This is a genomic window from Oikeobacillus pervagus, from assembly GCF_030813365.1.
Lineage (GTDB): Bacteria > Bacillota > Bacilli > Bacillales > DSM-23947 > Oikeobacillus > Oikeobacillus pervagus.
Genome location: NZ_JAUSUC010000012.1, coordinates 1 through 83,757 on the forward strand (window position 1 = coordinate 1; position 83,757 = coordinate 83,757).

Here is an 83,757-nt window from a genome sequence, read left to right on the forward strand (position 1 = left end):
AAAACATTAATTCAAAGTCAACTCGAACAGTGGATCGATGGCCTTCCTAGTTATATCAAGGCTTATTTGCCGATATCACTCTGCGAAAGTTGAGTAATATATTTTAATGCGGTTTGTAATTGTAAATCATTTTCTTCCTTTTTCACTGTTTCGATGATTTTAAGCTCAATTCTCTCCGCCGTTTTCGAATCAATTTCACCCGTAACCTTTAATTTATTTTGTATTTGAAAGGCTTTAACTGCTTTCACTGTTTGATCGCTAAAATATCCATCTGTTCTCCCAGGTCCATATCCTAATCCCTTCAACATTTCCTGAGCATTTTTCACTTGATCATTATTCATTTCCTTTTTTAATGGTTGATCGATTTGTAATGGATGAGCATAAAAATAATTTGGTTGTTTCACTTTAATGGTCGGTTTAATCCCCTTATGATGAATCCAATTGCCGTCAGGAGTTAACCACTTATAAGTCGTTAATTTAATATTACTTCCATCTCCCAATGGAATCGATTGTTGAACCGTACCCTTTCCGAATGTTTTCTGCCCAATTAGTGTATGGTGACCGGCTTCTTTTAAAGCACCAGCTAAGATTTCTGAAGCAGATGCACTACCTTCATCTATTAAAACAGTAATAGGATACTCTTTCCCTTTCTTTTTCGTTGAAGAGAATGGAACTTTAGCTCCCGACCGCTCCTCTATTTGTAAATAAGGCTTATTATCAGAAAGCAACTCTCGTAAGATTTCCTCCACACTCGGCAAAAGTCCCCCAGGATTTCCACGAACATCAATGAGTAAACCTTCAATCTTCATTTCTTCTAACTTTCTTAATTCATGTGTAAAATCCTTCCCTGTCTTTTCTGCGAATGAAGTAATTTGTATATACCCTATTTTTTTCTGATCCTCACTTTTTATCTTTGCGTAAACCGTATCGATTGGAATTTTGTCCCGCTTCACTTCTACATTAATCGGCTTTGAAAGTCCTTCCCGCAAAATACTCAGTGTAACAGTTGTTCCCTTTTTTCCACGTATGAGCTTTGTTGCTTTAAACACATCATATCCCTGTACATTTTTCCCATTAATTTTAATAATTTGGTCATGTGGTTTTAGTCCTGCTTTTTCCGCAGGGGAATCTTTAAATGGAGATACGATTAATATTTTCCCTTCCTTTTCGGTTATTTCTGCACCAATCCCTTCAAATGAAGATTCCAATGAATCATTAAAATGGTTTACCGTTTCTGCATCCATATAGACAGAATAAGGATCTTCCAACGCTGTTAACATCCCCTTAATAGCCCCTTCTACAAGTTGACCACTTTTAATCTTTTCTACATATTTATCAGAAATTAAATCATAAGCTGTTTGTACCTTATGAAGTTCGTCTGGAAGTTTGTACGACTCCTTTTGTTGTTCATTAGGGATTACCATTTGCTCTTGTCCATCTAATGTTTTCACTCCAACATACGTTCCGCCCGCACCTGTGAGAAAAGAACAGGCAGCGACTACAGCAATCCATCTACGCTTCATTAAGGTTGTCCTCCCCTTGCGTCTATATATGCAAATTCTTATCCTTGTCCAATTTTCACGAATAAAAAAATACAACTAAAAAACCCAACTCTTTTCATACAACATTTATATGTAAGAAATGAACACGTTATGATGCTTTTTTTATTACAAAAGCGGAGGCGCCTGTTCATCGGCGTATGAATTTCGCAGTCTTTGACTGAGATAAAGGAAACACGGCGAGGAACTCCACGAGCCGATGTTGACTCATCGTATTCCTAACCAATAAAAAAGAATAGCCATCGTCTGACTATCCTCATATATCCATATTATTCCATTTCACTCACTGCATTCTCCATCAGTTCTTCATCCATCGGTCCTACAATTTTTTGATAGATCGTTCCATCTGTTTGGATCATATAGGTAGTTGGAATCGTAAACGCTTGGTAACCTGGGCCAATTTCACCTTCTTCATCCAGAGGAATGGGGAAGGTCAGGCCATATTCCTTTACAAAGTCTCGAATCTTTTCAATCCCTTTATCATTTTTAGTTAAATTAACCGCTAATATTTCTACATTTTGGTCTTGCGCCTGTGACTCATAATAATTCTGCATATGTGGCATTTCTGCTTTACAAGGAGGACACCAGCTTGCCCAGAAATTTAAGATTACTTTTTTCCCGCGGTAATCTTTTAAAGATACCGACTTTCCATCTAGTGTATTTAATTGGAAGTTTGGGGCTACACTCCCCACTTCTAGGCTATTTTCCATTAATTTATCTCGATCCTCCATTATTTCAACAGTTGGATTTTCCTCTTTTTCCTTTGCAAACTTTTCCTTAGAATTATTCACGATATTCACAACCACGATCCCTAAGAGGAACAATATTAAAATCAAGCCAAAAATCTTTTTACTCACCCGTTTCCCTCCCTTTTATATACGAAAATGATGATAACCAAGAAGACGACATATGTTAGAGCAGTGATTGAAGTTAATGTCCCCTTCATAGAAAAAATAAGGAATTGAAAGAAGATTAATAACACAATGAACTGTGTGAGCAATCTTCCCTCACGTAGCTTTTTCCAAGAGAGTAAAATAAATACGCTATTGATTGCAGTCTGGATAATAGCTACTACAGTAAAATCTTGATTTAGTATGGAGGAAAACCCTTCATATAAATAGATTATAAGCCCACATGTGAAGATGAGATAAAGGCGATCTTCTTCCCACTTTCCTTTCATACACAAATAAATGATCACAACTATAATCGCGAGCCAATATCCTTTCATTCCTCCATTAAAATATAAAATGGATAGTGGATAGGCGATCACATTTTTAAAATCAAATAAAATCACACTAAATTTCCAAGTGATAAGAAACAAAAATACAGCGTTTGCATAAAGGTCCTGGAAAGAGGAGTCCCGAGCAATAAACTTTAATAGGAGCCCAATGATTAAGAAAGTGACTAATAAGGCAATCCATGAACCTGGAATGGTTAAAGAGCCAAAATTGTACCACATATATATTTCCTTTTGCGAATTTTACTCAAGGGGAAATCTCCCTTCTCATTAAAGGTAACATGAACCACCTTTATTGAGTATAGTCAAAATGATGAACATTTTTCTCCTGTTTTCATACCTATTTGGGTATATCATAACGAAATATTGTTTTAGAAGTCAACCTTTTAACCCCTTATTTAACCCTAGAAAAAAATAAAAAATGGGATATCCAATTATGATATCCCATTTTCATCATCATTTTATACTTAGCAATAAGCTGCTCCAACAATGATAAGAAGGATGAATAATACGACGATTAAAACAAAGCCACCACCGTAACCACATCCGTAACCGCCTCCATAACCTGCACCGCCGACATAGTTATTTTGACCACAACACCAACCAAATCCCATAATATTAGCCTCCTTTTAATTTAAAATTGGATTAGTATCCTCCACCTACATAAGCTGCACCGACAATGATTAATAGAATGAACAGGACAACGATCAACGCGAAACCTGCTCCATAATTTGATCCACTCATGAACAACACCTCCAATTTTGTCTACATTAGTACTGTATTCAGGAGGAAAAAAGATGGTAAGGGCAAATGACTATATTTTTTTAATTAAAAGTCGGGGAACAAACAGTCGTAAGTCTCTCCAAATAGTATTGAACATCCTTATTAAAAAAAATCTTTTCTCAAGACAGGTAGTGGAATTATTTACAAAAAAAAAAAAAAAGACAACCCACGTAGAGATTGTCTCTTTAACATAATAAAAAATTAAAAGTTTATATATTTAGTAGGGTTAACCGCATTGGATTTTGCCATATTCCAAGGACCTTCGTGGATTTCAAAATGTAAATGTTGTCCATAAGATTGTCCCGTATTCCCCATATATCCGATGACTTGGCCTTTTGAAACATGTCCTCCTTGAACAACACGTTGTGACATATGTGCATACACAGTTGTAAATACTTTTCCATTGATGGAATGAGAAATGAAAATAGCGTTACCATATGATGAAGAGTAATATGAACGAATCACAACACCATCTGCAGCTGCTACAATCGGAACACTTACACCATTCGCAATATCGATTCCTTTATGATCTCCTAAGTCACGAGCTCCAAAGCCTGATGATACTCTTCCTGCTGCTGGACGAGTAAATGTACCAGAAGAAACGGCAGGTACATCATGGCTGAATTGACTTGGAGTAGACGGACGACTTGAAGAACCAGGTGCAGTATAGGAAGGTTTAGCTTGGTTTTTCTCAGCTTGGATGGCTTGTTTAATCGCCATTTCTTGGGATTTCAATAGATTTTCTTCTTCTTCAAGGCTAAGCTTATCCTTTTCAATTGATTTTTCTTCTTTTTCAAGTTTCTTCATGATCGCATCTTTTTCAGCCTTTTTCTTATGTAAATCAGCTTTTAACATTTCAAGCTCTTGTAACATTTTTTCTAAATTATGAAGTTCGTTTTCTACCTTTTCTTGATTTTCTTCTAATTTTTCCTGATCCCGTTTCTGCTCTTCCATAATTGTTTTATCCGCATTGACTAAAGTTGTAACTGCGGTAGCACGTCCAATAAAGTCACTAAAGCTATCCGCTCCTAATACCACATCAAGATAACTTGCAGATCCACCATTTTTTTGAATGGAACGAGCACGATCCCTTAATACTTCTTTTCTTTCCGCAATGCGTTTCTTTAATTGTTCAATTTCGCCCTTTAATTTTTCAATTTCCACTTTTGTTTCAGAGATTTGTTGTTCTTTTTCCCGTATGTTTGATTCAGCATCACTTACTGCTGAATCAATTTTTTCCATTTCAGCCGTAATTTGATCTTGTTCTTTTTGAATTTGATTTATTTTATTATTTTTTTCTTTAATATCGTTATGAATATTGGAACGTTTATTTTCGATTTGTGATTGTTGATTCTCTAAATCTGATAGTTTGGAAGCGAAAGCCTCGCTTGGAAGTCCCAACGTTCCCCCAAACCCAAGTGAAGCAGCTAACGCAACCGATAGCATAACCTTTCTTTTCAACGGTAAAACTCCTTCCATTAAAACTACTTACAGCAAAAGTATTTATATTTTCAAGAATTTACGTACAGAAATAAAACTACCCCACATCCCAATAAAAGCACCGATCAATAATAAAATCGAGCTAACTTGAAGAACAAATGGGAAATAATCAAGCATTTGAACAAAATGACCTTGTAAACGAGTGGCCATTGCATTGGAAATAAAATTATAACCGACTGTAACCACAATAATTGGGATAATAGAACCTAATAATCCTAACCAAAGTCCTTCAAGGATAAATGGCCAACGAATAAACCAGTTTGTTGCACCTACTAATCTCATAATTTCAATTTCTGTTCGTCTAGCAAAAATCGTGATTTTAATCGTATTAGAAATTAAAAACATCGCAGTAAACAGTAATCCAATAATTAGAACCAATCCGACATTTCGGCTTGTTTCTAGAAAACGAAACAGTTTATCAACCTTTTTCTCACCATAGATTACTTTTTCCGTATAATTAAACTTCTCTATTTTTTTAGCCACTTTTGGTGTATCTTGGGGGTTTTTTACCTTAACGATAAAAACATCATATAAAGGATTGTCTTGTTTAAATAACTCGAAATCCTCCCCCATATCTTTGATTAATTTTTGAAGTTCCTCTTTCTTGGATGAGTATTTGATGGATTCTACTTGAGGAAGATTCTTTATTTGTTTTTTCAAAATATCTTTCGCTTCATCTGTAGCTGACAGTTGAATATGAACACGGATTTCAACATCTTGTTCAATATCATTGGCCACTTTGTTCATATTAAATAAAATGACCAGAAACACACCGACTAATAATAATGTGACAGTGACCGCCGAAACAGATGCAAAGGTCATCCATCCATTACGACGGATGCTTTTAAAGCTTTCCCGGAAATGACGCTGGATCGTATTAGCTTTCATATCCGTAATCACCTCGCTGTTCATCACGTACAATCTGTCCATTTTCGATGGCAATCACACGATGTCGAATCGTATTAACGATGTCTTTATTATGAGTAGCCATCACAACGGTTGTCCCTCTTGAATTGATTTCTTCAAAAATATTCATAATATCCCAAGATGTCTCTGGATCTAAGTTACCTGTTGGCTCATCCGCAATCACCACTTTAGGGGTATTGACGATCGATCGTGCAATCGACACACGTTGTTGCTCACCACCAGATAATTCGTCAGGAAACATTCTCGCTTTCGGTTTTAATCCAACTAGCTCAAGAACTTCCATTACTCGGCTTTTAATATTTTCTGGCGTTTCTTCTATTACTTCCAACGCAAAAGCCACATTTTCATAGACAGTTAGTTTTGGCAAAAGTTTGAAGTCTTGAAAAATGACTCCAATATGCCTTCTTAAAAAGGGGACCTTGTGATCCTTCAAAGTCGATATATTCATTCCGTTAATTAAAATCGTCCCTTTTGTTGGCTTTTCTTCACGATACATCATTTTTATAAAGGTAGATTTCCCTGCACCACTAGGACCTACCACATAAACGAACTCACCTTTATTAATCCGTACATTAAATCCATTAACGGCCATAACTCCATTTGGATACATTTTTTGGACATCCTTCATTTCAATCATTTGTAACCACCTAATCTATAAAACTTCTTTTTTTGTCAATAGGAGAAAAAATGTGGGTCGTAATTTGTAGAAAAAATAGGTTTTTTATCGATTCAGAACCCAAGACACATTATAACATTGAATAGGTCAATATTAATGGAAAAGTATATTACAATTTCATTTCAACGTTGTAATAATATTTCAAAGGTTAAAAGCTTGTCGAATGGAGCCGAATCTAAACGTGGGCAACATTGAAAATTTTGTCGTTTCTTGACAATGAAAAAAGACTGACTTTTTAAAGTCAGCCCCGTGATTTTTTACCTATTTTTTATTTCTATTTTATTTTTTATTTGCTAACCATTCTGCGATTTGATCAGCTTCATCGCCTTCTACTACGTTCGCTGGCATAGCGCCCTTACCATTTTCTAAAACATTTAAAATTTCATCTTTACTCAATGTAGATCCAATTTTATCTAATGCTGGCCCAACTTGACCTTTTAGGTTTTCCCCATGGCAGCTTAGGCATTTGTTATCATAAATCTTTTGTGCATCTCCAGCATCAGCTGTTTCAGTTGTGTTTGTTTCATTATTATTTGCAGGTTCTTTCTTAGTATCATCTGTCGCATCTTCTCCGCCCCCACAGGCTCCAAGCGCTAGGGATGATCCTAGTAGTAATGCAAGTAACTTTTTCTTCATCATACATCCTCCTCAGAAAATAGTTCATACACGAGTAAATTATACCAGTTTTGTGCTTTTTTGAAACCCTCTTCAAGCACCTTTGATTTGTCCATTTTGACAACAAATGCCGGTGGATCAATCATTTTCACTAGTTGTTTCAATTTTGTGAACTCAGTTTGATCAACGACATACGTCATAATAGGACTCCCATCATCAGTATAATCTCCGTATGCTGATAGTTTTGTCACATCATGGTCAATTTTATACAAAATTATATAGCGAACTTTTTCATAATAATTGGCAATGATCCTCACCTTTTTGACTTACTTCCACTCAAATAAGGTCCATCTAATCCCATAAAGACTGTTAAGATCATATAGATGATTCTTCATATCCAAGACAAAAGTTTGACATCCCCCTCACCCTATTAATTAATACCATAGATTTTCTTAGTGAAATATTTGTAAACTTATGGACACATTCGAATCTGAAACCACACCAATTTACCGAATAAAAAAACTAATAACGAGAAATTTCTCGTAAAACAACCCGATATATGAAAAAGAAATATCCCTATACAATCATTAGCAAAAAATTCGCACCCATTGATAGAAGACAAACTTCCATCCTAAAGCTCCTTGTATGTAAAATAAAAGCCATATGATTAACAAATTATAAAAAATGGATTCTATATAAGTGTATCAACCCTCACAAAAATTATGTAAAGAAAAGCGAAGGCAACTTTATAGCGGTGACAAGCAAATGAGCGACCTTGGCGTGGCGCTTTTTGCCACAGAAAGGGCGATCATTTGACCTCGAACCGCTAGGAGCCGTAGCTAGACCAAAAAGAGCCTTCCATCTTGGAAAGCTCTTTTTTCACATGATTAGATACGAGAGCGTAAGTAAGCATTAATAAATTGGTCAATTTCACCATCTGTTACTGCATGGACGTTCCCAGATTCTGTGTTTGTACGATGGTCTTTTACCATGGAATACGGATGGAAAACGTAGGAACGAATTTGACTGCCCCAGCCAATTTCTTTTTGTTCCCCACGAATTTCAGCTAACTCTTGCTCTTGTTCTTCAATTCTCTTCTGATAAAGTTTTGCTTTTAACATACTCATTGCCTGTTCCCGGTTTTTAATCTGAGAACGTTCTGACTGGCATGTCACAACGATATTGGTAGGTAAATGAGTAATACGTACAGCAGAGTCAGTTGTATTAACATGCTGCCCACCGGCCCCACTGGAACGGTATGTGTCGATTTTTAAATCTTCTGAGCGAATGTCAATATCAATTTCGTCATTAAATTCCGGCATCACTTCACAAGAAACGAAAGAGGTATGACGGCGACCTGAAGAATCAAAAGGTGAAATCCTAACAAGACGATGGACCCCTTTTTCCGCTTTTAAATATCCATAAGCATTATGCCCTTTAATTAGTAGGGTCACACTTTTAATCCCCGCTTCATCTCCTGGTAAATAATCCAATGTTTCAACTTTAAACCCTTTTTTCTCCGCCCAACGAGTATACATTCGAAGTAAAATAGAGCCCCAGTCTTGCGATTCAGTCCCACCAGCACCAGGATGTAGCTCTAATATTGCATTGTTTTTGTCATATGGTTCACTTAAAAGAAGCTGTAATTCATAATCATTCAAACGCTTCATTAATTCTTGTAGTTCTGCATCCAATTCGGCATGTAGATCTGCATCATCTTCTTCTTTCACTAATTCATGAGTTAATTCAAGATTTTCCTGTGTTTCAAGTAAATCCTTATATTCATTTACAAGATCTTTTAAACCATTGGCTTCATTAATGACGGTTTGTGCCGCTTGTTGATCATCCCAAAAACCTGGTTGCAACATCACTTCATCTAATTCAGCAATTCGTGCCTCTTTATTCTCTAAGTCAAAGAGACCCCCTAAAGTCCGCTAATTTCTTAGCCGTTTTATCTAGTTCATTTCTAATCTCAAATAATTCCATGTTTTCACTCCTACTTCTTTCCACTTGAATGTTTTACCAAAATTATGATCATAAATTGAAGATTTGTGTATTTCTCAAGGGGGGTCGCCTATTTCCCTTTAGCTTTTGCATATTTTCAGGGAAATTTGCATATTCCCCAAGATTTATGCATATTTCCTGAGATTTTTTGCACGTCTCAATAATTTTCTCGTAAAATTAATTGGTTATTTTTCCACAACAATTTTTATATTTTTTCCCGCTTCCACATATGCATGGATCATTTCTACCGACATTCACTTTTTTACGAACAGGTTGTTTTTTTGGTTTTTCACCGTCTTCTTTCGGGTTCACCGCTTGGCCTTTCGCCACTTCCTGACGTTCTAAATTATTTCGGATTTCTGCTTTCATAATATATTTGGCAACTTCTTCATTAATCGCCGCCACCATTTCTTCGAATAAGGCAAAGCCCTCATTTTGATATTCGCGTAGTGGATCATTTTGCCCATAAGCACGTAAATGAATTCCTTGACGTAGCTGATCCATCGTGTCAATATGATCAATCCATTTTGAATCTACTGCACGAAGAAGAATAACTTTCTCGAACTCGCGCATCTGTTCTTCGCCAAGTTGCTCTTCCTTTTCATTATATCGCTCTGTTACTTTGGCAAAAATAAGCTCTGATATTTCATCAGGTTCTCTTCTCTCAAAATCATTAACGGAAAGATCCCCTTCAATAAGTAAGTTCGCATGGCAATAGTCGACGATTCCTTGTAGGTTCCATTTTTCTTCATCTTCACTCAATGAAGCATGAGAAGAAACCACTTGGTCAATGACTGTTTTGATCATTTGTTCAATGATTTCACGCAAGTTTTCTGATTCTAATACTTCATCTCGTTGTGCGTAAATGATTTCACGTTGTTGTCGTAATACATCATCATATTGAAGCAAACGTTTCCGGGAATCAAAGTTATTTCCTTCCACCCGTTTTTGAGCAGACTCAACGGCGCGTGTGACCATTTTACTTTGGATTGGTTGAGAATCATCCATACCAAGTCTTTCCATCATCGATTTCATATTATCTGATCCGAAACGACGCATTAATTCGTCTTCCATCGATAGGTAGAATTGAGTTACCCCTGGATCCCCTTGACGACCTGAACGTCCACGGAGCTGGTTATCAATTCGGCGAGATTCATGGCGTTCTGTTCCAATTACAGCTAGACCACCAATTTCTTTTACTCCTTCGCCAAGTTTAATATCCGTTCCACGACCCGCCATGTTGGTCGCAATCGTGACGGCCCCTTTTTGGCCAGCTTCTGTAATAATATCTGCTTCGCGACCATGGTTTTTGGCATTTAATACGTTATGCCGGACCCCTCGTTTTAGTAAAAGCTTCGAGATTAGTTCTGAAGTTTCAATCGCAACTGTCCCAACAAGCACAGGTTGTCCTAATTGATGGCGCTGATGGATGTCATTGACGACTGCATTGAACTTTCCTTCCATCGAAGCATAAATTAAATCAGGACGATCATCACGCGCAATAGGTTTATTCGTAGGGATGACAATAACCCGCATATTATAAATATTACGGAATTCCTCTTCTTCCGTTTTGGCTGTCCCTGTCATTCCTGATAGTTTCTCATACATCCGGAAATAGTTTTGGAACGTAATCGTAGCCATTGTCATGCTTTCGTTCTGAATTTCTACGCCCTCTTTTGCTTCAATCGCTTGGTGTAAGCCATCACTATAGCGACGTCCTTTCATTAAACGACCGGTAAACTGGTCAACAATGATAATTTCGCCTTCTTGTACAACATAATCCACATCTCGGTGCATACTAACTTGTGCTTTTAATGCTTGACCAATATGATGGTTTAATGTGACATGGGTTAAATCGAATAAGTTTTCGATTCCAAAAGCCTTTTCCGCTTTATTAATCCCACTTTCCGTTAGTAATACCGCTTTTGTTTTTTCATCGTACGTATAATCCTCATCTTTTTTCAAAGTACGAGTGAAGGCATTCGCTTGAATATATAGCTGTGTGGACTTTTGGGCTTGGCCTGAAATGATCAGTGGTGTACGTGCTTCATCAATAAGAATGGAGTCGACCTCATCTATGACTGCGTAGTAAAGTGGACGTTGTACTTTATGTTCCTTATACAACACCATATTATCTCGTAAATAATCAAAACCAAATTCATTATTTGTCCCATACGTAATATCAGCCTCATATGCCGCCTTCTTTTCTTCTTTCGACATACTGTTTAAATTTAACCCGACTGTTAACCCAAGAAATTCATAAAGTTGACCCATTTCAGTTGCGTCACGGGAAGCTAAATATTCATTGACTGTAATAACGTGGACACCTTTTCCTGAAAGGGCATTTAAATATACGGGCATGGTAGCTGTTAAAGTTTTCCCTTCCCCTGTCTTCATCTCGGAGATATTTCCTTCATGAAGGGCAATTCCCCCCATTAATTGCACTCGGAAAGGATACATTCCAAGAACACGGCGAGCTCCTTCACGAACAACAGCGAAAGCTTCTACTAACAACTTATCCAATGATTCTCCATCTTTATATCGTTGTTTAAAAATTTCCGTTTTTTCACGAAGCTGATCATCTGATAGTTTTTCCATTTCTGAACTTAGTGCTTCTATTTGATCAGCCTTCTTCTCCAACTGTTTAATTTCACGCTTATTTGGATCAAACAATTTATTTAACAATCCCATGAAATTTGAACGCTCCTTTTTTTACTTACTAAAGCACTTCCTGAATGAGAGCTTTTAATGAGAATTTAAGTTCTAATATAACACGATCAAAAACTCAAATAATTCTGTTCACTTACGTTATTTTCCTATCCCATATTACCATTATACACGTTTTCGTGACAACTAACGGCCACTAGTGTAAGCTCATTCTTGTAAAAAAACGTCCAACTTGATCCCACCAAAACGAATTCCGTCATTCCATCGTAAAAATGGCTTATTTCGCCTATTCCATCCTTTGTATGAAAAAAAGGCCCTTCTTAAAAGAGCCGTTACAATTAAACAGGTTTTGTTTCTAATTCCTTCGATTGTTCCACCTCAGCAGCCTCTTGTCCTGCCTTAAGTTGTCCTTCCAATATTTTTTCCATCTCATGTGCTCGTTTTGAAATGCTTTGAGCAGATACTTTGAATCGTTCGGCAAGCTGTGAATAAGGATAGGATGGAGATACAATATCGTAATCCCCCAAAATCGAATACATAGCTGCCACATAAATTTCTGGTTTCCGAATGGTCGGTTTCTTTTTATGACAATACATATTCCAAAGCAGTATTCCTGTTTCAATTCGCAAATCTTCCACATTTTCTTCTTTCATAAACTCTCTTAATTTTTCCGCTGTTTCCTTTTGCGATTCAGATTCCCAGGAAAGATCCAGTTCTTCTTTTTCCACTTTTTCAGTCTGATCCTGCTCGTTGTAGAGGTAAAAAATATCATTTAATAATTGCAAAAAGGAATGCTGATAAAACGGTTGTGGATCCTTAAATTCTGATTGTTCAAATTGATCCTTCAACCAACTTTTGGCTAAAGCCGTAAGCTGTGAATCATAATGAAAATCAATCATAAACAATGTATGCTCTTTTTCAAAAGGAAGAAGCGCTCCGAACATTAATACATCTTCTTCTTGATTATGTTCTCTTACAGCAATCGTATATAATTCATTTGTTAAAACATCTCGAAGTCGGAAGCTAGTTTTCTCACATTTCTCAATAATTCCCCCAACAAATGTTACATTTGGCCACTCAGCGAAAATACGTCTTGTACGTTCACGTGGTACCGAATCCTTTCTCATCTCGACAAATTGCTCTAAAATCGTTTGATGATTTCGATCCCGAAAAGAGGTAATATACCACACTTCAAAAGCAACTAAATATGCCCGGGGATCTTTGCGAAGTATTTCATAATCATGCATCATGACTTGAAAATGTTGTTTCATTTTGTAAGAATGCTGTTTTAAAGCATACTCTATTAATTCCCGTTGAAGATGCTCTAACTCTTCTAAAACTAAAAAGTGAATGGGTGCCCCTTCTATTTTCCCACAACATTTTTTATATTTTTTTCCACTACCACATAAACAAGGTTCATTACGGCCAATTGTCATCAATGAAGCCCCTTTCTATTTCTTTAGTTGATTGAATGACAAGCATAAGGGATAGTTCTTCGCTAGCGATGGTAAAAGCGAAAGCGACTGCCCAGGAGCAGCAAGTAAAGGAGCAGCCTTGACGTGGCATTTTATTGTCACAGCAAAGTTGCACTTTTGACCTCGGGCACCAAAAAAAATGTAACTGGGCAATATTGTATGTAAATGAATCCCCTCTCTATTTCACTTTCATGATCGTTTCTAGCGATAGAAACCCATTTAAAAAAACACGATTCTTGTATTATATCAGTCTATTTTATCTTAACACGCTAAATTTCCCCTTACTACCCATCTTCATCATACAACTTCTGTGAAAACACGACAAAGGCCGCCAAGATTTGGCAGCCTATCATTTAAGTTTCACTTTATCTTATGAAAATAGCCCCATACACAAGCGCTCCACTAATCACATAAACCGGATGGAACTTCCATCTTTCCAACATCAAATAACTAAGAATTGCAATGACGATTGTTTGAATCCACCCTACTCCCTCCTCGGATTTCAGTAAAAAGTCAAATGTTAAGACACCGAGTAAGACGGCGATGGTGGGCCGGACTAAATACGTCATTTTTTTCACTTTTGGCGACTCTTTATGTTTCATCAAAAGTCCTAACAAAGCGATCATTAATATAAGCGATGGGGCAATCGTCGCAAAGAGCGCAACGATAGAGCCTAATATTCCCCCTTGCATGTAACCGATGTACCCAGCCATTTTCGTTGATATAGGGCCTGGGAGGGCATTTCCCAGTGCCAAAACCTCACTGAACTCTGATGTAGTTAACCAACCATACCGGGTGACTACTTCATGTTCTACTAATGGAATAGACGAAGGGCCCCCGCCATAACCTAAAATACTAGGGATAAAAAATGCCCAAAAAATATGCCAATACTTCATGCAGATTTCTCCTTCTGCTCATTGCTTTTCTCTTTATATAAAAGGGCATACACAAGCAAGCCGATAATTAAAATAGCCGGATGGAGATGGAAGAACTCTAGCAAGATAATACTAGCTAGTATGAGCCACAATGTTTTTCCCCATCCTAATGTGCCTTTTGATTTTTTTACAAATTCCCATGTAAGGACTCCCATCATGACGAATACAACAGGAACAACTGCCTGGGACATTCCGTAAACCCATGGACGGTCTTTATAAGCATTGAGAACCGTTAATAATAAAATCATCGCAATGACGGTCGGAACTACAGAAGCAAAGATTGCGATACACATTCCGATATAGCCACTCACTCGATAACCAATATATCCTGACATTTTCGTATTAATCGGACCTGGTAGTGCATTGGCTAACGCTAACACATCAGAAAACTCATCATCATTCATCCATTTAAAATTTTCAACAACTTCTTTATGAACTAGGGGAATAGACGAAGGTCCTCCACCATATCCAAGTATTCCCGAACGAAAAAAGGCAATAAAAATATTTATATAAGTCCTCAAGCCAAAATCACCACCATTATTCTAATAGTACATTTTTCAATATGAGGGGATAGCTGGGAGAAATGGAAATTCCCCCAGCTATGTAAAAACATTATCGTTACCAAGCGGCAATCGATCCATCTGTTCTCGATTCTGTTCCGCCAAAGAGTACACCTGTTTTAGTGTCTCTCCATATGATTTGCCCTCTACCAAATTTGGCGTTATCAACATTTATTTGTATATCATGCCCTTTTCTAACTAAAGCTTCCGCAATATGTTTCGGAAAATTCATTTCTACCATAATCTTTTTTCCTTCAATCCATTGCCAACGCGGGGCATCAAGAGCTGCTTGGGGATTTAAGTGGAAGTCAATCATATTTGTTATCACTTGGAATTGGCCCTGTGGTTGCATATATTCTCCCATAACTCCAAAAGGACCGATTGCTTCACCATTTTTTGTGATGAACCCTGGAATAATGGTGTGATACGTCTTTTTATGTGGAGCTAGGCAATTCGGATGAGTTGGTTCTAGTGAAAAATCGTATCCACGGTTTTGCAAGGCAATTCCCGTTCCCGGTATGACAATCCCTGATCCAAATCCTTTGTAATTACTTTGAATGAAAGAGACCATATTTCCCTCATGATCAGCAGTCGCTATATAGACTGTTCCGCCTTTTGGTGGACAATAAGGTTCAGGCATGATAGCAACTTGATTGATTTTTTTCCGTCGTGTACTTGCAAACTCTTCAGAAAGCAATGTTTCAACTGTAAGTGGCATACAGTTTTCCTCCGCAATAAATGCTTTGCCATCCGTGAAAGCAAGTTTCATCGATTCAATATGTTTATGATATGTATCCACTGATTCCTTTTCATAAAAATCGAAACCTTTCGCGATATTTAATGCCATTAGAGCAACAAGCCCTTGTCCATTCGGAGGAATCTCCCATACATCATATCCCCGGTAATGAACCGAGATAGGCTTTACCCATTGGGGATGATAGATGGCTAAATCTTCCTTTGTAAGGAAACCACCGTATTGCTCTATATATTTACTCATTTTCTCAGCTATTTCCCCACGGTAAAAGCTTTCACCATTCGTCTTTGCAATCGACTGTAGAGTGCTTGCATGGCATGGGGAACTCCACATTTCACCGATTTCCGGAGCACGACCGTTCGGAGCAAATATATCAAACCATGGCTTGAACTCTTCCGAAATCAAACATTCCTTATAACTTACAAATGCTTCATGCCAATTCTTCCCTAATACAGGTGTAATTGGATACCCCTCTTTAGCGTAACGAATGGCTGGCTCCAGTACTTCGGAAAATGGCAATTTCCCAAATTTCCTCGATAGCTCTGCCCAAGCAGATGGGGCACCTGGAACCGTAATCGGAACCATTCCATGCATCGGCATTTGTTCATATCCCTTTTCCTTCACTGCTTCAACTGAAATGGATGATGGAGACGGTCCACTAGCATTTAACCCGAATAATTCCCCCTTCACCCATACAAGCGCAAAAGCATCTCCCCCGATCCCGTTCGATGTGGGTTCAACGACGGTCAATGCTGCGGCAGTTGCAACGGCGGCATCAATTGCATTCCCACCCTTTTTTAACATATCTAACCCCGCCTGTGCCGCCAAAGGTTGTGAAGTAGCCACCATTCCATTGCGAGCAATCACTGTCTGCCTTTGCGAAGGATAAGGCTGATATAAATAATCAAAGTTTTTCATCGTTATCTCCCCCTTGTACAAGACATTCATCCCCCGATATTAGCCTTATTATATCGATTATTCCCCCTAGTTAGAAGAGAAAACTGAATATTCCCTCAAAAGCGGAAGCGCCTTGCACATCGGCGTACGGATTTCGTAGTTTCCGACTGAGATAAAGGAAACACAGCGAGTCGGTTTTCCGAGCTGATGTTGACTTATCGGAGGGAGAAAACGGAGAAATACGCTAGACGATAGGCGCTGAAGCTGGATGAACAAAAGCGGAAGCGCCTTGTCCATCGGCGTACGGATTTCGCAGGTTTCGACTGAGATAAAGGAAACACAGCGAGACGGTTTTCCGAGCTGATGTTGACTTATCGGAGGGAGAAAACGGAGAAATACGCTATAGATGTAAAAAAAAGCAAACCTTATCCTCTAAGGCTCGCCCTATGTTGTTCTTAACAATTTGATCTTGGTCCATTTCGGAGAACAAGTTGTTTGAAACCAAGAAATTTAAATAAACCTACAACATATTTCTCAGATACCGTCTTTAAGCGCGGGTCAATGACCGTTTGGATCCCATCAATTTCTTCAATCCTATCATTTGAACGTGGTTCATCCAGAACCACGGAAATCATTGGCCCTCCTCAACCAACACCTGAAACAGCTACACGCAACACTATTTCCCGTTTGCTTTTTTGGATTTTTTCACGAATATATTTCTGAGCATCTTCTGTTATGATCATCATGAATCACCTCGCATTCTTAACATATACCTATATAGGTATAATACAAAAGAATGATGCTTTTCTCAACTTAAAAGACGAAATCATTTTCCTTTAGTTTACTCCGCTAAAAAAGAAAAACCCTGCAAGCATCTAATTGCAGAGATTTCCAAACATTCAATCGGCCTTTATTTTTTTAAAATCACTTAGTTGGTTTCGATTAAGCCGTATTTTCCATCTTTGCGTTTGTATACGATATTTGTGTTATTAGAATCAGCGTCTGTGTAAATAAAGAAATTATGACCGAGTAGATTCATTTGAAGAATCGCTTCTTCACTGTCCATCGGTTTCAAATCAAATTGTTTTGTACGGACGACTGGAAGTTCAGTCTCTTCTTCTTCTGCTGCAGCTCCATTCACTGTAGCAAATAATTCTTTCGTACTTCCTTGTTCACGGAATTTACGATTAACCTTTGTTTTGTGTTTACGAATTTGTCGTTCTAACTTATCAACGATTAAGTCTATTCCTGCATACATATCTTCATGACGCTCCTCTGCGCGTAAAACAAGATTTGGAAGAGGAATCGTTACTTCTACTTTAGATGTTTTATCAGTATACACTTTCAAGTTGACGTGTACATTTGCGTTAGGAGTTTCATTAAAATAACGCTCTAATTTTCCAATCTTTTTCTCGACGTATTCACGAATCGCCGGAGTTACCACAATGTTTTCACCACGAATGTTATAGTTCATAATGTAAACTCCCCCTTAACTTAAGTACTATACTTATATATTCTGTTGTTCCCTTTTAAAATCCTGCTTATCCCCTTAAAATAATTTGTCGTTTTTTTTACAAAAATAGGTCAAAATGTTGAACAGGATCGAATGATTAAATATAATTCATCTTCATCACCTTTTTCAGGGCTATCCCCTCTTATGCTTCAAGCCTTCCTCTATGGTTTCCCCTTCAGTTGGTCCACATCTATTCCTTTTTTATCAAAAAACTTCCAGCAAAAAGAAGGAAATTCCTAATTAATAATGTATACTATAGTAATAGTAAATTAGAAGGAGGATTTATGAATGAGTGTTATTAGTGGTGTCGGAGAAGGCCCTGTTTCGCAATTTGTCATGCTAAATAAACAAAACGCAGAACAAGTAATTCAAGAGCAAATCAAAGAAGTGGTAGAGGACCCAGCGAAGCGAATTAAAGAACTACAACAACCCTCCCCTTTTTCACAATTTTTAGATATAAAAATATAAAGCACCATTGGATTTAAGGTGCTTTTTTTATATTTTGTTTTTCTTAAAGTACATGTTCCGGTAATGTCGGTAACCATCTTTCCACATAGAATATAAATGACATACGTATTCTTCAATTTCATCAAGAAGGGCGAAACTCTTCTCTACATTCGCTTCAATGATTTTGCGGTGAATAAAATCATACAAAATGAATAAATTTTCCCCTTCTTTTTCTTCTAAATTCACCATTGCAGCTATTTCCAACATGATCTGCTGTGCCTTTTTTAATTGAGAATTGATGTCTCCTATATCATCAGCCATCATAGCTTCTTTTGCTTTTTCAATCGTTTTCATGCATTCCTGTAAAAGCCTAATCGTCCATTCTACAGGTGAAGTCGTCGAAGTCTTTGTTTGATTATAAATATTGATCACTTTTTGTTGTCTCATTTCTCACCCCGGTTTATCCTTAAAGATTATCCCCTTCCATTTTCCTTAAAAAAATGCTTAAAATGACGATATTAACAATGACATAATTTTTCCTAGAAAGAGGTGATGACATTGAAAATCCAAAACCAAACCATGATCGCATATTCTGTCAATCGTTACCAAAGAAACGACAAAATGATTGGAAAATCCATTGAGAAATTATCCTCTGGCATCAAAATAAATCGAGCTAATGATAATGCATCTGGGCTCGCCATCTCAGAAACGATGCGTGCTCAAATGCGCGGAATCTCCCAAGCACAAAGAAATATGCAAGATGGACTATCCGTCTTACAAGCTGCAGACGAAGGTCTCAGTCATGTGAATGGATTATTACAAAGAGCCCGCGAGCTCTCCGTGATGAATGCTAGTGATACACTCACACATGAAGATCGACAAGCTAGCCAAATTGAACTGAATCAATTAATGGAAGCAATAAATGATACTGCAGACAAACTTGAGTTTAATACGAAGAAAATTCTTGGGGAAAATACTCCTCTTGAATTAATGGTTGGATCCAATCCTGGGCAAAAAATCACAATAAACCTTATGGATGTTAGTACAGAAGCACTCGATTTACAAAATGTCTCCTTATTAACCCAAGAAAATGCAGAACAGCTCATAAAGAAAATGGATAAGGCCATTACAACGATCACGGGCCATTTAACGAAAATCGGCTCGTACTATGAAGCAGTCGAACATCATATTAAAAATGCCATAGTATTCGAATCAAACTTAACGACATCTATTTCCATGCTAAAAGACACTGAGATGGCGAAGGAAATGACCCATTATACGAGTTTAAGTATTCGTCAAAAAGGGGATCAACTATTAGTTGCAGAGGTCAATAATAGCGTAAAAGAAATCTTGAATTTATTATCTTAGTATGTTATTTCTCGATGAAATTCAAGAAAATGTGGATCATTCATACTCGGGAGAACACGACTTTATGCGTAAAGCCGTGTTCTTTTCCTTGATCTATTATTGCCTATTTCGTCATTTAGAAACAAATATTTTCTAATTCCTCCTGTCGTAAAATACCCCATCTGACTGAAGGGATTTATAGGGATTCACATACTTTTGAACAGAGGTTTTCTTTTTCTTGACCTCTTGCATATCAGCTTGAATTTGCAAACGAATTTTTTTTAGATGTCCATCCAAAAGACGGTTCCATGCCATTATTTGTTTTCCCATCCGTTCTTCCTCTACCGTAAATGGTGGCTGGATTTTAGGAAGCAGATCCTCTCTTTTCTCCAACAGTCTTTCAATCTCATCCAAGATTTCTTCCCGTTCCGTTTCGTCGATAGGTCTTTGGACAAGGTCAAGCAATTGTTTTGTAACAATCAAACATTCTTGGACGACTGACATTAAATTTGGCCACCTTGACCATATTGTTGCTTGCGATTTAGCTGAATGACTTGTTTCCAAGTATCACGAAATTCTATCACAAGCTCCTCCACCTCATGTAAGATGGCGAGATCATTTTTTAAATTCGCTTCAATGAGACGGCGATTCATATAATCATAAAGTGACATCATATTTTTAGAAACTTCCACATCCATATTTAACGTCACCATTAATTCAGATACGATATTTTGTGCCTTTTGGATATTCGTATTTTTAGATTCAATATTATGATCTTCTATCGCTTTTTTCGCTTGATGAATAAACTTTAAGCAACCATTGTATAGCATAAGTGTCAGTTCACCTGGTGATGCTGTTGTTACCGTGTTGTTCTTGTATGCTTGATATGGATTATTTAAGGCCATTTTTTATCGTCTCTCCTTTAAATTTTACAATTTACCAAATTACATACCGCCGCCAAACTGCTGCATTAAATACATCATTTGTTGATTGGAACGTTGTATCGCTTTCTCCATTGCATTGAATTGTTTCCAGTAGCGATCTTCTACATACTTTAAGCGATCTTCAAAGCTCTCAATTCGATCTCCAACATTGTTCAATTCCCGTCCAATGGCAAATTGATGATTCACAGAAAATGATTTTCCTGCTTTCTCGTTTAATTGATCCATCGTTTTGCTAACCGTATCATAAAGGCGATGAATCACTCCTTTTTGAGAATTTGTTGCACCATCCCCTCTAAAGAAGTTTTCAATTGCCTGTGGATCTTCTTCAATCGCTTTTTTCAATTTTGCTTCATTAATTTCAAGTTTACCACCCTCTAAATAATTGGACGTGGTCGTAATTCCTATTTTGGCAAGCTGATTAAATAATGAAGCCCTATCGTTTAACACCGGCTGTGAGAAATCCATCCGCATTTGGGTGAGTATACTACCAAGTATTGGATCGCGGCGAAGCAATCCGCTTTTCGCTTTTTCCTCCCATTGTTCCTGCTGTTTATCCGAAAGTTGTTCCCGCTGTTCATCCGTTAGGGGCTTGTATGAGCGATATCGTTCCTCACTTGTCTTTTTCTGAATTTTATCAATGATCTCGTTGTAATTTTTCACAAATTCCTTAATGTTTTCGAATACCTTTTCACTGTCGTTATGGATGCTGATCGATACAGGCGATATCGTTGTATCTGTTATTGAATCAAACGTTTGTTTTAAAGTAAAAGTCACACCGTTCATTTCAAAAGTGTTTGAATGTCGATTTGTTTCCAAGCCATTGATCGTAAATTTTGCATCCTTCGCTACTTGAGTTACAGATGCTTCGCTAAATCTTAAAACATCTCGTAAAAAGCTATTCGAATCATCCGCAAGATTTAATAAAATTTCGTCCCCCTTTTTATTAAAATCTCCCGTTTCATTTCTAGTCATAGTCATCTGGCTTGTGACATCGTCATAAAACATCGTGACACCTAGACTTGAACTATTGACTTTATTGACAATTGTATTCATGGAGTCTCTTCCGTCAATTAAAAAGGATTCGTACCTTTCCCCTTTGGAAGTATGAGTTTCCATGGACATCGTGGTGTATTTTGCATCATCAGATTTATATGTTATTTCTAGGCTGACCGTTTCCTTTGAACCATCGGGCAAGAGAATACTTTTACCTTCGTCAGTAAATGTAATTTTCCCATCCGGGTCTAAGGTGCCAAGTTTCTTTCCATCTTTTGAGATTTCCCCATTACTGACTGTTAAATCGCTGATATTCTCTCCATTTTTCAACTTTAATGTAACATCTGCTACATTCCTATATGATAATTTCCATTCATTCGTATCCTTGCTTAATGTTAAGGTTTCAGTTTTCGTTTCAGAAATATATCCTACACGGACAATGCTATCTTTTGCCAACTCATGATTAAAGGTGAGTTCCCCCGTAGTGGAATCAATCATCACCTCTTTTAAATTCGAGCCTTCAGAATTTGAAAACTCAGACACAACCTTATACCCTACACCATTTACTGTGACAGTCCAGTCGCCAATACTATCCGCTTTTATATTTTGCAATCCTAAGTCCATTTTTTTAGTTGCCGATGTCGTATTTTTTTGTTTACTTTGAACAAATCCGTCTTTCCACATCCCACTAACACCTTGATAGGTAAACGAATCTTTTTGTTTGTACAGCCCTTTGGTAGCATCAAATTCTTTATCATTGGCAATGATGCTCCCTCCATTTCTCTTGGTTTCAGCAGTCGCTAATTGCGAAACTTGCGAAATAGAATAAGAAGATTGTCCAGCAGCGCTAGTTGCTGTTGCTGTCACATATGATTCATTTGTAGATGAAGTTGTTCGCACTCGATAATTCGTTGTTAGTTTCATTTGAGTGAGCTGGGAGCGAAAATCTAATAGAAGTGAATTTATAGACCGATAATCATCTCGCTGCCATTCTAATATTTGTTTCTTTTGTTTTAATTTATCAAGCGGCATTCTTTCCGCTTTCATTAAGTCCTTAACAAGTTGGTCAATATCCATCCCACTTGCTAAACCACCTATTCTCATCTTTACAACTCCCCTTATATTTTTTTATCTACTAATAAGCCTAAATACTCCGTCATGGACGCATATAAATCTAATAATTTCTTGGGTGGAATTTCTTTTATCACTTCGTTCGTTTGATCATCCACAATCGCTACATAGTATTCTTGCAATTTTTCATGGAATTCGAATTTTAAATGAGTATTAGAAGGTTTTAAAAATTCATTCATACTATTGATGACTTTATCAACCTTTTCCTTTGACTGTGCTCGTTGAAGTAGATCCTGTTGTTCAGCTATTTGCTCTTTCATCTTAGCTGTGATTTCCAATTTTTTCACTTGTACATTCGCGAGTGGATGTATAGGATTTGACACCTTCTCCAACATTTTGCAAAGCCTCCTTCAGCTTACATCTCTATTTCTTTTATCGGTAAAATAATAGGATTGTTTATAGTGAGCCCTTGGAAAGGAAAGGGATATATTGTTGGACATATCAATAGGAATAAAAAAAAGAACCTACTAATGTAAACTTTTGTTTGGGAGGCTCCATATGGAAAGGTTTGCTGGAATAATAAAGGATATTTCTTGGGGTTAACAACTAAAGGAAAGAAAGTTTTGAGGTGTCTTGATCTTTTTGTCTTTGCAAGCGCTCCACTTCTACCTCTAATGTGTAGAGACGTTTGTTTAATGCTGATGTTTTCACATCAACATGCTCGATTATTTTATCTGTATATAACCCAATACTTTCTATCATGTTTTTTTGGAAACGTTCCTGACCCTCTTTCAGTCCAATAAGTTCATGACGCATTTCCTTTTGTTGCTCTTCTAAATTCATTTGGCGAATTTCTAAGTTTTCTTGCCTTTTTTCGAGGTTTTTCTGTCTATCCTCTAGGTTCTTTTGCCCCTCTTCAATTTTCCCCAGTCGAGTATTCACATGTTTCATTTCTTGCAAAATTTGTTTTAACGTATTCTCCACTTTGCGACCTCCTTTCATCTTTCCCCCATTATAGCATGACTATTTTTTAGAAACGATAGAGTGATTTTTTTACAAAAGCTTATCCATCTCATACAAATATCATATTTTTGTAAATATAGTTACAAAAATGTAATATTTCATTTCCCGAACACTATGATTATGCTAAACTATTAATAGTCTTTTACAATAATCTGGTAAAATATCCATTAGATTAGCAAAAATTGAGATATTATGTTGTCTACGAGGAGGATAAGCAATGAAAAAGAAAAAATGGATCATGATAATAGCGGCTATTATCGTTATAGCCGTATTAGGTATAGGGAGTTTCCTTTTCTTTAATAAAGGTTCGGATGAAGCGATGGGAAACGGCGAACCAATGCCTATTCAAGTTAGAGAGTTAAGCAATGGTGTAAGTGCAAATGGACAATTGTTCGCAGGGGTTGTAGAACCGAAAGAAACACAAAAAATCATGTTGGAGCCAGACCGCGGAAAGGTCGCCGAAATATTTGTTAAAGAAGGCGATGAGGTAAAAAGTGGGACAAAACTTTTCTCCTATAATAACCAAGAAGGCCAACTACAATTAAAGGAAAAGTCAATTAATGTAGAAATGTCTGCCGTTACGATTAATCAAAAGAAGAAAGAAATGGCTTCCTTCCGTCAACAAATTAATAAGGCAGCATCCGATGAAAAAAAAGAGCTTCAACAACAATTGAGCCAATCTGAAGTCGATTTAAAAGTAGCTGAACTTGAAGCACAAAAAGTAAGAATGGATTACGAAGAATTCAGAAAAAAAATGAATGACAATATTGTAACAGCAAAAGTAAATGGAATTGTCCAAAAAATTGACGTAGAACAACAAAAACAAGGAAATGAAGAAAATGGACAAGCAACTGCTGGGAGCTTCATGCAGATCGTGAATACGGAAAACGTGTATGTAAAAGGAACTGTGAATGAATTAGTAAAAGATGAACTAAAAATCAATCAAAAAGTCAGTGTCGTAAGTCGTAAGGATCCAGAGAAAAAATGGTCGGGTAAAATTGTGGAAATTGGTAAATTGCCTTCCGAAGAAAATGCAGGTGACCCTTCTATGGATTTTCAAGATCCAACAAACCCAACTGCCTCAAATTATCCATTTAAAGTTCAGTTAGACGACCATGAAGGCTTGGATTTTGGGTACCATGTCTTTATCGAATTAACAGATCAAGCCGGTGACAAACAAGAAGTCGTCCTTCCATCAGACATCATCGTGCATGAAGATGACCATGCCTATGTGTGGAAAGTAAAAGATGGAGCTCTCATGAAACAAAAAGTTGAATTGGGGAAAGAGATGGAAGATGGAATGATGGTTGTAATTCAAAAGGGACTTTCATTAGATGACTATATTTTATTCCCGGAAGATTCTTTAAAAGAGGGAAAGAAGGTAACAATCGATGATTCAATTGAAGAACATTAATAAATCATATAAACAAGGAAAAGAGGAAATCCCTATCCTCCACCATATCAATCTTTCCATTGAACAGGGAGAATATGTCTCAATCATGGGACCTTCTGGTTCGGGAAAATCGACTCTCATGAATATTATCGGCTGCTTAGATACCCCCACTTCAGGAGAATATACATTAGAAGGAAAAAACATGTTAGCTGGAAAAGAAAATGAATTAGCGGCCATTCGCAATCAATTTATCGGGTTTGTCTTTCAAAGCTTTAATTTGCTCCCTCGTTCCACCGCGTTGGAAAATGTCGAATTACCACTAATTTATGCAAAAGTGGAGAAAAAAGAAAGGAGAAAGCGGGCTATTGAAGCTTTAACAAAAGTAGGTTTAGCGGATCGCCTTCATTTTAAACCTACACAACTTTCCGGCGGACAAAAACAACGTGTCGCAATAGCAAGGGCCATCGTCAATCAACCGAAATTCGTACTAGCTGATGAACCAACCGGGGCATTAGATTCTAAATCAAGTGAACAAGTCATGGATATTTTTACAAAACTGAATCAAGAAGGGGTTACCGTTGTTTTAATTACCCATGAGCAGGAAATTGCTGACTTTACAAACCGAAAAATCTTTATTCGCGATGGACAAATTATGGAAGATGAAAGGAGAGTTGTGAATGTTTGATCATATTAAACTTTCCTTTCAATCAATCTTTGCTCATAAAATGCGTTCGATTTTAACCATGCTAGGAGTTATTATTGGGATTGCTGCGATTATCGCGATTGTCTCGATGATTGAAGGGCAAAAGGAAAGCTTAAAGTCAGAAATGATTGGTACTGGAAACAATTCTATTACGGTCATGTTCCAATCCGACAATCAATCTGGTATGCCTGGGGAGTATATTGGGGAAGTAGTAGAGGACCCACCTCCCAATGCCCTCCCTCCCATCACGAAAGAGCGACTTGAAGAGGCGGCTTCAATGGATTTCGTCAAAAATGTCGCTGTGTTCTATCAAAATTACGCTCAAGTGTTTCATTTAAATAATTTCTCAGATACTGAAATTTACGCAATGGATGAAAACTATCTTTCTTCCTTCCCTATACAGATCCTAGAAGGAAGAAAAATTACTAGAATCGAATATGATAAAGGCTTTCAAGTCACGATGATTAATGAAACGACAAAGAATCAGCTATTTCCTGATGGTGAAGCCATTAATCAGTTCATCGAAGTGAACTCGATCCCTTTCCGAGTCATTGGGGTCTATAAAGAAAAGAAAAAGAAAGAAAAGAATTTAATGATGACGGATTTTGAACAAGGAAAGATGCTGATTCCGACTAAAGCTTGGCCTTATTTAGGCAGTTTTAATGATATGCCGCAAATTATTGTGCAAGCCAATCATTCTGACGAGTTAGAAGCAGCTGGTCAATCAGTTGCCACCGTGTTAAATGAAGATATTCCCGAAGAGTCAACCTGGCATTATAGCATCCCTAACCTAGATGATATTATGGCAGATCTAGAGGAATTCAACCGTGCCTTTTCATTACTTTTAGGAGGGATTGCAAGTATTTCCCTATTAGTAGGGGGAATCGGGGTAATGAATATTATGCTTGTTTCCGTCACAGAGCGGACACGTGAAATCGGGATTAAAAAAGCATTAGGAGCAAAACGTCGGATTATTTTAGCTCAATTTTTAACCGAAGCTGCAGTTCTAACAAGTATTGGCGGAATTATCGGCATATTAACTGGTTTAGGAGGAGCAAAAGCAATTGCTCATTTTGCCCATTTACCATTTGCTGTACCCGTTCCAGCGGTCATCGGTTCCGTCTTATTTTCCATGGCAGTCGGGATTATCTTCGGGCTAATCCCATCCTTAAAAGCAGCAAAAATGAAACCGATCGATGCTCTACGTTACGAATAGCTATTATATAGGGATATCTCAAAACAGTGGGATATTCCTTTTTTCCCGTTTGAACAGGTACAGATTATTTAAGTTTCTCCTCTTTACTATCAATATAGCTTTGATATTCTTCAATATATTCTTGTTCCTTTTTCAGCCTTTTCACCTTCTTGATTCCTTTTTTATATACAAAAAAATAGGGAATCAAGCCGAGCTTTGGTGATTCAGGTAAAGAGTTCATCCATTTGCGATAACGAGACCTATCCACAAATTGCATTTGCTTCTTTGAACGACAATGTGGACAGGAATGCTCAAGATCTGAGACTCTCCCTCCCCCTTTTTCCAATTGATGAAGAATGAGTTGGTATTCTCTACTATATTGACCACATTTTTTACAGAAATATAGATGATTTGCCTTACTCCATCCAGCAAACGGAATGAAATGATTCCACGAATCCTCATAAAATGAAACAACCATAAATGCCGCAAACAAAGGAAATGTTATCGCCAAAAGTAAAATGACTAATTCCATTTTGACACCCCATTTTTTTGAATCATTACTATCCTCATTTCCACCGACACGCCTCAGTATATATTTTATCAAAAATGGGGGGAAATGGTTGGCTATAAAGTGAAACTTCATTCAGTGGGGGTTTTCTTCATCCCCCACTAAAATGTTAGTTGACCTTATCGGACCTTTAGGGGCAGTTATCCTCCACCTATCTTCTTTGTTTCCAAATCATTTTGAGGTGGAGGTTTTACTGCCCGTTAAGGCGGGATAAACGATATCCCTGTGACGTTTCTCACAGTTTTTAAAAAGATAATATGATACAGTTTTTCATTAGAATCCAACATTGATGGTCTATTGTTAACAAATTGTAGAAATATGTGGAAATATGTTAAGTTTTGTTAAGTTTTGTTAAAAAACGTTGTCGGAATTGAGTGATTTGTGATAATTTAGTACCATAATTAAAAATCTAATCATCCAATATAACTGTAGATAAAGGCAAACTATTCGAAAGGATAGGACGCAAAGCCTAGGGTCTAAGGTTTAAAACTATGATCGCCTGGCTACCAACATTGATGGTCTATTGACGATCTAATATTTGGCTATTCTAAAAATTAGAATAGCTTTTTTATTTTGTATACAAAACTGACTGATAAAAGCATTGTAGATCAAAAGGAGGATGTACTGTAATTGAGCAAACAATGGAATCTCGATGAAATCGAATATTTGGAAGAGAATATCGGTTTTTATAAAGTTTCAACCATCGCTGAAAAAATGGGACGTACATATGAATCCGTAAGAATTAAGATGAACCGTTTAGGAATTGCTAACACGAAACAACAAACAGGACTTGTCACCATCGGAGAGCTTGCAAATATTTTAAAAGTTGAACGAAATACAGTGAAATGGTGGACACAAAAACACGGATTACCTTATCGAAAGAAAATCACAAAGAAATCGAAAATCTTTTATTTTATTGACCCTACTAAATTTTGGACATGGGCTGAGAAAAATAAATCAAAAATACAGTTTTTAAATATAGAGCCTCAATCCTTACCTCCAGAACCAGATTGGGTTGCTGAAGAAAGGAGAAATGAGAGAGAAAAGAAAGTGAGAAAAAAAAGAGTATATCAACAATGGACAACGAAAGAAGATCAAACCCTTTTGGAATTAAGAAATGAAGGTCTTACTTATGCAGAAATCGGTGAAATAATGGATCGTAGCGTAAACAGTATTGTTCGCCGATATAAACGAATTATCTAGAAAATCCTTGAATCATGGGTCGCCCTCTTTCTTCCCTATTGAAAGGATTACTTTTGAAATTTAAATATGAAAGTTCAGCTTTAGATGAGTGGGAGTAACAAACTTCCACTCCTTTTTGGTTGGAATCCCCATCTAAGCATGTATTTTCAAACCCTCCTTGTTTTGTTCCACAGTATTTAAAAAGTCAATCGCTGTTCTCATTTTCCCACCATGTATATTTTACTTTTGATTAAATTATACTCTTGAATGAAATATATAATTTTGTTAAGTTTATTTTATGGATAGAACAAGTTTAATTAAAGGTCATTTAGAAATGTGTGTATTAGCCATTTTGTCTAAGGAAAAAAGTTATGGTTATGAAATTATGAAAGAACTTGAAAAATACAATTTAAAATTGAAAGGAGTAGGGAGTATTTACCCGATTTTGAATAAACTCAAGGACCAGGAATGTGTTGATATGAACCGGGAGATGACAGAAAATGGAAAAGTTCGGGTTTATTATGAAATCAATGAAACAGGAAAAATATACCTACAAAATCAAATCAATGAGTGGCTAGGGTTACAACAGGATATAAAATCCTTATTACAAAACAGTTTGAAAGGAGTTCCATTGACATGAACTTGAAATTGACGATGAAAGAAAAACAGTTTTTAAATGAAGTTCTTGAAGAATTAAAGCAATATCAAGTTAGTTCAAAAAGCCGAAACAATATTAAACAACAGATTTTAGAGCATATACAAGAAGCTCGCGAACATGGCCAAGATAGCCTTCATGAATTAGGCGATTCAACAACATTTGTGAAAGACTTTTTAGATATTAATGGAATAGATCTGCACGCCAAAATGACAAAAATGCGGAAATCCGATAAGAGGATGGGGATTTTACTTTTGACCGGATCCCTCTCGTTTATTTTCACCTATCTTGCCTCTCAACTCATCTTATCGATGTTCTTAACGGAATCCTTTAACCCGCAATATACGAATCGCTCATTTGATTATCATATCTTTTATCAGATATCTGACCATACATGGTGGAATTTCATGCTTATCATCATTAGTTTTTCTACTGCTCTTTTAGTTTCCGTGCTTACCGTAAAACTTTTTGTTTCAAAAATAAGAGGTTGGTGAACAATATGATGAAAATATTAACAGCGACATCGAAAGTTATGTTGGTATGCCTATTGTTGCTTTCATCCCTATTTTTCCCTATTTCACAAACCGCAGCAAAACAAGACATGAAGAGTACTATAGACACCTATATCGAAAATTTTTTAGAAGAACATCACATTCCAGGTGCTTCTGTTGCGATTGTTCATGAAAACGATCTCTTCTATTCTAATTCATGGGGTGTAACGGGAGAATCGAAGGAAAAGGTAACGACCCAAACCCCCTTTACGATCGGATCGATTAGTAAATCATTGACAGGTCTTGCCATAATGAGATTAATCGATGAAGAAACCATCCATCTAGAAGATCCAATCAAAAAATATCTTCCTTGGTTTACACTAAAAGACCAACAAGCCACATCTCAGATTACCATCAAACATTTACTCACCCATACAAGTGGAATCAGTACTTATTCCGGTTTGTCCATATCAGACAAAGAATCTAAAGAATCCGATGCGATCCAAAAGAATGTAAAAAGTCTATCAAATGTTAAGCTAACCGCTACACCTGGAGAAAAATATCAATATAGTAATGCTAATTTCCTGATTCTCGGTGCTTTAATTGAAGAGGTTACCCATCAAACCTATTCTAAATACATGGAACAGCAAGTATTTTTACCATTAAATATGAAGAATGCAGCAGCTGATCATCATTCGGCCTATAAAAAAGGATATCTAGCTGGTTATCAGTCTTGGTTAGGAATCCCTCGAAAAAGTTCTATCACATATGATACGAGCGGAGCACCATATGGATATATTGCCGCAAGTGTAGAAGATATGGCCGAATACATTCAATTCCTTAGTCAGCATGATCATAATCAATTTTTAACGGATCCTAATATGCATCTTTATATATCCTCTCATGTTCAAACAGATGAAAATCGTTATTATGGCTTAGGTTTAAGGATTACAAATCTAGACCTAGGAGGAAAAATGATTTGGCATTCAGGGTCTACCCCTGATTCACGCGCAGAATTATTCGCCATTCCAGAAACTGGTTGGGGTGGAGTCATCCTTACAAATAAAAATCATATTCTAGAGGAAGCGGCATTGATTCATCTTAGAAACGGGATCATTGATATTTTGAATGGGGAGAAACCAGCTGATATTCCAAAAAGTCCCCCTTATACTCAAATCGTAGTTATGGGGATCATTGGTCTTCTTTTTGTATTGTTCGCTACCCTTCTAGTACAGATTCAATCGAAAAAAATTCATAAAAGAAAGGCATGGCGTATATTTGGGATCGTTTTGCTCATTTTATCCATTTCCATGATTCCATCGCTCATCTATCGTGTGGGAACCCCTTGGCATACGTTAAAAGTATTTGCTGCCGACATTGCATTTCTAACCATCCTAATGGTGATTCTTTTAGCATTGAACGGTATATTATCCATCTATCATTCCGTTAAACGATAAATAGTACAATCGCAATTAACATATTCATGATCCACATTTTGATGATAAAATATGATCGAAAGAGTAGTTCATCTATGAGACTCTTGATATAGTCGGAAAGACATGTTCATTAATAGAAAGGAATCATATTTAAAGGGGAGAAAAATATGTTTTCAAACGAAGAGAAAGAAGCCATCTATAAAGTGATTTACAACAGGAGAGATATCCGCAGTTTTTTATCCACTCCTATTCCCAAAGAAACTTTATATAGAATATTGAATGCAGCCCATCATGCCCCTTCCGTAGGTTTTATGCAACCTTGGAATTTTATCTTAATTTCCTCAGACGATATTAAGGAGAAATTGGCATGGGCAGCTGAAAAGGAACGGCAGGCATTAGCGATTCACTATGAAGGAGAAAAAGCCACAAAGTTTTTGGACTTAAAAGTCGAGGGGTTAAAAGAAGCCCCAATCACGATTTGTGTAACATGTGACCCTACAAGAGGGGGGTCGCATGTATTAGGGCGAAACTCCATTCCAGAAACAGACATCATGTCTACAGCCTGTGCGATTCAAAATATGTGGTTAGCATCTTGCGCTGAAGGACTCGCAATGGGATGGGTCAGCTTCTATAAAAAAAATGATGTTCGGGACATTCTAGAAGTCCCACCACATATTGATCCTATCGCTCTTATATCGATTGGTTACACAGATGATTATCCGGAAAAACCCATTTTAGAGTTGGCTAATTGGGAAAAGAGACGCTCTTTAGAACATCTCATATTCGAGAATAAATGGGGAGAAAAATAAACATTAGCTCTATTGGGGTTTGTTGAATAGACCGTTTAAGATGAGAAGAAATAAACTATTCTTGTTTTCAAGAAAAGTTTATTTCTTTTTTTCTTGTTTACTAAAAAATGGTGCGATCCTTCACTTCTCCAATAAAACATGCCTAATTTCTCAGTATTAAAATTGAATTTTTTCTTTTTTTCCAAATGTGCCTGAAAAAATGCTCAAATAATCCCTATTTGTATAGGAATGTCCATTCTCTTAGTTACCAAATAGGAATTGTAATATATTTGTTACACAAAAGATAATGAAAATCATTTTCATTTATAGTATTATATCCATTATAATTATTTTTTAAAATTAATTGATATACTAGGAGGAATTGTATGTTTATTCATTTTCTAAGGGAGAATACAAAGATCTCCATCCTTTTAGCTGTGTTACGTGTATATCTCGGGTATACATGGATGACGGCAGGTTGGGGAAAGATCGCCGGCGGGCAATTTGATGCTTCTGGCTTCTTACAGGGGGCGGTTGCCAAAGCAACAGGAGAGCATCCAGCCGTTCAAGGTTGGTGGGCTGCTTTTCTAGAAAATATAGCGATTCAAAATGTAGAGATATTCAATACTTTAGTACCTTGGGGAGAATTCCTTGTGGGAATAGGTTTATTATTGGGTTGTTTCACTAAATCAGCCGTCTTTTTCGGATTAATGATGAATTTTTCTTATCTATTTAGCGGCACAACAAGTACAAACCCGCAACTTGTTTTGTTATCTATGTTTATCCTTATTTCCGCAAAGAACGCTGGAAAATACGGGATTGATGGATTGGTCATGCCATCTCTTAAAGGAAAACAATTTGTGAACAAAACAAGAAAAGAAATGGATGCTGTTTAATATTTACACCCCAAAAGGGACTTAAGGAAACAAATTTTTCAAAAGAAAGGCTTGTTTCCTTATTTCTTATTTCATTATTATTTTCCTTCTTAATTTTCTTATCTCATTCAGTAGTAGCCTTTTCCCACTTTATCATCTGCTCACGATTGTAATCTATTCCCTTTTGAGCAAGTAAGAAGCTTTTTTTATGTTTTCCTTCAAAAATCCCCGCTATCCAAACTCAACTATTCATTGTATTTCCCAAATGGATATTTACGGAAATATAATGTTGAATTGTTAAATTTCTGTAAATACTTTAGATCAATGAAAATACTATGATATAATCATTATCGAATTTCGATATTGGAATTCGATAATATAGTTTTTCAAATATAATGGAGGAATCATTGTGGAAGATAAAGTTCTACGTAAATTGTTTTTGGGGTTTATACATATTCATATTCTACACCACGCTAAAGAACATCCTATTTTTGGATTATGGATGTTAGAAGAACTTAAAGAGCATGGTTACAGTATAAGTTCTGGGACCCTATACCCCATCTTGCACTCTATGGAATCAGATGGACTGTTAATTAAAGAGGAAAAAAATATTGAGGGAAAAATACGAAAATATTATCGAACTACTGATAAAGGAATTAGAGTCCTTAATGAAGCAAGAAATAAAGCCTACGAATTATTTAAAGAAATTAAAGACTAGATCCTCTATTTAATCATTCCAATATGAAAGGAGAATGCATCTATGAAAAAAAAAGGAAAAAGCCAAAAAAAGGGGAGAGCCTCGTTTCGATCATTGTTGGAAATTTTGCTTGTTTCAACAAGGCTTGGGTTCACCTCTTTTGGAGGACCCATCGCCCACTTAGGATATTTCCATGAAGAATATATTAGAAAAAGGAAATGGCTAGATGAAAAGAGTTATGCTGATTTAGTGGCCTTATGTCAATTCCTTCCTGGCCCCGCAAGTAGCCAAGTAGGGATTGGAATTGGAATTATGCGCGCGGGTGTTTTAGGCGGTATTGTATCATTTCTAGGATTTACACTTCCCTCCGTCATAGCTCTTATCGTATTTGCCTTAATTCTTCAAGGGTTTGATATCGGTGATGCCGGGTGGATTCATGGTTTAAAAGTAGTGGCAGTAGCAGTGGTTGCCCACGCAATTTTAGGCATGTCCCAAAAGTTATTGCCAGATTTAAAAAGGAAAACGATTGCCCTGTTCGCATTGGTCGTCACTTTATTATGGCAAACCGCCTACACACAATTAGGAGTTATATTATTATCTGGTTTTGTCGGGTATTTATTATATAGACAGCATACTGAAAATAATGATTCTAGAATGGACTTCCCCATTTCTCGGAGACTTGCCATCTTTTGTTTAACACTATTTTTTGGTTTACTTATTCTTTTACCTATTTTAAGAGAAGCTACTTCATCACATTGGATTGCGATGTTCGACAGTTTTTACCGATCGGGTTCTCTCGTTTTTGGGGGCGGACATGTCGTATTACCTTTACTAGAACGCGAATTTGTCCCAACAGGATGGTTAAGTGAAGAGGCCTTTCTTGCTGGATATGGGGCAGCGCAAGCCGTTCCCGGTCCATTATTTACATTCGCTGCCTACCTAGGGGCTGTTATGAACGGTTGGACAGGAGGATTCATTGCAACCATTGCGATTTTTCTACCAGCTTTTCTACTCATTTTAGGTACCTTGCCTTTTTGGAGCACCCTTCGCCGTAACTCAAAAGTAAAACATGGACTTATGGGGGTAAATGCTGCCGTTGTAGGGATCTTAATTTCAGCATTTTACCAACCTATCTGGACCAGTTCGATTTTAGAACCCGTTGATTTTGCCTTAGCGGCTGTTTTATTTAGTATGTTAGTATATTGGAAGCTTCCACCTTGGATTATAGTCGTAACGGGCGCAATTGGTGGGTATCTCCTTACTTTCCTTTAATTTCAATACAATGAATCCTTTAAACTAAAATAGGCCTTTCATAAGAGGGTTTATGGATAATCAGACGATTTACAAAGTGAAGCTTCATTCAGTTGGGGTTTTCTTCATCCCCCACTGAATGTTAGTTGAACTTATCGGACCTTTAGGGGCTGTTATCCTCCACCTATCTTCTTTGTTTCCAAATCATTTTGAGGTGGAGGTTTTACTGCCCGTTAAGGTGGGATAAACATAATGAGGGAAAGAGTAAGATTCTACAACACTATGAAGACTATCTACATTCATTCAAGTTTGATATGGAACGAATATGTGGACACTAATTTCGGTAATACTCATGTATTGGTAGCGAATCCACCTGAAGGCAAACCTATTTTTATATTTCAAGGTGGAAATTGAATCAATCTGATGACATTGTCCTGGTTTTCTCCATTGATTGCAACATATAGAATTTACGCTCCAGAATGGTTCAGCCCCTTCTCCAAGAAAGAATGATTTCTTTTCTTGGATTTTTTATTTTGGATTACCTTTTTCTTGAAATATCAGATTGAAGTTTTCGTTCATGTATATTAAAATCAATATATGAGCATATATTCATATATTGGGAGGGTTGAACATGTACGATACGATTGTCATAGGAGCTGGTCAAGCAGGTATTGCAGCAGGCTATTATTTAATGCGGTTCAAACAACATTTTCTTCTTCTAGATAAGGGGAATGAGGTTGGAGAAAGCTGGAAAGAGAGATACGACTCTTTAGTTTTGTTTACCCCACGAATGTATAGTTGCCTACCGGGAATGCCGCTTGAAGGAGAAGAAGAAGGTTTCCCTACAAAAAATGAGATTGTTACGTATCTAAAAAAATATGCAAACAAATTTGAAATCCCCATTCAATTTCAAACAAATGTTATAAATGTCTTAAAAGGAAATGACTATTTCTATATAAAAACAAATCGTGGCGAATATCATGCAAAAAATATTGTTATTGCGACAGGCCCTTTTCAATCACCCAACATCCCTTTATTTTCTAAGGAAATTTCGACTCATATAAAACAAATCCATTCATCCCAATATAAAAATCCAAAACAGCTATTAGAAGGGAATGTACTTGTAGTTGGTGGAGGGAATAGTGGAGCTCAAATTGCAGTAGAATTATCGAAAGAAAGGGATACTTATTTAGCTATTAGCAAAAAATTAAGTTACTTCCCCTCGATCATTAGGAAAAAAAGTATCTTTTGGTGGCTTGACAAATTCGGAGTTTTAAAAGCAAATACTGAATCATTATTAGGGAAATTCCTTCAAAAAAAAGGCGATCCAATATTTGGTTTGGAGCTTAAAAAAGCTATTACGAACAAAGAAGTCAAGACAAAACCGAGGGTAATCGGACACAATCAAAATCGAGTCATCTTTAAAGATTCATCATCTATGAAAGTAAATAATATTATTTGGGCAACAGGCTTTAAATCCGATTATAGTTGGTTAAACGTCGAAGAGATCCTAAATGAAAACGGGAAAGTACTACACAAACGGGGTATTTCAAATGTCCGAGGATTATACTTCATTGGTTTACCATGGCAGTATAGACGCGGATCAGCACTATTACAAGGCGTTGGACTAGATGCTAAATATATTGTAAATCAAATAGCAAATCATTCTTGTTAACATTCTTAACTTCTTTAATGCTACCGCCCCCAAAAATGAAAGACAAAAAAGCAGAATATAATGAGGGGATGTTTATCAATCATCTCATTATATTCTGTTTTGCTAAAAAAGGATGAGGATAGATTATTTAGTTACGCCCCTTAAAGAAAATTGATTCCATTGTTTTTTTAGTTGCTCCTCTGCCTCACCCATCATTCCTTCAAATAGGTTTTTTACCGTTGGGATCGTCTCAATAAGACCAGCGACTTTTTGCACAAGTGTAGATATCGGTCATCATATGGTGATTTCAACCCACGAACCCATAAAGGATGCGCCTGTAATATCAATCGGATCAACACTTGTTGCAGTATATTTCAATCCACGCACCCAAAAAGGATGCGACAGCGATTTTTGGCCAAAATCGATTACTCTCACACAATTTAAGCCAGAAAATCGCTATTTTCTTTATCTAAATAAAGAACTTAATAAAAACATTACATAAATTGTAAAAAAATGATATTTTAGGTACGAAGGAGCCTGAAAAATTGTGTGTGTGTGCTTTACATTCACACTATCTAACCTACATATTCAAACAAGGAATTTTTGACTCACCCGTAGTTTTTCATATTTTCGTAACTTCCTATAATAGCAGATTATTATTTTTCACTTTTATCCCGCCTTAACGGGCAGTAAAACCTCCACCTCCAAATGACTTGGAAACAAATAAGATAGGTGGAGGATCGCAGCCCCTAAAGGTCCGAGAAGTTCAACTAACATTCAGTGGGGGATGAAGCCCCCCCACTGAATGAAGTTTCACTTTATTGTATCAAGAGGATGATAGGAGAGCAATTCACAGTGAAGGAGATATGAATGAGATTTGAAATTACATGAATATAAAGGATCACCATTCGAATTGTTGTTAATCTTTAGAAGGAGAACGGTCTTTTCTTATTGAAATAATGGAAGGGGTTACTATAATTAGGCAAAGGTGGATGCATACTTTGAATTTACACGAATCTAGGAATGAACTTTCAGTAGGGGGAAAAAATGGGATAGGATTCTTACTTTCAGGCCTCATCATTTGGGTGATCATTACCGTCATATTTTTACAACCACTCGATATGTTTAGGAAAAGTATTTTTATGATGTTTTCGACGGGCTTAATGTTTCCGCTATCTATTGCGATTTCAACAATAATAAAGGCTGATTGGAAATACAAAAATATTCCATTAGGAATTTTAGGGCTATACTTAAATCTTGCGCAGATTATTTATTTTCCAATCGTCATCTGGGCCATTGGTAAAAGTCCAGAAGAAACCGTTATCTTTTTTGCGATCATAACCGGTGCTCATTTCTTCCCTTACGGATGGCTTTATCAGGCAAAACCATATTACTTCATGGCACCTATCATTTCAGTCACCATCATGATCATTGGATGGAATTTAGATGGAGACAGACTATGGTTGATCCCAATGTCTATGATAATTCTCCTTTTCCTTTTGATCTCTTGGGCTTATATCGATTATAGAAAAAAGTCTATTATCGAAGTGAAATAAAGACCCTTTGTTAAAGAAAAGAACCCGTTTGATGTTACGCTACTTTTTTTAGTGTGCAGGTAAACCAATTATGGCAAAATACTGCACGGGTAAAACGGAAAGTGGCAAGTGCAAAACCTTAATAATTCTATAAAATAGCATGGGTAGAAAGAACGAACGGGATGGGCGAATCATTCCAGTACTTAATTGGATCCGCCCCCCTTCTACTTTTCTTTAGGTAATAATTTCCTTACACAGTCTTCCGTTAATTCAGTTAATTTCGCAACCATTTCAATAGAAAAGCCTTCTTTCAGGGGACAAGGGACCTGTCCCTTTGTCTCCACTAAGCACTCAACCACGGGTTATTTTGTTTCACCTTATTTGCTTGATTGGTTGTTAAAATATCTCTTATTTCTGGCGGGATTGGTACTGCTTTTAGCTGATTGTCCATTCGTTTAACCCAGCCGTGGAGTTCATGGCCGTATCCTGTTCTAACATCTCCTCTATAGACTTCGTGGTCGAATTGGAATGTCTTATTATTTACTTCGGAGACCACGGTCTTAATGGTAATAATATCGTCATCATATAGGGCTTTTTCGAATGTACACCCTACGTCTAATAATGGAACAATAATGTTTTGTTCGGCATCTAACTTTGATAATGGCATATTTATACTTCGGAAGAATTGGTGTGTGGCGATATCAAACCATTTAAAATAATTAGGATAATACACAATTCCTGCTCGATCGGTATCTCCAAAGTTTACGATCATTTGAAATTCATTTTTTCTCATGTTGCTTCCCCCTCTCACATTCACCTATCTTAGTTCAGCTTGCAAATCTTGCTTCAATCTTTTTTGAAGACTTGTTTTTAAAATTTTTCCAGAAGCGGTCATCGGGAAATCATCGGTCAAAATAATTTTATCTGGAACTTTATAGTCTGCTAGTTTTTGTTTGGCAAATTCTTTTAATTCTATTTCATCAAATTCTTCGCCTTGCTTTAATCGGATCGCAGCACAAACGATTTCTCCAAGAACGGTATCAGGTAATCCCACAACGGCGATATCTAATACACTTGGATGTTCGTAAAAAACATCTTCTATTTCACGGGGATAAATATTGTATCCTCCTCTTATGATCATTTCTTTCGTACGGCCTACAATCCGGATATAGCCTTCCTCGTCCATAGTTGCTAAATCTCCTGTATAGAACCAGCCCGCTTCATCCACTACTTCTTTCGTTTGTTCTGGCATATTATAATAACTTTTCATCAGCCCCAAGCTGCGACAAGCTAATTCTCCGACTTCTCCTCTTGAAACTTCCTTTCTATTTTTATCGACAATTTTCAATTCCGTCCCCTCGATCGCTTTCCCCACTGTTTCAGATTTTAAGTTGTCATCATCCGTAAAATCTGTAATCGTTAAGTTCGCCGAAGTCTCTGTTAATCCATAAGCTACTAGTACATTACAGCCCATATCGACTTTTATTTTGCGAACAATTTCAACAGGACATGGGGCAGCAGCCATTTCACCTGTTCTTAATGACGATAAATCAAAGGAATAAAAGGATGGATGATTAAGTTCCAAGATGAACATACTCGGTACACCAGCGTGAACAGTGACTTTTTCATTTTGAATCAGCGTTAATGCGTCATGGGCACTGAATTTTTCCATTAATACCATTCTGGCCTGTGAACAAACTGTGTGCATGATAAAGACGATCCCGAATATATGAAATACTGGAACAGGAATTAAAAAGACATCATCTTCTGTACATTGCATTTTTTCCTTCGCTACAGTCCCTGTATAAAGCACATTTTGGTGAGTAAGCATCACCCCTTTAGGTTTTCCAGTTGTACCCGATGTATAGAGGATCGCGAATACGTCCTCTTTAGGATCAATTGGAGGGATGGATGGTTGGCGATTTTTCCCCTGTTTTAATAATTGGTCATAACTATCGCAAATTTCTTCTTGGAAACGAACGGTCACAAGGCGCTCTAGCGAAGATAATTTCTTATTGATTTCAACAAATTGATCAAAATGATGAATATTTTCAAATTCTTTTGTGAAAAAAGCGATCTTTGCTCCTGAGTTTCGCAAAATATATTCGATCTCATCTATACGATACCGCGTATTAAAAGGGATGAGGATTGCCCCGATTTTCGATATAGCAAATAAAAGAACGATAAATTCATGGGAATTGGGAAGACATACTGCGATGCGATCTCCCTTTTTTACGCCCATTTGTTGCAAACTGTAGGCGATAGAAGTGGATTCCTCCATTAAATCATGGTAAGTAAGACGACGTTCACCGTCATAGATAACTTCTCGGTTGGGCGCTGTTCGATAGGCATTTTCTAACAACTGAGGAACGATTAATTCATACTTCTTTTCATTTTGAATATTAATCATCTTTAAATTCCCGCCCTTTCTTACCTTTTATAATAATTCCCAAATAGCTGCTATCCCTTGACCTCCACCAATACAAAGCGAGGATGCACCATATTTTTTCCCTCTGCGACGTAGCTCATAAAGCAAGGAAAGGGAAATTCTCGTTCCACTTGCACCTAACGGATGACCTAGCGCCACGGCACCGCCATTGACATTTCCTATCTCCGGATCGAAGTCTAATAATTTTTGACATCCTAAGTATTGGGCAACAAATGCTTCATTAATTTCAATTAAATCCAAATCTTGAATGGTCATATCCGCCTTTTTTAAGGCTTGTTGAATCGATGAAACTGGTCCAAGTCCCATAAACTTTGGATCAACCCCTGTAATCCCCCAAGAAACGAGGCGGGCTAATGGTTTAAGACCTCTTTTTTCAGCGTAGCTAGATGATGCTAGAACAACTGATGCGGCGCCATCATTGATTCCACTAGCATTCGCTGCTGTTACGACTCCCCCTTTTTTAAATCGAGCAGGTAATTTTGAAATAGACTCTAAAGAAGTGGCTCTTGGATGTTCATCTTGATCAATTGTCTTTTCACCTTTTTTCGTTTTAATCGAGACAGGGACAATTTCTTCAGCAAAATACCCTTTTTCAATGGCGGCAAGTGCTTTTTCATGACTTTTGATGGCAAATTCATCTACCATTTCCCTTGATATCCCATACTGTTCCGCAATGTTCTCAGCCGTAATAGCCATCGTACAATCACCATATGGATCATATAATGCTTCCCATAAATAATCCTGCATCGGATTCCCACCTAATGGGATCCCCCAGCGTGCCCCACGGATGACATGTGGAACTTGACTCATGTTCTCTGTTCCACCTGCAAGAGCAAGATTTGATTCTCCTAATAAAATTGATTTGGCTGCGGTCACAATCGATTCCAGTCCTGACCCGCAAAGACGATTAACCGTTAAACCAGGGACTGAATCGGGAACACCAGATTTTAATCCAATATGACGACCTGCATATATCGCATCAGAACTCGATTGTATGACATTTCCCATGACGACTTGATCGATTTCCTCTGGCTCCACATTGGAACGGTTCATCGCTTCCTTTGCACTAGCAACCCCCAAATCAATGGCGGAAACTTTTTGAAAAGAACCACCAAACTCTGTGAATGCGGTTCTTGCTCCGTCTAGTAAAACCACTTCATGTCTACTCATCTAATCTCCTCCCGTATACTCTTTTTAGAGGGACAAGGGACCTGTCCCTTATACTCCTTGAAAATGAGGCTTCCTTTTTTCAACAAAAGCTTGCATTCCCTCTTCCCTGTCTGCCGTTGCATATGCGTTGCCAAAGCAAGCTAGTTCTAGATCTAATGCTGAGTCAAGATCTACTTTTGCACCTGTATTCACAGACATCTTCATCATTCTCATTGCCATAATTGGTTTTTCCGATAGTTTTTCAGCCCATTTTTTCGCATGGTCCAATAATTCCTCAAGTGGAACGACTTTATTGACCAACCCAATTTCATAAGCTCTTTCCGCTGCGATCATTTCTCCAAAATATAATAATTCCTTCGCTGCCGTTTGCCCTATCACTCGTTGGAGCCGTTGCGTTCCACCAGCCCCTGGAATAATCCCTAAGTTAATTTCCGGAAATCCAAATTTAGCTGTTTCTGAACAGATTCTTAAATCACAAGCTAACGTTAATTCAGCTCCCCCTCCTAAAGCTAGACCGTTTACTGCGGCTATAATGGGCTTTGATAACCGTTCCATTTTTTCAAAAGTAGCCCGACATTTCTCATTATTAGCTAAAATATCCATTGTTTTAAGCCCCATCATATCCCGAATATCTGCACCTGCTGCGAAAGCCCGATCCCCTTTCCCAGTGATAATGACAGCCTTCACTTCACGATCTGCTTCTAATTCATCCATCAGTTGTGATAACTCCCCAAACAGCTTCCAATTTAACGGATTATAAGGGGGACGATTCAAAGAAACAACAGCCATCTGATCTTCAATCACACATTCTAATAAGTCCAATTTCATGTCTATTCCCTCATTTCTATTTGTTGTAGTCATAAAATCCAGCTCCAGTCTTTTTCCCTAATCTACCGGCTCTAACTAGTTGACGAATCGTAAGTGGGGCAGCAAAACGATCATCTTTAAATTCATCGTAGAAATAATCCATTACGAATAAACCAATATCAACACCAGCGAAATCCTGAAGTTCGAACGGTCCCATTGGATAGTTCAATCCCAATTTGACAGCCTTATCCACATCTTCATAGGAAGCGACACCCTCTTCAACCAATCGAATCGCTTCAAGAAATTGAGGGATCATCACTCGATTGACGATAAACCCTGGTGTGTCTTTCTTCACTTCAATTGGCTCTTTACCCAATTGTCTTGAAAGATCCATTAACTTTTGTACCGTTTCATCACTTGTTTTATATCCTCGAACGACTTCTACTAGTTTCATCAATTGCGGAGGATTGAAGAAATGCATTCCTGCTACACGATCCTGTCTTTTAGTCGCTTCTGCAATGACAGTAATGGACATCGATGAAGTGTTGGTCGCAAGAATCACTTCCTCTGGCATGATTTCATCCAATTGGGAAAATAGTTCTTTCTTCGCTTCTAAATCTTCAATAATTGCTTCAATGACGAAATTAGCACTCTTCATTTCTTCTAAATTAGTCGTGAATGTCACTCTTTCTAGTACATCTGCTTTCTCGTTTTCCGTCATTTTCCCTTTAGAAATTCGCTTATCCATGAAGGACTCCATTCGTGCCTTAGCCTTATCAAGGAAAACCTGCTCTACATCACAAACGATAACTTGAAAACCAGATAATGCAGCTAAATGAGCAATGCCTCCTCCCATCGTTCCAGATCCGACCACACCAATTGTTAAGTTATTCATCGTAATTCCTCCCCTTTTTTAAGCTAAAATTTCTTTCGCAATAACGACTCGTTGAATTTGATTCGTTCCTTCATAAATCTGCATAATCTTGGCATCTCGATAATATTTTTCAACCCCATACTCACGTATATAGCCATATCCACCAAAAATTTGGACCGCATCTGTCGCCACTTTTACAGCGGTATCAGCTGCAAAGCATTTTGCAAAGGAAGCATTCGTGATTGATGGTCTTCCTTCTTGCAAAAGATAGACGGCTTTATGAACGAGTAATCTTGCGGCTTCGATATTCATGACCATATCTGCTAACATGAATTGAATGGATTGAAAATTAGCAATGGGTTTTCCAAATTGTTTGCGTTCTTTTGCATAGCTAAGAGCTTCTTCATAAGCACCACGAGCAATTCCTAATGATTGAGCACCTACCATTGGGCGCGCATGGGAGAGGGCCTTCATGAAAATATGGAAACCCTTGCCCTCCGCCCCAATTCGATTCCGAATAGGTACACGGACATCATTGAAAATAACGGATGATGTATCGGAAGCACGGATGCCCATCTTTTTTTCCTTTTTACCAATGACCACTCCTTCTAAATCGCGATCTACCACTAAGGCAATAAATGGATTGGATCCCACACCGTCAGATTGTTTTGCTAATACAACAAAAAAGTTCGCATGACTTGCATTTGTAATAAAGCATTTTTCCCCGTTAAGGATATATTCTTGACCAACTCGTTTAACCGTTGTCGACAAACCATTCACATCACTGCCTGCTTGAGGTTCTGTTAGGGCAAAAGAAGCATATAATCCATCTGTTGTTAATCGATTTAAATATTTAAATTTCAGTTCCTCATCTCCCCCAACAAGGATTGGATAGGAAGATAAGGAATTCGCCTCGACTGAAGTGGTAACTCCCGCACATCCCCTTGCAAGTTCTTCGACGATCAATGCATGAGAAATTTTGTCTATTCCTGGCCCACCATATTGCTCAGGAATCGCGAAATTAAAAAGGCCACATTCCCTTAATTTCTTCATCATTTCTTCTGGAAACTGCTCCTCCTCATCATATTTTCTTGCGTGAGGAACAATTTCTTCCTTTACAAAATCCTTTGCGAGCGCCTTGATCGCTAGTTGATCATCTGTAAAATTAAAATCCATGAATGTTTACCTCCCTCTAAAAGTGTAAGCGCTTTAATTAATTTGATTATAAAATGGATCTCATTTTACTTATAGGTACACCATGTACGAATATCCCTTCTATTTTTAGAACTAAATGGACGATTCTATTTTAAAATTTCATAAAAAAACAGACCTTTCCTTCAAAAGATCTGCGAAGAATCAATGCGAATAATATAAATCATAAAGCTTATAAGCCATCATTAAATTCAAACGGTTTTCAGCATGATCGATATCTATCTCAAGAATATCCCTTATACGTTCCATCCGATATCTCAATGTACTTCGATGGATAAATAATGATTCCATCGTTTTTTTCCAATTTCCGTTATTGTATATATAAACCCTCAATGTCGTGAAAAGATCGGCCCCTTTGCCATCTTTATAATGAAGTAATGGTTCAAGGTAAGTCTCTATAAATAAATTCGCGATCAATGGGTCCTTTAAATTATTCAATAATGTATAAGCACCAAGATCTTCGAAGAGGGCGAAACCTTCGTCCTGAAGATGATGGATGACAACATTACGAGCATGATGGGCTTGTTTGTAGCAGAAATAGTAATCTCTTAGTTTTTCCGTTTTCCCTCCAACCCCAAGGAAAATTTTCTGTACATCTCCTCCTTGTAAATTCAGTTGGCAAATGTACTTGTAAAGAGATTGCCAATAAGCTTTCATCCCTTTTTCCGCTTTTGATTCAGGAACAATTAATATAAAATCATCCCCTCTGCGTGTGAAAATGATGTCCGGATCATGGAGGGTCAAGAACTCTTTCACTTGCTCCCAAATTGCCGTCTTTTGTGCTTCTAAATCTAGTAAATTCATTTTTTGATCTGCCAATTGAATGGACAGGATGCCTATTCGATGCGGGGCAAACAGATTCCAATTAAAAAGATTAGCATATTCAATCAATTGATCCTCGTCTTCAATCGTTTCCTCAAATAGCTTGTTAATAAAGCTATCTTTGACCTGTTCTTTTGTATCCATCACAAGCTTTTGCTTGATAAATTGAATCGCATATACATTTAACGCATGTTCAATCGTTAATCGAAGTACATCATCTACTTGGTCTTTTTTCATACGGATAGCAAGATACCCTAATAAATCGCCGCCACCCACAACGGGCCAAATGCCAATTCCATCGTTCTCCCCAGTTAAATCGTTAAGCCATACCTTCCTTTTTTTCATTTCCTTCACATGTTCTCTATGATTTTGCACTTGATTAATCAAATCTTGGAAAATCCCCTCCTCCATTTCCAATTTATAATAAGAGACAGGACGAAAAAACCGGTCAAACAAAATGATGGGGTGCTTTACTAGATGACCCAGTGTATGGGAGATTGCATCAAAACCTTCCCCATCCAAAGTTTGTTTCACTAATTCTTGCTGGTGCTCAATAACCGTCTCCAGCCGATGTTTTAAATCGATCTCTATTTCATATAATCGAGCATTCTCTAATAATGTCGCCACATGTGTTGTAAAAAACTCTAATAATTCTATATCTTCCTCTTTAAAAACCCCACTCCGTTTATCCGCCAGATGTAAAATCCCAATTGTCTCAAGGTTCACAACCAATGGAACCGTCAACTCATTTTCCCCTACCCTTTCAAAAAACGGAAAATGTTCACTTAAATTATAATGATTCCCTACCCATATTTTATTTGGAACGTCCACCACTCCTTTATGAGGAGGTTGGAAGGAAAAACAATTCTGTCTTTGATCATATAAATAAATATAGGCTGAAGCTGCACCAGTTGCCATGCAAGCCATTTCCACGACTTTCCCGACTAATGGTTCAATAGGAGATCCCGGGTATAAGTTGTCATTGAACCACGTCAACCCTTCCATTTTCTTTTTTTCGATCTCTTTATTTTGAGCCAGTTTAATAGATACAGCAATATCCTTCCCAAACTCAACGAAAATCCTTTCAGTCTCCGCAATCAAAGGTACAAAATTTTGAAACCCTACGACGCAAAAGCCAATACTCGTAATATCTTCTTTTAAGGGAACGGTAAACCAAGTTGATATATTTTCCTCCGTCATCAACTTATGAAAATCACATTGGATGCCTTCCCGTGTCTTTTCAATACTCCAACCCTCTTCAAGAATATTCGTTGAACACCTATTTAATGGAATAGGAAACCCCTTTTCAAATTGATCCGACCCGCCTTTCCACACTTTCGGCTTCAGAACATCCTTTTCCTTCAAAATAATCGCCACAAGATCACATGGTAGCTCCACCCAAAAAGAATTAATGATATATTGTAACGTTTCCTCTAACGAATCAAATTTAATCAAATGCCTTGCCGAATAACGCAAATGCGATTCTAACTTCTCCACCAACCGATCACGTTTACTGAGATTCCTCATCGAATAATCCCCTTACTATCCCTTCTTCAGTTACTCAAGGTTCATTATTTTTCTGAAAATTCACTTAATTATACTTACAATTATAACCTTTATGTGTTTAGAATTGAAGTATTGTATGTTGAGTTCAATAGATCACCTACAGCAAATGGAAGTAGGCCCTTGTTGAATACTTTTTTACAACAACATCCTTGAAGTCATTGTGAAAGATGAGATGCAGTATCTGCCTCTAATGTTTTACACCGTATGAAACATTCTATGAAACAAGAATTTTCGGGGCGTCACTGTGACGGAGATCCAATTATCAAAAGAAGATTAAAGAAGGTCGTAAAAAGAAGCAAGCAATGGTATATGTGGAGCGGAGATTAGTAAATATTGTTTATCGGATTATGAAGAATAAAGAACCATATGTGCTGCCTGAATCAAAAGTTGAAGAAGAAAGTGCATGAAATCCAGCTCTAGGACATCATTTCCTAGAGTTCGGCTTCACACTTCTAATGGACAACAGGATGTAATTGTTTTTCAAGAGATTGTACTTCACATTTCAATTCTTGTAATTGACCATTTAACTCATCTATTTCATCTGAAGTAAGCTCGTATTCAAGGGAGTATTCGGCTATTTTTTTCATTTCAAAAAGCTTTGTCTCTATTTCTTCGAGGATTTGATCTTGCTCCTTACACCATTGGATCTGTTCCTCAAGAATTTTTTTATTTTGATGTTCATCTTTATTCAATTTGTTATCTCCTTTTTGGTGTTATAGAAAATCGGGGGTTACACTTTCAATTTTTGAAGACTTAGGTGGGACGAACCTATCCCTGTTGTTCCTACCTGTGTCCCTATTAAAATCCTCCCTATAAATCAGACTTTCTTACGACATCCAATAAAAGAACTAAATCAGAATGATATATTGGATTGATTCAAAGATAGTGAATACTGATCATTAATTTTATCTTTTAAAGAGTTTATGGAATATTATAATAATCAGTAGATACAGTAATACAATGGCACCTAATATTGCACTTAATATATATTGCCCTATAGTTATATCGTTCAGTGTACTAAAAATATTATTTAATACTGTTTTATATGAAAGGAGATATTTTCCTAAAACCAAAATGGAGAATAACGAAACGAGGACTACTACCCTTTTAAAATATTCTTGAGCCATCGTCATAAAATCTACTTTTAAGTTAATCGTCTCAGAATTCTTTTTTGAGTAGTTATAAAGTTTTACAATTAACCTTTTCTTTTTATTCACATTGTTTTCTAGCATAAAGCGTGGAAAAGAGAGTCTATAATAATTTTGGCGTTGTAATGCTTTTATAGAAAACCATATAGCTCTACACAAATAAATTATAGATAAAGTCATAAGGAAAATTAAGATTATCATAAAAGGAGATTGAATAACAGAATTATTTAAAATCAGATCTTTCGACAAATATATTAAAATGGTTGCAGTAACTCCAAATGTACCAATAAAAATTGTTGATTTTGATTCTACATCCTTCTTCCTTTCTTCTTCACTTTCATAGTATTTGTTAGCATACTCTAACATTAAGTCCAAATCCTCTTCTTCCCAGTCACAGTCTTCCTCTCCTATTTGTAAAACGTCATGTTCTTCAAGAGGATCTAACAATGGCCATATAAATTCACGTATATTTTTAATTAACTCTTTAATCCTTTGTAACACTAACCTAAACACCATCTTCTAGTAGATTTACTATTTCCCTGCTTAATGGGAAATGTAACCTTTTCTCAATCCATGCCCACTGCCCATTGGGATTTATTTCCAAGAAAATATACTCATCCTCGCCGGTATAAATTAAATCTATGGCTGAATAGTTTAATTTCAACTTATGAGTAAGTTCAATACATTTTCTTTTAATCTCAATTGGCAATATGTGTTCATAATGTTCAAGTGGCTTTAGCCCCCTCCTCCAATCAATTGATGAATCTTCATTTATCTGTGAATGTATCTCAGCAGCAAAGACTCTTTCGCCAATTACCGTCACCCTTATGTCAAATTTCTTTGGAATGTTCCTTTGTAAGTACAATGGAAAGGATTCAACCCTAACGGGATTATTAAAAATATTTTCTTCAACCTTTGTTGTAAAAATGGCTTTTGAACCTTTATCATTTAGCATATATCCACTTTTTATAGGTTTAATAATACAATTATTGTCGTTTTTCTCATAAAAATTAACTAAAATATTATATTGATTGGAAATTAGTGAATTTGGGATACAGAAACCAACTTCTTTAGCCAATTGAAGCTGATAAATTTTATTCTCTGCCTCTCTAATTCTATAAACATTATTCAGCCAATATTTATCTTCAAGCAATTTATATATACCTTCAAGAATAAAATTTAGCTCACTCTTTAAATAATTAATCTCATAATTACTTAGCTTTTCAATAAAATCAAAATTATTTAATTGGGGTCTCCTGTAATATACAGAATTAAAATTTAATAGCGAGTATCTTTGTTTCTTTACTTTATCAAGTATTTCAAATCTATTGTTATCAAAGTCAAAGGATATATTAACTTTATTAGGTATGTCCTCGGTATTCAATCTATAATAGGCCAAATTTCTTTTTTGAAGCTCTTTAACTACAAAATCAACCGTCACATCATCTTTATTCGTTATAATTAAAACTCTCATCGTCCCGTTCTCTTTCTACGAATGTTTTTGATTCTAATTCCAAAAATAAATTTTCTTCATCATCTCTTTCTCTATTAACCTCAGTTTTGGAGAATAATTCACTATAATTAAAATCTTCATCGTCTCGTTCTCTTTCCACTTTCGTTTTTGTAACCATCTCGCTGGAGATTCCACTATAGTCAACAAGGGGATTTATAACTGAACCCGTTTTTACGACATTCATATCTAAACTATAATCATAACTAAATATTTTCGTATCTTCGCCAATTCTGCAGACAGCATTATCTAAAATAATCGGTTTGTTCACTATTCTTCCTCCCTACTAATAACCATATATACATTTATAAGAAGAGAGACCCTAGCAAAACTAGAGTCCCTTCTAAATAATCTAAAATTAACGAAGAAGTTGTAAAACTCCTTGTGGTTGTTGGTTCGCTTGAGCCAACATTGCTTGTGCTGCTTGAGAAAGAATAGAGTTTTTAGTTTGCTCCATCATCTCTTTCGCCATATCGACATCCCTTACACGAGATTCTGCAGCAGTTAGGTTTTCAGAAGAAGTTCCTAAGTTGTTGATTGTATGTTCTAAACGGTTTTGGAATGCACCAAGGTTAGAACGTTGAGTTGATACTTTTTCAATAGCATCGTTAATCTTAGTAATAGCTTCTTCTGCACCTGCTTTATTAGATAAGTCAATATCTTTAATTCCTAAAGCATCTGTACGCATATCTTCAATAGTAACCTTCATTGTTTGAGTTTGGTTAGCTCCGATTTGGAAGTCTACACCGCCACCTTGAGTAGCACTATTTTGTTTAGCTAGACCTAGTAATTGAGCAGCTTCACTGTTGTCGAATTTAATACTGCTTGTTGCTTTATCTGAACCACTTTCAACAACAAATGCTCCATCTTTAACAGATACTGATACTTCTTTAACTTGTTCGGAAGTTGGAACTGTTGCATTATATGCCTTAATAGCTTCATTTAAATCCTTTTGAAGACCAGTTGCAATAGCTCCCATGTCACTATCTTTTGTAACAGTCTGCGCAGCGAAACCACCTGACCCAGATTGATCATTTAAATCGACGGCAATAGATTTTCCATCTACCTCAAAGGTAAAAGTCGCAGCACCTGCAGTCCCAGCTAGAGTTTTAAGAGCTGCTAAACTTCCACCACCAGCTGCATCAACTACCCCTTCAGATCCAGTAGCATTATGTGCAGTATCTACTGTAAAGCCAGCTGCTTCCCAAAGATTTGTAGCCCCTGTAGCGGGAGAATCTACATGAATAGTTGAAGTCGCACCTTCAGATCCTGACTTAATCAAAACTTTAGTGGCAGCAGCAGGGTCTTTTGAAACAGTTACATTTGCAATACTAGTTCCATTGCTTGTGTTATATGCGTCAATAGCTTTGTTTATATCTTTTTGAAGTTGACTTGCAAACGCGTCAACGTCAGCAGTACCAGAACCATCTGATGTTGCTCTATAGTCTGCTTGCGTAGCAGTAAAACTGATTTTCGCACCATCAATAGTGATTGATTGTGAACCTCCAGTAAAGGCATCCAGTTTTGAACCATCTACAGTGGTAGAGGATTGAGCGGCAGTTTCTTTACCAAGTGCAGAGCTAATAACCGCTGCATTATCAGTTCCAGCTACTTTTTTCTCACCTATAGAACCATCAATTAATTTCTTTGTATTAAATTCAGTTGTATTACCAATACGGTCAATCTCTTCTTTCAACTGATTGATTTCAGTATTAATTGACTCACGGTCAGCATCTGTGTTTGTGTCATTTGATGATTGAACCGCTAATTCACGCATACGTTGAAGAATAGAGTGTGTTTCATTTAAAGCTCCCTCAGCCGTTTGAAGTAAACTTACACCATCTTGTGCATTCTTTGCTGCCATGTCCAACCCACGAATTTGTCCACGCATTTTTTCAGAGATTGCTAGACCTGCAGCATCATCTCCAGCTTTATTAATACGTAATCCAGAAGATAATTTCTCCATTGATTTACCTTGTGCTGATGAAGCACTATTCAACTGACGAAAAGTAACCTCGAAAATCAAAAATCTCCCTAACCAAGAAACCCATGTAACTCAAAGAATTTGCAGAAAGTGAAGTTGCATCATTAGGAAAACCAAATATAATGGAAAGAACTCCTTCCAAAACATTAGGAAATCATAAAAAAATGAAAGAACGAAAAACAGCAGTTCATTAGGAAACCATTAGAACCGTTCTTCGTTTCTTCCATTAAAAACCCATTTGCTAGGCATTTTGCTGTAACAATGTCTCGACTTCTCGCTCATAACCGTACTTTTGGAAGAACTCAATCAATGCAACCTCAAAGATTTCCCGCTGATTGATGTTCTTTTCCTTGCTAAAATCTCTAACCATTTGGTCAAGGGTGTTCGTCATATGAACCGATTTTGTAACAAATAAACCAGGAAGGGTAAAGCGGGGGATTTGTCCTGACGCTACTGACGCTCCCAAAAGGCTTTGTAAGCCCTCCTTGTTCGAAGCTAACCATTCGAGTAAAGGTAGAAATTGCTCACCGTCACCATTTCCAATGGAAAGGGAACCCTCTAATGAAGCGTCATTACTGACAGTAGTAACCTTTTCCCCATCATTAGGCATGGTCGGAGAAGTAGAGAGATAATTCCCTGCCTCCTGCGACCATTCAAAGCCTTTTGACTTCATGTAAGAAGCCATTTCTAAGTGATTTTCGAAGCCTACCTTCACTGCAACCTCCTTCAAATCCGCTCCTTCCTTGTTCAATTCCATTACAATTCTTCGAACTCGGTCTGATGGAAAATTCGCCATTGTTTCTAGTGAAGCCTTGATAGCATCTGCTGGTACATAGGTAGCCTTTCGCTTGTCCCAAACAAAATTCTTACGACTCATATAGCTATCCATAGAACGATAAGTTGAATAACGATACTGCTCAGCCACTTCTTCCCTTGAATAACCTTCCCCTAACAGTTTTAAGATTCCTTTAACCTTGTCATCATAAATCGGTTGCAATGCTTCCGCTTTAGTCATTGTTTACTCTCCTTTATAGTGTGTTAACAGCTTCTTTCAAATCATCCATATTGCTGTGGACATAAATACTCGTTGTTTTTAGGCTGCTATGTCCAAGCAGTTTTGAAATCTTGACCAAATGAACATCGTTTTTGACTAGCTTTGAGGCAAAGGAGTGACGCAGAATGTGTGCAGTTACGTTCTTTTTCCATCCTAATGCCCGATTCGTATCCCTAAATATCTTGGATACCCTAGTTTTTGAAAACGTACCAGTGTTTCTTGTAGCAAAGAAGTAATCCGAATTCACCCGCCAGTTCTCCGTGTAATCCACAAACAACTCCTTCAATTTTGCATTGATTGGAACAAAGCGGTCTTTGTTCCCCTTCCCATGCCTAATGTGAATTAGGTTGTCTTCTAAATCGACATCCTCTACATGAAGATTTAGGCATTCTGAAATACGCATTCCAGTGTAATAAAGGGTTTGTGCGACTAAACGGGCAAGGTCATGTTGGATAGCATCTACAAATTGATGAACCTCTTCTTCAGAAAGATATTGCCGCTCTTTTTGCTGACATTTGATTGGCTCAAGCCTTACGGTAACATTCTTGTCACACCATTCGCTTTTGTAGGCATAGCCAAAGAATGACCGCATGCTTCCTAACACACGTTTTCGGCTAATGGGCTGGTACCCCTTAGTATTCTTAAGATAATAAAGATACTCCTCAACATCTTCTTGTGTAATGTCCTCCAAATAAACTGGACTGTTATATTTCTCTTCTAGGTAACGGTTTAGAAGTGATAAATCTTCATGATAGGCTTTTATCGTAACTGGACTCCGCTCAATGTTTGCTTGGTACTTTCCAAACTGCTCAACTGATTCCATAAATAACATATAAATGTCTCCCTTCTAATGATTGCAAGGTAATAATATAATTTTGGGTTCTTGTTTTGATTCCGGTAAAATTTGCCCCTCAAAGCGTCAGTAGCAACCCTTCTTTCGCTACTGACACTACTGTAGGTGCAAAGGGATGATTACCATCCCGCAAATTCATCATAATCTTCCGACAGTTCATTGTCTGTGACTTCATTTGAATCAGTACCTGTCCGTTTCAATGTCCCTTGTTGCGGGCGAATCGGAACAACATTGCCGCCAGATTTTTGAATGGATACCTTTTTGGAGTCTCCTGCATGGCGAATGTCAAAAGTAATCCCTACATCTTCTAAATTGGACTTCACTTCCTTTAGCCTTCTGCTTAGAATGTGAGCTGCTCTCGGGAATGTTTTGACTTTGGTATTAATCTTTTCTTGTTCGGCTACACGTTCTAGTTCACCTAGCAAACTAGCAACGGAACCCGACCAAGATTGATTTTCCATCATAAGAGCAACAACTGTAGCGGCTACTGGATGTGAGGAAATAGCTTCTTCGTTCGATTGATTGCGATTTTTACGGTAGGCTTGCAAGAATCGTTCCCCACCATATCCTAAGACTTCCGCAATGGCAAAGCCCCAGCGAGTAAAATCTGCCATCCGTGGAAGTTTGTCTAATTGCACATCTGGATAGATAGCCATTGCTTTTGCTAAAGTTTGCAAAGCTCCACCTACTATGGATGCTCTATCCTTTTCAAATGCTTCCCATACATCTCGTTCTTCCTTTCGTTCATCCTCTGGAATACGGTCTAATTCAATGATAATGGAACGGTCAATCAAGTCTGCTCTTGTAACGACTACATTGATACCTGTCAATCCAACACATCTGCGAAGGTCAAGTAGCGTTTCATCATCATCTGTAAACAAGGTACGTTTGCTAAATCCTCCACCTGTAGAAGCAATACATAATAGGTCGCTTTTTTCAGCTGACAAACCATCCAAATTATCAAAAGATGGCATGTAGTTGTTTGCCAATGATATTGCCAAATCCTGCATACTATTAGGCATCGTTAACAAATCCTGAACAGCAGGGTCAACTACTTGTCTTGTCAATCGCATGGAAGTGGACTTAGACGCTCCTTTTTCACCACTGAATACAAGTACAGCATGCGGAATACTCGGAATTAGGCATGTGACAACATAGATAAGATAAAGAATTTGGTCATCTTCATTCTTAATCCGTATGTGATTTAGTAATAGTTTCAAGTCCCCTGTAAAATCAGGCAATACTTGTGCTTTGGTATTCTTATTTCGGGTAAACAGAGTTGGAGGTTCATCGAGCACTTGGCAGGCATTCGGCTCCACCTTTACTACACTCCAATCCTCATTTGCTAGGTCATAATAAAAAGCACCATCTTTTTCTGTCACCCGTAACTGCAGTCTGCGTTCATCCCCCTCAAAGGCAGCCTTCATTTCCATAACGCCAATTGCTTGATTCATTGCATCACTACCTGGTGCTCTTTTCGTTGCATCATAAAATTGCTTTGTTAGCCACATTTTAAATTTCTTATTCTTCACTTTCATTACTTCCTTATGACCATTGAGTGTAACCGCAGCATAAGCCTCTCCCAAATCATTTTGAAAGAACTCGGCTTCATCACTTACTCGAATCAAAATATCTGCCTGTGATTCCTTTTTGGATTCTTCCTTAGATGATGGATTCCAATTTGGCTCAAATTTCTTTCGCAGTGTTTGCCAGTTTTCCTCCGAACAGCTATTATGATGGCAACCTGCCGCAATCCCCCCGTTTTTAAACTGGATGATAAATGCACTTTTGTTCGTATGGCTTTCATTCCAAGGACAAGTCGACAACACATACTTGGTTGCATCCTTTTGCCAAGGAGCGGAGAAGGCAACATCCAGTTCATGTTGTTCTATAAATTCTTCTAGGTTGAAACCTTCTTCCGTGTTGCTCTTTTTAGAAGCTGATTTGCTCTTAGTCTGCATTGTTGGACATAAAGCTGCTAATGACTTCAACTGTTCCACTGACACTTCTTTCAGTTCTTCTGGACAAGATAAGATTTGAGACAGCCGATGTGGTCGTTCATCTGTATGGTCACCTTTGCAAGCCATTGTGCCATAAAGCTTCCAAATTCGAGCGGCATTGAAAACTCCCTTATCCACATTGACCGATTCGTTACTGAATTGGAAATCCAATGCTTCTAATACCGTTTTGACAAGCATTGTACTTTCATCATCATTTGGAAGGTCAATAGGATACAACAAATGAGCGCCATTACCGCTGTCTGCCACAATAGGTTCACTCCAACCTCTTTCTGTCAGAAACCTTTGTACTTCCTTCGCCCTCGTGTGAGCGGATTGGTGTTCTTCCTCCGTTGATGAAATACCAGCTGGACGTACTGGGTCAAAATCAATCGGAAACCAGCGTCTGCACTCAATGTCAGCATCGGTAGTTGTGTTTTTAGCTCGCTGCACAATCCGATTTGCCGCTCTTGAAAGCAAATCCGTTTTTGTTGGATTAAGGGTAAAATAGATTGCAGGAACCTTTCCATCGTATTCCCCTGCAACATCCGCTAATTCTTGGTAATCGCTAAAGTAGCCGCTAACTGTGCCTTTTGTTGTTTTCAAGATGCGTAATTCTGTTACCTCTACATTCTTTCTCAATACGGCAAGGGATTCCATAATAATTTCTTCTGTTGTTTTTGCTTCTGTGTATGTCATTTTTTTTGTTGGCTCCTTTTTTGTTTTGTCTCATGTAGTGTCAGTACCGACTATAGCAACCATTGCCGCTACAGTCGGTACTGTTGGTTCGTTAGGGTATTACATGTCGCCAAAGTCGATGTCATCAACATCAAACAATTGATTCATAATTTCACTATCTTCTTCATTCGATGCCTTGGGTGGAATGATAGTTGCCCTTTTCTGGATTCTGACAATGTTGCTATAAACAACGTTGTCACGTTCCACGTTTTCAATTGTTGCTGTTACTTCCATACCTACCAATGCGTTATTATCAAGTTCTTCACCTTCCGCTGGAAGAACATCCAAATCATTTAGCGTTTTCATGAACTTCCCTTTCTCAGACCATGTGATGGTTGGTGCATAGTACAAATAAACCAATTCACCATTCGGTTTAATAAATTCTACTTTGATGTTAAGAGCAACTCGCTTGCCTGAATCGTGATAGAAACTATCAAACTCTTTAACTTCTACAGATAAAATTCTTCCTTCTTGTGCTCCATCGCCTAATGGGTTCTTATTTGACTTGCTTGAAGGACGGACTAATTTTGATTGCATACTACTCATTTTAATAACCTCCATTTTCACTGATAAATGTTTGATAGGGCTTGTTGTGATTAACTCTTACACATTTATTGTACAGGTAAAAACGGACAACTTTGGGACATCAAACAGAGCAATTTTGTCCCAAAAACCAACTCAGTTTTTCTTGACAAAAAAAGAAACGGACAACTTTTAACTGTCCGTTTCATCCATATTTCTTAGATATGCTTCCATATCCCTTTTAATTATTTCTCCCGTAACTTCTTCTTGTAGGTCACGGTCTTTCCCTTCTAAAACCTTTTGAACGTCCAATCCTTTTTCCATTGCGATAGCTATTATTCTCTTCTTGAGTTGCTCCGCCTTTAGGTCTGATTCTACACCATTTCTCCATGCATTCATTTGGGAAGAGTCTTTCAAAAATGACAGGTACTCCTTTATTTTTTGCTCCCGTAAAGAATAACATTCCAAATCTACGAGGAGATTTATATCACGTTGCACTAGCTGCTCAATCTCATCCTGTAATTGATAGAAACTGTCATCGCTATTTACCCGTTCGATAAGGAGTTTATTTAATGGTAATTCAGGATTAGCTTTAAAGCCTTCCTTAAAAAATCCAATAAGCTTTTCATATTCCTTTCCAGTTAATACTTCATCTGCTGCCATTCTAGCAAAAAGGTCTTGTCCTTCACCCGTCTGGTCATTTTTAATCATGTTATATAAGTTTCTAGTGATAATAATAAACGACTTTTTCTCTTCATGGGGAATCCGCTGCCTTACTTCATCGTTACCCGTTATATTTTTCATCACTTTGACTATGCGCTGTACAGCCTTATATTCAGCATCAAAGTGAGCATCCTTTAATTCTGGAATCCCAGCGATTTCGGGAATAAGTTCCCGTAGTGAATACGATGGTTTAATTTTCTTGTTTTTGCTCATGTTGGTTTCGCCTTCCATTACCTAGTATTTTTTTCTACATCATATCACCTTGAATGGGTAAGAAAAAGACAGAACGAAATATCAACCAAACTTTTGATTACCTAAAGTAGCGTCAGTAGCGCAACAGCGTCCCTACTTTTACTACTGATTCTTCGCTAGGGTTCAAAAGGAATGCAAAAAAACAAGAACCTACAATAGATTCTTGTTCATTCAGGAATATAAATTGCTCCTTGTTTACCTTCTATTCTTCTTAGACAATTCTTCCAAAGCGATTGCTAAAATAGCACACATTACTTTTTTGATGATAACAATTTGCTTCGTATCCATCTTATTTTTCCTCCATTTCTTATAATAGATTGACCGCATCCATCTTCTCTTGCTTAGTCGTTTGAATGTAGAACCTTGCTGTCATATTCACAGTGGAATGACCTGCGATTTTACTAACCGTTGTAAGGTCTACACCTTTTTTCAACAGCCTTGTACAAAACGTATGACGAAACAAATGTGGATGCAGCTTGAATCCTAGTTCCTTCGAAATCTTTGCTAACCAATCCCTTACTGCATCACGATGCATTTTTTCTGCTCGTTGGCTCACTAATAGATAGTCGCTATGGCTGAAATTAGATGCAGAACGCTCTTCCTTTATGTAGTCCTTTACTAATTGAAGCACATCCTGTCTAAGCCCGATTTCACGTCTCTTTCCGCCTTTCCCAATCACCGCCAATTGATTCATTAGGAAGTCAATGTCTACAATTTTGATTCCAATCAATTCGCTAACCCTTACACCCGTATAGAGCAGCAAATATACAATCAGCTTGTTACGAGTTCTAACCTTGCTTCTGTTTTCAACATAGAAAAGCAATTCTTCCACTTGTTCATCCGTAAGGGCATCTACATTGTCCTCACTTCCAGCGGCAATTTTTATTCTATCCCGCTTCAATTGTATGAATGACTCGCTTAGGTGTCCTTTGGTTCTTAGAAAGTCGTTGTAGACTTTTAGACTATTAATCTTTTTGTTGATGGTGGAAATGGCATAGTCCTCCTTCATCAAATGTTCCTTGTATCTGACAAATGAGAAGCGTGATAGGATTGGAACATCGTTCAACTTCTCCTGTAAATATGATTGGAATCCTTTGACGTCGTTCACATAGGACTCAATTGTTTTGGCTGCTTTTCCCTCTGTAAAAAGCCACTTTGCAAATTCTTCAATTTCCAAGAATGATTCACCTCCCAGAATGAAAAAAGGCTATTGATGTACGTTTTTATACACCAATAGCCTTTTATGTTTTCTTTGTATTCATTTCCAAGTTCCTTTCCTAGCCAGCTCACGACAGTTATATAATAATGTCGGCAGTTTTTTTATGCAGAAACCATTCCTTTTCTTTGTCGCTCATACATTCTGTAAATAACGATACATGTCCTATTAGTTTTGTCGTAAGTTTGCTAAAAGTAATGTCGTGAATTCAACTGGGATAGTTCAAAGGATTTTTTAATCGACATAAATCTCATAAGCAATTTGTTCCCCATTCTTTATCCATACTTCGTACAGCTTCTTTCTCGTTTCCTCTTCAAGTACATAACCAGCAATCCACTCGTACCCTTTATCATCTACATACGAAATTGCTTCAATGAGCAATGGGTTGGGTAACTTTTCTAGGTGTTCAGCTGGGATGAGCAAAGCATCTATTTCTTCATGATAGAAATCATGGGCTTCGTAGCCTACATCCTCTCTTTTCACTTCAATACCAAATGTCTTTTTCATTGTTCCTACAAACCATTCCAAATACATCATCTTTTCTCCTCCCAAAATAGAAATAGCCCTAACTCCTCGAAAGGAATTAGGGCTTAAGATAAGCTTAAACATGATAATAATATATTCTTATTTTTATCTTTATTACACAAATTAATATATCAGTATTTAATTACCATATAATATTTGGTATAAAACCTGTAATATATTCCAAACAATAAAAACCTCATTTACTTATACTATGGTTCTCCGTAATATATCTAAATGCGCAATATAGCATTTTTATTAATTATCCAAAAAGGCTAAATAAAGAGTGTTATAATAGTTGCTCTATGTTTGTTTCATTTCTTTCTATAAAGGCTTGAATCTCTTCGAGTTTTGAGGTCTTAAAGGTTAGAGCATTAAAAGGTTTTTCATGAATTTTATTATTCCTAAAAAGATATAACATAACATTTTTCATATTCGTTGATGAGGCTTTATAACTTAAATCAGCAATAGGAGATAGACTTATAATTTCTTTTATCTCATTTAATAATTCTTCACTTTCTAAATCCACTTGGAAATAATAGTAAACCGATGTTACGATAATAGCTAATCCCATTAAAAATTTACTTTGCTTACCTTTCTCTTCACCAAGCATATGTGTTGAAAAAGGAAGCTCTACTTTTTGAGAAAGCTGCAGTAAAAAATTATTGAATGAATTAAATTCATTCTGTAAGAAATTTATATTTTCATCTCCATTGTTCTTATATGTAATCGACTTTGTTTTTAAGAAGTTTTTGGAAGCTGTCATGCCATCTCTTATACCTTCTTGTAAACCATTTTCTAGTATACTTAAAATAACACATAATTCTTGGTGGTTTTTTTGCTTATCATTTCTTGCTTTAGTTATATTATAAATTTTATACAAATTATCCTTTTTAGTAGCTAGATTCCTATCCTCTTCTGAATAGGTATCTTCAGAAAGTATCTTTTCGATTAAAGTGTTATTTTCAATCAAATTATTTATAAAACCACTTAAGTACTTGCTCGTTTCAGAAAAATATGTTGCCATTTCAATTTCCTGCATCTCTAAAGGCTTTGTATTTCTGTTATATCTTTTAAATAATTCAATTTCAATCTCTGGGTCTTCAAAACTTTCAAATTCTAAAACTGATAAATGACTTCCTAAAATCTTTATTTTATCTTTTTTATCTAGCTCCGAAAATTTTTTATTTACATAAACCGGGTCTGAACCTAGTATCTCTAATCCCTTAAGAGCGAATTTATTATTTATATATCTATAAATAGCATTTAATCTGTGCTGTCCATCCATTACATGTCTTATTTGAATATCATTTTTACCTGAAATAACCAAAAATATTTCAGGTATTGGAATATTAATAAGCAATGATTCTATAATAGAACTTTCTTCTTTAATTGTTGCCCTGTATGTTCTTTGATAATCAGGACTTAATACTATTCCCTGAAGGACTTCCATTTCTTTTTCTTCTGTCATTTCATCAGGAAACATTTTTAAATATTTATTCCCTTTATCAATGAAAGTAACTATGTCTTGAACGGAAATAAGAGGTCTATTGGCGTTAATATTTTTCATTGCTTCTAGAAAATTTGTTTTCGTCATCCTATGTTCCCTCCTGTCACTTCCTTATATTGGAATTTTATTGATTTAACAACATTATCTTTATCAGGATATATATTCTCAAAAGTGACACCTAAATTAAATAACTCTTTTAAAATATCTTTTTTATGATTTTTATCTATTATTGCTACTTTACAAAACTTTCCTAGTCTCTCCCTAAATGATTCTTTATCTTCCACTGAAAATTTTAAGAAACACCCTTTTTGAAAATGAATTCTTTCATTAGAATTTCCTAATTTTATAAAATATGAACGGGAGCTTCCTACTTTTCCGTTAATCGTATCTACATTAGATTGAATTGAATAATCAACTAGTTTTTCTCTTTGCCCAATTACTTCTGTATTATATTCAAGAGCATTTACAAAATATACAATTGAATGTTGTTTATCATAATTATACTCCTCGATAGCAAATAACAAGGAAATTAAGTGTGCTTCAGTAAAATCTAAGTAGTCGGTAGGTAAGCCAAAATGTTGACCTTCTGCTCTCATTGCCTCTGCTGATTTACCAATTATATCCTTATCATAATATATTATTTTTTGTTTAAATGCTCCTTCATATGCTGATAGATGCACACTGTAATCTTTTGTATGATTTCTATGAAGTGATGGCAACAGTTCATATGTACAATCTTTTTGACCTCTAGAAACATACTCTTCCGCAGTATGTAATTCTGAAACAAAGGATATATATTCACTTAAAGTTGAAATTAATTTTATATTGGCTTCCTCTATCCCTAGTTTACTAGCCACTGTAGAAACTACATTGTATTCGTTCCATTGTTCACTTGCTTCAGCTTTCTTCTTTGCTATTTCATTTAATTCTCTATATGATATACGTAAAGAACTGGAGATTTCTGAAGGGATTTCCTCTATTATATCTTCTATTCGTAATTGTTTTATTGCCTCTGAATCAAGATTTTCTTCTTTTTTATCCTTTTGGATTATAAAGAAGCTTTGCTTGATATATAATAAGTTATTTTGATAGAATTCAAATTTCTCTTTCTCTCTAGTAGGAGAAATTACTTTGCTTAATTCTTCCTTAATCTGATATTCATCCATTTGAGAAAGCTTTTGAACCTCTTCTTCATATTCTTTTAATATTCTCTGTAGTGTATCCTCATTTCGAGTTAAATCAACTTCACATATAATTGAATTATCAAAAATGCTTGTTGAAGTTATCATAGTGTCCCCCATTTCTACAAAAAAGAATCCATTATTTACAATTAATTTTACCTTAAATATTAAATTTTGTATGTATTTTTAATCACCTTATTACTCATGATACAGCTTATTGCTATGAAGACTAAAATCCCCTTTATATATGGTAATATCCTCTTCAACCTATATTAAAAAGTAGAAGGGACCCTAGCATAACTAGAGTCCCATCCATATAATCTAAAATTAACGAAGAAGTTGTAAAACTCCTTGTGGTTGTTGGTTCGCTTGCTTTGCGACTGTATCTTTCGATGACAGAATAGACTATATCTTCATCCATGCTTTTCATGGAGCTGGGCACTTCGAACAGTTTACACTGCCCTACGAGATTCATAGTCATAGCTTACGCCTTAGACCGTATTCCCTAGTCGTTGAACCTTCTCCAGAGTTTCCTCTTAGGAGCTTGGCTGCTGATTATCCATTGTGTCATCTTCATCATTTTTACACCATCACGCTGACCGTTTCCAGTTACGTTGTGGTTGATGAAGCTTTAGGAAGTTCCAGCAATTCACCCAGTGATGCTCTAGCTCGTTACCAAGCTAGACGCCCTTCAACCAATTATCTCAAGAGTTGTAATACTCCTTGAGGCATTTGATTCGATTGAGCCAACATTGCTTGTGCTGCTTGAGAAAGAATAGAGTTCTTAGTTTGCTCCATCATTTCTTTAGCCATGTCTACGTCACGGATACGAGATTCCGCAGCAGTTAAGTTTTCAGAAGATGTGCTTAAGTTGTTAATTGTGTGCTCTAAACGGTTTTGGTTCGCACCAAGTTTAGAACGTTCAGCAGATACTTTATCAATAGCTGATTGAATAGTTGTTACAGTTGCTGCAGCATCATCATGTGTTAATACACTAAGAGCTTGCTCTGTAGTTGTATTGCTTGTACCATCTGTTACTGCTAATTTTGCATCAGCGTTACCTGTTGTAGAAATACCTAATGCAACTGCTCTCATATCAGAAATATCTAATGTTAAACTTTGATTTTCATTTGCACCAATTTGGAAATTCAATGCCGCACCATCATCTTCTCCTGCAGTAGTAGTTACTGCAGATGATGTAACAGCTGTTGCACCAGATAAATCTGCTTTTAATGCATTGTCTTCACCATTTGCTTTTGCTTCAATAGTTACTTTATTTGATGTAACAGTAACCGTATATTTAGCATTTAAATCTGCGTCAGCTTCAATAGTAGCTTTAAGGTTTCCTGCAGTAGTAGCAATATCAGTATCCCAAGCTTCTTCAATTCCCAGTGCTGAGACTTTCCCGCCAGTCATACCAGTTAAATCAAATTCAATTTTAGCTTTAGAACCTGTAGTAGCTGAGTCCTTAGAGCCATTTAGAAGTTTTTGAGTATTAAACTCAGTTGTATTACCAATACGGTTAATTTCAGATGTCATTTGGTTAATTTCTTTTTGGATTTCTTCACGGTCAGAAGTAGTGTTTGTATCATTACCAGCTTGTACCGCTAATTCACGCATACGTTGAAGAATATCATGTGTTTCATTTAGAGCACCTTCAGCTGTTTGAACTAAAGAGATTGCATCTTGAGAGTTTTTAGATGCTTGGTCTAATCCGCGAATTTGTCCACGCATTTTTTCAGAGATTGCAAGACCTGCTGCGTCATCTCCAGCTTTGTTAATACGAAGACCTGAAGATAATTTCTCCATAGATTTTGATTGTGCAGTTGAAGCACTATTCAACTGACGATATGTGTTAAGCGCTGCAATATTATGATTAATTCTCATTTTATTTTCCTCCTTGAAAGGTTTGTTCACGTCCTTGTGAACTTTTGATTTTTCTCGAGGTATGAAGGTCGGCCGCTCCTTGTCCCTCGTTCATTATTAATATCGACTTATTTTGACTTTATTTAATAGTTTTGTAGAAAAAATTAGTGGGAAACAAATAAAGTGCCTGACTCTCATTTTTAATATCTTTTTTAAAATGGGAGCCAGGCACTTGGGGATATTCTTTATTTTTGTTTTGAAAGAATGGTAAATAGATTTTGGATGTCTTTGGAGGCATTTTTATTTTCGTTTTGTATTTCTAGGTAAATTTCTTTTCTATGTATTTCGATATTTTTTGGTGCGTTGATGCCGATTTTGATTTGGTCGCCTTTTACGGAGAGGATGGTGATTTCGATGTTGTCTCCGATTTGGATGGCTTCTCCGGTTTTTCTTGTTAGGACTAGCATGGGCTCACCCCTTTTGTAGGATTTTATGTCTTGTTTTGTATTGGCTGTCGGTTAGGATTAGTTGTTTTGCCTTTTGGTTGTTTTTATTCATGATTAGGGGTGCTTGTAAATTGGCGGTTGTGTTGGCAAATGGGTCTTGGACGGTTAGGATTGTGTATACTAGAACGTCGGTTTCTTTTTCAATTTGTAATTGTTCGATTGTATTGTCATCAATTTTTATGTCATATTCTTTAAAAAATTGAAATGGGTTGGTGATGACGAATCCGAGTGTAGCGGTTTGAATGGATTGTAAAATAAAAAAGACGTCATTATCCGGGAACTGTAGAATCGTAAATTGTTTTTCGTCTTGGAATCCAGGGATACCGTTTTCGAATGTCCAAATGTCTTGTTCGGTAATTTCTACTTTGCCGTGGTATTTTGTTTGGATCTTCATGGGTCACGTTCCTTTTCTTATATTTCTTGTTCGTAGTTTATACCTTTATATTTCAGATTGACAAAATCGATGGATAAGGATGGATATTGTTTCATTGAAATATTCACTTTTCCTGGTCGGTATTCGTGTATTGGCTTTTGTGGTCGGGTGTTGTTGATCACTTTATTGGTTTTCACATTAAGTTTTATTTTAGCTGGTTCAAAATGAACTGAGACGCTGTTGGCGGATGGAATCCAAGTGATACCGAGTTGACGGTAAGGACGTTCACTGCGCCGCTTAGCTTGGTCCACAATTGGGTTGCCACCGTTTTCAATTTTCATTAATTCTGTCCCTTCTTGTGCGACTCTTGTCATCCCTTCTAACCAGTCTTGATATCCGAGTTGGGCAAATTCTTCGATTCTCTTCGATATATGTTTTAAATCCATATCTTCCCGTGCTTTTGTTTGATCGATTGTCAATTGGGCTGGTGTGCGTTCATACGTTATTTCGGCTGGTGGCTGTTGTAAATCGAGCTCAGCAGGTGGTTGTTCAATCGACTGTTTCGGTTGCTCTATATTTAGTTGGATTTTAGCTGTTTGTGAGAAAAGCCGAATTTGTGGGAGCTCCATATTTTGTTCACCTCTTGAAAAAAGGGGCTGACTTAGTTTTGAGTGTCAGACCCTGAAAATTTTATCATTATCCTTATCTTAAAAAGTCCATTAATGTCGGTTGAATGATTCGTGCTCCAACAGATAAGGCGGCGCGATGGACGCTTTCTTGTGTAATCAGCTCTGTTGCGACTTTCTCAAATTCAATATCTTCGTTTTCTGACATGACTTGTTTGGAAATCACTTCTAACTGTTCGACACGTTCTTCCATTAAATCAATCCGGTTGCTTCTTGCCCCTAGGTCAGCGCGGGCATTTGTGACATTGTCTAGATGATTGTCGATTTTTTCTAGGAAGCCATTAATTTCTTCACCGGATGCGTTCGGGTCTTCTAGTTTTTTAATTAACTCGTTTATATCCCCGAATAAACCAGATTCAATTCCATTATCATTTTTATAAGTAAAAATGGAACTTGGGTCGACATTTACTTGCATGTAGATTCCCTTTGATAATTCAAGATTTACTGGGTTCGAATCTTTAGGAACTACTACAGGTTTTGCATCTAAATCGACTGGTTTATTTAAAGTATTCGATCCGTTAAATAAATATTTATCTCCAAACTTTGTATTGGCAATTTCAACTAAATGGTCTCTTAATTGTTTCACTTCGGCCGATATGGATTTCCTTTGTGATTCCTCATATGTGTCATTGCTTGCCTGAACGGTTAATTCACGAATACGGTGTAATGCTTTGGTTGCTTTGTCAAGTGCGGCATCACTGTTTTCGATCCAGTTATGGGCCTCCCCAAAGTTGCGCTTATATTGTTCGACTTCCATTAAATTTCGGCGATAGGTAATTCCCTTCATCGCAATCACCGGATCATCGGATGGTCTTGTAATCTTCTTTTGGGTGTTCATTTGTTCTTGATATTTTCCAAGTCTTTCATAGCTATTACTTAAGTTTCGTAACATATTATTGGATAGCATGGACTGTGTTACACGCAAATTTATTCACCTACCTTTATCTTCCGACTCTTCCCATTCCGTTTATGATCGTATCTAACATTTCATCGACTGCTGTGATTTGACGAGCTGCTGCATTATATGCATGCTGGAATTTAATTAAATTCGTAAACTCTTCATCTAGCGAAACCGAACTGACGGATTGGCGATTTTCCTCGACAGATTGTCTTAATACAGTGCTGTTTCTAGAAAGACGATTGGCTTGCAAGGCATCGACTCCAAGTTTACCGATCATGCCTTCGTAGAAAGAGTTGATGGAGCCGTTTTTGATTGGCAAGTCCGTAAAAGGTACCGTTTCAGTTGGATCGAATCCCTCTAGTGCTGGTGAACTTTTTTCACTTAGAATCCAGTTTGAAATATTACTAAGATTAATCGCATGTTTTCCGTCACCAGCATCAATTTGCCATTTACCATCCTTTTCTGATCCCTTAGTTGACGCTGCAATGTCTTTCGTTCCTAAATCAGGATTTAGTTGGATGGTTTTTGCGGCGTTATTATGATCTTTTTCTGATGGTTTATTTAGTCCATTAAAAAAGTCTTTATTTTTACTTGTATCCCAATCAGGATCGGAAGCTTCTAATGGGTATCCTTTTTTATGCACTTCATTAAACAAAGTCCCAAATGTAAACGCCAGCTTATCCAAATCATCCATCATTTCAGGGTAAATGCCTTTTATAACTTCTTTATCATCTTGATCTTTCACTGTATATCCATAAGACTCAATCAATCCCCGCAATTTTCCTTGTGAGAAAATGACTTGATCGTTTTCAACAAACTTTATTGAGTCTCCCATTTGATTGCCCTTGCTATCAAATATATCTATATTTTCAATGCTTCCGGGCACATCGTACGAAAGCTTTTGGTCATTAGTCGCAAAACCTAGTTGATTGTATTCACTTCCTCTGACTAAATCTACTTCACTTCCGTCTGCGCCGATTAATTTGATATGATAACTGCCTTCCGCAATGTCTAACGGTTTCCCACCAGATTTCTCTTTTGTCACTTTGATATTGACATGCTGGGATAGCTCATCGACTAGGCGATCCCGTTCATCATATAAGTCATTTGGCAAATATCCATGTGGCTCTACCTCGCCTATTTGTCTATTAAGATCTGCGATTTGTTTTGTTAAGGAGTTGATTTCCTTTAAATTGACGCTGATTTCATTTCCAAAGTCTTTTTTTATACTTGTTAAGGAATCGTGTAAATAATGGAATGTGTCAGCGACGGCTTGTCCGCGTTGCAAGACGACTTTTCGGGCTCCTTCGTTTTCTGGGTTACCTGCTAAGTCTTGAAGGGATTTCCAAAACTCACCCATAACAGCCGCTAGCCCATCTTCACTTGGTTCATTCATGATGTCTTCCATTTTACTTAAGGCGGTTGCGCGGGATTCCCAATATCCTAGTTTGTTATTTTCGTTGCGGTATTGGATATCTAAAAAGGATTCACGCATACGTTGAACTGAACCAGCTTCGACTCCTGTCCCCATTTGTCCGGGAATCTGTGGTCGGTTCATCGCGGCTGTCGGGTATGGTTCTGTTTGCACAAAGTTTACCCGTTGTCGAGAAAATCCGGGTGTATTGACGTTGGCAATATTATGCCCCGTTGTATAAATGGCGCCTTGTTGCGTGAACATCGCGCGCTTCGCTGTTTCTAATCCCATAAAGGTTGAACGCATGATTGTACCTCCATTATTTCGAGGGGCTAGACCCCTTCATCAAAGATTGATTGGCCGAGCCCTTTCCCGCTTTTCTTTTGTGGGTTGGAATAATTCGGTTGCTCAGGCTGTGGATTGAATAAACTCATACTCATATTGACAAATTGTAATGATTGATAAATCAAAGATTGATTGAGTTGATTTTGTTCTTTGAGCTTTTCGATTACAGTCGCTAATTTTTGTTGTAGTTGCTGTAATTGACTTTTTTCCGGATCAGTTATTTGTTCGATACATTCAGAAATGGTGGCTGTTTCACTCCCTGTGATCTCGGCCGTTTGCTTTTGCCGTTCTCGTTCCATCGTGTTGATTGCGGCTGTATATTTTTGCTCGTCCTTGAGCAGTTGGTTCAGTCCGTCCATGTCATTTTGTTTGATGATTTCCGTCTTTTTTTCCGTCGACTTATAAAGCATTTCGTGAAGACGGTACATTTTGTCTAGTGTTTCGATTAGTTTTGCTGCAGACATTTTTCACCCTGCTTTCCTATTTCCGATAAAACCCCAAAATCCCCTTCGCAATCGCCTTTGGATCTGGTTTGTATTGTCCCGCTTCAATTTGTTGTTTGAGTGCGTTGATTTTCTCTTGGCGTTCACTTTGGAGATTGGATGATTGCAATTCTTTTGCTGTAGAAGAAATTTCGACTCGGTCTTTTTGGGAGCTGGTTGTTTTCTTTTGCCCATCAAGTTTGTCAATAGCTCGCTTGTACGGGTTAATACCGGACATGCCGAAGTTTTGATTAATTTTCATTGCTCATCCCTCACTTTCTTTGGAAATGTTTGTGATCTCCGCTTTTCTTTTTGTTATGATTTATATCGGTTATTATGAGGGAATGTTTACATCTTTTCAGTAGTCATTTTTACCTTAAATTTAAATGGACCTACATCCTCCATGAAGATAGGATACAGGTCCACGGTACTCTTTTTACTCTTTTTTATTGACGGCATAATAGGTGATTTGCTCTTTTTTGCGTAGTTCTTCTTTCCGCTGCTCTTCCTGTTCATGGACTTTCAAATCATGTTTCAAACTGTCTATACATTTCGCACATAATTTTCCTTTGTGAATAATCATGCCGCAACGGTCACATGGATAACCCATATTAGGGAATTGGGTGGTTTGCAATCTTCCTTTTCGAACAAATTTATGAATAAGTTCCTCTTCCACTCCTGTTGCTTCCACGACACGTTCTAATGTAGCTGCTCGATTTTCGCGTTTTCGTAAAAATTTATAGACAATCTCAAATGCTTTTTCTTCCTCTAAATAACATTTCCGGCAAACATCGTGGATACTATTTTTTAAAAAAAGTTCGCCACAGCTGGGACAGTTGATTATTTCATCCATTTGTTTCTCCTCCTGCTTTCACAATCTCTTCTCTTTATTATATATCGGATTGTATAACCTTGGTAATAGATTATATCATAGATGGATAGGTTGGAAGTCCCGCGATTTATCCCCTTGCTAATGTGAAAGAGTGAATGTTACTAGCACCTGCCGTTTTTAAAATTTTAGCGGCATGTCTTATCGTCGATCCTGTCGTATAAATATCGTCTATGAGAAGAATCGTTTGATTTGTTACATGTTGATCTGGAATCAGTTGAAACACTTGCGGGAGGTGAATTCTTTCTGTACGTGATTTTTTCGATTGTTTTTCTGAATGCTTTCTTGATAAAGCATTTGTGATCGTTAGACTAGCTTCTGTCGCCAATGCGGTTGCTTGATTAAAGCCACGTTCTAATAGTCGTTTTTCACTTAAGGGAATGGGGATGATTTTATCATATGTATGTGAATTCAATGATTTGCGAATTTGCTCTGAGAAACAGCGAGCTAACACATAATCTCCTCGATATTTAAAACGAGCGATCACTTCTTTCATGAAATCATTATATTCATATAATGAAATATTTTTATGGAGGACTTCCTTATATTCAGGATCTTGTTCCCAACGAATGCAATCTAGACATAGATCCCCTTCCATGTATGTTGAGTCTAAGTTAGCTAGTGGCCGACTGCATATTTTACATTGCTCCCCTGTAATTCGCTTCAATTGATTTTGACAATTTTCACAGCATGGTTCTTCTTTTTTAAAAAATAAAAATGTGTGCCAATCATGATCTATATTCATCGGTTCATTGCATAACAAGCACCTCATTATAATAGTAGTCCTTTCTTTCTGGCTTCCTTATTCATGGAATCAATATGAAAAACAGCTTTCACCATCTCATTTGTTTTCCCATAATGAAAAAACACAACATCCCCATCGGGAAATTGTGCGCTTCTTCCCGCACGACCGGCAATTTGTACGAGCGCACTTTCGGTAAAAATCCGATCCTCAGCCCCGATGACGGCGACATCAATATGAGGGAATGTGACCCCACGTTCCAAAATCGTTGTGGTGAGTAAAACAAACGTTTGTTTAGCTCTCATTTTTTCTACTTTTTCTTTTCGTGACGGGTCTTCAGCATGGACGGAATCTGTGTTTGGATGGAGCTGCTGGAAAAGTGGAAGGGCTTTTTCCATGATCTCGATATTTGGTAAAAAGAGAAGGGTTTGCTTTTTTATTTGGATTCGATGGTAGAGCCAATTTTTTACTGGAGTGGGGATAATGTTTTTCTTAAGGGATTTTTTCCAGTTGCCACACCAGCGGAGGCTTGGGATTGGCAGTGGATGACGGTGGTAACGAGCGGGGATGGTGACGGCTTTTCTTTTACCCAAACGATATTCCATTTGCCATTTTGCACTTGGAGTTGCCGTTAGAAAAATGAGTGTAGAAGATTGACTGCGAGCTTTTTCGACAGCGAATTGAAGGGACGGATCAAATGTATATGGAAAAGCATCAACTTCATCGACAATCATTACATCAAACGTTTGTTTAAATCGAAAAAGTTGATGGGTAGTGGAAATTACAAGGGGGCTATACTGGTCACGATCGGGGCTCCCTCCGTAAAGAGCAGTGACTTGAATGGCTGGAAATACTTTCTGAAACCGCGGAGCTAGTTCTAACACCACATCTGTTCTAGGAGTCGCAATACAGACACGCTTTCCTGAAGTGAGGGCCTCTTCTATTCCATGAAAAAGCACCTCTGTTTTCCCAGCGCCACAGACGGCCCAGACTAGGAGTTCTTGATTGGATTGAATGGCTTTTATGACTTGCTCTGATGCGGCTTGTTGACCTGGAGATAATTGGCCGCTCCATTGTAGGGTGGATTGGATAGCGGTTTGTTCAGGTGGCGGGCCTGTCCAGCGATAAAGTGGTGTACACTCAGATACCCGCCCCATCATGATGCAATTGCGGCAATAGACACAAGTTTGTTGGCAACGAGCGCAAGGAAAATGGGCAAAGAGGGTTGAGTCGTGATTTCCGCAACGTTGACATTGATACGATTGTTTCGTTTTAGTTACTCCTTGGTCATGGGCGATGAAGCCTTGCGTTTGATGAGCGTCTATGACGGGCGAGGGGAACGGGATCTCATCATGAAGAAGATGGCGGCCGAAAAGGAAGAGTTGTAAGTCGGGGGAGAATGTAGGTTTTTTGGACATTTGATTGCTCCTTTCTAGTTTGGGGTGGGTTTTGTGCGGGGATGTGGAGGGAGACGGGCTTCAGAAGGGGAAATTCTGGATAGGGATTCGGGTTTTGAATATTTCACAAGTAGATATGATTATTTCCTTTACGGATTTGCGCTACTTTTCGGGGCTTTTGCGCTTGTTCCCTGGGGATTTGCGTATTTCCCGGTATATATGCCTATTTCCCGAGATTTTTTGCACTACTTCGGGGAATTTTCGGATTTTTATTTTTGCGTTGGTTTGAGGCTTGGGATTCGGGATTTGCTTATTTCCCAACTGGATATGATTATTTCCTATACGGATTTGCACTACTTTTCGGAACTTTTGCGCTTGTTCTCCGGGGATTTGCCTATTTCCCGATATATATGCCTATTTCCCGAGATTTTTTGCACTACTTCGGGGAATTTTGAGTTTCTATTTTTAGTAGATACTATTCACCCATCTGGGAGTATATACACATATCCTTTCTTTTTCCCTATATGTTTTAAGTTCATAGTTTTTAATAAATTCCTCGCTGTAGTTCGACTCGGGACTTGAAGAAAGAGGCGGAATTGTTTGTTTGATATTATATTTCCATAGAGTATTTGATAATCTTTTAGCGAGAGAACAAATGCTTCTTCTGAAGTCTGCTTGCATTTGGGGCATGTCCATGCGCCTCTTGTCTTAACAATCGGAAGAAAGTCACAGCTGGGGCAGTGCACCCCTTTCATAATTTCATGTTGTTGGATGTTGAAATGACGGAATATATCGATTTGTGGTGGGACATGCTTTTCTTTAAGCCAGGTTGTTAGTCTTTTTATTTCATTGATTTGTAATTTTGGCACATTGTATTGGTGTTCTAACTGTTTGATGATAATGGGTAGCTTGGCGGCGTGGATTACCTGGGCTAATGTTGGGTGTGAGGATTTAATGATGGTGGTGGGATTGCTTATGACAACAAGGGTTTCGATTGGGAGTTTTGGAAAGTGGTGGCGCTCGAGCCATTGATATAACTGAAATTGCTGTCGTCTTACTTGCATTAATGGATCGGGCAGTCCCTCTTCTTTTCCATCAAATGTTCGGATCAGTTGTTGAAATTGTTCGTCGAAGTATAGTGTTCCGATGATGTTTTTCACTTCAATAATTAGGATAAAATTAGTGGAGACGATGAGGGTATCGATTTGGAAAAAGCGGTTTTGATTTGAAAGTCGTAAATCGTGAAATATGGCGTATTTTTCATTTGATAAAAAGCCTAAATGATAGTCTAGTGACTCTTCTCCACGGAAGCCTGTTATTCTTTTTGCAAACTCTTCTTCCATGAATGGACGTTTTGGATGGCTTTTTGGAATCCTCCGTAATAAAACTTCTAATTGTATAAGCTGGAGCGGTCGCTTTCGCTCTTTCATAATCATAGAATCAACTCCTTTCTTTTACTATATGAAATATGGATAAAATAGGCAAGTAGAAGATAGAGTTGTTTGGTATTTTGATTCTATTATTTGCATATTTCCCTCTCTCTTTTGACTATTTCCTAAAAGGATTTGCATTACTTATCGGCCTTTTTGCGCTGGTTCTCCGTGTATTTGAACATTTCCCACTATATTTGCATATTTCCCGCATTTATTTGCACCACGTCACGCGGCTCATTTTTTCTCAGTAACTACTACCCTTGGTTCCTCCAGTTCCACGAATTTCGTCGAAAGAAAGATTGTCCATTTTCAATCAAATAAGTGCAAAAACTCGATATTTCTTATAAAATGAGATTTATATGAAGAAAATCGACTAAAATTAAACATAAGGTAGGTATAAAAATGAAAACAGCAATTGTAACGGACAGCACGGCTTATCTGCCGAAAGAATTGCGTGAACGACTCAACATAAACATGATTCCGTTAAGTGTTGTTCTTGGAAATGAAACATATCGAGAAGAGATCGATCTTACTGCAATGCAATTTTTTGAAGAAGTAAGAGGAGAAGATGCCTTGCCGACTACTTCACAACCTCCCATTGGACAGTTTGTCGAACTTTATGAACGATTAGCAAAGGATTATGATGCGGTGGTAGGTGTTTATTTATCAAGTGGGATCAGTGGAACATACCAAACTTCGATTGCCTCTGGAAAAATGGTTGAGGGTCTTCAAGTGTATTCCTTTGATTCCGAAATTAGCTGTTACCCACAAGGATTTTACGTGATCAAGGCGGCTGAAATGGCACAGCAAGGAATGAATCCGGAAGATATTATCGCAAAATTAAATGAGATGAAAACATCTTTACGGGCCTACTTCATGGTTGACGATCTCGCCCATTTAAAGCGTGGAGGACGACTGAACGGCGCCCAAGCATTTATCGGAAGTTTACTCCAAGTAAAACCACTCCTACACTTTGTAGACAAAGTCATCGTCCCATTCGAAAAAATACGTACACAGAAAAAAGCCTTAAAACGAATCGTCGATCTATTTGAAGAAGACTATAAAAAAGAAGAACCACTCCAAGTCGCTATCATCCACGCAAACCGCGAACAAGAAGCAGCCCAATGGAAAGCCGAACTAGAACAACAATTTCCAGATGCCGAATTTACATTAAGCTACTTCGGCCCAGTCATCGGCACCCACTTAGGAGAGGGAGCCTATGGAATGGGCTGGTCACGGAAACTATAGAGAAAAGTCCCCTTTGAGCGAGGGGGCTTTTTAGTTATATATGTTGAGGGTGCGGGAGTCGGGGGCGAAGGTACAAATAGCTCCCCTTTTTTGGATTTCCCTGATTTGATTATTTCCCCCTCTCTTTTGATCATTTCCCATGTGGATTTGCGCTACTTTCCGACTCTTTTGCACTTGTTCTCCGTGGATTTGAACATTTCCCGTTTTATTTGCATATTTCCCGCGTGTTTTTGCACTACTCCATGCGAATCACTTTTCTCAAATTTACTTCTTTTTCGACTCATCCTGATTTGATCATTTCTCGATTTATTTGCATATTTCCCACGTTTTTGATGTAAAGAAATACGCTAGTCGATAGGCGCTAAAGCAAAACGTTGACAACAGGATAATTAAATAGTTTCCATAAAAAAACTGCCCCTACATGTCTAGCATTTGGGACAGCTATTTTTCTTATTGGCGATTAAACACCACTAATTTCATTTCTGTCATTTCTTCTACTGCGTATTTAATTCCTTCTCTTCCGAATCCGCTTTCTTTTACACCGCCATATGGCATTTGATCGACACGATATGTTGGGATATCGTTGATCATCACACCGCCAACATGTAATTCTTCTGCCGCTTGTAATGCGACGTGAACATTGTTGGTATAAATTCCAGCTTGTAATCCGTAACGGGAATCATTGACGAGCTCAATGGCTTCTTGAACCGTTGATATTTTATTAATATTGACAATCGGAGCGAACACTTCTTGGCATGAAACTTTAAGAGATTGATCAGTATCGACAAGCACAGTTGGAAGAAGGATATTCCCTTCTGCTTTTCCTCCTGTTAAAACTTTTGCCCCTTGTTGTTTTGCTTCTTCAATCCAACTTAAAGTGCGATCTACGTCTTTTTTAGAAATAAGCGCAGATACATTCGTGTCCGGATCGAGTGGATCGCCGATGTTGAGTTTCCCCGTTGCTTTTACAAACTTGTCAACAAACTCATCGTAGACGTTTTCATGGACATACACCCTTTGTAAGGAAATGCAAACCTGTCCTTGGAAAGAGAAAGCCCCTGTTACACAACGGTCAATGATCGAATCAATATCTACCCCATCATCAATAATTAAGGCTGAATTTGAACCTAGCTCCAAAGTAACTCTTTTCAATCCAGCTTTATTGCGAATTCCGATCCCTACACTTGGACTTCCTGTGAACGTGATCATCGCAATCCGTTCATCGGTGACTAATTTGTCTCCCACAACTTGTCCACTACCAGATACGACATTCAGTGCACCAGCAGGTAAGCCGGTCTCTTGTAATAACTCAGCTAAAAAATAAGAAGAAAATGGCGTTTGCGAAGCAGGTTTGAGCACAATCGTATTTCCAGATGCAATCGCTGGTCCCACTTTGTGAGCGTCTAAATTCATTGGAAAATTAAACGGTGTGATCGCTCCAACAACCCCAATCGGTTCACGAACGGTATAAGCTAAACGATTTTCACCACCTGGGGCAGCATCAAGTGACAATGTTTCCCCGTGAATTCGTTTCGCCTCTTCAGCTGCAAATTTATATGTTTGAATGGTACGGGCTACTTCTTGTTTCGCTGTCGAAATTGGCTTGGATGCTTCAAGAGCAATAATTTGCGCCGCCTCATCCGCTCTTTCTTCCAATAAATCTACTAATCTTTCAAGAATAGCAGCACGTTTATGGGCTGGCATTTTCGCCATTGTTTTCCTCGCTTCATAGGCCGCTACTATTGCCTTGTCCACTTCCTCCACAGTCGCAACTGGAACTGTTCCAATCTCCTCCCCAGAAAAAGGAGAATAAATAGATTGATATTTTTCTGCTTGTACCCAATTTCCGTTTATAAATAAGTCTCTTTTCATTTTCCTTTACCTCCCATCAAATGTCTCTTCTTCCATCATACTCTTGTTTTTCTTTCCCTAAAAATAATATGCAATAAATTGGCTTTTTTGACTATAACAAAAGCGTAAGCACCTCGCTCATCGGCGTACGGATTTCGCAAGTTTCGACTGAGATAAAGGAAACACTGCGAGGTAGTCCACGAGCCGATGTTGACTTATCGTAGGGAAAAGACGAAGAAATTCGCTAGCCGATAGGCGCTGAAGCTAGACGTGGACAACATTTTTGAAAGACTTATCCACAGTTCAAAATTTTATAGTTTCCTTTAGTTTCCTAGACTATAAAAAACGATTATCCAACCAAAATTGGCGGAATAATCGTTTTATGCTCCTATTCAGGAAAAATCATGCTGTTTCAATTAGCAACAAGCTGTTTTTATGCAAATACTTCTGTCCATTCATTACGCTTCACTAACATCTTTCGGGCAATTTCTTTTGCCCCTTCTAAATTATGACTCGCTGCCCATCCACATTGAACTTCATTGCAAGCTGGAACTTCTGTTGCTCCCAGAACATCTTTTAATGTTTTTTCAATAATATTTAAAATATCTTCATAATCTTCATGGTTGATTACGGCTATATAATAACCCGTTTGGCAACCCATTGGACTAATGTCAACAATTTTGTCCGAGTGATTGCGGCTGAATTCCGCCATCATATGTTCTAAAGAATGAAGGGAAGCCATTTCCATATGGTCTTGATTAGGTTGGCAAAAGCGAATATCATACTTTAAGATTTTATCGCCATTCTCTCCTTCAGTAACACCAGCAAGACGAACATAAGGGGCTTTTACTTTTGTGTGATCCAAATTAAAGCTTTCTACATTCATTTTTCCAGTCGACATCATACCAGCTCCTTGTCATCGTTATGTTTTATTTTGCCATAGGTTGCAAGCAAAATCATCCTTTTAGCTTCATTATTTCATGGCTGAAGTAGAAATGAGCTTCCATCCATCTTTTTCTTTTTTATAAATGGAGATCTGTCTAAAGGCATCTTCTACTATTTTTCCTGAACCTAAATCTTTCGTAGTCGATTTAATGTCCATATAAATATTCGCCGTCTTCTCCTTCTTATTATAGCCGATAATCAGCTTGTTCTCGGGCTCCATTTTCATATCAAACTTTGTGAACATGTCCTTTACATATTTCTCTTCGTCTTCATACTTGAAGGACTCCGAATTTTTCGAGATCGTTTCCATATATTTTTCAATATTTTTTTCGTTAAAAGCTTGAATATGCTGATTCACCACTTTTAAAATGGCTTCCTTTTCTTCTGCCGGAATATTCTTGGCTTCTTTCAGTGGTGAAGGATTCTCTGACGTTTGTTCTTTTTGATCTTCTGATATTTGCTGATCAGATGTTTCTGTTTGTTGCTCCTTTTTATCCTCTTGATCGTCCCCACAACCTGATAAAAGCATCGTCCCAACGATCAGGACTGTACCCCATTTATTCCACTTCAAAAACATCACTTCCTTTATCATTTTTTTCAATATGTATTCTTCTATTTTAAAGAGGATGTGTTTACTTCTCAACTTTCATACTTAGGTTATTAAACAAACGTTTGTTTTTTTAGGCTTGTGACTGGGGAGATAAGCATGAAGTGATGGGCCTTTTCTCTATGCAGTGTGGATTTGTATATTTCTGGTCATCGACTACAGGATTGGATTCTCGGGATTTGCGTATTTCCCACGTGCTTTTGATCATTTCCCACACACTTTTGCGCTGGTTCTCCGGGTTTTTGAACATTTCCCGTTTTATTTGCTTATTTCCCGAGTTTATTTGCACTACTTCCCCCATTTTTTTACATTTTCCATTATGTCTTTTCTGGTCATCGACTACAGAATTGGGTTCCGGGATTTGCGTATTTCCCACGTGCTTTTGATCATTTCCTGGACACTTTTGCGCTGGTTCCCCAGGTTTTTGAACATTTCCCGTTTTATTTGCTTATTTCCCGAGTTAATTTGCGATACTTCTCCCGTTTTTTGCACATTTTTCATTTCACCCATTTGCCCCCAGCCTCAGCATAATCCATTCAATCAAACGTTTGTTTAATCCATGTTGTCATAGAAAAAGGTTGTCCCAAGCAAAGTTCAGGCCTTTTGGGACAACCCTTTTTTGTTCGATATAAAAGATATTACCGTACTTCAACCCAACCTTTTTTGATTGCGGTCACAACTGCTTGGGTCCGGTCGTTTACGTTCATTTTTTGAAGAATATTACTTACATGGTTTTTGACTGTTTTCTCGCTAATATACAAAGCTTCTCCAATTCCTCGATTGCTTTTCCCGTCGGCTAAAAGTTGAAGAACTTCGCATTCTCTGCGAGTTAAAAGATGGAGTGGGCGTCGAACTTCCACTTGTTGGAACCCTTTTCCATTGTGATCTTCGTTGGCAAGACGGCGGAATTCGGCAATTAAATTATGAGTAACTTTTGGATGTAAGTAGGATCCACCCTCTGAAACGACTTTCACTGCTTCGATCAGCGCATCAGCGTCCATTTCTTTAAGTAAATAGCCTGTCGCACCGGACTTTAACGCATGGGAAACATAGTTTTCATCATCATGAATGGATAAAATAATTACTTTCGTTTCTGGATATTTTCCAATCAACTCTTTTGTTGCTTCGACTCCGTTGATTCCTGGCATATTAATATCCATGATGACTACATCTGGATGATGCTCTTCAATTAAAGCAAGAGCCTCTGTGCCGTCGTCCCCTTCAGCAACAACTTCAAACGTCTCTTCAAATTCTAAAATCCTTTTAACCCCTTCACGAAATAATTGATGGTCATCTATAATCACAATCTTTGTCATCATTGTTTCTCCTCCTACCTCGAACTATTTAATCGGTACATTAATCATAATTAACGTTCCCGCTCCCAGTTTTGAATCTATTGTAATTTCCCCCTCAAGTAGCTCCACTCTTTCTTTCATTCCCATGATTCCAAAGGACCCGGATTTTTTTTCACTGACATCAAAACCTTTTCCGTTATCTTTAATAATCATCAGGACATGGTCTCGACCAATTTCTAACTTCACTTGAATATGTTTTGCTCCCGAATGTTTTAAAGCATTTTGAACAGATTCCTGCACAAGTCTAAATAATGCGATTTCCAATTTAGATGGGAGTCTTTTTTCAAATCCTAGATTATGAAAAGAAATGGTCACATCTCTGTTTATATTGTGGCTGTACTCTTCAGTCGTAATTAAATATTTTTTTAATGTTGGTACTAATCCTAAATCGTCTAATGCCATTGGCCGTAAATCGTAAATGATTCTTCTTACTTCATAAAGGGCCGACCGAACCATTTGTTTTAAATTTCGGATTTCCGCAATGGCTTCGTCTACGCCTCTTTCTTTATAAAGCTTGTCAATAAGGTCTGAACGCATAAGAACGTTTGCCATCATTTGAGCAGGACCATCATGAATTTCTCTTGATAACCGTTTTCGCTCATCTTCTTGCGCCTCCATAATTTTGAAGCCGAAGTCTTGCATCTCCTTGGCCCCTTCTAATGCTTCCCCAATTTGTTTCACATCACTAGTTAGATAATTATGGACAACGGTTATTTGCGATACAAGATGATCTGCTCGATCGATCGTTTTTTGTAAAGTATATAGTCTTCGTTCGAGGTCATTTCTTCGATCAATTAATTGTTTTTCCTTTTGTCTAGCAACCATTAACTTCATTTGTAGTTTGTGTGCTTGTTCATATGAACTTCTCACATCTTCCTCTGTATATGTATGGAAAAACTTACTTACCTCCGAAAGACGTCTCCGTGCTAACTTTACTTTCACTTCGAGATCTTCCTCGTTTTGAATGACGATTTTCACTTGTTGCCGGATGAAATTTAGTTCTTCCATTAATGATTGATAATCTTGTCGGCACTGTTCACCAATTGTAAAGATCTCACCTTTACTTTGATCAACAGTATTGATCATTTTTTCCAAAATAACGTCCAGCATAGAAATATTTACATTTTTTAATGACATAGGGATTACCCTTTCTTTGCCTTATCATATCTATTTTACCTTGAAATAATAAGTTTCACTATTAGGCTGTTCGGTATTCTTGATAAATTCGTTAAAAAGACATAGAATTAATTGCTATTAACATACCCTTTTTCCTAAAAATATACAATATGTTATACTTTAGTCGCATATATTATGTGCGTAAAATAAGAAAAATCACTTAGATACTTCCCATCATCCTGCCATTCCAGTACTCCCATGTCAAAAGGGTGTAGACATATTATATCATGTCGATAAATGTCGGATGTTATAATTGCGTTACTTTTAAGTAATATTGACATTACAAACAGAAATGGCCAAAAAAACTCTAGAATAGAAATTAATATTCCCACAACAGAATCCTTTTCAGTCCGGTCATTTTCCTATATGATGAGGAGAGCACTATTTTTTGAATGCATGGAGGGAATGACTTTGTTACCTCAATATTACACAGTAAAAGGCTATGGCGAACATGAAATCATCATAAAAAAATCACGATTCATTTCTTATATTAATCGTGTAGAAACGGAAGAAGAAGCACAACTTTTTATTAATGAAATTAAGAAGAAACATTGGGATGCTACTCACAACTGCTCTGCCTACATGATTGGGGAAAATAATCAAATCCAAAAGGCAAACGACGATGGAGAACCAAGTGGTACAGCTGGAATTCCAATGCTTGAGGTCTTGAAGAAAAAAGATTTAAAAGATACGGTTGTCGTTGTCACGAGATACTTCGGCGGAATAAAACTTGGAACAGGTGGACTCATCCGTGCTTATGGAAAATCGACCTCAGAAGGAATTAAAAGCACTGGCGTTGTTAATAGAACATTAATGAGAGTATTACATACAAAGATCGACTACACTTGGTTAGGAAAAGTTGAAAATGAATTGCGTTCATCGATCTATGAAATAAAAGAAATCCATTATTTAGACAATGTAGAAATTGAAACCTATGTGGAAGAAAATCAAAAAGATCAATTTATCGAATGGATGACCGAATTAACAAATGGGCAAAGCCAGTTTTCAGAAGGGGACTTGCTTTATTTAGAAAAATTAGTGCCATCAACATAGAAGCCACCATGTAGGGGATCGACTCCCCTACATGAAACTCCATTTTCAATCCACGATCTCAGGAAGTTTCTTATATAACAGGATCCACTATCATATAATTTTAACAAATACTTCTTCTTTTCAGTCAAAGCCGCCAATTTCACTTCAATACAATGTTGTAACAATATTACAATGAACCATCTAAATGATGACAGTTAAGCCATAAAAGTAAAAAAATTTAAATTTACGCTTTGTTACTTTCATAGTAAAATATAAATGAACACGTATGTTGTTGAATTTTGTAACCAAGTGTTGTTTTTTCGTATTATATCAAAAACTAAAGGAGTATAGTACATGTCAACAAATCGACAACGATTAAGGAAACGGAAAAAACGAATAAAACGAAGAAGAATTATGTTTTTCATTATTCTTCCAATGATGTTACTTGCTTTTACTGCAGCTGGCTATGGCGCATTTTTATATAAAAAGGCAGAAACTATTTTTTCAGCCTCTTATCAAGATGATGGTCGAGCGAAATCAGACCTTCGCGATGGAGAAGTTGATCCTGAAATCGACAATGTTTCCATCCTCCTAATTGGAGTTGATGACAGTGACACAAGACAATTCGGTGGCAAAACCCGCTCAGATGCTTTAATGTTAGCCACTTTAAATGAAAAGAAAAAAACGATTAAATTATTAAGTATCCCTCGTGATTCTTACGTATATGTACCAGAAATGGGCGAAAAAACGAAGATTACCCACGCCCATGCCTATGGCGGTCCAAGGGCCACAATTGAAACAGTGGAAAACCTTTTAGACATTCCGGTGGATTATTATGTGCGCATGAATTTCAACGCATTTATGGATGTTGTTGATGCCATTGGCGGCATTAAAGTGGACGTGCCATATGAACTTTCCGAAATGGACTCAAAAGATCGTAATGAAGCGATCCATCTAAAACCAGGCGTACAAAAATTGGACGGTGAGGAAGCATTAGCCCTTGCACGAACAAGAAAACTCGATAACGATATCGAACGCGGAAAAAGACAACAAGAAATTATGAAGGCCGTAGTCAAAAAGGCCATTTCAGTTAACTCCATTTCAAAATACGATAAAATTGTCGAAGCCATTGGTTCCAATATGAAAACAAATATGACCTTTAACGAAATGAAAGCCTTCATTAGCTACGGAACAACTGGAAAGCTTAAAATACAAACATTGAACCTACAGGGTAAAGACGGTCGCGACCCTAATAGTAACGCCTATATATACGAATTAGACGAAACAGAATTAGAAGTAACAGAAAGACAACTAAAACGTCATTTAGAAATCTCATACGCCAATCGTGATGAAGACCAAGACCTCGCTAGCAAATAACGAAATCCGTACGCCTTGCTCATCGGCGTACGGATTTCGTAGTTTTCGACAGAGATAAAGGAAACGAGAGCGAGATTCTTCACGAGCCCTTAGCAATCGAGTAGGAGGCATGTCACCATGCCGTCCTCTCACACCACCGAACGTACGGTTCACGTATTCGGCGGTTCAACCTTTTAAGTATCTTTTCTCATAAAGTAGGTTCATATCTTTCAGACCCCACTTTATGAGTTTTTCTGTTTTAATGGCTCGGTGGATAATCTCACTGTTGGAAATGCGCCAATACCCTTTACGGGAATTTGCCAATTTCATTGCGTCGTCATGTTCAATCCCATATTTACGAAGCATTTTGTATTTTGTGCGTGGGAGTTTCCACCTTTTCCATATTAGTTGTCTTAATCGATGGTTCACCCATTGTTGTAGTTTTCCTATGAACGTTTTCATATTTGAGATACCATAATAGTTGATCCAGCCTGTTGTAGTTTGATTAATCTTTGTGATTATTTCACGAAATGTTCCTGGTCGTTTCCGACTAGTTAATTTCTTTAGTTTTGCTTTGAACTTTTGTTTTGCCGACCTGCTAGGTCGGCAACCTACTTTCCCATGAGATTTTGTATGTTAAATCCTAAGAAAGTGGCGGATGTTGCACCACAGACTTTACTTTTCTTTTGGTTA

79 protein-coding genes, 3 pseudogenes and 1 riboswitch are annotated in these 83,757 nt (G+C 37.3%); of the genes and pseudogenes, 18 read left to right on the forward strand and 64 right to left on the reverse strand.

The genetic code is table 11. The features are described 5' to 3' along the window. Positions 1-62: 62 nt before the first annotated feature. The 18 genes and pseudogenes from J2S13_RS06320 to hpf form a co-directional block, all read right to left on the reverse strand. Positions 63-1,523, reverse strand: a complete 1,461-nt coding sequence (locus J2S13_RS06320; protein ID WP_307256886.1) for a S41 family peptidase — start codon at positions 1,521-1,523, stop codon at positions 63-65. 305 nt (positions 1,524-1,828) lie between these two features. Beyond that, positions 1,829-2,416, reverse strand: a complete 588-nt coding sequence (locus J2S13_RS06325) for a redoxin domain-containing protein (protein WP_307256887.1) — start codon at positions 2,414-2,416, stop codon at positions 1,829-1,831. Then, on the reverse strand, positions 2,413-3,018 hold the full coding sequence (locus tag J2S13_RS06330; RefSeq protein ID WP_307256888.1) for a hypothetical protein: 606 nt from the start codon (positions 3,016-3,018) through the stop codon (positions 2,413-2,415). The genes J2S13_RS06325 and J2S13_RS06330 overlap by 4 nt, the downstream gene beginning before the upstream one ends. A 245-nt stretch (positions 3,019-3,263) precedes the next feature. Next, positions 3,264-3,338: pseudogene (locus J2S13_RS06335) on the reverse strand (YjcZ family sporulation protein); the annotation flags it as partial. Positions 3,339-3,441: 103 nt separating this feature from the next. After that, positions 3,442-3,540, reverse strand: coding sequence for a YjcZ family sporulation protein (locus tag J2S13_RS06340; RefSeq protein WP_307256889.1), 99 nt, complete (start codon positions 3,538-3,540; stop codon positions 3,442-3,444). 240 nt (positions 3,541-3,780) lie between these two features. Beyond that, on the reverse strand, positions 3,781-5,040 hold the full coding sequence (locus tag J2S13_RS06345; RefSeq protein WP_307256890.1) for a murein hydrolase activator EnvC family protein: 1,260 nt from the start codon (positions 5,038-5,040) through the stop codon (positions 3,781-3,783). A gap of 42 nt (positions 5,041-5,082) precedes the next feature. Continuing rightward, positions 5,083-5,967, reverse strand: coding sequence for a permease-like cell division protein FtsX (gene ftsX, locus J2S13_RS06350; RefSeq protein ID WP_307256891.1), 885 nt, complete (start codon positions 5,965-5,967; stop codon positions 5,083-5,085). Then, positions 5,957-6,643, reverse strand: a complete 687-nt coding sequence (gene ftsE, locus J2S13_RS06355; protein ID WP_307256892.1) for a cell division ATP-binding protein FtsE — start codon at positions 6,641-6,643, stop codon at positions 5,957-5,959. The genes ftsX and ftsE overlap by 11 nt, the downstream gene beginning before the upstream one ends. A gap of 318 nt (positions 6,644-6,961) precedes the next feature. Next, positions 6,962-7,318, reverse strand: coding sequence for a cytochrome c551 (gene cccB / locus J2S13_RS06360; RefSeq protein WP_307256893.1), 357 nt, complete (start codon positions 7,316-7,318; stop codon positions 6,962-6,964). Then, positions 7,318-7,620, reverse strand: a pseudogene (locus tag J2S13_RS06365) (DUF2179 domain-containing protein); the annotation flags it as partial. The gene cccB and the pseudogene J2S13_RS06365, both read right to left, overlap by 1 nt. 564 nt (positions 7,621-8,184) lie before the next feature. Beyond that, a protein-coding gene (gene prfB, locus J2S13_RS06370) for a peptide chain release factor 2 (protein ID WP_307256895.1) occupies positions 8,185-9,283 on the reverse strand; the annotation gives its coding sequence in 2 pieces (ribosomal slippage) (positions 8,185-9,219 and positions 9,221-9,283; 1,098 coding nt in all). A gap of 195 nt (positions 9,284-9,478) precedes the next feature. Next, entirely contained in the window at positions 9,479-11,992 is a 2,514-nt protein-coding gene (secA, locus tag J2S13_RS06375) for a preprotein translocase subunit SecA (protein ID WP_307256896.1), read from the reverse strand. Between the two features lie 314 nt (positions 11,993-12,306). Next, positions 12,307-13,404: an SEC-C metal-binding domain-containing protein gene (locus J2S13_RS06380; RefSeq protein ID WP_307256897.1), complete on the reverse strand. Its 1,098-nt coding sequence runs from the start codon at positions 13,402-13,404 to the stop codon at positions 12,307-12,309. Between the two features lie 404 nt (positions 13,405-13,808). After that, positions 13,809-14,339, reverse strand: a complete 531-nt coding sequence (locus J2S13_RS06385) for a chromate transporter (protein WP_307256898.1) — start codon at positions 14,337-14,339, stop codon at positions 13,809-13,811. Continuing rightward, a complete protein-coding gene (locus tag J2S13_RS06390) occupies positions 14,336-14,899 on the reverse strand; it encodes a chromate transporter (protein ID WP_307256899.1) in 564 nt (187 codons plus the stop codon). Before J2S13_RS06390 ends, J2S13_RS06385 begins: the two co-directional genes overlap by 4 nt. Positions 14,900-14,996: 97 nt before the next feature. Continuing rightward, on the reverse strand, positions 14,997-16,610 hold the full coding sequence (locus tag J2S13_RS06395) for a gamma-glutamyltransferase family protein (RefSeq protein ID WP_307256900.1): 1,614 nt from the start codon (positions 16,608-16,610) through the stop codon (positions 14,997-14,999). A 434-nt stretch (positions 16,611-17,044) separates the two neighbouring features. Beyond that, positions 17,045-17,224, reverse strand: coding sequence for a hypothetical protein (locus tag J2S13_RS06400; RefSeq protein ID WP_307256902.1), 180 nt, complete (start codon positions 17,222-17,224; stop codon positions 17,045-17,047). A 293-nt stretch (positions 17,225-17,517) separates the two neighbouring features. Continuing rightward, positions 17,518-18,063: a ribosome hibernation-promoting factor, HPF/YfiA family gene (gene hpf, locus J2S13_RS06405; RefSeq protein WP_307256903.1), complete on the reverse strand. Its 546-nt coding sequence runs from the start codon at positions 18,061-18,063 to the stop codon at positions 17,518-17,520. A 327-nt stretch (positions 18,064-18,390) separates the two neighbouring features. Here hpf and J2S13_RS06410 point away from each other — a divergent pair, with 327 nt between their 5' ends. Further along, the gene (locus tag J2S13_RS06410) at positions 18,391-18,570 is read left to right on the forward strand and encodes a hypothetical protein (RefSeq protein WP_307256904.1); all 180 of its coding nucleotides are present in this window, start codon (positions 18,391-18,393) and stop codon (positions 18,568-18,570) included. A 27-nt stretch (positions 18,571-18,597) separates the two neighbouring features. Here J2S13_RS06410 and fliS (J2S13_RS06415) read toward each other — a convergent pair whose 3' ends face one another. Further along, positions 18,598-18,996 (reverse strand): flagellar export chaperone FliS, encoded by a 399-nt coding sequence (gene fliS / locus J2S13_RS06415; protein WP_307256905.1) that lies wholly within the window; start codon positions 18,994-18,996, stop codon positions 18,598-18,600. Between the two features lie 105 nt (positions 18,997-19,101). On the opposite strand from fliS (J2S13_RS06415), the gene J2S13_RS06420 reads away from it, so the two are divergent. Further along, positions 19,102-19,917, forward strand: a complete 816-nt coding sequence (locus J2S13_RS06420; protein ID WP_307256906.1) for a flagellin N-terminal helical domain-containing protein — start codon at positions 19,102-19,104, stop codon at positions 19,915-19,917. Between the two features lie 132 nt (positions 19,918-20,049). Here J2S13_RS06420 and fliT read toward each other — a convergent pair whose 3' ends face one another. The 5 genes from fliT to J2S13_RS06445 form a co-directional block, all read right to left on the reverse strand. Continuing rightward, positions 20,050-20,400, reverse strand: coding sequence for a flagellar protein FliT (gene fliT / locus J2S13_RS06425; RefSeq protein WP_307256907.1), 351 nt, complete (start codon positions 20,398-20,400; stop codon positions 20,050-20,052). Continuing rightward, complete coding sequence (gene fliS, locus J2S13_RS06430) at positions 20,400-20,801, reverse strand: flagellar export chaperone FliS (protein WP_307256908.1); 402 nt, start codon at positions 20,799-20,801, stop codon at positions 20,400-20,402. The genes fliT and fliS (J2S13_RS06430) overlap by 1 nt, the downstream gene beginning before the upstream one ends. Before the next feature lie 39 nt (positions 20,802-20,840). Beyond that, a complete protein-coding gene (fliD, locus tag J2S13_RS06435; RefSeq protein WP_307256909.1) occupies positions 20,841-22,937 on the reverse strand; it encodes a flagellar filament capping protein FliD in 2,097 nt (698 codons plus the stop codon). Between the two features lie 14 nt (positions 22,938-22,951). Beyond that, on the reverse strand, positions 22,952-23,299 hold the full coding sequence (gene flaG / locus J2S13_RS06440; protein WP_307256910.1) for a flagellar protein FlaG: 348 nt from the start codon (positions 23,297-23,299) through the stop codon (positions 22,952-22,954). A gap of 211 nt (positions 23,300-23,510) precedes the next feature. Next, entirely contained in the window at positions 23,511-23,888 is a 378-nt protein-coding gene (locus J2S13_RS06445) for a hypothetical protein (protein WP_307256911.1), read from the reverse strand. Between the two features lie 256 nt (positions 23,889-24,144). Here J2S13_RS06445 and J2S13_RS06450 point away from each other — a divergent pair, with 256 nt between their 5' ends. From J2S13_RS06450 to J2S13_RS06460, 3 genes are read left to right on the forward strand one after another with little or no spacing between them, the layout of a single operon-like run. Further along, positions 24,145-25,341 (forward strand): efflux RND transporter periplasmic adaptor subunit, encoded by a 1,197-nt coding sequence (locus J2S13_RS06450; RefSeq protein ID WP_307256912.1) that lies wholly within the window; start codon positions 24,145-24,147, stop codon positions 25,339-25,341. Beyond that, a complete protein-coding gene (locus tag J2S13_RS06455; protein ID WP_307256913.1) occupies positions 25,319-26,005 on the forward strand; it encodes an ABC transporter ATP-binding protein in 687 nt (228 codons plus the stop codon). Before J2S13_RS06450 ends, J2S13_RS06455 begins: the two co-directional genes overlap by 23 nt. Next, positions 25,998-27,239 carry an ABC transporter permease gene (locus tag J2S13_RS06460; RefSeq protein ID WP_307256914.1) on the forward strand — a complete coding sequence of 414 codons (1,242 nt, stop codon included), beginning with the start codon at positions 25,998-26,000 and terminating at the stop codon, positions 27,237-27,239. Before J2S13_RS06455 ends, J2S13_RS06460 begins: the two co-directional genes overlap by 8 nt. Before the next feature lie 64 nt (positions 27,240-27,303). On the opposite strand, the gene J2S13_RS06465 is transcribed toward J2S13_RS06460, so the two are convergent. After that, the gene (locus J2S13_RS06465) at positions 27,304-27,750 is read right to left on the reverse strand and encodes a hypothetical protein (protein ID WP_307256915.1); all 447 of its coding nucleotides are present in this window, start codon (positions 27,748-27,750) and stop codon (positions 27,304-27,306) included. Between the two features lie 463 nt (positions 27,751-28,213). After that, a riboswitch (cyclic di-GMP riboswitch) is annotated at positions 28,214-28,297 on the forward strand. Between the two features lie 119 nt (positions 28,298-28,416). On the opposite strand from J2S13_RS06465, the gene J2S13_RS06470 reads away from it, so the two are divergent. From J2S13_RS06470 to J2S13_RS06515, 10 genes are all read left to right on the forward strand, one after another. Further along, entirely contained in the window at positions 28,417-28,989 is a 573-nt protein-coding gene (locus tag J2S13_RS06470; RefSeq protein WP_307256916.1) for a helix-turn-helix domain-containing protein, read from the forward strand. A gap of 277 nt (positions 28,990-29,266) precedes the next feature. Continuing rightward, positions 29,267-29,608, forward strand: a complete 342-nt coding sequence (locus J2S13_RS06475; RefSeq protein ID WP_307256917.1) for a PadR family transcriptional regulator — start codon at positions 29,267-29,269, stop codon at positions 29,606-29,608. After that, positions 29,605-30,117, forward strand: a complete 513-nt coding sequence (locus tag J2S13_RS06480; protein ID WP_307256918.1) for a hypothetical protein — start codon at positions 29,605-29,607, stop codon at positions 30,115-30,117. Before J2S13_RS06475 ends, J2S13_RS06480 begins: the two co-directional genes overlap by 4 nt. A gap of 8 nt (positions 30,118-30,125) precedes the next feature. Beyond that, the gene (locus J2S13_RS06485; RefSeq protein WP_307256919.1) at positions 30,126-31,571 is read left to right on the forward strand and encodes a serine hydrolase domain-containing protein; all 1,446 of its coding nucleotides are present in this window, start codon (positions 30,126-30,128) and stop codon (positions 31,569-31,571) included. Between the two features lie 146 nt (positions 31,572-31,717). Continuing rightward, a complete protein-coding gene (gene bluB, locus J2S13_RS06490) occupies positions 31,718-32,359 on the forward strand; it encodes a 5,6-dimethylbenzimidazole synthase (RefSeq protein ID WP_307256920.1) in 642 nt (213 codons plus the stop codon). 365 nt (positions 32,360-32,724) lie between these two features. Further along, positions 32,725-33,234 carry a DoxX family protein gene (locus J2S13_RS06495; RefSeq protein ID WP_307256921.1) on the forward strand — a complete coding sequence of 170 codons (510 nt, stop codon included), beginning with the start codon at positions 32,725-32,727 and terminating at the stop codon, positions 33,232-33,234. A 388-nt stretch (positions 33,235-33,622) separates the two neighbouring features. Then, complete coding sequence (locus J2S13_RS06500; RefSeq protein ID WP_307256922.1) at positions 33,623-33,931, forward strand: PadR family transcriptional regulator; 309 nt, start codon at positions 33,623-33,625, stop codon at positions 33,929-33,931. 42 nt (positions 33,932-33,973) lie between these two features. Next, positions 33,974-35,182, forward strand: a complete 1,209-nt coding sequence (locus J2S13_RS06505; RefSeq protein WP_307256923.1) for a chromate transporter — start codon at positions 33,974-33,976, stop codon at positions 35,180-35,182. Between the two features lie 610 nt (positions 35,183-35,792). Beyond that, positions 35,793-36,836 (forward strand): flavin-containing monooxygenase, encoded by a 1,044-nt coding sequence (locus tag J2S13_RS06510; protein WP_307256924.1) that lies wholly within the window; start codon positions 35,793-35,795, stop codon positions 36,834-36,836. A 980-nt stretch (positions 36,837-37,816) separates the two neighbouring features. Continuing rightward, on the forward strand, positions 37,817-38,371 hold the full coding sequence (locus J2S13_RS06515) for a DUF7010 family protein (RefSeq protein ID WP_307256926.1): 555 nt from the start codon (positions 37,817-37,819) through the stop codon (positions 38,369-38,371). Positions 38,372-38,693: 322 nt separating this feature from the next. Here J2S13_RS06515 and J2S13_RS06520 read toward each other — a convergent pair whose 3' ends face one another. The 33 genes from J2S13_RS06520 to J2S13_RS06685 all read right to left on the reverse strand — a co-directional run bounded on the left by J2S13_RS06520 (position 38,694) and on the right by J2S13_RS06685 (position 73,497). Next, on the reverse strand, positions 38,694-39,143 hold the full coding sequence (locus tag J2S13_RS06520; RefSeq protein ID WP_307256927.1) for an acyl-CoA thioesterase: 450 nt from the start codon (positions 39,141-39,143) through the stop codon (positions 38,694-38,696). 24 nt (positions 39,144-39,167) lie between these two features. Further along, a complete protein-coding gene (locus tag J2S13_RS06525) occupies positions 39,168-40,760 on the reverse strand; it encodes a class I adenylate-forming enzyme family protein (RefSeq protein WP_307256928.1) in 1,593 nt (530 codons plus the stop codon). A 27-nt stretch (positions 40,761-40,787) separates the two neighbouring features. Continuing rightward, positions 40,788-41,969, reverse strand: a complete 1,182-nt coding sequence (locus J2S13_RS06530; protein WP_307256929.1) for an acetyl-CoA C-acetyltransferase — start codon at positions 41,967-41,969, stop codon at positions 40,788-40,790. Positions 41,970-42,017: 48 nt separating this feature from the next. Next, positions 42,018-42,797 (reverse strand): enoyl-CoA hydratase/isomerase family protein, encoded by a 780-nt coding sequence (locus J2S13_RS06535; RefSeq protein WP_307256967.1) that lies wholly within the window; start codon positions 42,795-42,797, stop codon positions 42,018-42,020. Positions 42,798-42,813: 16 nt separating this feature from the next. After that, positions 42,814-43,671 (reverse strand): 3-hydroxyacyl-CoA dehydrogenase family protein, encoded by an 858-nt coding sequence (locus J2S13_RS06540; RefSeq protein WP_307256930.1) that lies wholly within the window; start codon positions 43,669-43,671, stop codon positions 42,814-42,816. A gap of 18 nt (positions 43,672-43,689) precedes the next feature. Next, complete coding sequence (locus J2S13_RS06545; RefSeq protein WP_307256931.1) at positions 43,690-44,826, reverse strand: acyl-CoA dehydrogenase family protein; 1,137 nt, start codon at positions 44,824-44,826, stop codon at positions 43,690-43,692. A 180-nt stretch (positions 44,827-45,006) separates the two neighbouring features. Continuing rightward, on the reverse strand, positions 45,007-47,211 hold the full coding sequence (locus J2S13_RS06550) for a helix-turn-helix domain-containing protein (protein WP_307256932.1): 2,205 nt from the start codon (positions 47,209-47,211) through the stop codon (positions 45,007-45,009). A 491-nt stretch (positions 47,212-47,702) separates the two neighbouring features. Continuing rightward, complete coding sequence (locus J2S13_RS06560; protein WP_307256933.1) at positions 47,703-47,942, reverse strand: hypothetical protein; 240 nt, start codon at positions 47,940-47,942, stop codon at positions 47,703-47,705. A 213-nt stretch (positions 47,943-48,155) separates the two neighbouring features. Further along, the gene (locus J2S13_RS06565; protein WP_307256934.1) at positions 48,156-48,899 is read right to left on the reverse strand and encodes a hypothetical protein; all 744 of its coding nucleotides are present in this window, start codon (positions 48,897-48,899) and stop codon (positions 48,156-48,158) included. Between the two features lie 4 nt (positions 48,900-48,903). Next, entirely contained in the window at positions 48,904-49,872 is a 969-nt protein-coding gene (locus J2S13_RS06570; protein WP_307256935.1) for an MvdC/MvdD family ATP grasp protein, read from the reverse strand. Continuing rightward, positions 49,847-50,179 (reverse strand): hypothetical protein, encoded by a 333-nt coding sequence (locus J2S13_RS06575; RefSeq protein WP_307256936.1) that lies wholly within the window; start codon positions 50,177-50,179, stop codon positions 49,847-49,849. The genes J2S13_RS06570 and J2S13_RS06575 overlap by 26 nt, the downstream gene beginning before the upstream one ends. A gap of 87 nt (positions 50,180-50,266) precedes the next feature. Continuing rightward, positions 50,267-51,874: a flagellin N-terminal helical domain-containing protein gene (locus J2S13_RS06580; protein ID WP_370873976.1), complete on the reverse strand. Its 1,608-nt coding sequence runs from the start codon at positions 51,872-51,874 to the stop codon at positions 50,267-50,269. A gap of 259 nt (positions 51,875-52,133) precedes the next feature. Beyond that, a complete protein-coding gene (locus tag J2S13_RS06585; protein WP_107919928.1) occupies positions 52,134-52,907 on the reverse strand; it encodes a hypothetical protein in 774 nt (257 codons plus the stop codon). Between the two features lie 13 nt (positions 52,908-52,920). Then, positions 52,921-53,778, reverse strand: coding sequence for a tyrosine-type recombinase/integrase (locus tag J2S13_RS06590; RefSeq protein ID WP_107919927.1), 858 nt, complete (start codon positions 53,776-53,778; stop codon positions 52,921-52,923). 140 nt (positions 53,779-53,918) lie between these two features. Continuing rightward, on the reverse strand, positions 53,919-56,495 hold the full coding sequence (locus J2S13_RS06595) for an AICE element replication initiation protein (RefSeq protein WP_307256938.1): 2,577 nt from the start codon (positions 56,493-56,495) through the stop codon (positions 53,919-53,921). Between the two features lie 99 nt (positions 56,496-56,594). After that, positions 56,595-57,080: a hypothetical protein gene (locus tag J2S13_RS06600; RefSeq protein WP_307256939.1), complete on the reverse strand. Its 486-nt coding sequence runs from the start codon at positions 57,078-57,080 to the stop codon at positions 56,595-56,597. Between the two features lie 168 nt (positions 57,081-57,248). After that, a complete protein-coding gene (locus J2S13_RS06605) occupies positions 57,249-57,992 on the reverse strand; it encodes a hypothetical protein (RefSeq protein WP_307256940.1) in 744 nt (247 codons plus the stop codon). Positions 57,993-58,338: 346 nt separating this feature from the next. Then, entirely contained in the window at positions 58,339-59,208 is an 870-nt protein-coding gene (locus J2S13_RS06610; RefSeq protein WP_307256941.1) for a tyrosine-type recombinase/integrase, read from the reverse strand. Positions 59,209-59,481: 273 nt separating this feature from the next. Beyond that, the gene (locus tag J2S13_RS06615) at positions 59,482-59,784 is read right to left on the reverse strand and encodes a hypothetical protein (RefSeq protein WP_307256942.1); all 303 of its coding nucleotides are present in this window, start codon (positions 59,782-59,784) and stop codon (positions 59,482-59,484) included. Positions 59,785-60,058: 274 nt separating this feature from the next. After that, complete coding sequence (locus J2S13_RS06620) at positions 60,059-61,366, reverse strand: DUF262 domain-containing protein (RefSeq protein WP_307256943.1); 1,308 nt, start codon at positions 61,364-61,366, stop codon at positions 60,059-60,061. Next, the gene (locus tag J2S13_RS06625; RefSeq protein WP_307256944.1) at positions 61,363-62,568 is read right to left on the reverse strand and encodes an FRG domain-containing protein; all 1,206 of its coding nucleotides are present in this window, start codon (positions 62,566-62,568) and stop codon (positions 61,363-61,365) included. Before J2S13_RS06625 ends, J2S13_RS06620 begins: the two co-directional genes overlap by 4 nt. A 591-nt stretch (positions 62,569-63,159) precedes the next feature. Continuing rightward, the gene (locus J2S13_RS06630) at positions 63,160-64,347 is read right to left on the reverse strand and encodes a flagellin N-terminal helical domain-containing protein (protein ID WP_307256945.1); all 1,188 of its coding nucleotides are present in this window, start codon (positions 64,345-64,347) and stop codon (positions 63,160-63,162) included. A gap of 224 nt (positions 64,348-64,571) precedes the next feature. Then, positions 64,572-64,793 carry a carbon storage regulator CsrA gene (gene csrA, locus J2S13_RS06635; protein WP_307256946.1) on the reverse strand — a complete coding sequence of 74 codons (222 nt, stop codon included), beginning with the start codon at positions 64,791-64,793 and terminating at the stop codon, positions 64,572-64,574. 4 nt (positions 64,794-64,797) lie between these two features. Beyond that, a complete protein-coding gene (fliW, locus tag J2S13_RS06640; protein WP_307256947.1) occupies positions 64,798-65,226 on the reverse strand; it encodes a flagellar assembly protein FliW in 429 nt (142 codons plus the stop codon). 17 nt (positions 65,227-65,243) lie between these two features. Next, the gene (locus tag J2S13_RS06645; protein ID WP_307256948.1) at positions 65,244-65,834 is read right to left on the reverse strand and encodes a DUF6470 family protein; all 591 of its coding nucleotides are present in this window, start codon (positions 65,832-65,834) and stop codon (positions 65,244-65,246) included. A gap of 73 nt (positions 65,835-65,907) precedes the next feature. Further along, complete coding sequence (flgL, locus tag J2S13_RS06650; RefSeq protein WP_307256949.1) at positions 65,908-66,816, reverse strand: flagellar hook-associated protein FlgL; 909 nt, start codon at positions 66,814-66,816, stop codon at positions 65,908-65,910. A 16-nt stretch (positions 66,817-66,832) separates the two neighbouring features. After that, entirely contained in the window at positions 66,833-68,512 is a 1,680-nt protein-coding gene (gene flgK / locus J2S13_RS06655) for a flagellar hook-associated protein FlgK (protein WP_307256950.1), read from the reverse strand. A 26-nt stretch (positions 68,513-68,538) separates the two neighbouring features. Continuing rightward, positions 68,539-69,015 (reverse strand): flagellar protein FlgN, encoded by a 477-nt coding sequence (locus J2S13_RS06660; RefSeq protein WP_307256951.1) that lies wholly within the window; start codon positions 69,013-69,015, stop codon positions 68,539-68,541. Between the two features lie 16 nt (positions 69,016-69,031). Then, positions 69,032-69,295 carry a flagellar biosynthesis anti-sigma factor FlgM gene (gene flgM / locus J2S13_RS06665; RefSeq protein ID WP_307256952.1) on the reverse strand — a complete coding sequence of 88 codons (264 nt, stop codon included), beginning with the start codon at positions 69,293-69,295 and terminating at the stop codon, positions 69,032-69,034. Between the two features lie 174 nt (positions 69,296-69,469). Continuing rightward, positions 69,470-69,886 (reverse strand): TIGR03826 family flagellar region protein, encoded by a 417-nt coding sequence (locus J2S13_RS06670; RefSeq protein WP_307256953.1) that lies wholly within the window; start codon positions 69,884-69,886, stop codon positions 69,470-69,472. Positions 69,887-69,992: 106 nt separating this feature from the next. Continuing rightward, positions 69,993-70,694 carry a ComF family protein gene (locus tag J2S13_RS06675; protein WP_307256954.1) on the reverse strand — a complete coding sequence of 234 codons (702 nt, stop codon included), beginning with the start codon at positions 70,692-70,694 and terminating at the stop codon, positions 69,993-69,995. Beyond that, positions 70,694-72,082, reverse strand: a complete 1,389-nt coding sequence (locus J2S13_RS06680; protein WP_307256955.1) for an ATP-dependent helicase ComFA — start codon at positions 72,080-72,082, stop codon at positions 70,694-70,696. Before J2S13_RS06680 ends, J2S13_RS06675 begins: the two co-directional genes overlap by 1 nt. Positions 72,083-72,540: 458 nt before the next feature. Then, positions 72,541-73,497, reverse strand: a complete 957-nt coding sequence (locus J2S13_RS06685) for a nuclease-related domain-containing protein (RefSeq protein WP_307256956.1) — start codon at positions 73,495-73,497, stop codon at positions 72,541-72,543. Positions 73,498-73,896: 399 nt separating this feature from the next. Between J2S13_RS06685 and J2S13_RS06690 the strand changes: the two genes are divergently transcribed. Beyond that, the gene (locus J2S13_RS06690; protein ID WP_307256957.1) at positions 73,897-74,742 is read left to right on the forward strand and encodes a DegV family protein; all 846 of its coding nucleotides are present in this window, start codon (positions 73,897-73,899) and stop codon (positions 74,740-74,742) included. A gap of 450 nt (positions 74,743-75,192) precedes the next feature. Here the strand turns inward: J2S13_RS06690 and J2S13_RS06695 are convergent, their stop codons facing one another. The 5 genes from J2S13_RS06695 to J2S13_RS06715 form a co-directional block, all read right to left on the reverse strand. Beyond that, positions 75,193-76,614: an aldehyde dehydrogenase family protein gene (locus J2S13_RS06695; RefSeq protein ID WP_307256959.1), complete on the reverse strand. Its 1,422-nt coding sequence runs from the start codon at positions 76,612-76,614 to the stop codon at positions 75,193-75,195. Positions 76,615-77,026: 412 nt separating this feature from the next. Then, complete coding sequence (locus J2S13_RS06700; protein ID WP_370873975.1) at positions 77,027-77,497, reverse strand: S-ribosylhomocysteine lyase; 471 nt, start codon at positions 77,495-77,497, stop codon at positions 77,027-77,029. Between the two features lie 69 nt (positions 77,498-77,566). After that, positions 77,567-78,130, reverse strand: coding sequence for a Cif family virulence factor (locus J2S13_RS06705; protein ID WP_503128653.1), 564 nt, complete (start codon positions 78,128-78,130; stop codon positions 77,567-77,569). A 653-nt stretch (positions 78,131-78,783) separates the two neighbouring features. Beyond that, entirely contained in the window at positions 78,784-79,464 is a 681-nt protein-coding gene (locus J2S13_RS06710; RefSeq protein ID WP_307256962.1) for a response regulator, read from the reverse strand. Positions 79,465-79,485: 21 nt separating this feature from the next. Next, positions 79,486-80,637: a sensor histidine kinase gene (locus tag J2S13_RS06715; protein WP_307256964.1), complete on the reverse strand. Its 1,152-nt coding sequence runs from the start codon at positions 80,635-80,637 to the stop codon at positions 79,486-79,488. A 450-nt stretch (positions 80,638-81,087) separates the two neighbouring features. Here J2S13_RS06715 and J2S13_RS06720 point away from each other — a divergent pair, with 450 nt between their 5' ends. Beyond that, positions 81,088-81,729 (forward strand): YigZ family protein, encoded by a 642-nt coding sequence (locus J2S13_RS06720; protein ID WP_307256965.1) that lies wholly within the window; start codon positions 81,088-81,090, stop codon positions 81,727-81,729. A 333-nt stretch (positions 81,730-82,062) separates the two neighbouring features. Continuing rightward, positions 82,063-83,085 carry an LCP family protein gene (locus tag J2S13_RS06725; RefSeq protein WP_307256966.1) on the forward strand — a complete coding sequence of 341 codons (1,023 nt, stop codon included), beginning with the start codon at positions 82,063-82,065 and terminating at the stop codon, positions 83,083-83,085. Between the two features lie 165 nt (positions 83,086-83,250). Here the strand turns inward: J2S13_RS06725 and J2S13_RS06730 are convergent. Next, positions 83,251-83,589, reverse strand: a pseudogene (locus J2S13_RS06730) (group II intron maturase-specific domain-containing protein); the annotation flags it as partial. Positions 83,590-83,757 lie beyond the last annotated feature (168 nt).

Coding starts and splice junctions, on each gene's coding strand:
- J2S13_RS06320 (WP_307256886.1), bottom strand. CDS start 1,523: ATGAAGCGTAGATGGATTGCTGTAGTCGCTGCCTGTTCTTTTCTCACA.
- J2S13_RS06330 (WP_307256888.1), bottom strand. CDS start 3,018: ATGTGGTACAATTTTGGCTCTTTAACCATTCCAGGTTCATGGATTGCC.
- J2S13_RS06340 (WP_307256889.1), bottom strand. CDS start 3,540: ATGAGTGGATCAAATTATGGAGCAGGTTTCGCGTTGATCGTTGTCCTG.
- ftsX (WP_307256891.1), bottom strand. CDS start 5,967: ATGAAAGCTAATACGATCCAGCGTCATTTCCGGGAAAGCTTTAAAAGC.
- ftsE (WP_307256892.1), bottom strand. CDS start 6,643: ATGATTGAAATGAAGGATGTCCAAAAAATGTATCCAAATGGAGTTATG.
- cccB (WP_307256893.1), bottom strand. CDS start 7,318: ATGAAGAAAAAGTTACTTGCATTACTACTAGGATCATCCCTAGCGCTT.
- secA (WP_307256896.1), bottom strand. CDS start 11,992: ATGGGATTGTTAAATAAATTGTTTGATCCAAATAAGCGTGAAATTAAA.
- J2S13_RS06380 (WP_307256897.1), bottom strand. CDS start 13,404: ATGACAATTGGCCGTAATGAACCTTGTTTATGTGGTAGTGGAAAAAAA.
- J2S13_RS06385 (WP_307256898.1), bottom strand. CDS start 14,339: ATGAAGTATTGGCATATTTTTTGGGCATTTTTTATCCCTAGTATTTTA.
- J2S13_RS06395 (WP_307256900.1), bottom strand. CDS start 16,610: ATGAAAAACTTTGATTATTTATATCAGCCTTATCCTTCGCAAAGGCAG.
- J2S13_RS06400 (WP_307256902.1), bottom strand. CDS start 17,224: ATGATTTCCGTGGTTCTGGATGAACCACGTTCAAATGATAGGATTGAA.
- hpf (WP_307256903.1), bottom strand. CDS start 18,063: ATGAACTATAACATTCGTGGTGAAAACATTGTGGTAACTCCGGCGATT.
- J2S13_RS06410 (WP_307256904.1), top strand. CDS start 18,391: ATGAGTGTTATTAGTGGTGTCGGAGAAGGCCCTGTTTCGCAATTTGTC.
- fliS (WP_307256905.1), bottom strand. CDS start 18,996: ATGAGACAACAAAAAGTGATCAATATTTATAATCAAACAAAGACTTCG.
- J2S13_RS06420 (WP_307256906.1), top strand. CDS start 19,102: ATGACATTGAAAATCCAAAACCAAACCATGATCGCATATTCTGTCAAT.
- fliT (WP_307256907.1), bottom strand. CDS start 20,400: ATGTCAGTCGTCCAAGAATGTTTGATTGTTACAAAACAATTGCTTGAC.
- fliS (WP_307256908.1), bottom strand. CDS start 20,801: ATGGCCTTAAATAATCCATATCAAGCATACAAGAACAACACGGTAACA.
- fliD (WP_307256909.1), bottom strand. CDS start 22,937: ATGAGAATAGGTGGTTTAGCAAGTGGGATGGATATTGACCAACTTGTT.
- flaG (WP_307256910.1), bottom strand. CDS start 23,299: ATGTTGGAGAAGGTGTCAAATCCTATACATCCACTCGCGAATGTACAA.
- J2S13_RS06450 (WP_307256912.1), top strand. CDS start 24,145: ATGAAAAAGAAAAAATGGATCATGATAATAGCGGCTATTATCGTTATA.
- J2S13_RS06455 (WP_307256913.1), top strand. CDS start 25,319: ATGATTCAATTGAAGAACATTAATAAATCATATAAACAAGGAAAAGAG.
- J2S13_RS06460 (WP_307256914.1), top strand. CDS start 25,998: ATGTTTGATCATATTAAACTTTCCTTTCAATCAATCTTTGCTCATAAA.
- J2S13_RS06465 (WP_307256915.1), bottom strand. CDS start 27,750: ATGGAATTAGTCATTTTACTTTTGGCGATAACATTTCCTTTGTTTGCG.
- J2S13_RS06475 (WP_307256917.1), top strand. CDS start 29,267: ATGGATAGAACAAGTTTAATTAAAGGTCATTTAGAAATGTGTGTATTA.
- J2S13_RS06480 (WP_307256918.1), top strand. CDS start 29,605: ATGAACTTGAAATTGACGATGAAAGAAAAACAGTTTTTAAATGAAGTT.
- J2S13_RS06485 (WP_307256919.1), top strand. CDS start 30,126: ATGAAAATATTAACAGCGACATCGAAAGTTATGTTGGTATGCCTATTG.
- bluB (WP_307256920.1), top strand. CDS start 31,718: ATGTTTTCAAACGAAGAGAAAGAAGCCATCTATAAAGTGATTTACAAC.
- J2S13_RS06495 (WP_307256921.1), top strand. CDS start 32,725: ATGTTTATTCATTTTCTAAGGGAGAATACAAAGATCTCCATCCTTTTA.
- J2S13_RS06505 (WP_307256923.1), top strand. CDS start 33,974: ATGAAAAAAAAAGGAAAAAGCCAAAAAAAGGGGAGAGCCTCGTTTCGA.
- J2S13_RS06510 (WP_307256924.1), top strand. CDS start 35,793: ATGTACGATACGATTGTCATAGGAGCTGGTCAAGCAGGTATTGCAGCA.
- J2S13_RS06520 (WP_307256927.1), bottom strand. CDS start 39,143: ATGAGAAAAAATGAATTTCAAATGATCGTAAACTTTGGAGATACCGAT.
- J2S13_RS06525 (WP_307256928.1), bottom strand. CDS start 40,760: ATGATTAATATTCAAAATGAAAAGAAGTATGAATTAATCGTTCCTCAG.
- J2S13_RS06530 (WP_307256929.1), bottom strand. CDS start 41,969: ATGAGTAGACATGAAGTGGTTTTACTAGACGGAGCAAGAACCGCATTC.
- J2S13_RS06535 (WP_307256967.1), bottom strand. CDS start 42,797: ATGAAATTGGACTTATTAGAATGTGTGATTGAAGATCAGATGGCTGTT.
- J2S13_RS06540 (WP_307256930.1), bottom strand. CDS start 43,671: ATGAATAACTTAACAATTGGTGTGGTCGGATCTGGAACGATGGGAGGA.
- J2S13_RS06545 (WP_307256931.1), bottom strand. CDS start 44,826: ATGGATTTTAATTTTACAGATGATCAACTAGCGATCAAGGCGCTCGCA.
- J2S13_RS06550 (WP_307256932.1), bottom strand. CDS start 47,211: ATGAGGAATCTCAGTAAACGTGATCGGTTGGTGGAGAAGTTAGAATCG.
- J2S13_RS06570 (WP_307256935.1), bottom strand. CDS start 49,872: ATGAGAGTTTTAATTATAACGAATAAAGATGATGTGACGGTTGATTTT.
- J2S13_RS06580 (WP_370873976.1), bottom strand. CDS start 51,874: ATGGAGAAATTATCTTCTGGATTACGTATTAATAAAGCTGGAGATGAT.
- J2S13_RS06585 (WP_107919928.1), bottom strand. CDS start 52,907: ATGACTAAAGCGGAAGCATTGCAACCGATTTATGATGACAAGGTTAAA.
- J2S13_RS06590 (WP_107919927.1), bottom strand. CDS start 53,778: ATGTTATTTATGGAATCAGTTGAGCAGTTTGGAAAGTACCAAGCAAAC.
- J2S13_RS06595 (WP_307256938.1), bottom strand. CDS start 56,495: ATGACATACACAGAAGCAAAAACAACAGAAGAAATTATTATGGAATCC.
- J2S13_RS06600 (WP_307256939.1), bottom strand. CDS start 57,080: ATGAGTAGTATGCAATCAAAATTAGTCCGTCCTTCAAGCAAGTCAAAT.
- J2S13_RS06605 (WP_307256940.1), bottom strand. CDS start 57,992: ATGAGCAAAAACAAGAAAATTAAACCATCGTATTCACTACGGGAACTT.
- J2S13_RS06615 (WP_307256942.1), bottom strand. CDS start 59,784: ATGATGTATTTGGAATGGTTTGTAGGAACAATGAAAAAGACATTTGGT.
- J2S13_RS06620 (WP_307256943.1), bottom strand. CDS start 61,366: ATGACGAAAACAAATTTTCTAGAAGCAATGAAAAATATTAACGCCAAT.
- J2S13_RS06625 (WP_307256944.1), bottom strand. CDS start 62,568: ATGATAACTTCAACAAGCATTTTTGATAATTCAATTATATGTGAAGTT.
- J2S13_RS06630 (WP_307256945.1), bottom strand. CDS start 64,347: ATGAGAATTAATCATAATATTGCAGCGCTTAACACATATCGTCAGTTG.
- csrA (WP_307256946.1), bottom strand. CDS start 64,793: ATGCTAGTCCTAACAAGAAAAACCGGAGAAGCCATCCAAATCGGAGAC.
- fliW (WP_307256947.1), bottom strand. CDS start 65,226: ATGAAGATCCAAACAAAATACCACGGCAAAGTAGAAATTACCGAACAA.
- J2S13_RS06645 (WP_307256948.1), bottom strand. CDS start 65,834: ATGGAGCTCCCACAAATTCGGCTTTTCTCACAAACAGCTAAAATCCAA.
- flgK (WP_307256950.1), bottom strand. CDS start 68,512: ATGCGTTCAACCTTTATGGGATTAGAAACAGCGAAGCGCGCGATGTTC.
- J2S13_RS06660 (WP_307256951.1), bottom strand. CDS start 69,015: ATGTCTGCAGCAAAACTAATCGAAACACTAGACAAAATGTACCGTCTT.
- flgM (WP_307256952.1), bottom strand. CDS start 69,295: ATGAAAATTAATCAAAACTTCGGCATGTCCGGTATTAACCCGTACAAG.
- J2S13_RS06670 (WP_307256953.1), bottom strand. CDS start 69,886: ATGGATGAAATAATCAACTGTCCCAGCTGTGGCGAACTTTTTTTAAAA.
- J2S13_RS06675 (WP_307256954.1), bottom strand. CDS start 70,694: ATGAGGTGCTTGTTATGCAATGAACCGATGAATATAGATCATGATTGG.
- J2S13_RS06680 (WP_307256955.1), bottom strand. CDS start 72,082: ATGTCCAAAAAACCTACATTCTCCCCCGACTTACAACTCTTCCTTTTC.
- J2S13_RS06685 (WP_307256956.1), bottom strand. CDS start 73,497: ATGATTATGAAAGAGCGAAAGCGACCGCTCCAGCTTATACAATTAGAA.
- J2S13_RS06690 (WP_307256957.1), top strand. CDS start 73,897: ATGAAAACAGCAATTGTAACGGACAGCACGGCTTATCTGCCGAAAGAA.
- J2S13_RS06695 (WP_307256959.1), bottom strand. CDS start 76,614: ATGAAAAGAGACTTATTTATAAACGGAAATTGGGTACAAGCAGAAAAA.
- J2S13_RS06700 (WP_370873975.1), bottom strand. CDS start 77,497: ATGATGTCGACTGGAAAAATGAATGTAGAAAGCTTTAATTTGGATCAC.
- J2S13_RS06705 (WP_503128653.1), bottom strand. CDS start 78,130: ATGATAAAGGAAGTGATGTTTTTGAAGTGGAATAAATGGGGTACAGTC.
- J2S13_RS06710 (WP_307256962.1), bottom strand. CDS start 79,464: ATGATGACAAAGATTGTGATTATAGATGACCATCAATTATTTCGTGAA.
- J2S13_RS06715 (WP_307256964.1), bottom strand. CDS start 80,637: ATGTCATTAAAAAATGTAAATATTTCTATGCTGGACGTTATTTTGGAA.
- J2S13_RS06725 (WP_307256966.1), top strand. CDS start 82,063: ATGTCAACAAATCGACAACGATTAAGGAAACGGAAAAAACGAATAAAA.